This window comes from Phocaeicola coprocola (genome assembly GCF_041333015.1).
Classification (GTDB): domain Bacteria; phylum Bacteroidota; class Bacteroidia; order Bacteroidales; family Bacteroidaceae; genus Phocaeicola; species Phocaeicola coprocola.
In genome coordinates this window covers 1268771-1384113 of record NZ_JBGKGM010000001.1, presented here as the reverse complement: position 1 = coordinate 1384113, position 115343 = coordinate 1268771, and the positions used below count along the sequence as shown (strand labels likewise).

At 43.9% G+C, this 115343-nt stretch carries 99 protein-coding genes, 2 tRNA genes, 3 rRNA genes and 3 pseudogenes (2 of these 107 running past the window's edge); 33 read left to right on the top strand and 74 right to left on the bottom strand.

Annotated elements, in window-relative coordinates; all coding sequences use genetic code 11:
• From ACDG22_RS05780 to guaB, 4 genes are all read right to left on the bottom strand, one after another.
• Positions 1 to 475, bottom strand: the 5' portion of a protein-coding gene (locus ACDG22_RS05780; RefSeq protein WP_270230147.1) for a peptidylprolyl isomerase. The gene continues 899 nt to the left of window position 1, outside the view; only the first 475 of its 1374 coding nucleotides appear in the window; the start codon lies at positions 473 to 475; its stop codon lies off the left edge, out of view.
• A complete protein-coding gene (locus ACDG22_RS05775) occupies positions 468 to 1331 on the bottom strand; it encodes a peptidylprolyl isomerase (protein WP_270230146.1) in 864 nt (287 codons plus the stop codon). Before ACDG22_RS05775 ends, ACDG22_RS05780 begins: the two co-directional genes overlap by 8 nt.
• A gap of 46 nt (positions 1332 to 1377) precedes the next feature.
• The gene (locus ACDG22_RS05770) at positions 1378 to 2739 is read right to left on the bottom strand and encodes a peptidylprolyl isomerase (protein WP_270230145.1); all 1362 of its coding nucleotides are present in this window, start codon (positions 2737 to 2739) and stop codon (positions 1378 to 1380) included.
• Positions 2740 to 2885: 146 nt separating this feature from the next.
• Positions 2886 to 4361: an IMP dehydrogenase gene (gene guaB / locus ACDG22_RS05765; protein WP_007570043.1), complete on the bottom strand. Its 1476-nt coding sequence runs from the start codon at positions 4359 to 4361 to the stop codon at positions 2886 to 2888.
• A 359-nt stretch (positions 4362 to 4720) separates the two neighbouring features.
• Between guaB and ACDG22_RS05760 the strand changes: the two genes are divergently transcribed.
• A complete protein-coding gene (locus tag ACDG22_RS05760; protein WP_177593661.1) occupies positions 4721 to 5854 on the top strand; it encodes an acyltransferase family protein in 1134 nt (377 codons plus the stop codon).
• 69 nt (positions 5855 to 5923) lie between these two features.
• Here the strand turns inward: ACDG22_RS05760 and recQ are convergent, their stop codons facing one another.
• The 5 genes from recQ to lptB form a co-directional block, all read right to left on the bottom strand.
• Positions 5924 to 8107 carry a DNA helicase RecQ gene (recQ, locus tag ACDG22_RS05755; protein WP_177593660.1) on the bottom strand — a complete coding sequence of 728 codons (2184 nt, stop codon included), beginning with the start codon at positions 8105 to 8107 and terminating at the stop codon, positions 5924 to 5926.
• A 151-nt stretch (positions 8108 to 8258) separates the two neighbouring features.
• Positions 8259 to 9503: an ATP-dependent Clp protease ATP-binding subunit ClpX gene (gene clpX, locus ACDG22_RS05750; protein WP_007565962.1), complete on the bottom strand. Its 1245-nt coding sequence runs from the start codon at positions 9501 to 9503 to the stop codon at positions 8259 to 8261.
• Between the two features lie 25 nt (positions 9504 to 9528).
• Positions 9529 to 10200 carry an ATP-dependent Clp endopeptidase proteolytic subunit ClpP gene (gene clpP, locus ACDG22_RS05745; protein ID WP_007565960.1) on the bottom strand — a complete coding sequence of 224 codons (672 nt, stop codon included), beginning with the start codon at positions 10198 to 10200 and terminating at the stop codon, positions 9529 to 9531.
• Between the two features lie 172 nt (positions 10201 to 10372).
• Complete coding sequence (gene tig, locus ACDG22_RS05740) at positions 10373 to 11719, bottom strand: trigger factor (RefSeq protein ID WP_007565955.1); 1347 nt, start codon at positions 11717 to 11719, stop codon at positions 10373 to 10375.
• A 203-nt stretch (positions 11720 to 11922) separates the two neighbouring features.
• Entirely contained in the window at positions 11923 to 12747 is an 825-nt protein-coding gene (gene lptB / locus ACDG22_RS05735; protein WP_007565953.1) for an LPS export ABC transporter ATP-binding protein, read from the bottom strand.
• Positions 12748 to 12917: 170 nt separating this feature from the next.
• On the opposite strand from lptB, the gene ACDG22_RS05730 reads away from it, so the two are divergent.
• Both ACDG22_RS05730 and ACDG22_RS05725 read left to right on the top strand, forming a co-directional pair.
• Complete coding sequence (locus ACDG22_RS05730) at positions 12918 to 13658, top strand: MlaE family ABC transporter permease (RefSeq protein ID WP_007565951.1); 741 nt, start codon at positions 12918 to 12920, stop codon at positions 13656 to 13658.
• A 2-nt stretch (positions 13659 to 13660) separates the two neighbouring features.
• A complete protein-coding gene (locus ACDG22_RS05725) occupies positions 13661 to 14428 on the top strand; it encodes an ABC transporter ATP-binding protein (protein ID WP_007565950.1) in 768 nt (255 codons plus the stop codon).
• Positions 14429 to 14520: 92 nt separating this feature from the next.
• Here ACDG22_RS05725 and ACDG22_RS05720 read toward each other — a convergent pair whose 3' ends face one another.
• The 16 genes and pseudogenes from ACDG22_RS05720 to ACDG22_RS05645 all read right to left on the bottom strand — a co-directional run bounded on the left by ACDG22_RS05720 (position 14521) and on the right by ACDG22_RS05645 (position 35559).
• Complete coding sequence (locus ACDG22_RS05720) at positions 14521 to 14928, bottom strand: TapB family protein (RefSeq protein ID WP_270668807.1); 408 nt, start codon at positions 14926 to 14928, stop codon at positions 14521 to 14523.
• 413 nt (positions 14929 to 15341) lie between these two features.
• Positions 15342 to 21891 (bottom strand): annotated as a pseudogene (locus ACDG22_RS05715) (hypothetical protein).
• 25 nt (positions 21892 to 21916) lie between these two features.
• Entirely contained in the window at positions 21917 to 22105 is a 189-nt protein-coding gene (locus tag ACDG22_RS05710) for a hypothetical protein (protein ID WP_007562482.1), read from the bottom strand.
• A gap of 2 nt (positions 22106 to 22107) precedes the next feature.
• A complete protein-coding gene (locus ACDG22_RS05705) occupies positions 22108 to 22821 on the bottom strand; it encodes a hypothetical protein (protein WP_117911417.1) in 714 nt (237 codons plus the stop codon).
• Between the two features lie 4 nt (positions 22822 to 22825).
• Entirely contained in the window at positions 22826 to 23131 is a 306-nt protein-coding gene (locus ACDG22_RS05700) for a hypothetical protein (RefSeq protein ID WP_057280917.1), read from the bottom strand.
• 12 nt (positions 23132 to 23143) lie between these two features.
• Complete coding sequence (locus ACDG22_RS05695; RefSeq protein WP_259457832.1) at positions 23144 to 26839, bottom strand: hypothetical protein; 3696 nt, start codon at positions 26837 to 26839, stop codon at positions 23144 to 23146.
• Positions 26840 to 26860: 21 nt separating this feature from the next.
• Entirely contained in the window at positions 26861 to 27325 is a 465-nt protein-coding gene (locus ACDG22_RS05690) for a hypothetical protein (RefSeq protein ID WP_087394435.1), read from the bottom strand.
• Position 27326: 1 nt separating this feature from the next.
• Positions 27327 to 30974 carry a viral A-type inclusion protein gene (locus ACDG22_RS05685; protein WP_120490070.1) on the bottom strand — a complete coding sequence of 1216 codons (3648 nt, stop codon included), beginning with the start codon at positions 30972 to 30974 and terminating at the stop codon, positions 27327 to 27329.
• Positions 30971 to 31177: a hypothetical protein gene (locus tag ACDG22_RS05680; protein WP_117911372.1), complete on the bottom strand. Its 207-nt coding sequence runs from the start codon at positions 31175 to 31177 to the stop codon at positions 30971 to 30973. Before ACDG22_RS05680 ends, ACDG22_RS05685 begins: the two co-directional genes overlap by 4 nt.
• 38 nt (positions 31178 to 31215) lie before the next feature.
• A complete protein-coding gene (locus ACDG22_RS05675) occupies positions 31216 to 31704 on the bottom strand; it encodes a hypothetical protein (RefSeq protein WP_117697430.1) in 489 nt (162 codons plus the stop codon).
• A 3-nt stretch (positions 31705 to 31707) separates the two neighbouring features.
• Positions 31708 to 32298, bottom strand: a complete 591-nt coding sequence (locus tag ACDG22_RS05670; protein ID WP_119958509.1) for a hypothetical protein — start codon at positions 32296 to 32298, stop codon at positions 31708 to 31710.
• Positions 32295 to 32621: a hypothetical protein gene (locus tag ACDG22_RS05665; protein ID WP_270668804.1), complete on the bottom strand. Its 327-nt coding sequence runs from the start codon at positions 32619 to 32621 to the stop codon at positions 32295 to 32297. Before ACDG22_RS05665 ends, ACDG22_RS05670 begins: the two co-directional genes overlap by 4 nt.
• A complete protein-coding gene (locus ACDG22_RS05660; RefSeq protein WP_117911366.1) occupies positions 32587 to 33063 on the bottom strand; it encodes a hypothetical protein in 477 nt (158 codons plus the stop codon). Before ACDG22_RS05660 ends, ACDG22_RS05665 begins: the two co-directional genes overlap by 35 nt.
• Before the next feature lie 14 nt (positions 33064 to 33077).
• Positions 33078 to 33542: an N-acetylmuramoyl-L-alanine amidase gene (locus tag ACDG22_RS05655; protein WP_008778307.1), complete on the bottom strand. Its 465-nt coding sequence runs from the start codon at positions 33540 to 33542 to the stop codon at positions 33078 to 33080.
• 5 nt (positions 33543 to 33547) lie between these two features.
• Positions 33548 to 34588, bottom strand: coding sequence for a hypothetical protein (locus tag ACDG22_RS05650; protein ID WP_005798264.1), 1041 nt, complete (start codon positions 34586 to 34588; stop codon positions 33548 to 33550).
• A gap of 35 nt (positions 34589 to 34623) precedes the next feature.
• Positions 34624 to 35559: an HK97 family phage prohead protease gene (locus ACDG22_RS05645; protein ID WP_120490069.1), complete on the bottom strand. Its 936-nt coding sequence runs from the start codon at positions 35557 to 35559 to the stop codon at positions 34624 to 34626.
• Positions 35560 to 35766: 207 nt separating this feature from the next.
• Between ACDG22_RS05645 and ACDG22_RS05640 the strand changes: the two genes are divergently transcribed.
• The 12 genes from ACDG22_RS05640 (at position 35767) to ACDG22_RS05585 (ending at position 46103) form a co-directional block, all read left to right on the top strand.
• Complete coding sequence (locus tag ACDG22_RS05640; protein ID WP_005798268.1) at positions 35767 to 36231, top strand: terminase gpP N-terminus-related DNA-binding protein; 465 nt, start codon at positions 35767 to 35769, stop codon at positions 36229 to 36231.
• Between the two features lie 7 nt (positions 36232 to 36238).
• The gene (locus ACDG22_RS05635) at positions 36239 to 37798 is read left to right on the top strand and encodes a hypothetical protein (protein ID WP_119958506.1); all 1560 of its coding nucleotides are present in this window, start codon (positions 36239 to 36241) and stop codon (positions 37796 to 37798) included.
• A gap of 1 nt (position 37799) precedes the next feature.
• Positions 37800 to 38030 (top strand): hypothetical protein, encoded by a 231-nt coding sequence (locus ACDG22_RS05630; protein WP_119958505.1) that lies wholly within the window; start codon positions 37800 to 37802, stop codon positions 38028 to 38030.
• Positions 38031 to 38040: 10 nt separating this feature from the next.
• Positions 38041 to 38460 (top strand): phage protein Gp36 family protein, encoded by a 420-nt coding sequence (locus ACDG22_RS05625; RefSeq protein ID WP_119958504.1) that lies wholly within the window; start codon positions 38041 to 38043, stop codon positions 38458 to 38460.
• A gap of 4 nt (positions 38461 to 38464) precedes the next feature.
• Positions 38465 to 39775 carry a phage portal protein family protein gene (locus ACDG22_RS05620; RefSeq protein ID WP_120387402.1) on the top strand — a complete coding sequence of 437 codons (1311 nt, stop codon included), beginning with the start codon at positions 38465 to 38467 and terminating at the stop codon, positions 39773 to 39775.
• Between the two features lie 689 nt (positions 39776 to 40464).
• Positions 40465 to 41619 (top strand): LPD3 domain-containing protein, encoded by a 1155-nt coding sequence (locus ACDG22_RS05615; RefSeq protein WP_119958537.1) that lies wholly within the window; start codon positions 40465 to 40467, stop codon positions 41617 to 41619.
• A gap of 97 nt (positions 41620 to 41716) precedes the next feature.
• Complete coding sequence (locus ACDG22_RS05610; RefSeq protein ID WP_008782246.1) at positions 41717 to 41950, top strand: hypothetical protein; 234 nt, start codon at positions 41717 to 41719, stop codon at positions 41948 to 41950.
• Positions 41951 to 42331: 381 nt separating this feature from the next.
• Positions 42332 to 43633 (top strand): reverse transcriptase domain-containing protein, encoded by a 1302-nt coding sequence (locus tag ACDG22_RS05605; protein WP_120490068.1) that lies wholly within the window; start codon positions 42332 to 42334, stop codon positions 43631 to 43633.
• Positions 43630 to 44115, top strand: coding sequence for a DUF4376 domain-containing protein (locus ACDG22_RS05600; RefSeq protein ID WP_119958501.1), 486 nt, complete (start codon positions 43630 to 43632; stop codon positions 44113 to 44115). The genes ACDG22_RS05605 and ACDG22_RS05600 overlap by 4 nt, the downstream gene beginning before the upstream one ends.
• 199 nt (positions 44116 to 44314) lie before the next feature.
• Positions 44315 to 44557 (top strand): hypothetical protein, encoded by a 243-nt coding sequence (locus tag ACDG22_RS05595; protein WP_032951854.1) that lies wholly within the window; start codon positions 44315 to 44317, stop codon positions 44555 to 44557.
• 71 nt (positions 44558 to 44628) lie between these two features.
• Positions 44629 to 45267, top strand: a complete 639-nt coding sequence (locus tag ACDG22_RS05590; protein WP_119958500.1) for a thymidylate synthase — start codon at positions 44629 to 44631, stop codon at positions 45265 to 45267.
• A complete protein-coding gene (locus ACDG22_RS05585; RefSeq protein WP_119958499.1) occupies positions 45264 to 46103 on the top strand; it encodes a DNA adenine methylase in 840 nt (279 codons plus the stop codon). The genes ACDG22_RS05590 and ACDG22_RS05585 overlap by 4 nt, the downstream gene beginning before the upstream one ends.
• 84 nt (positions 46104 to 46187) lie before the next feature.
• Here ACDG22_RS05585 and ACDG22_RS05580 read toward each other — a convergent pair whose 3' ends face one another.
• The 15 genes from ACDG22_RS05580 to ACDG22_RS05510 form a co-directional block, all read right to left on the bottom strand.
• Positions 46188 to 46622, bottom strand: a complete 435-nt coding sequence (locus ACDG22_RS05580; protein ID WP_117911352.1) for a hypothetical protein — start codon at positions 46620 to 46622, stop codon at positions 46188 to 46190.
• Complete coding sequence (locus ACDG22_RS05575; protein ID WP_117911350.1) at positions 46619 to 47179, bottom strand: phage virion morphogenesis protein; 561 nt, start codon at positions 47177 to 47179, stop codon at positions 46619 to 46621. Before ACDG22_RS05575 ends, ACDG22_RS05580 begins: the two co-directional genes overlap by 4 nt.
• Positions 47176 to 47409, bottom strand: coding sequence for a hypothetical protein (locus ACDG22_RS05570; protein ID WP_117748620.1), 234 nt, complete (start codon positions 47407 to 47409; stop codon positions 47176 to 47178). Before ACDG22_RS05570 ends, ACDG22_RS05575 begins: the two co-directional genes overlap by 4 nt.
• A gap of 6 nt (positions 47410 to 47415) precedes the next feature.
• Positions 47416 to 47652, bottom strand: a complete 237-nt coding sequence (locus ACDG22_RS05565) for a molecular chaperone DnaJ (protein WP_117817376.1) — start codon at positions 47650 to 47652, stop codon at positions 47416 to 47418.
• Between the two features lie 11 nt (positions 47653 to 47663).
• Positions 47664 to 48332 carry a DUF3164 family protein gene (locus tag ACDG22_RS05560; protein ID WP_370858805.1) on the bottom strand — a complete coding sequence of 223 codons (669 nt, stop codon included), beginning with the start codon at positions 48330 to 48332 and terminating at the stop codon, positions 47664 to 47666.
• A gap of 18 nt (positions 48333 to 48350) precedes the next feature.
• A complete protein-coding gene (locus ACDG22_RS05555; protein ID WP_005798303.1) occupies positions 48351 to 48533 on the bottom strand; it encodes a hypothetical protein in 183 nt (60 codons plus the stop codon).
• Between the two features lie 6 nt (positions 48534 to 48539).
• A complete protein-coding gene (locus ACDG22_RS05550) occupies positions 48540 to 49034 on the bottom strand; it encodes a hypothetical protein (protein ID WP_118027227.1) in 495 nt (164 codons plus the stop codon).
• A 1-nt stretch (position 49035) separates the two neighbouring features.
• The gene (locus ACDG22_RS05545; RefSeq protein ID WP_005798305.1) at positions 49036 to 49308 is read right to left on the bottom strand and encodes a hypothetical protein; all 273 of its coding nucleotides are present in this window, start codon (positions 49306 to 49308) and stop codon (positions 49036 to 49038) included.
• 11 nt (positions 49309 to 49319) lie between these two features.
• Positions 49320 to 49616, bottom strand: coding sequence for a DUF4406 domain-containing protein (locus ACDG22_RS05540; RefSeq protein WP_005798306.1), 297 nt, complete (start codon positions 49614 to 49616; stop codon positions 49320 to 49322).
• Between the two features lies 1 nt (position 49617).
• Positions 49618 to 49860: a hypothetical protein gene (locus tag ACDG22_RS05535; protein WP_005798307.1), complete on the bottom strand. Its 243-nt coding sequence runs from the start codon at positions 49858 to 49860 to the stop codon at positions 49618 to 49620.
• Between the two features lie 2 nt (positions 49861 to 49862).
• On the bottom strand, positions 49863 to 50489 hold the full coding sequence (locus ACDG22_RS05530; RefSeq protein WP_117911340.1) for a P-loop NTPase family protein: 627 nt from the start codon (positions 50487 to 50489) through the stop codon (positions 49863 to 49865).
• Positions 50489 to 51367, bottom strand: a complete 879-nt coding sequence (locus ACDG22_RS05525; protein WP_118419657.1) for an AAA family ATPase — start codon at positions 51365 to 51367, stop codon at positions 50489 to 50491. Before ACDG22_RS05525 ends, ACDG22_RS05530 begins: the two co-directional genes overlap by 1 nt.
• Positions 51368 to 51405: 38 nt before the next feature.
• Positions 51406 to 53445 (bottom strand): hypothetical protein, encoded by a 2040-nt coding sequence (locus ACDG22_RS05520; RefSeq protein ID WP_186909955.1) that lies wholly within the window; start codon positions 53443 to 53445, stop codon positions 51406 to 51408.
• 9 nt (positions 53446 to 53454) lie between these two features.
• Positions 53455 to 53829 (bottom strand): hypothetical protein, encoded by a 375-nt coding sequence (locus tag ACDG22_RS05515; protein ID WP_119962021.1) that lies wholly within the window; start codon positions 53827 to 53829, stop codon positions 53455 to 53457.
• A gap of 122 nt (positions 53830 to 53951) precedes the next feature.
• Positions 53952 to 54182, bottom strand: coding sequence for a hypothetical protein (locus ACDG22_RS05510; RefSeq protein ID WP_119962020.1), 231 nt, complete (start codon positions 54180 to 54182; stop codon positions 53952 to 53954).
• Between the two features lie 109 nt (positions 54183 to 54291).
• Between ACDG22_RS05510 and ACDG22_RS05505 the strand changes: the two genes are divergently transcribed.
• Entirely contained in the window at positions 54292 to 54804 is a 513-nt protein-coding gene (locus tag ACDG22_RS05505; protein WP_005798321.1) for a hypothetical protein, read from the top strand.
• 420 nt (positions 54805 to 55224) lie between these two features.
• Here the strand turns inward: ACDG22_RS05505 and ACDG22_RS05500 are convergent, their stop codons facing one another.
• From ACDG22_RS05500 to ACDG22_RS05470, 7 genes are all read right to left on the bottom strand, one after another.
• Positions 55225 to 55467 (bottom strand): hypothetical protein, encoded by a 243-nt coding sequence (locus tag ACDG22_RS05500; protein ID WP_005798322.1) that lies wholly within the window; start codon positions 55465 to 55467, stop codon positions 55225 to 55227.
• A gap of 273 nt (positions 55468 to 55740) precedes the next feature.
• Positions 55741 to 56034 (bottom strand): hypothetical protein, encoded by a 294-nt coding sequence (locus ACDG22_RS05495; RefSeq protein ID WP_270668797.1) that lies wholly within the window; start codon positions 56032 to 56034, stop codon positions 55741 to 55743.
• Between the two features lie 211 nt (positions 56035 to 56245).
• Positions 56246 to 57559, bottom strand: a complete 1314-nt coding sequence (gene der / locus ACDG22_RS05490) for a ribosome biogenesis GTPase Der (protein ID WP_007565946.1) — start codon at positions 57557 to 57559, stop codon at positions 56246 to 56248.
• Positions 57560 to 57599: 40 nt separating this feature from the next.
• Positions 57600 to 58481 (bottom strand): GTPase Era, encoded by an 882-nt coding sequence (gene era / locus ACDG22_RS05485; protein ID WP_007565944.1) that lies wholly within the window; start codon positions 58479 to 58481, stop codon positions 57600 to 57602.
• A 78-nt stretch (positions 58482 to 58559) separates the two neighbouring features.
• Positions 58560 to 59561 carry a beta-ketoacyl-ACP synthase III gene (locus ACDG22_RS05480; protein WP_022126000.1) on the bottom strand — a complete coding sequence of 334 codons (1002 nt, stop codon included), beginning with the start codon at positions 59559 to 59561 and terminating at the stop codon, positions 58560 to 58562.
• Between the two features lie 111 nt (positions 59562 to 59672).
• Complete coding sequence (gene rpmF, locus ACDG22_RS05475; protein WP_007565939.1) at positions 59673 to 59858, bottom strand: 50S ribosomal protein L32; 186 nt, start codon at positions 59856 to 59858, stop codon at positions 59673 to 59675.
• A 16-nt stretch (positions 59859 to 59874) separates the two neighbouring features.
• The gene (locus tag ACDG22_RS05470; RefSeq protein WP_177593654.1) at positions 59875 to 60402 is read right to left on the bottom strand and encodes a YceD family protein; all 528 of its coding nucleotides are present in this window, start codon (positions 60400 to 60402) and stop codon (positions 59875 to 59877) included.
• 349 nt (positions 60403 to 60751) lie between these two features.
• Between ACDG22_RS05470 and nagA (ACDG22_RS05465) the strand changes: the two genes are divergently transcribed.
• Complete coding sequence (gene nagA, locus ACDG22_RS05465; RefSeq protein WP_007565935.1) at positions 60752 to 61918, top strand: N-acetylglucosamine-6-phosphate deacetylase; 1167 nt, start codon at positions 60752 to 60754, stop codon at positions 61916 to 61918.
• A gap of 24 nt (positions 61919 to 61942) precedes the next feature.
• The gene (nagA, locus tag ACDG22_RS05460; RefSeq protein ID WP_270230143.1) at positions 61943 to 63112 is read left to right on the top strand and encodes an N-acetylglucosamine-6-phosphate deacetylase; all 1170 of its coding nucleotides are present in this window, start codon (positions 61943 to 61945) and stop codon (positions 63110 to 63112) included.
• A 101-nt stretch (positions 63113 to 63213) separates the two neighbouring features.
• On the opposite strand, the gene rrf is transcribed toward nagA (ACDG22_RS05460), so the two are convergent.
• The 5 genes from rrf to ACDG22_RS05435 all read right to left on the bottom strand — a co-directional run bounded on the left by rrf (position 63214) and on the right by ACDG22_RS05435 (position 68276).
• Positions 63214 to 63322: ribosomal RNA gene (gene rrf / locus ACDG22_RS05455) — 5S ribosomal RNA — on the bottom strand.
• 86 nt (positions 63323 to 63408) lie between these two features.
• Positions 63409 to 66288 (bottom strand): 23S ribosomal RNA (locus ACDG22_RS05450).
• Between the two features lie 104 nt (positions 66289 to 66392).
• Positions 66393 to 66469: transfer RNA gene (locus ACDG22_RS05445), tRNA-Ala, on the bottom strand.
• A gap of 81 nt (positions 66470 to 66550) precedes the next feature.
• A tRNA-Ile gene (locus tag ACDG22_RS05440) sits at positions 66551 to 66624 on the bottom strand.
• A gap of 124 nt (positions 66625 to 66748) precedes the next feature.
• Positions 66749 to 68276 (bottom strand): 16S ribosomal RNA (locus ACDG22_RS05435).
• Together the 16S, 23S and 5S rRNA genes with 2 tRNA genes alongside form the textbook arrangement of a ribosomal RNA operon.
• Before the next feature lie 520 nt (positions 68277 to 68796).
• Between ACDG22_RS05435 and ACDG22_RS05430 the strand changes: the two genes are divergently transcribed.
• Complete coding sequence (locus ACDG22_RS05430; protein WP_370858804.1) at positions 68797 to 68976, top strand: hypothetical protein; 180 nt, start codon at positions 68797 to 68799, stop codon at positions 68974 to 68976.
• A 594-nt stretch (positions 68977 to 69570) separates the two neighbouring features.
• Positions 69571 to 70950: a glycoside hydrolase family 28 protein gene (locus ACDG22_RS05425; protein WP_270669150.1), complete on the top strand. Its 1380-nt coding sequence runs from the start codon at positions 69571 to 69573 to the stop codon at positions 70948 to 70950.
• A 393-nt stretch (positions 70951 to 71343) separates the two neighbouring features.
• Here the strand turns inward: ACDG22_RS05425 and ACDG22_RS05420 are convergent, their stop codons facing one another.
• Positions 71344 to 71745 (bottom strand): FKBP-type peptidyl-prolyl cis-trans isomerase, encoded by a 402-nt coding sequence (locus ACDG22_RS05420; protein WP_270669145.1) that lies wholly within the window; start codon positions 71743 to 71745, stop codon positions 71344 to 71346.
• 194 nt (positions 71746 to 71939) lie between these two features.
• Positions 71940 to 72362, bottom strand: a complete 423-nt coding sequence (locus ACDG22_RS05415; RefSeq protein ID WP_270669146.1) for a DUF6249 domain-containing protein — start codon at positions 72360 to 72362, stop codon at positions 71940 to 71942.
• Positions 72363 to 72504: 142 nt separating this feature from the next.
• Here ACDG22_RS05415 and ACDG22_RS05410 point away from each other — a divergent pair, with 142 nt between their 5' ends.
• Both ACDG22_RS05410 and ACDG22_RS05405 read left to right on the top strand, forming a co-directional pair.
• Positions 72505 to 73050, top strand: coding sequence for an RNA polymerase sigma factor (locus ACDG22_RS05410; protein ID WP_270669147.1), 546 nt, complete (start codon positions 72505 to 72507; stop codon positions 73048 to 73050).
• A 2-nt stretch (positions 73051 to 73052) separates the two neighbouring features.
• On the top strand, positions 73053 to 73415 hold the full coding sequence (locus ACDG22_RS05405; RefSeq protein WP_270669148.1) for a hypothetical protein: 363 nt from the start codon (positions 73053 to 73055) through the stop codon (positions 73413 to 73415).
• A 94-nt stretch (positions 73416 to 73509) separates the two neighbouring features.
• Here the strand turns inward: ACDG22_RS05405 and ACDG22_RS05400 are convergent, their stop codons facing one another.
• The 4 genes from ACDG22_RS05400 to ACDG22_RS05385 form a co-directional block, all read right to left on the bottom strand.
• Positions 73510 to 75216: an acyl-CoA dehydrogenase family protein gene (locus ACDG22_RS05400; RefSeq protein ID WP_007566958.1), complete on the bottom strand. Its 1707-nt coding sequence runs from the start codon at positions 75214 to 75216 to the stop codon at positions 73510 to 73512.
• The gene (locus ACDG22_RS05395; RefSeq protein WP_007566960.1) at positions 75216 to 76235 is read right to left on the bottom strand and encodes an electron transfer flavoprotein subunit alpha/FixB family protein; all 1020 of its coding nucleotides are present in this window, start codon (positions 76233 to 76235) and stop codon (positions 75216 to 75218) included. The genes ACDG22_RS05400 and ACDG22_RS05395 overlap by 1 nt, the downstream gene beginning before the upstream one ends.
• 5 nt (positions 76236 to 76240) lie before the next feature.
• Positions 76241 to 77128: an electron transfer flavoprotein subunit beta/FixA family protein gene (locus ACDG22_RS05390; RefSeq protein WP_007566962.1), complete on the bottom strand. Its 888-nt coding sequence runs from the start codon at positions 77126 to 77128 to the stop codon at positions 76241 to 76243.
• 119 nt (positions 77129 to 77247) lie between these two features.
• The gene (locus ACDG22_RS05385) at positions 77248 to 77778 is read right to left on the bottom strand and encodes a TlpA family protein disulfide reductase (RefSeq protein WP_177593339.1); all 531 of its coding nucleotides are present in this window, start codon (positions 77776 to 77778) and stop codon (positions 77248 to 77250) included.
• Between the two features lie 85 nt (positions 77779 to 77863).
• On the opposite strand from ACDG22_RS05385, the gene ACDG22_RS05380 reads away from it, so the two are divergent.
• Positions 77864 to 79057, top strand: coding sequence for a mechanosensitive ion channel family protein (locus ACDG22_RS05380; RefSeq protein WP_007566966.1), 1194 nt, complete (start codon positions 77864 to 77866; stop codon positions 79055 to 79057).
• A gap of 11 nt (positions 79058 to 79068) precedes the next feature.
• A complete protein-coding gene (locus ACDG22_RS05375; protein ID WP_007566968.1) occupies positions 79069 to 79455 on the top strand; it encodes a thioesterase family protein in 387 nt (128 codons plus the stop codon).
• Positions 79456 to 79756: 301 nt separating this feature from the next.
• On the opposite strand, the gene ACDG22_RS05370 is transcribed toward ACDG22_RS05375, so the two are convergent.
• From ACDG22_RS05370 to ACDG22_RS05350, 5 genes and pseudogenes are all read right to left on the bottom strand, one after another.
• Complete coding sequence (locus ACDG22_RS05370) at positions 79757 to 81103, bottom strand: glycoside hydrolase family 140 protein (RefSeq protein WP_270230435.1); 1347 nt, start codon at positions 81101 to 81103, stop codon at positions 79757 to 79759.
• A 130-nt stretch (positions 81104 to 81233) separates the two neighbouring features.
• On the bottom strand, positions 81234 to 82943 hold the full coding sequence (locus tag ACDG22_RS05365; protein ID WP_442439628.1) for an alpha-L-rhamnosidase-related protein: 1710 nt from the start codon (positions 82941 to 82943) through the stop codon (positions 81234 to 81236).
• A 16-nt stretch (positions 82944 to 82959) separates the two neighbouring features.
• Positions 82960 to 84402 carry an IS4 family transposase gene (locus tag ACDG22_RS05360; protein ID WP_270230429.1) on the bottom strand — a complete coding sequence of 481 codons (1443 nt, stop codon included), beginning with the start codon at positions 84400 to 84402 and terminating at the stop codon, positions 82960 to 82962.
• Positions 84403 to 84516: 114 nt separating this feature from the next.
• Positions 84517 to 85017, bottom strand: a pseudogene (locus tag ACDG22_RS05355) (alpha-rhamnosidase); the annotation flags it as partial.
• Between the two features lie 29 nt (positions 85018 to 85046).
• Positions 85047 to 86429 (bottom strand): MGH1-like glycoside hydrolase domain-containing protein, encoded by a 1383-nt coding sequence (locus ACDG22_RS05350; protein WP_177593330.1) that lies wholly within the window; start codon positions 86427 to 86429, stop codon positions 85047 to 85049.
• Between the two features lie 400 nt (positions 86430 to 86829).
• Between ACDG22_RS05350 and ACDG22_RS05345 the strand changes: the two genes are divergently transcribed.
• From ACDG22_RS05345 to ACDG22_RS05315, 7 genes are all read left to right on the top strand, one after another.
• Positions 86830 to 88047, top strand: a complete 1218-nt coding sequence (locus ACDG22_RS05345; protein WP_370858754.1) for a transposase — start codon at positions 86830 to 86832, stop codon at positions 88045 to 88047.
• A gap of 199 nt (positions 88048 to 88246) precedes the next feature.
• On the top strand, positions 88247 to 89707 hold the full coding sequence (gene rhaB / locus ACDG22_RS05340; protein ID WP_270230430.1) for a rhamnulokinase: 1461 nt from the start codon (positions 88247 to 88249) through the stop codon (positions 89705 to 89707).
• 27 nt (positions 89708 to 89734) lie between these two features.
• Positions 89735 to 90988, top strand: a complete 1254-nt coding sequence (locus tag ACDG22_RS05335; protein WP_007566976.1) for an L-rhamnose isomerase — start codon at positions 89735 to 89737, stop codon at positions 90986 to 90988.
• A gap of 94 nt (positions 90989 to 91082) precedes the next feature.
• Positions 91083 to 92114 carry an L-rhamnose/proton symporter RhaT gene (gene rhaT / locus ACDG22_RS05330; RefSeq protein ID WP_007566977.1) on the top strand — a complete coding sequence of 344 codons (1032 nt, stop codon included), beginning with the start codon at positions 91083 to 91085 and terminating at the stop codon, positions 92112 to 92114.
• A gap of 38 nt (positions 92115 to 92152) precedes the next feature.
• On the top strand, positions 92153 to 92962 hold the full coding sequence (gene rhaD / locus ACDG22_RS05325; protein WP_007566978.1) for a rhamnulose-1-phosphate aldolase: 810 nt from the start codon (positions 92153 to 92155) through the stop codon (positions 92960 to 92962).
• Positions 92963 to 92975: 13 nt separating this feature from the next.
• On the top strand, positions 92976 to 94130 hold the full coding sequence (fucO, locus tag ACDG22_RS05320; RefSeq protein ID WP_118484772.1) for a lactaldehyde reductase: 1155 nt from the start codon (positions 92976 to 92978) through the stop codon (positions 94128 to 94130).
• A 165-nt stretch (positions 94131 to 94295) separates the two neighbouring features.
• Complete coding sequence (locus tag ACDG22_RS05315) at positions 94296 to 95198, top strand: AraC family transcriptional regulator (protein ID WP_007566980.1); 903 nt, start codon at positions 94296 to 94298, stop codon at positions 95196 to 95198.
• Positions 95199 to 95268: 70 nt separating this feature from the next.
• Here the strand turns inward: ACDG22_RS05315 and ACDG22_RS05310 are convergent, their stop codons facing one another.
• The gene (locus tag ACDG22_RS05310; RefSeq protein WP_007566983.1) at positions 95269 to 96867 is read right to left on the bottom strand and encodes an aspartate:alanine exchanger family transporter; all 1599 of its coding nucleotides are present in this window, start codon (positions 96865 to 96867) and stop codon (positions 95269 to 95271) included.
• Between the two features lie 171 nt (positions 96868 to 97038).
• Between ACDG22_RS05310 and ACDG22_RS05305 the strand changes: the two genes are divergently transcribed.
• Positions 97039 to 98319 (top strand): TonB family protein, encoded by a 1281-nt coding sequence (locus ACDG22_RS05305; RefSeq protein ID WP_118484776.1) that lies wholly within the window; start codon positions 97039 to 97041, stop codon positions 98317 to 98319.
• 202 nt (positions 98320 to 98521) lie between these two features.
• Here the strand turns inward: ACDG22_RS05305 and ACDG22_RS05300 are convergent, their stop codons facing one another.
• The 4 genes and pseudogenes from ACDG22_RS05300 to ACDG22_RS05285 all read right to left on the bottom strand — a co-directional run bounded on the left by ACDG22_RS05300 (position 98522) and on the right by ACDG22_RS05285 (position 104286).
• Complete coding sequence (locus ACDG22_RS05300; RefSeq protein WP_177593326.1) at positions 98522 to 100246, bottom strand: pectinesterase family protein; 1725 nt, start codon at positions 100244 to 100246, stop codon at positions 98522 to 98524.
• 8 nt (positions 100247 to 100254) lie between these two features.
• Positions 100255 to 101391: a dienelactone hydrolase family protein gene (locus ACDG22_RS05295; RefSeq protein ID WP_270230436.1), complete on the bottom strand. Its 1137-nt coding sequence runs from the start codon at positions 101389 to 101391 to the stop codon at positions 100255 to 100257.
• An 18-nt stretch (positions 101392 to 101409) separates the two neighbouring features.
• A pseudogene (gene pelA, locus ACDG22_RS05290) lies at positions 101410 to 102378 on the bottom strand (pectate lyase); the annotation flags it as partial.
• 282 nt (positions 102379 to 102660) lie between these two features.
• Entirely contained in the window at positions 102661 to 104286 is a 1626-nt protein-coding gene (locus tag ACDG22_RS05285; protein WP_007566991.1) for a pectate lyase, read from the bottom strand.
• Between the two features lie 151 nt (positions 104287 to 104437).
• Here ACDG22_RS05285 and ACDG22_RS05280 point away from each other — a divergent pair, with 151 nt between their 5' ends.
• Positions 104438 to 104893, top strand: a complete 456-nt coding sequence (locus ACDG22_RS05280) for a cupin domain-containing protein (protein WP_083779546.1) — start codon at positions 104438 to 104440, stop codon at positions 104891 to 104893.
• Positions 104894 to 105108: 215 nt separating this feature from the next.
• Here the strand turns inward: ACDG22_RS05280 and ACDG22_RS05275 are convergent, their stop codons facing one another.
• From ACDG22_RS05275 to ACDG22_RS05250, 6 genes are all read right to left on the bottom strand, one after another.
• Positions 105109 to 106587 carry a hypothetical protein gene (locus ACDG22_RS05275; protein WP_007566994.1) on the bottom strand — a complete coding sequence of 493 codons (1479 nt, stop codon included), beginning with the start codon at positions 106585 to 106587 and terminating at the stop codon, positions 105109 to 105111.
• Between the two features lie 10 nt (positions 106588 to 106597).
• Entirely contained in the window at positions 106598 to 108130 is a 1533-nt protein-coding gene (locus ACDG22_RS05270; protein WP_270230431.1) for a pectate lyase family protein, read from the bottom strand.
• Positions 108131 to 108268: 138 nt separating this feature from the next.
• Positions 108269 to 109909, bottom strand: coding sequence for a DUF5123 domain-containing protein (locus ACDG22_RS05265; RefSeq protein WP_370858803.1), 1641 nt, complete (start codon positions 109907 to 109909; stop codon positions 108269 to 108271).
• Positions 109910 to 109936: 27 nt separating this feature from the next.
• Positions 109937 to 111892, bottom strand: a complete 1956-nt coding sequence (locus ACDG22_RS05260; RefSeq protein ID WP_177593320.1) for a RagB/SusD family nutrient uptake outer membrane protein — start codon at positions 111890 to 111892, stop codon at positions 109937 to 109939.
• A 20-nt stretch (positions 111893 to 111912) separates the two neighbouring features.
• Positions 111913 to 115161 (bottom strand): SusC/RagA family TonB-linked outer membrane protein, encoded by a 3249-nt coding sequence (locus ACDG22_RS05255; protein ID WP_177593318.1) that lies wholly within the window; start codon positions 115159 to 115161, stop codon positions 111913 to 111915.
• A 105-nt stretch (positions 115162 to 115266) separates the two neighbouring features.
• Positions 115267 to 115343 carry the end of a pectinesterase family protein gene (locus tag ACDG22_RS05250; RefSeq protein WP_270230432.1) on the bottom strand. 2023 nt of this gene lie beyond the right edge of the window, so 77 of the gene's 2100 nt are visible here — the last part of the coding sequence; its start codon lies off the right edge, out of view — the gene reads right to left on this strand; it ends in the stop codon at positions 115267 to 115269.

Genomic DNA, 115343 nt, shown 5'->3' with positions numbered 1-115343 from the left:
GCACTTCAGCAGGAGTCAGCTTAATATCACCGACAATTTTCTGCTGCATCTGTACTACCGTCTTCTGACTTTTTACATTTTCGCGCAACATCTCGCGGATCTGAGTATACGATTTGTTATAATATTCCTCCATTTTTTCTTTCGATCCAATCTGGTCGGCCAGCCATGCTATACGCTGCTCTACCTCTTGAATCACTTCTTGATCGGAAACCATCACACTATCTATTTCTGCCTGATGCAAATATAGTTTCTGTATGGCAAGCTCTTCGGGTATCACGCAATATGGGTCACCATCGAAATGACGGTTTTCATACTGAGCATTCAATCGTTCGTTTTCCACATCCGACTTTAAAATGGCCTCATCGCCTACTACCCAGACTACCTCGTCTATCACATTGTTCTGTGCATAAACCGAAACACCGGCAAGCAGCAAAAGCATGCATGCATAAAACTTAATAAACTTAAACTTATTCATTGTTCGGATTCAAATAATAAATTATGTCTTTATCGTCTGAAGCTTCCTTATATAAATCATCCTTCATACGATTGATAAACTCCACACGCTTCAGATTAATTAGTATTTCTTTTATTTCACTCTTTGCATATTCTAATGGCAACTGTTGTCCGGCAGGCAGAAAGTTTTCTACATGAAGGAAATAACAATAAGCCGTATCGCGCACTTCTACATTGCGATTACAATTCAAATAATTGGCATCCGTATCAATGGCTTTCAACGGTATTTTGGCTGCAATTTCGGAAACAGGAATCCAGCGATCATAAAAATAATCATAACTCACAGCATTTCCTATACTGAATTTTTCCAGTTTGTCGATAGCGTCCTGAGTGTTTTTCTTATACCAGGCACGTACATTATTCAAATGCTGTGCACTGATTGGCACTTTCATAAACAGTCCCTGCACGTAAGGCTGATTGGCAGAAAACATTCCTGTATTCTGGTTATAATACTGCTCTATTTCAGCATCCGAAATTTCATTTCCCAGCTTTTGATTAACCAGCTCTTCCTGATAAGTATGCATTATCAGTGCTTTTCTGTAAGAAGCAACCAGTTCATCTACTTTCACGTTATCAGGAATGTTGCCTTCTGCTTTCTTATACAAAAGTACATCCTTTATCCAATTATGAATATATTCTTCAGCAAACCGAGCACTATCCTGTCCTCGCATACCGACAGGCATGGCCGCCTGCAAATCTTCCTTGTACAAGAACTCATGACCGACTTCCACCAAAGGAGTCTTTCCTTTATGGTCTACCGCCTGACTGCATCCTGCTAAAGTCATCAGTCCTACAACGAAGATACTGAATTTACCCATTATTAGCCTTATTACTCTGAATCAGTGAACGAAGATACAGTATTAATTAATTACTTCCGCAACAATTAACTGTTTTTAAAACGTCTTGCTCTATTTCTACCCCAAAATGTTGCATTAACGAAGTAAGCAGACCTCTTTCCTGCTCTCTTCGATAGTCAATCTCCACTTCTTCACGAACATCCGAATACTCTTCGGGACCTTTCTTCAGTTTTTTTCCAAAGACACAGATATAAGGATATTTTTTCTCTTTCGGCAAACTTCCACACTTAAAAGCCAGCTTGTCGACATAGGCATTTTTTCCAATTTGGAAGAGTCCGGCTTCCATTGTCGCATTCATCGTAGAATCTGCTTTTACTAGATTACGGAAACTTTCTTCCCACTGAGCGAATGGCTGTTTCTTCAAGTATTTCTTTATGCGAGAAGCTGTTTTTTTATTGGCACACTGAATCACAGCCCCTCTGAAATGTGGAAACTCCCATGTATAATATTTTTTATTTTGAAGAAAGAACTGTTCCAATTCCTGTGGCGTAACCTCCCGAGGCAAAGACGAGCTATGCAATTTATCCCAAAAAGAAGCCAGCAGCTTATCTTCTGCATCTGTCATACACAAACGTATAGCATCGTTATGCAACGCTCCTTCTCTCCACTGTGTAAATAAATCGTGCTTCAAGGCAGGATGATCCGCTCCTAAGCGTTCCATATAAGCCAACAGATAAGGACGTGCCTCTTCATAACTGATACAAGGCTTTGTATCGGTAAGCCTGATAATATGGACACCTAACGGTGAAAAAAAAGGTTCAGAAAATTCATTTTTTGAAAGAGAAGCCAAACCGTCGGCAAACTCCTGAAGAAGTTCCACTACTGGAATCCATGTTCCTCCCTCCGGCTGACATAAAAAAGAAGTAAAATCTGCCCCGCTCTTCAACTTCGCATAAATCGAATCCATACGGTTACGAGCCGCACGCTCATCAGCCTTAGGCGCATGTTGTGACAACAAAATAGTTATCTGTTCTATTTTGACCCAACCGCTTTTTGAGAGTCTCTCCACACTCTGTCGGTATAAATCACGGCAAATACGTTCTTCCTGTTCTTTATCTAACAGTACATTCTTCAGTAGTTCACCTCTCATCACCTTACAGTACTGCCTGAAAGCAGGTAACGTATCGCAACCAGACTGACGCATATCAGCAGCTTTCAGCTTTCGGAAAAGAAAATCATCGAAAGCTTCATTCACCGATTCTGTCTGGCATTTTCCGGCAAGACTATGTTTACAATAAAATTCAAACTCCTGTTTGGCTACGGTTCGTCCACCGATACGCAATAAGATATCAGACCGCTCGGCCGCAAACGAAAAACAAGGTATGAAAAGCCACGAAAGCCAAAGAAGTTGTCTTATGAGTTTTATCATTTTAAGTAACAGTTGAATACAAAAACGAATGCAATAATACAAAATTCACCACAGACTTCATCAGCCGGCAAACACAATAAACGTTAACCTGACAATAAATGAAGTCTGTGGTGATAAATATTCTATAATGATAGAATCATCCAGCCTTACTGAGGACGGCTATAGTTAGGAGCCTCACTGGTAATAGCAACATCGTGCGGATGGCTCTCCAGTACACCAGCATTTGTAATACGGGTAAACTTAGCATTATGCAATTCTGTAATATTATGAGCACCACAATATCCCATACCTGCACGCAATCCGCCTACCAACTGGTATATAACTTCATACAAGGTTCCTTTATAAGGTACACGGGCAGCAATACCTTCTGGCACTAATTTCTTCACGTCATTAGTTCCAGCCTGGAAATAACGGTCCTTTGAACCATTTTCCATTGCTTCCAATGATCCCATACCACGGTATGATTTAAACTTACGTCCGTTGAAAATAATTGTATCACCCGGTGATTCTTCTGTTCCTGCAACGAGTGAACCAATCATTACACTGTAACCTCCGGCAGCCAATGCCTTAACAACATCACCAGAATAACGCAAGCCACCATCAGCGATCAAAGGAACTCCAGTACCTTCCAATGCTTTTGCAACATCATATACAGCAGTCAACTGCGGAACTCCTACCCCAGCTACTACACGTGTAGTACAGATAGAACCCGGACCGATACCAACCTTCACAGCATCTGCTCCAGCCTCAACCAACATCTTGGCTGCTTCGCCAGTAGCAATGTTTCCTACAACAATATCAATATTCGGGAAAGCTTTCTTTGCTTTTTTTAATTTTTCGATAACAGACAACGAATGTCCATGTGCAGTATCGATAACAATGGCATCTGCACCAGCATTTACCAATGCTTCCATACGTTGTAAAGTATCAGCAGTAACACCAACACCGGCTGCAACACGTAAACGTCCTTTAGAGTCTTTGCAAGCCATTGGTTTGTCCTTTGCCTTTGTAATGTCTTTATAAGTAATCAAGCCAACCAACTTACCGTCTTTACCAACTACAGGCAGCTTTTCAATTTTATTTTCTTGCAGAATTCTGGAAGCAGTTTCCATATCCGTTCCAGGCTCAGTAGTAACAATGTTTTCCTTCGTCATTACTTCATCGATACGCTTTGTCATATCTTTTTCAAAACGAAGGTCACGGTTTGTAACAATACCTACCAGATAGTTTTCATCATCTACAACAGGAATACCACCGATTTTGTATTCTGCCATCAAGTCAAGAGCGTCTTTTACAGTAGAGCCTCTCTTGATAGTTACAGGATCGTAAATCATACCATTTTCGGCACGCTTCACAATAGCTACCTGACGAGCCTGCTCTTCTATAGACATATTCTTATGAATAACACCGATACCTCCTTCACGAGCAATGGCAATAGCCATTTGTGCTTCGGTAACTGTATCCATAGCAGCAGTTACAAAGGGAATTTTTAATTCAATGTTACGTGAAAACTTTGTCGTGAGTTCGACAGCTTTAGGTAATACCTCAGAATAGGCCGGGATTAGCAATACATCATCGTAAGTCAATCCGTCCATTACAACTTTATCTGCAATAAATGACATAGGGCTTTATGCTTTAGATTTTATTGCGTGCAAATATACAAATTTTATTCAAATCAGAAAGTAGGATTAACATCTTTTTTTATTTACAACCATACCCTGATAACTCTGGAACAACGCTTAAAAATAAGAAACAGAATTACATAAAACGACTTACAATTTATACCAAAGTCCAAGAACCTATCAACAGACACAATCCGACAAAACAATAATCCGCAACGCCATACTGTTCTTTTTCGTCTAAGCAGATGACAGAATAAAAAGACTATTTTAGCCACTTATTGTCTATATTATTTGCTAGAAGTTGTCTATCTTTGTCCGCTGTTGAATAAAAATCTTTTATAACGCAGTAAAAAATAACTATGAACACGCAAACCACTTATCTTGCATCGAAGCCTCATTACGAAATTCTTGACGGGCTTCGAGGAGTAGCTGCCATTATGGTCATTATCTTTCATTTATTTGAAACTCACTCACTAGGGAATCACTTGATACAAATTATCAATCATGGATACCTTGCTGTTGATTTTTTCTTTATGCTTTCAGGATTTGTAATAGGCTATGCCTATGACGACCGATGGGATAAAATGACATTAGGAACATTCTTTAAGCGACGCATCATCCGCCTGCACCCTATGGTCATCATGGGAAGCATCGTTGGAGCTGCACTTTTCTATTTCCAGCAATCATCTTGCTTTCCACAAATAGAACATACACCAGTAGGGGCATTATTGTTAATTATGCTACTGGGATGTACATTACTTCCACTTCCTTTGAAATGGGATGTACGAGGATGGACAGAAATGCATCCATTGAATGGCCCAGCATGGTCGTTGTATTATGAATATATAGCCAATATTCTCTATGCCCTCTTCATACGTCGTTTCAACAAAATAGCTCTTACTGTTTTAGTCGTTATTGCAGCTTGCTTTACAGTATATCGCAGTCTGACAGCCCCAATGGGTGATATGGTAGGTGGATGGGCACTAAACTGGGAACAACAATATGTAGGCTTTGTACGATTAATGTATCCTTTTTTTGGAGGATTACTCTTATCCCGACTTGGATGGTTGATACGAATTAAGAAAAGAGCCTTTTGGTATTGTGCTCTGATTATTATCGTCATATTATCAATTCCCCGTCTAGGAGGTGAAGAGCATTATTGGATGAACGGACTCTATGAATCATTCTGTATCATCTTCATATTCCCTATAATTGTTTCCATGGGAGCTGGTGGTAAAGTAACAGGCAAATACTCCAGCCGTATTTGCAAATTTTTAGGAGATATTTCATACCCCATTTATATCACTCACTACCCTCTGATATATATTTATACTGCCTGGGTATGTAATAACAATGCAACAATCACGGAAGGAATTCCTTATATGATACTTGTTTTAGTAGGAGCAATTGCCTTGGCATATGCCTCTCTGAAACTATACGACGAGCCTGTTCGTCGCCGACTTACAGAATGCTTTCTGAAAAAGACGAAATAAAAATAACGAACCGTGGCAGTAAACTTGCTGATTGCTTACTGCCACGGTTAAAATTAAAATGAGCTACTATTAATTTGCCATTTCCGAGATAAATTTGATACGAACCAGACGAATTTCTTCTTCGGTATAATCAGCTCCTAATTCATCCATCGCGTCATCTATCTTATCTGTTGTCGACTCTTTGAAGTAATCATAAATATCAAGCATATGATCTTCATCCATGACATCATTCAAGAAGTAGTCGATATTCAATTTTGTTCCTGAATAGACAATAGCTTCTATTTCATCAAGCAATTCATTAAACTCAATACCTTTTGCTACTGCTATATCATCTAAAGCAACCTTACGGTCAATACTCTGAATAATCGAAACTTTCAGTTTTGATTTATTAGCAACAGTACGAACACGCAAGTCTTCCGGACGATCTATCTCATTTTCTTCGCAATGCTTTTTAATCAACTCGCAGAATTCCTGTCCATAACGTTTAGCTTTTCCCGCACCTACACCCGGAATGTTCTGCAATTCTTCTAATGTTACCGGATATATAGTAGCCATAGCCTCCAATGAAGGATCCTGGAAAATTACATAAGGAGGAACGTCGAGCTTTTTCGACATTTTCTTACGCAAGTCTTTCAACATAGAGAATAGAACCGGATCAACAGCACATGAAGCACCACTTCTCATCGGAACTTCTTCTACATCTTCATCATCAAAATCAGCATCTTCTACGATCTTAAATGATTTCGGCTTTTTCAAAAACTTATGGCCTTCTGGAGTAACTTTCAGTAAACCATAATTTTCAACGTCTTTACTCAAATAACCAGCTATTAAAGCCTGACGAATGACAGCATTCCAAAGACGTTCATCCTCACCCATACCAGAGCCGAAGACTTCCAGATCTTCATGTTTATGCGCCAATACTTCCGACGTTTCCTTTCCTAAAAGGATGTCAACTATATAATCTTGTTTAAAATTTTCTTTTACTGCAATGATTGTTTCAATCACTGCACACAACGAATCCTGAGCCTCCACTTGTTTTTTCGGATTTAAACAGTTATCACAATTACCACAATTATCTTCAGTATATTCTTCTCCGAAATAATGCAATAAAATCTTTCTACGACATAATGACGACTCAGCATATGCTGCTGTTTCCAACAACAATTGCTTTCCAATTTCTTGTTCTGAAATAGGTTTACCTTGCATAAATTTTTCCAACTTTTGCAAGTCCTTATTCGAATAGAAAGTGATACACATACCTTCTCCACCGTCACGTCCTGCACGTCCTGTTTCCTGATAATATCCCTCTAAGCTTTTCGGAATATCATAATGGATAACGAAACGTACATCTGGCTTATCGATTCCCATACCAAAAGCGATTGTTGCGACAATCACTTCAATATCCTCTTTCAGAAAAGCATCTTGATTGGCATTACGAGTAGCCGAATCCATACCTGCATGATACGGACGAGCCTTAATACCATTAGCCTGAAGGATTTCTGCCAACTCTTCCACCTTCTTACGACTCAGACAATAAATAATGCCTGATTTTTCCGGGTTCTGTTTAATAAAGCGAATAATATCCTTATCCACATTATTTGTCTTAGGACGTACTTCGTAATACAGGTTAGGACGATTAAATGAAGATTTAAACTCCGTCGCACCTACCATTCCCAAGTTCTTCTGAATATCCATCTTCACTTTAGGAGTAGCCGTCGCCGTCAAAGCAATAACCGGTGCTTTACCGATTTCATTGATAATAGGACGGATGCGACGATATTCCGGACGGAAGTCATGTCCCCATTCAGAGATACAATGTGCTTCGTCAATAGCATAAAAAGAGATCTTCACATGTTTCAGAAAATCTATATTTTCTTCTTTTGTCAGCGATTCGGGAGCAACATATAATAATTTTGTTTTCCCAGCCAGAATATCAGACTTTACCTGATCTATCGCCGATTTTGTAAGCGATGAGTTAATGAAATGCGCCACTCCATCTTCTTCGCTGAAGTTTCGCATAGCATCAACCTGATTTTTCATAAGAGCAATGAGCGGAGATATAACTATAGCCGTCCCTTCCATTAACAAAGAAGGTAACTGATAACACAACGACTTACCACCACCGGTAGGCATTAAAACAAAAGTATCCTTCCCGGCTAGTAAGTTGCTAATTATAGCTTCTTGATTTCCTTTAAATGTATCGAAACCAAAATACTTCTTCAACTGTTCCGCTAAATTAATCTTTTCCGCCATTGTCCTTTTATTTTAGTGATTTTCTAATTCTTCAAGATGTAAATCCCGCTTTACGTATGTAACAAAGTTATAAACAACTTTTGATATTATACAAATAAAAAAGAAATTATTTTAATGAAGAACTTTATTTTCTCATCACTTACCAAAATTTTCAGGCCATTTGCAAACGAGACAAATTAGCTTTATTCATTTGTTCTTTCGCATAATCCAATGTTATGACAAATGTTTCTACCTTATGCGATGGAACTTCAAACATTGCATCCATAACAATTGTTTCTACTATCGATCTTAAACCGCGAGCTCCCAATTTATATTCGACAGCTTTATCTACAATATAATCAAAGACCTCTGGCTGAAACTCTAGCTTCACGCCGTCCATCTCAAACAATTTGATATATTGTTTAATAATAGAATTCTTCGGTTCTGTCAGAATATTACGCAATGCTGTACGGTCCAGCGGATTCAAGTAAGTCAGAATAGGCAAACGTCCAATGATTTCAGGAATCAGTCCAAAAGACTTCAAATCCTGCGGAGCAATATATTGCATAAGATTTGCACGGTCTATTTTCACCTTCTCTTTTGCAGCTCCATATCCTACAACATTCGTATTCAAACGTTGGGCTATTTTACGCTCAATGCCATCGAAAGCACCTCCACAAATAAATAAAATATTTTTTGTATTGACAGGAATCAGTTTCTGTTCTGGATGCTTACGGCCTCCCTGAGGAGGAACATTTACGATAGAGCCCTCAAGAAGTTTCAACAAACCTTGCTGCACTCCTTCTCCACTTACATCACGAGTAATAGATGGATTATCTCCTTTACGGGCTATTTTATCTATCTCATCGATAAATACTATACCGCGCTCAGCTTCCTCAACATTATAATCGGCAACCTGCAACAGACGTGTCAAAATACTTTCTATATCTTCACCTACATAGCCGGCTTCAGTCAGCACTGTAGCATCAACTATGGTAAAAGGAACATGCAATAACTTTGCAATAGTACGAGCCAATAATGTTTTTCCCGTACCTGTACTTCCCACCATAATGATGTTAGATTTTTCGATTTCCACATCATCTTTCGACGAAGGTTGCAACAAACGTTTATAATGATTGTAAACAGCAACAGAGAGGTAACGTTTAGCATCATCCTGACCGATAACATACTGGTCAAGAAAATCTTTAATATCTTTGGGTTTAGGAAGTTCTGCCAGATTAAGGTCTGTACTATTTCCTTTCTGACGCATAGCTTCCTGTACAATCTCATGAGCCTGTTCCGAACAACTGTCACAGATACATCCATTAACACCTGTTATCAAGAAACCGACTTCATCTTCCGTACGTCCACAAAAGCTACAACGCCGTTTATTCTTTTTAGTTGATTTATCTTCCAAAGTTATATCGTTTTAAATTAAAAACTTATAATGCAGGCTTACGAGAAAGTACCTCATCAATCATACCATACTCTTTTGCTTCTTGAGCCGTCATCCAATAATCACGGTCAGAGTCGGCCCATACCTTGTCAAATTCTGTATGAGAGTGATCTGAGATAATAGTATAAAGCTCTTTCTTTAACTTTTGGATTTCACGAGCTGTAATTTCAATATCAGAAGCCTGTCCTTGTGCTCCTCCCATCGGCTGATGAATCATTACACGTGAATGAGTCAACGCAGAACGCTTTCCTTCTGCTCCTGCAACCAATAACACAGCTGCCATTGAAGCAGCCATACCCGTACAAATAGTAGCGACATCGCTAGATATAAACTGCATCGTATCATAAATGCCCAGTCCTGCATAAACAGAACCACCAGGAGAATTTATATAAATAGAGATATCTTTTCCAGAGTCAACAGAATCCAGATACAACAGCTGAGCTTGCAATGTATTGGCTGTATAATCATCAATCTGAGTACCGAGAAATATAATACGGTCCATCATAAGACGAGAAAAGACATCAAGCTGTGTTACATTCAATTGACGTTCTTCCAAGATATAAGGATTGAGATATCCAGCTTGTGACTTAATAACATCATCAAGCACCATACTGCTCATGCCCAAATGCTTGGTAGCATATTTTCTAAAATCGTCCATTAGTCTAATCTATTAATTGTGAATAATAAAAAGAACAAAAGAGAAGCTTTTGATGGCTTCTTCCCACAATAGAACAAAAGTACAAAAACCGCTGTTCAATCGGGCGAAAGCCAGACCAAAAGCCCCTCTTTTAGCAAGTTTTAGCAATTCGCCTTAGCTTACTGCAGGGAAATTACTGAAACATTTTATTGAATTCTTCTGCTGAAACAGCTTTATGATTCAATGTAACCTGACCTTTCAGTATTTCTGACAATTTAGCTTCAACAACACGGTTGACTAATGCTTCTACACTTTCACGTTTCTTCAACATTTCCTTAGAATAGTTTTCCAACAATTCATCAGGTACATTAATCATACCATACTGAGCAAACTGAGCACGAGTAGCTTCCTTAGCCATATTAGTAATGTCAGCTTGTTCTACCTTGATGTTGTTTGCAGCAACCAATTTTTCTTTAATCAGGTGCCATGTCAGCTCTTCAAGGCTCTTTTCATAATGTTCTGCAACGAACTCTTCACCTTTTTCCTTGTTGTTTTCCAACATGATGCGCTTCATCAGTTCGTCTGCAAATTCCAGTTTACCAATCTTATTTACAACATAGTTGCGAACGTCGATCAAGAACTTATAGTCGCTATCAGCTTCGAACTGCTTAGCAATTGTTTCTTTAATCTGTGCACGGAATTCTTCTTCGCTGTGAGCTTTTCCTTCACCCAAAACCTGATCGAACAATTCCTGATTCAAGTCACCCGGAATCATACGAGTGATTTCTTCAATCTGGAAACTGAAGTTACCTTTATAGTTTGCAACTTCTTCTTTCTTAATCTTCAGCAAAGAAGCTAATTCAGCTTCGTTGTTATCGAATGCAGTTGCAGGATTGAATACCAATACTGTATTTGTCTTAGCACCGTTGAAGATAGCTTTCTGATCGTCATTCTTCATATAAGTAGGCATCATTACAGCACCTTCTACCTGAAGACCACCTTCTTTTGTGTTGCCATTTTCATCCAGCTCAGCCAACAAACCTTTCAGCATATCATTTTCCTGATATTCCTCAACTTTATCATATTTTGCAGTACGCTGAGTGTACATCTTAACCTGCTGATCTACCATTTCATCAGTTACATTGATATCGTAGTAATCAACAGTATCATTGTTAGACAATTCAACATTGAATTCAGGAGCCAAAGCAATATCAAATGAGAATTCAAAGTTTTCATCTGCCTCAAAATTCACATTATTTTCTTTAGGCAGAGGAGTACCCAGCATATTCACATTATTTTCACGAATATATTCGCCAACTTTTTCCTGCATCAGCTTATCAACTTCTTCTACCAATACAGAAATACCATACTGCTTCTTAATCAAAGCCATAGGAACCATTCCTTTACGGAATCCGGGCATATTAACTCTCTGACGAAGAGTTTTCAACGATTTTTCTACTTTTTCCTGATAGTCAGCCTTTTCAATCTGAACAGTAAGCACTGCGCTTACCTTGTCTACGTTTTGCAATGAAATATTCATTTCCGACTTATTTATTTAATTATTACTATATTCCAGTTTATTCAAAGAGGTTGCAAAAATAGTGTTTAATCTTGCAATAACCAAAATGTCTAAGTAAAATTTATAAAAAACGCAAGTAAGCTTTTGTGATTTCATTTATATATACATACCAAAGAAGCCAGTTCTAAAAAAAGTTTCCTGCTGTATACCATTCACACTATCACTTATTCACGTATTTCTCTATTAAGTTGAAAATCTTTCCTGCGTAACACAAAACTGTTACTTAGATACTTTTCCCTTACAATCTTGTTTTCAGCAAGTTCTTCAGGTGTACCCTGGAAAAGTATTTTTCCTTCAAACAACAAATAGGCACGGTCTGTGATACTTAGTGTTTCCTGCACATTGTGGTCAGTAATCAATATACCAATATTTTTATCTTTCAGCTTCCATACAATATGCTGAATATCTTCGACCGCAATAGGGTCTACACCGGCAAACGGTTCGTCAAGCATAATAAACTTCGGGTCGATAGCCAGACAACGTGCAATTTCTGTACGGCGGCGTTCACCTCCCGACAATTGGTCACCTAAGTTTTTACGTACCTTCTGCAAACGGAATTCAGCAATCAAGCTTTCCAGTTTTTCTTTTTGATATTCCTTCGAAGTCTTTGTAAGCTCCAGAACCGAAGCAATGTTATCTTCCACACTCATTTTACGGAAAACAGAAGCCTCCTGTGCCAAATATCCGATACCATTCTGGGCACGCTTATATACGGGATAATCAGTAATATCCTGATTATTCAGATAGATATGCCCCTCATTAGGAACAATCAATCCTGTAGTCATATAAAAAGAAGTTGTCTTACCAGCACCATTCGGTCCCAGCAGTCCGACAATTTCCCCCTGTTTCACATTAATGGAAACATGGCTTACGACCGTACGCTTACCATATTTTTTGACCAGATTCTCAGTACGAAGTACCATACGTCCATCCGATGGAAGTTCAAATGTTTCTTCAGCAATATACTGTTGGTTTTCCTGCTCTGCCATAAAGTTGTTTAATAAAGATTTAAGAATGAAGGATCAATCCTTTCATTACCGCAGCAAAAGTAGTAAAAATCTTGGGTTCTGTGGTAATTCCTCCCATTTTCATCTCTGCTTTTATTATAATATAGCTAAAAAACAGTACTTTTGCACAAAATTAGACTCAAATAACAAATATGGTAAGACCAATTACTACTTTGGGTAAATACCTCATGCTAATGGGAAGAGTATTTGCCCGCCCGGAACGTTTCCGAATGTACCTCAAACAATATCGTAATGAAATGGCACAGTTAGGTATCAACTCAATTGGTATCGTATTGCTGATTTCTTTTTTCATCGGTGCTGTTATCTGCATACAAATTAAGCTAAACATTGAAAGTCCATGGATGCCACGTTTTGTTGTAGGATATACCACCCGTGAAATCTTGTTGCTAGAGTTCTCTTCTTCCATCATGTGTCTTATTCTTGCAGGTAAAGTTGGTTCAAACATAGCCTCGGAAATAGGAACCATGCGCGTCACTCAGCAAATTGATGCGCTCGATATTATGGGAGTGAATTCAGCATCATATCTGATCCTTCCCAAAATTCTAGGACTTATGACAATGATTCCGTTGCTCGTAACTTTTAGTATTTTTGCCGGAGTGATTGGAGCCTTCTGTACAGCGTGGTTTGCAGGTATCACTAATGCTACCGATTTGGAATATGGATTCCAATATAGTTTCGTAGAATGGTACGTATGGTGCAGTTTTATCAAATCACTTGTTTTCGCCTTCATAATAGCCAGCGTATCAGCTTACTTCGGATACACTGTAGAAGGAGGATCTATCGCAGTAGGAAAGGCTAGTACCGATTCTGTCGTATGCAGTAGCGTACTGATCCTGTTCTCCGATTTAATACTCACCCAATTACTTAGCTAACAATGATACAAATTAAATCACTCTATAAATCATTTGAAGATCGTACCGTATTGAATGACATCAACTTTACCTTTGAAAACGGGAAAACAAACCTGATAATTGGACAAAGTGGTTCGGGAAAAACGGTACTCATGAAATGCCTGGTAGGACTTCTCACTCCAGAAAATGGAGAAGTTTTGTACGATGGACGTAACTTGATTACCATGGGGAAAAAGGAAAAGAAAGCTTTACGTCGGGAGATGGGTATGATCTTCCAAAGTGCAGCATTATTCGACTCTCTGTCTGTATTAGAAAACGTCATGTTTCCGCTGGATATGTTTTCTAATATGACTTACAGAGAGCGTATTAAACGCGCTGAATTTTGCTTAGACCGTGTCAATCTGATAGATGCAAAAAATAAATTTCCAGGAGAAATAAGTGGTGGAATGCAGAAACGTGTAGCCATAGCACGGGCAATCGCTCTTCAGCCACAATATTTATTCTGCGACGAACCTAACTCCGGTCTAGACCCTAAGACTTCACTCGTTATTGATGAATTAATTCATGACATCACAACTGAGTATAATATGACTACCGTCATTAATACTCATGACATGAATTCGGTACTGGGAATCGGTGACAGCATATTATATATCTATCAAGGACATAAAGAGTGGGAAGGTACGAAGAATGAAGTTTTTACAGCGACTAACCAACGTCTGAACGACTTTATTTTTGCATCAGACTTACTCAAAAAGGTGAAAACTGAAGGAGAAAAAGAAAATCGATAACTCTTCATCCTTTCACAAAAACGGATACTGTGTTTCGTAATAATCAGAAAAACAGTATCCGTTTTTTATTTTAGTCTTCTTTACACGAAAGGCTAATTTTCTATTTTTGTCAATGTTTTTGTCATCTTTTGTCCCAACTTTCGACTGCTTTCTTCATGCTTCACCAGTCCTACTCCTTTAGCATACCATTCGGTAACCTGACTTTCATCCGAAAACATAAAAAACTTCACTTTCATAGAGTAAGTTACCTTCACACAATCAAATTCATCAGCCGGTGTAGAAATAGTTTCTGTACCCTCATATTGCCCTTTCATTGAAACAGTCATCGTCACAGGCTTAATCCGGATAGTCATTTCACCTGATTCAATCTTTTCTCCTTTCTGCCGCTTTTCATTTAAAAGCAAACAGATTTTCCCGTTTGTATCAAACTTTGCCTTGGCCGAGGTCATGTCTTTCTTATTTAAAGCTTCTGCCATCATACCACAAATATTATCCTTCATAGACTCTCCATCCTGCAAATAAATCAGTGTATTATTATTTGCATAAGCTACTTTCTGGTAAATATAATCCGCAAATCGAAATGTTCGCGCATTTCAAAACGAAAAGTTCATTTCACAAAACGAAACGTATAATTTAAAGCACTCTTTATTCCGTTTCAACAAGGCATTTATAGGCTAAAAATAACAGAAAATTCACTTGCAAATATCAGCAAAAATTGCTATCTTTACATAGTTAAATTGAGGTCGTTTACTCTCAAATCAGTTCAGTTCTGTATTCCCCTACCCTATCAATATTCTAAAAAATTTCGACCGGCTTCGCCGGTATTTGAATACCTTTTAAACGGAATTCGGAAACCATCCGAATCCCGTTCTTTCGTTTTAGTCGCTTCGCTCCACGCTTTGGCGCTTTGCGCTTACGCCACCTCGCGTATCGCCTTGTACGCTGCCACGCTTTGCGCCCGGACGATTTTGCCGCGGAAGGCCAGACGCGAGCCGACATCGCATACGTGCTCGAAGCATCGTACTCGCATACGCATTCGACACACCGCCATACGCGTTCGCATAGTTGCACCCGCGATAGACCACACGGACTGTGGCGGTACTTATCCAGTACTTATCGGTATAGTAGGTAGAAGACGATCCGTTCAGATTACCCACCGGAACCAGGTCCATATACTTGCCATGTGCCACACCTGTTGTCCATTGGTCACTGGCCGTTTTGCCCTGCACCATACGGATACTGCCGTCAGGCATCCAAATGCGCCATTTGCCCTGGTTGCCGCTGTCATTCGGCAGATCCACGCCGTCCATCATGTCATACTTGTTGCCGTAGATGTCCTCGTAGCCCAGGCAGCAGATATTGTTCACCTGCACCACGGTCGCTTGTCCGTATTCGTCCCGGCTCTTATACCAGGCATACTGATGCACCAGGCCGTCAATCAGCGAATTCGTGATTTTGTTGTTGATGACATACGCCTCGTCATAGCCGATGGTATCTGTCATTCCATGGTCGGCCGTTCCACCCGTTGTCCGGTTGTTGTTATGCTGACCGGCACCGCATTGTTCCTGCATGTCCCTACGCCCGTACTTTGCATAGCTCAGGTTCGCGATGCGGCTGTGCATCAGCGCATCTATCTGCTGCATACCCCGCTGCTGGCTGTAATAGTGGAAGTCCGTCCAGGTCATGCTTGCCGTGGTCGAAGCTCCGGTTATGCAGGCACGCAACTTGCTGCCCACTACAGAACTGCCCACAACGGCACACAGATGTTCCTCATTGGCCACCCAATCCGGTTCCATGTCCTCTATCTTGTCGCTGTGGCTCAGTACCACGCAGTCAAACTCTGCCGTGTTCAGAATGGAGAAATGCAGGGCTGTAGCACGTTCCGGAACGTCTGCTATCAGATACATGCCGGCTTCAAATTTCAAGCCGATGGTCGGCACCACAATACTCTTCAGGATGTTTCCCTCCGCATCAGCAAACACACTGCCGATAAGCCCTGTTCCTGGAACGCTCGGGAAGCGGACACGTCTGTAACCCGACACGTCCACTTTGCACACGGAATAAGCCTTGTCCGTCGTATAGGATTCCATCAGCGTGGGCTTGCCGCTCATGATCTTGCGTTCACCCAGCCAGCCGCCCTGTGTCTCCTTGATGGCATCCAGTGTCAGTACCGTCGCCTCAGGCACCGGGGGCATTTCGTCCTCCGGATAACTGCTGTAGCAGGCGTACTTCTTGTTGTTCAAATAATCGTTGATGCCTTTGCTCCAGTAAAACGGCTCATACATCATCCAGTCTCCCTCGCTGCCGTCCAGCTTCGCCACCGTACAGTCGTTCATATCCTCCGCATCGGCATAGAAGTTCGAGCTTTCGTCATGCAGGGGGAAATAGGTCATCTCCCCGTCCGGGTTGTTCACTTCCACCTGCTGCCCGGCCATCTCCACTTTCCGGCTCGTGGGTATCTTGGTCACCTTAGCCAATACGCGGTGGCGCTTGGACAGGATGGCATTCACATGCCCGCTCATTTTGTACGTATTGCCGAATTTGTACCCTGTCTTGTTGTCCAGGTTCGAAACATTGGCATCGTCGGCCACACTGTCGTCAAACTCAATCATCGTATAAGGCGGCTGCTTGATGGCCAGTTCCGGATAACGGGCGGCATACATCTCCAGTTCCTCGTCAGCCAGATACTTCGTCAGGGTCAGCTTACCGCGAAGGCCCGAGTGGCGGTCATCCACCGCACCCGTCTGCGTGTACGTTCCGTAATCGAAATACTTCTTCAGCAGCGTTCCGTCGTCTTCCCGGTCTATCTCCAGCACAAAGCGCTCCAGCTTGCCGCTGCCGTTCAGTTTGGCCTGGTGCAGGCGTTCCAGCATGGCAAACCCGTCGATGCCGGGGCAGTTGGTATAGCGGTATCCCCGCACGTTGTTGATGCCTTCCAGCACCAGGCCGCTGTCCTGCAGTTTGGTCAGATACTCCAGGAACAGTTCCTCAATCGTGTCCGGCAGGCATAACTGCACAACGGGCGCACCGGTGGCCAGTTTCACTCGGGTCAGCCCCGTACCTCTCACATCCAGTTTCTTCAGACGCCCCTGCCAGCTCAGGTCCAGGGTGGCCACATTGCCGTTGTCTCCGTTTCGGGCCAACAGGTTATTCCGCATGTTCACTTCTTCCAGCAGCAGCATGCCGTTCGTCGAGGCCATGAACGAGCCGTTCCGGTACCCGCTGGCTTTCTCCACGCTCATGTCCAGTTTCACAAGGCTGGTCAGCAGACCGAAGTTGAACCCGATGGCAAACGCATCCTCATGCCATACCAGTTCCTTGATTTTGGCCGCGCCGATAATCTTCAGCGGGTCGTTCTCACCGAAGGCACGGGTCAGCTGCAGGGAGTGGAGCACGTCCGCATCCACCACGCCGCTGTCAGCCTGTACACCGTTTGAGGTGGATAATTGCACACGGTAAGGGATGGTCAGCCGGTACTGCATCGGCTTCAGTTTATAAGCCTTGTCCAGCGATGCCGTACTCTGGTAGAACTGGGCACCCAGCGTAGATACATAGCCGTACTCCACCTGCTTCAGGTCGTACCTGCGTTGGATGAAGTAGTTCCGGTGTGCTTTTAACGAACCCTTCAGACCGTAGATTTGCGGATACGTCTGTTTGGCACCGTCAGCACCTACCGGCATTTCGTTCAGGAACGGGTAGATGTATTTGAAGATGCCGGACTTGTTATAGAGGCGTGAGCACCACTTCTTCATCTGTTCGGTATCGAAATGGTCAATGGCTTTCTGGATACTGAAGGCACTCATGAAGCTTGCGCCCCCGTTCCATCCGCTCACCATAATCTCCACAATCATGTCCCAGCAATTGGCCACGATGAGGTTCCACAGCCACGAGTTATGACCCTGCATCACATAAGCCCCGTCGCGCTTGGTCTGACGGTTATCGTTATATTTTCCCGTAAGGAATGACTTGTTGTCTGAACCCAACTGGCAGTCTCCGTCATAATAAGTAATCAACCATTTCACCCCGTCCCAAGTACGGATAAGCATGTTCTTGGCAAGCTGGTCGACACCAAGGTTAAACTGCACGTACAGATAGTAAGCTATCAGATGGGGAAGGTCGAAATACTTCGATGCCTCTTTCTTAAACGTATCGCTCTTCCATTTAGCGGTAGGGAACTTGTCGCCATCATCTTCATAATCTACCCCCTCGAACGCATGCGATTCCATGCTGTAAGTCATACTCTTTCCGGCAGGAGTTTCCTTCACACAGCGGTAAACGAAGCTCATCATGCGGTCGGTAGCCTTATACATCTTATCGTACACATCACCCTGCCCCAAGTGGTCTTTCATATTCGGTTCTTCCTCGGCATCACCGCCTCCGTCAGCCCAGAAGGTATCTTTCGGATGGTTGAACTCCAGTCCACCGTCAAAATTATAATTCATAAAGTCCTGATGGTTCGGCTCGGTACTCGGCAGCCAGTGGAACAGACACAGCGGATTCGAGTTATTCAGCGTTTCAAAGCAGATTGGAAGGTATTGCTTATGCCCCTCATCATCAGCTTCAAGATAATTCAACGTGTCGCCCTCACCCCACTTTTCTTCACCAATGGTATCATCCATTCCGAAGATGGGGTAACTGTCGCTCTTCTCGTTGTTCATGTTGTACTGACCGTAATAAATCAAGTCTTCGTCGGCACTCTTCGCTACGAACAGGTCACACGGCAGTCCGTCGATGGCCGAACGGTAATCATCGTCCAGCCCATGGTCTTTGGCATAACGCTGGGCAGGCGTAAGCAGCCCCATCTCTTTCAGTCCGTCATTGATAAGCTTCGCACCTCCGGTATTGGTGGTCATGGACGAGTCCGAGAAGTCGCATTTGGAACATGCCAGCTTCGCGCCTACGGAGTTCCTGCGCAACTTGAAGAGATTTTTTTTGCCGGTAGTTACCACCGGATTCTTCTGCCTGCCGTTTCCGTCAATCTCCCCGTAGCTCAATGTAACCGTCCAGCCGCTTGCCGTCTTCTGGAAGTAGAAACGGAAGTTCTTTCTGGCATAGTTCACGGAAGAAGTACCCTGAATACGGACATATACGTTGGTAAGGATAAAGTCAAGCCTCCTGTCCTCTCCGTTATAGAAACGGACCTCCCTTACCAGCTTGTTGGCCTTTTTGTCGTTCAGCTGGGCCAGTGCATCCACCACGTTCAGCGTGTCGCTCTCGCTCGGAACCTCACTGCCCACGCTGCCCGTGCCTATCAGTACCAGGATCGAGTTCCGGCGCTTCTTCATCAGCCCCATCAGCTTCTCCATGCTCACCGTGTCTCCTTCGTTCAGCACGCGGTTGTCCTCATCCAGCGAGCGCACGCCCGGTTCCCCGTCGGCATCCTCCAGGTGGTTGCGGTCCACGATGTAGTTGTTCAGCACCTCATCCGAGGTCAGCGCCTTGTTATAGATACGCACGCTCTTCACGTTCAGGTCGGCACCTGCCGACTTAAATTCCAGCTGGCTCTGAATGTCAAAATTCACCTTGTCGAGCCACTTGGAAGCAGCCGACTCTTCACCGTTCACATAGAAACCGATCAGCGTGCGCTGTTCATTGGTCTGCACGTTCGGATAGAACACGTAGGTAATGCGGATGTTCGTGCCCGGCTGGAACTTCGTACCCACCGAGTCCTCATAGCGCAGCACCTGTCCGGCATCCATCGCCTCGGTCACCACTCCGGTCAGGAACTTGGCCTCTTCCGGGGTCACAATCAGCCCGTACCGGTTCCCGTTGTCCAGCTGCCCCAGGCAGGTGATCAGCTCCGCATCCGTGTCCGTCACGTTGGCCGTGCTGTATTCTATCTCAAGTGTCATGCCCACATCACGAATAGCAAAGCCTTCGGGTTTGTCCGCCTCGTTGAAGGGGCGGTACCCGCCGTCAGCGGTCAGGGTCATACCTGCACCACCGGCCAGCAGCAGGCGGTCCTTATGCCAGCCGCTACCGGCACCGTATTCGTTCACGCTCCACAGCACGTCCCGGAACTCCATGCGCTTGTCACCGCTCACCCAGCTTGCCGGGTTGTTTTCCGTGTTGCTTCGCCCGAAGGCGTCAAACGTACACACGGCATCCGGTGCCAGCGTGGCTTCAATGTCCGGGTGCGATGTGGTGTTCACCTGCACCTCAAGCACGGCATCGCCGCACGACACACGGTAGTCCAGCGGTTCCACGTTCACGTTCGTCCGTCCGTAGCTGCCGGTCTCACCGCGCTGCAGCAGGTCTTCCTTCACCACGCTGCCCTGGCCCGTCACTTTCACACGGGCCGTGTACGCATCGCGGTCATAGCCGGCATACGTGAAGTTCCATGCCGTGAACTGCTCTGCCTCCAGCACCGGATGTTTCCAGTCGCGTTGGAACCCCGCTGCCCGGTGGCTGAACATCAGGCCGGCATACGCTGTCACACCGCCTCCTGCCTTCAGCAGCGTAATGTAATGCACCCGGCTCACCACACCGGAGTTCTCATGCTGCGCGTAGGCTTCCACCACGTTCGTACCCTCCTGCATCTGAGCCAGTGGGATGGTCACGTTCTTCTGCTGCACACCGCTGCCGGCCGAAAGACCGAGGGTAAAGGCCTGCCCGCCGTTGATGCGGTAGTAGATGTTCTTTTCCCCGCTCGTGCCCTTGGCAGTAAAGGGGATGTTCACGTCATTTTTATATCCCCCGTCGGCCAGCCCGTTGCCCGCCGAGTAGCTGGTCTCCAGCTCCATGGCCACCATGGTCACCTTGGCCGTGGCCGTCTTCATCAGTGTGCCGCCCTGGTAGGTTGCCTGCGCTTCCACCTGCACGGTATAGGCGGTGGCATCCTTCAGGTAGGGCGAAGCGTCAAAGGTATAAGCCTGTCCGGCTGTCACGCCCACAAACTCTGCATCCTGGAACTCACTGATCACGGTCGAACCGCGTTTCACAATCACGCGGGCTTTCAGGTCGCTGTAGCCGTCCACCGTACCGCCACCGGCAGTACCCACGCCCACAGAGTATTTCACCACAAAACCGCTTCCCAGTGCCAGGTACTGCTGCGAGGGAAGTCCCGCGCCGCCGCTGTCCGTCAGGTCAATGTACAACACCACCTTGTCGTCGTCGGTGTACTTCGAGAAGCGCACCTCCTTCGAGCTCTCGCCGCCCTGGTTATCCTTCTGCTTCACGGTCATCACATATTGAGTGCCGTCCTCGCTGTCCTGCACATCCACGTCCGTCACCGTACCCACCATTGCATCAAACACCGTTCCGGATGTAGGGGGCTTCGTCTCGCCGCTCACCAGTTCCTCGGTAGGGGTACGGTTTGACAGTTCCTTCTTCAGAAACGCTTCTACATCGTCCCCGGCATAGGCATGATAGGTGCCGTCCGGCTGTTTCTGGTTCCATGGTGTTTCAAGATTCATCGGATGTTCAGTCGCATTGATGATTCCGCTTATTTTCCTTTTTGCCATAATACTGTTCTTTTATAATAATCATTCATTTATCAGTTTTACTGCTACCGTTCCATGCGTCCGACCCGTTCCACGGCTCGTCGCCTTTCCAGTATCCAAGTCCGAAACAGCTGCTGATTGCGGACCATACCAGCCTTGCCCCGGCATAGACAGCCGACAGGGCACGTTTTCCCACATACGCAGCCGTTATTTCCTTACCGCCTATGGTTATCATCGTCACTCCTCCTCATAAATCAGATACAGCGTATTCTCATCCTTGTCCGGAAGTGCTTCGTAAGCATCCCCGCTCATCACCTCATGCCGGTAGGAAAGTAGTCTCAGGCGGCCTTCTGTTCCGGTATATACGGCATCGCCCAGCAGGTAAAGCTTGTCCGGCAGGATGGCTGTCCGGTCCGCATTCATGAACATGCCGGCAGGGGGTACTCCCGCCACGTCCCAGTCCCCGTACAGGGTGGAGTCCATGTGGTAGGCAAATTTCCCGGCACCGGCCACATACACCACGCTGCCGCCCGGCTTGGTACTTTTGTCAGGTAAAACGTTGCCTGTTTCCATCCATGATGAAAAGCGTACAGTAGCCCCGCCGACGGCTGCTGCCGTAGTCTGTTCCACCTTGGCAGCGGCATTTTCTGCCTTGGCTGCCGCTTCGTTGGCCTTGGTAGCGGCTTCCGTGGCGGCCTGGGTCTTTTCCTCCAGTCCGGCTACGGCTCCTTCCGCTTTCTTGGCGGCAGCCTCGGCACGGGCGGCGGCATCGCTCGCAGGTTTCCCTATCAGTTCCAGGGGGACGATCACCATCTTGCCGTCCTTCTCGCCGGGCAGTGATTTCACACCGTTCAGCGAGGTAACAGTTTCCAAATCCTCCACACCGGTAGAGGACTGGAGCACACGGTCCAGCACTTCCTGAACCATTTCTTCTTGCGTCATTTCTGCCATAAATCTATTCATCTATCAATTTTACGATCTGTGAATAACATCCTGGGGTTAGCCCGATTACAGACTCTTTTATAAGTATAGCATCCTCAGCACTGATGGATAAATCCCCGTTTGCCTGTATGAGACGCATGCACAATTCATACGAATGGATTTTACGGCTGCTATCCTTATTAGAATCACCGGATGATCGAGCACCTTCCCCATTAAAAAGGCATTGGGCTATAATATCTGTCATCAGCTGGACTTTTCCACCGACTATGAGGTCATTCCCTCTATAATCCTTAAACGTCTTGTTAAAATTCACCTTCATAACTATTCATTTTTATGACACGTTAATGATAATTCCATTCTGTACTTCTACTGTTTTACCCTTGAATCGCCCAGACCAACCATTTTGAGGAAGCATTTTATCAGCTTGTACCACACCACCACTCACCAGAATATTCCCGGAATGCACCAACACATCGCCATCGAAATATCCTGCTGAAAATGTATATTTGTCAGGATAAGTAGGCTTCTCACGACAACTTCCATAAATACCTGCTCCACCAAATGGAGCAATACCCATGATTGCATTACTAAAATTGTTTGCCTTAGCATAGATGCAGGTATCTCCGGTCCAATAGCCGTCATATCCCAATCGAATTTCAGCATCTCCATTACTCCAAAGCATGCAATTCCTTTCAACTGTAAATGTTCCTACCTTTCCTCCGTCCTCAACAAATATTTTTCCATATACAGATGCATTCCGGCATTCCATGCTCCCGTCTTCCAGTATCTTGAAATTGCCGTTGGCTGTCACCAGTCCCTCCAGCTGTATATGGTCGGCTGTCAGCTTGATTTTGCTCACGGGCTTGCCGTATTCGTCCGTATCTTCCACACTGACTCCGATAAGGGCCACCTTGCCGCTGGCATCCTGGGCATACAGCCCCGCACCTTCCGGCTTGATCACCAGCCCAGTTTCTTTCAGTGCTTCACCGTCCTTGTCGAAGACCGCCGCTGAAATCTTCACCAGCCGGTCGCTTTGTTCAAACAGCGTCCGGTACTTATAGGCCAGTGCATCCGCCTTGTTGGTGCTGAACACCAGCAGCGAAATGTAAATCACGCCCGTAAACGACAGCTTGAAGTCGCCCGTTCCGTTCCATAGCCCGTCCAGCGTGAACATCTTCTCGCCGCCAACGGGCAGATCCTCTTCATGGCCGAACATGTTGAAGTTCTCAAACCCGGTCTTGTCAGCACCCACAAATTCGATTTTCAACCTTCCGGCCTTGATAACCCGGTAGCTGAACGACAGATACACCACGCCGGGCACCCGTTCGCCCTGGCTGTTCGTCTGCCGGTACTCCGGTACCAGCCGGAAGTCCTCCAGTTTCTGCATGATATAGCTGTTCCGGATATAGGCATAAGGCACCTTGCCGTCGGTCCGTATCTCGGCATGGCCGTCCGGCTTCGTACCGTAAGGACCGCCGTTCGCCCAGATCCAGCGTCCGCCCAGGGTGAACAGCGTAGCCTTGCTGCCCGTCTTCCATTTGTCCATGCCGGCGGCAAAACTGCTGTTGTCCAGATAACTCTGTTCTTCGCGTATTTCCTTGCGCAAGCTTTCCACGGCTGAATGGATTTTCCCCTCGGTTATCTCAAACCGCGTCAGGATGTCCTCGCCCGTCATCAACACGAACGTACCCTTCAGCCACACGTTGTCGGCATACAGGCCGTTTCCTTTCGGCTGTTTGTCTGCCGGGAAAGCGCTGCTCCTGATGCCGTCCAGCTTACCCAGCCGGCAACGAAGGCAGCCGTTGAAGTTCTTGGCCTTCACACCGTCCAGAATGTCGATACGGGGCTGTCCGTCCTCCGTGGCCGCAATGGATATAAGGTTCTGCCGGAGCGGGTTTTCGGTGTTGCCCATCAGCACGCACTCATCGCCTGCCTCCGGCTTCACCCCGCCAAACTCGCTTACCGGGACCAGCACACCGCCGGCTATCACCGAAGCCACCTCCACCCAGTATGCTTTTAGTTTCTTACCACCCGTAACCGCACAGCGCATCAGGTCATGGGCCACAAAGCCCGATTCCTGCTCAAACACGATGCGGTAGTTGTCGCCCTGCTTCACCACGTCCTTGATCTTGCCGTTGGCAGCGGACACCACCAGCTGGCCGCACACGCTGCGCACCTTCTCGATCAGCAGTTCCAGTGCCACCAGGCTTTGCCGGGCAGTCACTTTGTCCACCGTCAGGTTTGTCAGTCCGGTCAGCTGGTCAATCCACAGCTGCCAGCCCTCACCGGTCAGCCCGTCCACAAACTCCGTGCTGCGCAGCAGTTCGCGGATCACGGCAGTCAAGTATTCGGCATTGCCCTCACCGTCCACGATGCCGCAGGGCTTGCCGCCAGCAGCCTCGCCAAAGCTCACACCCTTCAGGAAGCGGATGGACTCTTTGGCTGTGTCCGGCTGGTTCTTGCTCAGGAACTCTTTCTGGCTGCGCCGGGCGGAAAACAGGTTGTTGTCCGTGGGCAGCGTCTTGTCCCAGCTTCGTATGATGTCCGGAAGGGCAGCGCCTTCCGTCTTTGATTTCGTATAGCTTTTCAGCGCACCGATGCTGTCCGTCACCTTGTCGAACTTGCCCACCTGCAGCGCATCGCTTATCTCGATGTCCATCTGCCCGGGTTCGTTCACCTTGCGGCTGATCTTGGTGATACGGCTCTGACGGTAGCCTTTTTCCGGGAAATACTTCCGGCTCTCCAGCTTCACCCGTCTGCCCACAAACAGGTCTATGCCGTGCTCCTCGATGTATACCGGGTCTGTCGGGGCTTTGTAGGCGGCAATGTCCAGCCAGTGGTCCCGGTTGTACTCGTCCACCGCAACCGCAAACTCCTCTTCGGCCAGCCGGTAATACTCATCCGGCATCCGGATATTCCACAGGATATAGGTGTCGCCTGCTCGGGGCACCAGTTTGCCGCCCGGCAGCTGGGTGTCGTCATCGTAGGGCCAGATGGTGATCAGTTCGAATTCACGTGCCGCGCTGTCGTAGTTCACCTCAAAGTAGTGGTCATCGCTTTCTCCCAGTCCGGCAAGGTCGCCCGTCTGGAACGACACACGTTTGGTTTCTCCGGCCAGCTCGTACAGGTTGGGGTCAAAGTCCAGTTCCCCGTCCCGGAAATAATAGACGGTGAATTTGTTTCCTTCATCGTCTGCCACCTCCTCGCTGCGAACCGAGCTCACCGTACCGACCCGACGGGGGAAGATGCCGCTGAAAGCATCCTGCTCGTAATGGTCATAGATGCCATATTCCTCCACGCCCTGCTCGATGTACTTCCTGCCGCCGGGAAGCATCAGACGCGGGCTGCCGTATTTCTCCGCATCGATGTTGCGGGTCGAGCCTACCGGGAACAGGCGCGTATAGAATTTGGCCGTGTTGCTCGTATCTCTTTCCAGAGAGGTCAGCCCCTTGCCATAGCCAAGGGTGATTTCTTCCCCGTGTTCGCAGCGGCACACGTTCACAGTCTGCCCCTCAACCCACCATTCCACCTTGCCGCCTGCCTTTTCCGCGATGGCTTTCAGCGCTTCGTCGCAGTACATCCCCTCGTAGTCTATCGTGATCAGCTCCGTACCTTCCACCGTACCCGTCTTCCAGTCAGTAATGTGGCCCATGCCGTTATTGATAGCCTTCACCACCATCGCCACATGCTCGCGGGGCGTGGCCGTCAGGGTAAACAGGGGGTTGGTGTCCCCGTCCGTCGTCTCCAGCACCAGGAACCGCTTGATCAGGCTCTCGATACCGTACAGCTTCAGGTTATACTCCCATTCACCATCGCTCACCTGCTTCGGCGTGTAGCGTTCTGTCAGCCAGTACCGTTCGCCCAGATAGTCCGTGTAGTCGTTCACGTCCAGGGGCAGGAAGGCATAATAGCTGAACGACAGGGAAAGCACATTGTCTCCCTGCACTTCCTTGCTTTGCGTCGAGCTGTCGTTCACGGCCACATCCGCACGCTTGGTTCCGGCTTTATCATATATCGTTAGAAGCATATTCTAATAGCGTTTGAATGGTTATATAATCGGTTTCGGTTCCCGGAATTTTACCCGGAACTTTCCGGCATGCACACCTTCCGTCCACAGATAGGTCAGCGGGGTGAACTTCGTACAGTCGGCATACTTCACCCGCAGCTGCAGATCCAGCTGGGGGAAACGGATCTCCAGCCAGCCGTCTTTCCCTTGCTTCAGGAAATTCACAAAGGCAAAGTACTGCTTCATCCAGCCTGCCTGGGTCTTGTTGTACAGCGCAAAGTGCAGCGTCACGTCCCGCGCCTCATTCCGTGGGGTCAGCACGACGCTGTATTTTTCCCCGTGCTCTTCCCGTATGTCCACAGCCGTATCCTTCTTGGCCTTGCTCGGGGTCAGGATGGCCGTCAGGTTCTCCATGCCCCCGCGCCGGTCTTCCACCAGGAACACGCCGTATTCCGTCCAGATGTCCGTGCCGTTCACCAGCACCAGTCCGCTCAGTATATTGCCCATATCACTTCACTTTTAGTCCGTCACGTATCATTTTCTTTATCACTTCCTTCAGTTCGCCCAGGTGTCCGGCGCTCACACCGGTGTTCTCGGCTATCCGGGCCAGGTGGCCTTCAGCCGTGTCCATCTTCTCCGCCACGCTTTCCAGCCGCTCGTCCATGCTGCTCCAGTGCTGCAGCCCGCTGGTGAACATGCCCTCCAGCTTCGTCCCCTGGTCCTGCGTCATGGCCGTAAAGCCGCCCGCTTTCGCACTCTGGCTGGTGCCGCCGGCTTCGGTCTTGTCGTAGCCCGTGGCAGCAGCCAGGTTGTCACGCAGGGCAAGGGCTTCATCCACATACTGCATGTACTCTTCAGTCAGCGCGTTCCGTTCCGCCTCGGTCAGTTCGTTGTCCTCCATCGCCTTGCCGAACTTCTCCCACCAGTCTTTCAGTTTTTCGCTGTACAGTTCACCGATCTTGTTGCTCAGCATTGCCCGCATGAAGTACTCGGATATATCCTCCGCCGCATCCTTGGCACCGTACTTCATGTTCATCAGGTTGTCGATGAAGCTGCTGTACATACCGTCGAACGAAATGCCCGTCAGCCCTTCATACAGCTGGTCGGTCAGTTCCTCCAGCTTGCCGGCCTGCGCTATGTAGTCATCCAGCTTCTCGGTCAGTCGCCCGCCGTAACCGCCCTTGCCGGTGTTCTGTATCTGCGTCCACATGTCCACGTTGCTGCGCAGCGCCTTCATCTCCTCCGGGCTCAGGCTCCACAGGTTCCCGTCCCACTGGCGGCCAATCTGTCCGCTCAGTTTGTCTATCTGTGCTTGGTTGAAACCGCCCCAGTAGTAGTTCCAGCTGTGGTGGCTACCGCTGTAGCGTGCCTGTTCCTGCGCTATCTGCAGATAGTTTGCATTCGTCTCTTTCTGGTATTTGTAAGCATCCCGGTAAGCTTCCACCGATTTTGTCCCCTTGCTTGCCTTGATGGTATCGGTCAGGTCTTCGATGGAAGTCTGCAGTTTCTCGTTCCGATCTGTAAGACGGTCAATAGCAGCCTGCACTTCCTTGGCGTTTCCGCCGATGCCAAACAGTTTGTTGAAACCTCCGAAAGACACCGTGTTCAGCAATCCCCCGATACCATTCACAAGGGAACCGCCTATCTGTTTGAACAGGTCTCCGCTGAGGATATTGTCGAGTATTCCGGTTATCGCATTGAAAATGGTGTCTATCAATGATGAGATAATCGGGCCAATACCGTCTTTCAGCAAATCCAGTATGGAGAGAATGGCCGATATGATCTGCCCGATGACTCCGGCACTTGACAGGGTCTCGGACATCTGACTGATGGCATCACCGACCTTGCCTCCGATATTCAGTTTTGAAAGACCGGTAAGCATGCTCTGGATTCCTTCAAATGATCCCTGCAAGGTTCCGCTTGCAAAACCGTGCAACCCGTCGGATACCATGTTCAACCCGTCAACCGTGTCCTGGGAGGCACTTTTCACCTCCCCGGCAAGCGCCTTCATTTCAGAGGTAGCGTTCAGGTATTCTTCGTCAGCTGAAACGCTGGACGATTGGGCCATTTGAAGAGCGATTCTGGTACGTTCTATTTCTGCCTGGTTACCGCTTTCAAGAGCCTTGTTGTAATCGGTCTGCGCCGCTTTTAACCGGGCGAATGCCGCTTCCTGCTGCAGTTCCGCATTTTGCACGCGTGTTACGGCATCCCCCAAAGCGTGCATCTGCGTTTGCAGCCGGGCAAAATCCAATGTCCCGTTGCCACCGGGGAGCATGCTTTGAATACGTTCAATGGCATCGTAAACGACCTGCTGGTCTGCGGCTCCCGTTTTTTTGAACTCATCCGTCTTGACATACTGTTTAAGTTCGCCAAGCAGGTTCTTCATCTGGTCTGCAAGCAGACCGGTCAAATCCCCGAACGCTGCTCCCCAGTCTATCTTCTGGGTAAGGGCTTCCATGTCCACTTTGTGCACAGCCGCATCACGCTGCTTCTCCAAAGTCAGCCTTTCGCCCTGGGACTGTGCCTTGCGGATTTTCTCGGCATATTCTTCAGCGATGGCCAGTTTCTGCTGCTGGAAGGTCCCGTATTCCTTCAGATAGTCACGCATGGCTTCCGCCTCTTCCCTGTACACGTCCGTCTCCGCTTTTTTCCGGGACGCGGTGTTTGAGGCACGGGCTTTTTCAAGTTCATCCTGTTGCTCCCGGGTAAGTCCGTTATCTCCGGTGGAAAGGCCGGCTTCCTTGTTCTCACGCTTCCAGTCGGCTTCCTGCCGGTTTATCTCTTCTTTCCGGGCGTTATAGTCATATTCGATTTGTGCCAGTTTCTTTTCGGTACCGGCTTGCATACGGTCTATCTCTTCCTTCCGATTCTCGGCCTGCAGGGCGGCAAGATCCTGCGCCAGCCTGCGCTCTGTGGCAAGCCGTTGCCTGGCTTCCGCTTCCGGATTCTTCCCGGGCTGTTTGGGGTCAATGTGTCCGCCGATATTTCCTTTTTTGGCTGCTTCTGCCGCTTTCTTTACCTCTTCCTCCGCTTTTTTCAGATAACCGTCGCGTTTGTTTTCGGCATTTTTCAACAGTATGTCATAAGCTTCCTGATCATGTTTCTTGATGGCAGCCTGTGCGTCATAGAACTGCCCGGATTCTGCCATGCTTGACTGCATGATATATTGTCCCCATTTCCCGAAAAAACCCATGGCGCTTTCCGCCTCTTCCGGTTTCTGCGCCTTGATTTTATTCACCTCTTCATCGGCTTCTGCCGCTTTTTTTACAAGGTTCTGGACATTGGCCTGGTGCAGCAGAACCTGTACATAGTCCTCGCTCTTTTGGATAAGGGTATCATACCATTCGGAAAGTGTTTTATAATACCCGAAAGATTCCCCGTACTTGCGGTTCAGTTCCTCTACCTTCGCCTTTTCCTGTTCCTTGCTGCCGGTGAAGTTCTTTATCTCGTCGATGACCGATTTCAGTTCGAAGCGGGTACGCACCATCTGGGCACGGCCGTCCTTCTCTATCTCGGTCATTTCCTTGAGTGATATGTTGAATTCATCCACGCCTTTTTTGGCGCTGAACAAATCCTTCGTCCAATCCCAGATTTCATCACCGTACATTACCAGCAGCATGATGCCGGTGGTCATGGCCGTCTGCCAGGAAAAGAGCGAGGACAGGACCTGTTTCCATACCGGTGTGCCTTTCTTGCCTGACTTCTGCAGCTCATCATATTCCTTACGGGCACGGGCCAGTTCGTCCGTAAAAATCGGCAGGTTGTTGGATATAGCCAGGAAGAACATCTGCGGACCCATGGCCAAGGAAGGCATTTCACGCGCCATCTGCTGGATGCTGTTGTGAAGCCCGTTGAACTGGCGCTGCGCGTTGGGCATGTCTGCAGGGGTGACCTGCACGGATTCCGATTCCTCCTGTAGCAGTTTCAGTTTACCACGCAATTCCTCAAGCTGCTTCTCCAGCGCATGGATCTGCGCGATATTGGCACTCTGGTCCAGATTGGGGGCAGCTGTCTCACCTGCAAGGCGTAACCTCTCCAGTTCAGCCTCCAGCAGTCTGACGGTATTACGCAGTTCCAATGCCTCACGCTCGGCCTTGTTCATGCCGGGCGTGAGTTTATCCTTCATCAAAAATTCAACTTCTACAGGTTTACTCATTCCAGTTTGCTTTGAAAAAATCCTACTATATCGTTCGCTTCATCCTCGGCGCTGCGCTCCGGGTGGCTGTCACACTTACCGCTGCCTCCCTTCTGCCGCACATATCGCGGAGCGTCGCTCAGCATCAGTATCAATGTCTGGTAGTTCACACCGTCCAGAATGTAGTCCACACTCCAGCCCGTTGCACTCGCTATCTGCCACACGAAGCCGAAAGGGCTATGGGAACCCTCATACCGGGTTCTTAACTCCCCATCCTTGCCTGGCTCAGTCTCGGAGTCATCGGGTTCGCCCGCGCCGCCGAGCTGATAATACGCATAAAATCCTTCGTGCCCATCAGACGCTCGAATGTCCGGAACATAGCCGTCAGATAGCGCCACTCCACAAAGTTCCGAAGCACCCACGCCGTCACCCCGATGCCCACGTGTCGCGACACATAGCCCCGGCACACCGTATAGGCCAGCAAACGGCTCACAGCCTTGCCATGTTCCGCTACAAAGGCCAGTTCCTCGGTCTTGTCCTTCGGCTGCCAGCCGGGCGCAACGCCCATCTTCAGGTATTCCCTCGCCAGCAGAATCTGTCCGCGCAGCCTCGGACGCTTCATCGTCACGCGTACCTCCAACGGACGTTTCAGCCACGGAAGCTTCCACCTTTTAAGAGGAACGGACACGCCGCTGTCCAGCAGCGCATCCGCACACTCCATCTCTATCAGTTGTTCCAGCCGGTCAGCCATACACTATCCCTCCTTGCTTGTAGCCTCCTCACTTTGAACCGAGGCAGCCGCCGCTGCTCCCGCTGCAGGCAGCTTGTGCTCTCCCCACTCTTCGGGCAAGGTTTTCGAGTCAAACACGCCGTAGGGCTGCGAACCGTCCTCCGGCATAGCCACCTCCAACGTACATTCTATCTTGGCCGTTTCCGTAAGCGTCAGCTTACCGCCCAGGTTGCTCAGCAGCGTGCCGTTTGGTATCAGGATGCTCCGTCCGCTCACCAGTTCCAGTTCAAATGGACCTTGCATCAGCAGGGCGGCTTGTGGGGCGGTCCAGCCTATTGGGTTCTTCTTCTCGGTGTCTTCTTTCGCATAGTGCAGCGTACCGCCCAGCATGGCATGCAGGTTCTTGTAGTCCGTCTGGATTACGTTGAATGTGGGGGCGATGCTGCCATTGCTCTGCGGAATGATCAGCACGGGGGCACCCGGTGCCTGTTCCGCCTCAATCTTTGCGGCTTCGGCCTTCTGCCCGTTCAGGTCAAACGAGCCTTTTTCAATATAGCCTATCACGAAGTCATTGTATTTCACGGCACCGATACCGTACATAAAATTCTTGTTCATCGTTTATAAAGTTTGATGGTTAATAACACACCGGCCAATAAGCCGGCCAATACACCTGTCATAAACGTCCGCATCCGGTTCGGAGGGCGTTTTTCTTCTATTTGAACGTCATTCGAAGTTTCGTTCCTGGTCTCGCTCCGGATGCGTGTCAGCTCTTCTTCATACCACAGCACCAGCTGCTGCAGACTGTCGCACGAGGCTTCGGCCACAAGGTTTCCCTTGCCGTCACTGCCTACGGTCAGGTTGGCCTGTCCGCTCTTGCCACGGTACACGGCACCTTCAGGAAGCTTACGGAGGCTGTCCGCCGGTATAGTCAGCTTCACCGAACTCGCCGGTATCCCCGCCATCACCAGTCCCGCCCGTCGACTTCCGCTCACGCTGTCGGCGCTTGCCGTTTCCGTCTGGACTTCCCGGTTCATGCTCTTTCGGTGACTCGCGCAACCTGTCAAGCACAGGGCAATCGTCACGATGAGGACAGTTTCCGGCTGTATCAATAGCTTTTCTAAGACGGGCCATCTCGCGCGTATTGCGGGCCAGTTCTTTCTTTGTTTCACAAAATTCATCTTTTAGAGGTTTTACAATATTTTCCATCAAAATGCGGGTGGCATGTTCGGCGTTATCTATGCGCATGGCCTCTGCACCGGCCTCGGCCTTCATCGCTTCCGCTTTCGCTTTTCTCACAGTAGCCCGCAAGGAGCCAATGGTCGCCACCGTACCAACCAGGCCGCCGCCAAGGATAATGTTCATAAATTCGCTCAAGTCCATACCACCCGGTTTTATTATTGATTAATACCTATTTCTTTCAACCATTCCTGCACATCGAAGCTCGGACAGGCTTTCGCTGCCAGTTCGTTGTGTCCTACAATGCGTACATCAGGGAATTTCCGATGAAAATCCTTCACATACTTCTCCAGTGCCTTTTTCTGGCAGCCGGTGCGGGTGTCTTTCGGGGTCTTACCGTCTTTTTCCACGCCTCCGGCATACACGATGTGACGGCTTACACTGTTATATCCCTTGGCTCCGTTGGTCACTTCCCAAGGGTCCACCTGTGCATCCTCATTGTTTTCTACCAGACGTTCCACGCCTCCGTTCAGGTGGAACAGGTCGGTATAGCCAACCTGCTTCCATCCTCTTCCTCCTTGGGCAACCGGAGAAGTATGCCATTTGCGGATGTCCGCCGATGATACTTCACGCCCCTCCGGGGTTGCCGTACAGTGTATTACCAGATATTTCAACTTTGCCATAATCATCATGCTTGATAGCCGCTCATCATTACCACTCCGGCATCCTCTTTCTTGGGCATGCAGATGAAGTAATGGCGGAAGTTAATCAGGTTACGCTGGTTCAACGGGTCATTCTTTGACTCGGAATAATACATCTTGGTAGAACCTGTTGCCTTGAAAACCCTCTGTTTGTAGAAGGCAAACGAACACGGAAATTCACCGGCTTCTGCCGTTGTACCCAATGCCTTCTTCACTCCGGCTGTAGTATAAAGCGGGTTGTTGCCGTACTCGTAGATTTCAAAGCCGTAAAGGTTACCTACCTTGCCGCTGTTGCGGTCAATATTGTACTGTTCACGGAATGCCTGGCTGGTCAGCAGCAGGTCATTCACATGGTCGGGGCAAAGCACCAGTCTGCGGCCGTCTGACGGTACGCGCAGGTTGTCAAGGGCACGCTTCATTTCCACAAGGTCATTCACGGTAAGGCGCAGACGATTTGTAGCCGGATCTTTCTCGCCGGTAGTCTTAAGCACCGGAGTAGTTTCCGTATTTTTGTTCGCACAAAGCGCATGGGCCGCCTTGGTAAACTTCGCATCATTGATACTGTTGGCATGTCCCTCTTTCACACGGGCGGTCTTGTCATAGCTGATGGCATAAAGCTCATCGTCTGTAATCGGCGTAGCCTTGGTCTGGAATTTGTCCAGCTTGATGGCAATATCCTTGTCTTCCAAAGCCTGCACGTCAATCGGATAGGTTTTATTGTTTATCAAGACATCCGGATCTACACCAACTTCTACCAGGTGAATCACATCGTTATTCACGATACTGCTTTGGTCGGGGATTCCTGACAGCCAGGTTCCTTCCAGTCCGGCACGGAGCACCTTAACAAGTTCCCCTGTCCAGATTTCCGTATAAACCCCTTCACGGAGTATTGAAGTACTTTGCGGGGCCATTCCCATAAAGGCTGCCACCGCATTCATTCCCACAGCTCCGGCCACCGGAGAGAATCCCAATACCGAAGCACACACGACACCTGTCAGCGTATTGAACAGAAGTGCCGTCAAAAGCATTACAATTTTTCCCATTTTCTTCATTTTAAAGGTTTTCAAATTTCACAGGTCATGCCGTATTCAGCCTTGTACAGGCGCTTGTACTCCTCCGGGGTATGCTCGCGCATTTCAAGCAGCGCATCACTCGGGACATCGCTCAGTTTGGCATAGGTGGACGGCTGTGCCTGCTGCTTGCCGCCCTGATAGCTCAATACAGTGGAAATCTTCACCTGGGGCTGCATGGCATCAAGCACATTCTTCAGTTCATCGGCACCGACCTTCTTGCCAAGTTCGATAAACTGTGTCTTCTTGTCTTCTCCCAAACGTTTTTCCACCACTGCCTTTTCCACAAGACCGGTAATACGGGCCAAAGTCAGCTTCCCGTTTTCTTGTTTCAGGGAATCATTCTCTGCCTTGGCTGCTTTCAGTTCATTTAAGGCTCGATTAACATCAGCCTCCGTTGCCGTTTCCGGCAGCCCCAATTGAAGGGCCAAAAGTTTCAGTTCCATTTCTTCTGTTGTTTTTTGGTTATTAATTAGTGGCAAAGGACAATCACCATCCTTTCCCAATGTGATTTGTTTTCCATCCTTCATCAGTACGATGGCATCATCATTGGAACCTACGTCCACCAGTGACACCTCATACAGCTTGCTTTTGGTTATTGTCGGGCTGGTCTGCCCCTGCAGCAAATGTTCGGGCTGGTCACTCAGTTCCAGAATATCTATTCCGGCACTCACCATTCTCAGGCTGCCGAATTCAAACTGTTTCTTGCATCTTTTACTCAGGTCGGTTGCTTCGTCAAACACCAGTTCCCCGGTTACCTCACCATCTTCCACCCGAAGATCCTTCACATAGCCAATCACGTTCCCGCGTTGGTGCATGTACAGCAGTACCGGGTTTCGACAATACTGCTCCACACTCATGCCCGATGTCAGCACACGGCTTCCGTAGCTGTTCAGGCTGTCGTTTGAAATTCTTACACGTTTACTCATTTTTCTCATGCCACGCCTTTATGCATTGGCGCTGCAATATTACAGAGCACTTATCGGGAAGCCAAAAAAGTGTGCAATGGTTGCACACTTCTATGAAACCGTTGCACATTATTTTGGCTGCAAGCTGATAAGCGGACAACTTTGCGAATAAATCGGGCAGGTGCAAGGAACTCCGAAGCCTGCCTTTAACCCTATATTCTTTATTATATGACAAAGGCAGAAATCGAAAAGAAAAAATCTCTTGCACGCTCACTGTTCCTTTCCGGTATGGAGCAGACCGAAATTGCGGAGAAAGTGGACGTGTCACGCGTAACCATTTCAAAATGGTGCACGGCTGACGGATGGAAAGAAGCAAGGGCGGCAAAGAACGTCACCCGGCCGGAACTGGTGAACAAACTCCTGCTCACCATTGATACACTCATTACTCAAGTCAACGAATCAAACGACCCTGCACTTGTAGCCGGTCTCGGGGACAAACTGGCCAAACTTTCGGCGGTGATCGAAAAATTAGACAAGAAGGCCAATGTAGTGGATGTCATTGAAGTGTTCATGGCATTCTCCAAATGGATTGAATACCGTTCAACCATCGACCCGGAAGTGACTCCGGAACTGGTCAGGGCAATCAACAAGTACCAGGATCTGTATATCACCGAACAGATGGGCATAAAATAAAACGGCTATGGCAACAGCAGCGGAAAAGAAACAGGCATACGAACAGTGGAAGGAACACTGTAAAAGAGTGCAGTCCATCACGGATACGGCTTTGCTCGCGGGCGAGACACCGGCACAAAAGGACAGGCGTATTCTGCGGCTGCAGGGTAACTATGCCGCGTTCTGTGAATATTACTTTCCCCACTTCCTCACCTTGCGTGACAAAACCACCGGGGAAGTCATACGCACCATCCACAATGCACCGTTCCACAATGCGGCAGCGGCTAAAGTAAAAGGTACACCCAACCTGAAGGCAGTATTCATGTGGCCGCGTGGCCATGCCAAGTCCACACACATGGACATCTTTGTTCCGCTGTGGCTGATGTTCCAGCCCAAGCGCCTCATCAACTTCATGGTGGTGGTCGGCAAAAGTGAGGACTCAGCCACGCGCCTACTGGGAGATATTCAGGCAGAACTGGAGCATAACCAGCGCATCATTGCCGACTTCGGCAAGCAGCAGGGGAATACCTCCTGGCAGGATGGGGAGTTCAAGGCGGCCAACGGGGTGAAATTCCTGGCTTGCGGACGCGGACAGTCTCCGCGTGGTCTGCGCGACCGGGAAGCACGTCCGGACTACATCGTCATCGATGACTTGGATGACGACGAACTGTGCCGCAATGAGAAACGGGTGCATGACATTACAGACTGGGTAAAAGAAGCCCTTTTTGGTGCACTGGATGTGGGCCGGGGACGCTTTATCATGGTCGGGAACCTCATTTCTAAAAACTCGGTGCTGGCCAATCTCACCAAGACAAAAGGGGTGCATGTATCTGTCATCAAGGCAATAGACAAGAACGGAGAACCGGTATGGCGCGAAAAATGGACGAAAGAAGAGGCGCAGGAATACAGGGATTTTGTAGGCTACCGGGCATGGGAAAAGGAGATGATGCACAACCCCATCGTGGACGGCACTATCTTCCGGGCAGACTGGATTCGTTACAAGAAACTGCCCAGACTGCCCAAGTATGAAATGCTGGTCTGCTATACCGACCCCTCTTTCAAATCGACCACTTCCAACGACTACAAGGCTTGCCGCCTTTGGGGCAAGATTGGGAAGGAACTGCACCTTATAGACTGTTACGTCCGGCAGGATACCGTTTCCGGAATGGTACGGTGGCTTTACGACCTCTACGAGCGTACACGTGATACGGCAGCCGTCCAGTTCTTTATGGAAGCGAACTTCATGCAGGATGTCATTCTGGATGAGTTTGAGGCAGAAGGGAATCTGCGTGGATACCAACTGCCCATCATGCCGGACAAACGAAAGAAACCGGACAAGCTCCAGCGCATCGAAGCGGTGTCACCATTATGGGAACGCGGTTTCGTATTCTACAATGAGAAGTTGAAAGAATCGCCGGATATGCAGACCGGAATCGAACAGACCTTGGCACTGGAGCGTGGCAGCCGTATTCACGATGATGCACCGGATGCCGACGAGGGAGCCATCTGGATGCTGCAGCGCAATTCAAGGCAGGAGAGTTTTCAACCGGTGTTCGGTAAAAGGCCGACCGCCAAAAATATATGGTAACATGATACAGCTGATTAAAAGAATGATTTTTGCATGGCGCTATAAACGTGCCGTTGCCCGTGCTTGCAAGTATGCCAAGCTTTACGGAAGAAAGTACTATGTCCTGTATATGGGCGGCAAACTGAAAGTTGTCCCCAAAAGGAATATCTGCGAACTGATTCACCACCACCGTTTCCGCAAGGGAACCACTATCCGGGATATAGAAAAAATGGCATTGTTCATCACTAAATAAAAGTAAAGTCATGTTCATTACAGAAGAAGATTACAAAGTTGTCATCGGCGACAACGCATTGAAGGTCATCTCTCAGGTAAGCCCCAAAAACCGTGCCGATGCGGAAACGGTGGCTTTGGAGGAAATATCCGGCTATCTGCGTTCGAAATACGACTGTACGGCCATTTTCTCTGCACAGGATGAACAGCGTAACAAGCTCATCGTAACGTACGCCTGCGACATCGCACTCTATCACATGAGCGCGTCAGTTCCGCAGAAAATGGGAAGCGAGGTGCGCAAGGAACGCTACGAGCGTGCAATAAAAATGCTCGAGGGGATACAGGCCGGAAAAATTGTCCCTGATTTGCCTTTGGCTGTCGGAGAAGATGGGCTTCCGTCCGGAAATTCATTTGTTTACAGCTGTCAGAAGCAGCTTCATCATAACTGGTAGGACTATGGATATTAAAGACTTTTTCAGCGGTATGTTTTCCAATAAACCGAAAAACGTACTGCAAACGCCATACGGCAATTTTAATCTGGCCAAGGGGAAAGACATCAAGCGGGTGCAGAAAATGGTCATCGACCTGCAACGCACCACTGATGCACTCACCCGGAAGGACATCAAGAACTGGCGCGATGCCTGGCAGTATGCCATCAATGTGGACAGCCCCAGCCGCCAGCGCCTGTACGACATCTACCGGGACGCGGAAATAGACCTTCACCTCTCCGGGTGTGTGGAGCAGCGCAGAGGTTTTGTCATGGCGCGTTCTTTCAAAATCGTGGATATGAAAGGGGATGAGAACGAAGAAGCGGTTCACTTCTTTGACCAGTCCTGGTTCAAGCAGCTCATGCGCTATGCACTTGATTCAATCTACTGGGGACATTCGCTCATCGAATTGGGCGATCTTTGCACTGACGGCGACGGCTGCATCTGTTATTCGGATGTTAAGCTTATTCCGCGCAAACATGTCATTCCTGAGTACGGACGTGTCATAACCGACCTCGGGCAGGACTGGACTACCGGTATAGATTACCGCCAGCCTCCTTTTTCCGACTGGCTCATTGAGGCAGGCAGGCCCGACGACCTCGGGCTGTATCTCAAGGCAGCTTCACAGACTATCCCCAAAAAAAACATGCTGGCCTTTTGGGACACCTTCGGGGAAATATTCGGAATGCCCATGCGTATAGCACGCACCACTTCGCGCGATCAGAAAGAGATTGACCGTCTCGACCAAATGCTGCGTGAAGCCGGAACCGCCCTCTCCATGGTGGCAGGAATGGAAACCGAAATCGAATTTGTGGAAAGCGGCAAGGGAGATGCATTCAATGTCTATGACAAGCGCATCGATCGGGCCAACTCCGAACTGTCTAAGCTTATCATCGGGCAGACGATGACCATCGAGGACGGAAGCAGCCTCTCACAGTCTGAAACGCACCTTGAAGTGTTCCAGAACCTCGTGGAAAGCGACTGTGATATGCTTCGGGATATAGTGAACAACCAGCTCATTCCGCGAATGGTGCGCCACGGGTTCCCTGTCAAAGGGCTGCGCTTTGATTGGGACTACTCCATTGACTACACACCCGAACAGCAGAAAGCCTACGAAGAAATGGTACTGCAGCACTACAAGGTGAAGCCTCAGTACTTTGAGGAAAAATACGGCATTCCGTGCGAGGAGAAGGAGCAGAAGGAAGAGCCGGACCCGACAGATCCGAAAAAAAAGAAAGACGGCAAACCGGCTGAAACGCTGTCCCGTTTTTTCGACTGAGCCCCGATGATTATTCGGGGCTGCACCAGCGATATTCCCGATTGTTGGAAAACAGGAAGCCCATCCTGCAGGCGGGAAAAACGGAGGACATCGAAAAAATGGCCAAGGAATGGGCTTCAATAATCAAGAACAAAGAAGCCAGAAAAGATGCGGAAGATGCAGCCCGTATTATCCTGGAACATGGCATCAAGCTTCCCAGACTGCTTAAAAAGAAAGGAGGAAAAACTTCCGGAGCAGAATACCGGGCACCCATGTTCGAGGGTGATGACGGTATTCTGTATTTCAACGAACTCCGTGAACGAGACTACAAATCGTACAAGGAAAAGAAAATGCAGTACCGCTCAGGTGCACAGGATAACACATTCCTTCATGAACTCGGTCACCACATCGATGCGCTGCTGGAGCCCAAAGCTTACAGCATGGTAGAGCACCAGTGGAACATGGAAAAGGTGAACAGGGAACTTATCGAAAAGGAACTGTCCAGATATGCCCTGGAGAACCGGGCCGAGTTTGAAGCCGAGCTGATCAGCGCAACACTCAGGGGGAAAACATTCTCCAATGAACTGCTGTCATATTCCAATCTGCATAATCCGGAGCAGAATGAAGGAATTGCAAAAACCTTGCTGCAGTATGCATCCGGAAAAGATATATGCACACCGGTTGACCTGGTACGTGAAAAGTTCGACCGCATGATGAAGGTACTGTTCCGGCAGGAAGGGGCAAGCCTTGAAATAGGTATTCTGGCATCCGAAGAAGCGCAGGATTTTATAGAGACTCATTCTTCTGTCCTGAACGGATCATTCCGGCAGGTGGAAATGTCCGAGGCTATGCGCAAACGGCTGGAGCGCTCCAACTATGTATTCTCCGGGCTGAAGACCTTTCATGAACTGAATGAAGCCTTTCCCTCCTTGTTGGATGAGAACGGCAATAGAAAGACGTTCGAACGCTTTTTGAATGATGTCCGGAAGATCGACGAAACATACAATTCAAACTATCTACGGGCTGAATTTAACTTCGTACAGGCTTCAGCTGAAATGGCGGCCAAATGGGAACGGTTCATGCAGGACGGCGACCGCTATTATCTGCAGTACCGCACGGCCGGGGATGCAAAGGTACGTCCCACCCATGCGGAGATGGCCGGCATTACACTCCCGGCTTCAGACCCGTTCTGGGAAGAATTCTATCCGCCTAACGGATGGGGCTGCCGCTGTTCCGTAGTCCAGGTACGCAAATCCAAGTATCCGACTACGGATCATGAAGAGGCTATGGCAAGAGGAGAGTCAGCTTTGGAACTTGACAAGAAAGGTATGTTCCGGTTCAATGCAGGCATGGAACAAAAGACGATGCCCGACTATAACCCATACACCATCAAACGATGTAAGGATTGCGATATGAGCAACGGAAAGATGGAACTGGTCTTCGTTCCGGAAAATGAATTGTGCGCTGCATGTAAACTGGTTCGGGAATTAGCAAAAACCGATGCAAAACAAACACGTGCAGCAGCCAAGCCATTACAAGGAACTATTATCCGTAATACACATTTTCATCATGATGTGAATATTACAGGTACCTCTATTAGAGAATGGACTAATCAACCGCACAAACATTTCAAAGCCAAAAATCAAATGCTGCTGGACATAAACAATGTGTTTTCAAATGCAGCATACCTTGGCACAACAGATAACCATAAAGGTATCAAACGTGTCGTACAGTCACACATTTTTGAAGTGGAAGTGAGTGGAGAAAAAAATTTGCTGATTGTCCGTGAATATGATTGGGGAGAATATGTGCTGCATAGTATATCGGATAGTCCGGAACTTTACAACAAGATAAAAAAAGAATAGCAAAAGAAGCAATCTTCCGGAACTACAATCCGGCACTGGACTTCTAATGCTATTCCTCACTGCAAATATACAAAACAATTTTCAAAAACAACTCATTATGAACAAAATTATCGAATTTCTCAAACAAAGCAACCGCTATAAGCACCTTATTGGCGGCCTTCTTGTAGGATTTGCCGCCCTCAATCCGTGGACGGCTCTGTATGCATCCATTATCGCTGCCTCCTGTCTGGAACTCAAAGACAAACTGAAAGGAGGACTTTGGGACTGGATAGACTGGTCTCTTACCGTCATCGGCGGCATATTGTCGGCCCTATTTTGGTGGATAGTGTAATGCTTTAGTTCATTTTGCCTGTTAAATCAGTAACTTTGTACCCGGCGGAGCTTCCCGATAGTCCGTGTGGTCTATCGCGGGTACAACAATGCGAACGCGAATGGCGGTGTGTCGAATGCGAATGCGAATAACGATGCTTCGAACACGAATGCGAATGTCGGCTCGCGTCTGGAAATCTAATTAATCGGCGTACAGCACCGGGGACGTGTCCCCAATGCAGTGCCGAGGGAAGCAAGCCACAGCAACAGCACCCATTAGGGTGGAAAGCTGAAAAATCACGCGTCGGGTGGAGTTTGGTAGGCTGTTATCAGTTCGAAGAAGTCAGGCCCGGGGAAAGGAAGGCCCTTATCTTCCGTATTTACAAACCAACAGCAGAACCGTATGCGCAGGGAAGGATACATCATAGAGGAAATCATCGAATACTCCAATATGTCGGAGGCATTCGATGCCGTACTGCGTGGAACCGATCGTAAAGAGTCCACTCAAGGGGAAAAACTGCTTGCCCGTAGGGAGAAGGTTATATCCGAACTTACTGCTGCCATTGAAAATGGTTCGTTTCAACTTGGTGGATACCATGAGACGGAAATCAAAGAGTATGGCAAAAGTCGCATCCTGCAGATTTTATCCATGTATGACCGCATCGCAGTATATGCCGTAATGAACGTGGTGGACCGTCACCTACAGAAACGCTATATCCGGACTACCGGGGCCAGCATTAAACGACGTGGCACTCATGATCTGATGCACTGCATACGTACCGATTTGCAAAAAGACCCGGAGTGCACGCTGTATGCCTACAAGTTTGACATCCGCAGGTTCTACGACAATGTGCGGCAGGATTTTGTGATGTGGTGTTTCCGCAGGGTATTCAAGGATGAAAGGCTGTTGGTGCTGCTGGAGCGGTTCGTGACACTGCTGCCGGAAGGTATCAGCTTTGGACTGCGCAGTTCACAAGGAGCAGGCAACCTGCTTCTGTCTGTATTTTTAGACCACTATCTGAAGGATAGGTACGGGGTTCGTTATTACTACCGCTATTGCGATGACGGACTGGTACTCGGTAAAACGAAAGCGGAATTGTGGAAGATTCGTGATGTTATTCACGGGCAAATGGAGAAAATAGACTTGGAAATTAAGCCGAATGAACGGGTATTCCCTGTAGAAGAAGGCATTGATTTCCTTGGCTATGTTATTCGTCCTGACTATGTGAGATTGCGGAAACGTATCAAGCAGAAGTTTGCCCGGAAGATGCACGAGGTAAAATCGAGAAAAAGACGGCGGGAATTGATTGCCAGTTTCTACGGCATGACGAAACACGCCGACTGTAATAAGTTGTTTAAAAAATTAACAGGCAAAGAAATGAGAAGTTTTAAAGACTTGAATGTCGCTTACAAACCGGAGGACGGCAAGAAGCGATTTCCCGGCGTGGTGATAAGCATCCGGGAACTGGTAAACTTACCGATTGTAGTGAAGGATTTTGAGACCGGTATCAAGACCGAGCAGGGAGAAGACCGCTGTATTGTGGCCATCGAAGTGAACGGCGAGGCAAAGAAATTCTTCACCAACAGCGAGGAAATGAAGAATATTCTCGCACAAGTGAAAGAAATGCCGGATGGCTTTCCGTTTGAAACGACCATCAAGACAGAGACCTTCGGCAAAGGTAGAACCAAATACGTGTTTACATGAGAAGAGTTGAAGGAAGTGCCGGTGTGTCGCTGATGGAATGCACGAACCCGGTTAAAGACAAATGGCGCATCCGCTGGGATGTGCAGGAGAAAGAGAACGGCTCTGCCTCCTACATGGAAGAGGAGTTCAGCCATAAGCCCACTGATGAAGAAATCCGCACATTGGTTATGTCCTGGTATAACAGCCAGACTGATGCAGCTATCCTGTCCGGATTCGTGTATAAGGATGCCCCTGTATGGCTTTCTACAGAAAACCAGTACAACTATAAGGCAGCATACGACTTGGCTGTTCAGACGGGCGGAGAGACCCTTCCAGTTACATTCAAATTCGGTTCGGATGAGCAACCCGAATACCATACCTTTGATAATTTGGATGAATTGAAGGACTTCTATACGAAAGCGGTAAGGTATATCCAAAAGGCTCTGGCTGAAGGCTGGAAGAAGAAGGATAAGTTCAATTTGGAATTATACCGGATTGAATGATTGACAATCCCACGGGGGAGGGATAAAAAAAGCCCCCGGCCTGTTAATTAGTCGTCTCACTTACTTATTAACACCAAAAACGCAGAACCGCGCGACCGGGGGCAAATACCCTCGCTCGCGGTTCTGCGTTTTTTTTAAGATGTACGCATAAAGCGCATAAATAAGTGAGACAGTGCAAATGTACAAAATTTAACTGGATATGAAAGTAATTGAGATACTAAAATTGAACAGGGAGCTTTTAAAAACATGCCATTACATGGGCATACGACCCGATGATGTGCAATATATAGAACTATATAATGAATATAACAAGTTGCATACCAATGGTGAAAAAGTGTCTTATATCGTAGCAACGCTTTCCCTACGATATGGCATCAGTGAACGAAAGGTATATGACCTGATCAGGCGTTTTAAAACCGACTGCAATTTGTGTGCAGTGTAATCAGGACTTCCCAAGATTAAAGGCAAACTCCCCTACCCTACCTTTGTATCGCAATAAACAACATTCATATCATGAACAAATATTATCAAATCTTAGGCAAGGTGCTTTCATCCGGAAAGATGCAAAGCAATAAGAAAGGGAATATCCGCTACCTGCTGAATGAACAGCTGACGCTGCTCCCTGCCGACCTTCTGGATATATTCGAAGGGCATACCATAGCGCGGAAGAAGTTAAAAAACGAGCTACAACTGTTTATGAGAGGCGAGCGCAACGTGGAAAGATACAGAGAGGTCGGCATCAACTGGTGGGACTACTGCGGCTCAATCCTTGTGAACAGCTACCCAACCTATTTTGAAAAACTGCCGCCACTCATCGAACGCATAAACAGGGAAAAAAGGAACAGCAAAAACTATATATTGTTTCTCGGATCTACAGGAACAGAAAGTAACCAGGCTCCATGCCTTAGTCTTGTTCAGTTCCAGATAGAGCAAGGAGAACTGGTCATGACTGCCTATCAGCGAAGCAGTGATGCAAATTTAGGACTGCCGGCAGATATTTATCATTTGTACTTAATATCAAGGCAGATTGAGTTGCCGCTAAAATCCATCACCCTGAATCTGGGGAACGTGCATATTTACGAAAACAACATCGACAAAACAGAACAGCTGCTTGCCGGCAATGAAAATGTAAAATTTGAATTGAACGTATGAGAAAGATGTATCTGTCAGCCCCTCTCCCATTTGTCGGGCAAAAGCGCATGTTCGCCAAGGAGTTCATGAAAGTGCTGGAGCAATATCCGGATGGAACATTGTTTGTTGACCTGTTCGGTGGCTCTGGACTATTATCTCACATTGCCAAATCCCTCAAACCCCACTCTACTGTTATCTATAATGACTTCGATAACTACCGCTTCCGCATGAAGCATATTCCGCAGACAAATCAGTTGCTTGCTGACATTCGCGAAATGGTAGGGAATTCCGTACCACGTCATAAAATCATTAAAGGGGAACTGCGTGAACGAATATTAAGCCGCATCGAGCAGGAAGAGAATACCACCGGATATGTGGATTTCATTACCCTCTCCTCCTCTATCTTGTTTTCCATGAAATACAAACTGTCTGTTCAGGATATGCGGAAGGAAGCTCTGTACAACAATATACGTAAGACCGGCTACCCGGAATGTGCGGACTATCTTGAAGGGTTGGAAATCGTATCTTGCGATTACAAAGAAGTGTTCAACCGGTATAAAGATATTCCTGGGGTAGTATTTCTTGTTGATCCGCCCTATCTGTCCACTGACGTAGGAACCTATAACATGTACTGGAATATGGCCGACTACCTGGATGTGCTGAATGTACTGAAGGGGCATTCATACGTATATTTCACTTCCAACAAATCTTCAATTCTGGAGTTGTGTGAATGGATAGGTAGAAACAGGGATTTGGGTAATCCTTTTGAAAACTGCACAAAGGTGGAATTCAATGCTCACATGAATTACAGCTCTTCTTACACGGATATGATGCTTTACAAGAAAAAAGCCGCCTGATGTCGTTTACTTTGCCTGTATTGAACAAAAAAGCCGCAGACGGTAATTTATACGTCCACGGCTTTCCCTTTCTAATAAAGACGGCTATTGCATCCGCTTGATAGCCACACACTGGTACACCTCAATACTTTCCACAATATCCTCATGGTTGTGATTGGTATCACTCTCCACCAGGTCCAGCTCCAGAAAGGTTTCCCCACTCAAGCCGGCAAGCCGTGCATGAATCAGCCCGGGCAGGTCAAACACCTTCAGCGCATCTTCCTGCAGCTCGCTTCCATCAGCACTCGAACCTTCCCAGTCTGTCACGATGTGCAGCTTGATTAAAGGTTCTGCCCGGTATTCCACACCGGGAACAATCGCATTCCACTGTATAGGGCAGAATTCCACAAAGACAGCCGGACGCTCCCAGTTCTCTTCCTGCTCGATGAACTCCACATTGTGGTTCCACAAGTCTATGTGCTTGATAAGGTCAATGGCCTTCAGTTCGCTGCAAAGCAGCCGATAAAGTTCTTTTCTCATTTTCTTATGATATTATATTCAATGGTGAAATACTCTGTTAGGTTCTCTTCTACAATCTCACGGACGGCTTTTTCCACTTCAGGCGATGTGCCGAGGAAACGGCGGCGGGGTATCTTGATGGTGCTTCCTTCTTTCTTTAAAGCCATGAACATCCAAAAATCGGCTTCTGTATCAAGCCGGGCATTTCGTTTGTCTTTCCGCAGCTTTCCGTCCTTCCTTCTCCCGAACGCCCCGGTGGCCTCATAATACTTATGCCAGAAGAAACGCTTCATTCGCCCCGTCACCACTATTTCACCACCATCATTATGAATGGCCGCATAGGGCAGAGAGGTAAAGAAAGTGATGCTGTTTTCCGTCGTCCGGCTCCCAATACTTTTCCGAAGCGCCCCGGTATCTGTCAGTATGGCTCTGCCTTCATCCCGGATGGGGCTTTTCCGCCGCTGCCATTTTTCACTGAAAAAAGCCTGCCGCTCAAAGTTCTTGTCAAACTCATCGCTCATTTCCACCTGAATGTCTTTCAGTATCCGGGCCACTACTTTTTTAACGTCTTCGTTCATTCCCAATCAAAGTTAAATTTCAATTGTACCGTATCGTCCGGCAAATCGTTTTTAGGGTCTGCGGACGCTTTAAGCATATTGTAGAATGTACGCTCACTAATAGCATACACAGGATATATGTACCGCCGCCATATTTCACGGTTCGGTACACCGTGACTGGCATAATGGTCATATATCCTGTTTACTTCTGCTACACGCTTCTGATAACTAACTCCGTGCCGCTTTCCCATATAGGTTTAATCGTTCATAGATGGTTTTACTTTAGGTTTATAGGGACGGATGTCAAGCGTCATTTTTGCGCTTACCGTTACCCGGCCACTTCCTTCGCACTGTCTGCAGACTTCCTCAACGGTTTCGCTTCGCTTCTTTCCAAAGATCCGAGAGGGATATTCTACAACTTTCTTCACTTTACCTGTACCGTGACAAGCACGGCACAGGGCTACTTTCGGAGATTTCTCCACTTCTTGTATCATAGTTCTATAATTTATGATTGTGTCATTCCCAGAGGGATAGGTTTCCACATTCCGTTTTCGTTCTTGATTTCAGCACGGATGAACTGTTTGCTCACTTCCGGCTGGTAGGCTTCCTCAATGATGCGTACACCTTCAATGAAACGTTCATCTCCGGTTTCCATGGCCACTTTGCGAAGCTGCACAATGCGTGAAGCCTTCAGCGTACCCTTGGCATCACGGGCCAACAAACGAAGCACCATGCTCACCAGTGCCTTGGTTTTTTCATCTTTGGCCAAGCCTTCGATATATTCCTTCACAATGGCTATACCGTCTTCCACCGTGTCACGGTAACCGTCGGTCACATACACACCCAGCGTGATTCGTTTGTCGCCTTCACTGTTAGTAAAGGTATGGCTGCGCTGGTCATCCTTCACCTTGGTTTTGAAAAGGTCTGCCTTCATTTCCAGAATGGTTTTGAAGTTGTCCATCACAGTCTGCTTGCTTGCCTTGATCTGCTCACTGATGCCCAGCAGTACCGGAATGGAGTTGGCTATCTCCTCATCCACCATCTGTTTGTACATTTCGCGGTCATTCTTGGCTTTTTCCTCTGCCGCTTTCTTTGCTTTTTCTCTCTGGAAGGCTTCAAATTCCGCCTTTTCCTCTGCCGTCATTACCACGGTCGTTTGTTTCATTTCTTCCATGATTCTTGTTTTTTGGGGTTATTGGTTTTCATAATCCTGCATTTCAGGTTCATCTTCCATCAGCATAGCCTCTCCGTTGGCGTATGCCCAGTCAGCCAGTTCGCTATAAAACTCGGCTGCATCTTGCTTCTCCATATCAGAGGCAAGCAGGTTGATTTCCTTTTTCAGATTCTCTAAAATCTTTGTGTTTCTATTTTCCATATCCTATCAGTTTGCCGGAGCATCAGGGTCAATCTGAATGAGTGATACCATGCTCACGGGGTTAATCGTTTGCTTTTCTTTCTTGGGCTTCAAGCCGCCTTTCCGTTGTATGGACCGAAGCTTTACCGCCAGTTCATCCAGTTCGTCCACCGTAATCTGTCTGAACGCCTTGCCGACTATTCGGGGATTACTGCAGAAGTCATTGATTCGTGCCCAGTCGGATGTATCTATGCCCAGCTTCTGCATCAGGTTCAGACAGAGACTCCGTTTCCGCCGCAGCTCCTCACGCAGCTTCTGTCGCCATTCGTCTTGTCCGCTCAGCTTCTCCAGAGCCGTACAGCAGGCTTCATACTCCTTGGCTGTCATTTCCTTCAGACTGTCCGTCCGGTTCCACGTGTACTGCAGCACAATGCTTTTCTTGAATTCTTCCCGGTCTCCTGTACAGGGCAGCTTGTTGAACAATGCATAGAACCGGGCGAAATTGGTTACTTCCTGTGCCATATCATTTGCCATTAAGAATCATTTCACATTCAGTTGATTTGGTACTGACACGATAAATTATCTTATCCGTCTTCACTGATTTAGCTTTGTATTCAGCCTCAATTTGCCCAGCAAATATCTTTTTGAATTCAGCACCCATTTTAGAAAGTATTTCCTTGTTGTACTCCCCGCAAAATCCTATGCGTGAAGATTGGATTTCACGAATATTTCCTCTATATACCGTAGCAGTCAACGTCATCACCACAACACCGGTTTCCATTTTTATTTTTCCCATATCGACCATTTTTACTCAAACAATACTTTAATGCCACACGAACTGGCCACATCAAGCTCCAGTTTAGCACCTTTGCTCAGTTCCCAATCCTTCAGCATATAGATATACTCACAATCCAGCAACAGGCGTATATCCGCCCGCATGTGCTCTCTCCAGTGTGCTTCATCCGGAAGTCCGTTTTTAAATGGATTCACCGGATTGAACCCCATAGCACGCAATCTGTTTTCAGCATCGAGGAACGCACCTTTGCGCTCATCGATATTGTAGTGGGCTATTGCCCCACTGATGTAAACTTTGTCTTTTTCCATATCACTTCTTTTTGATGTTGACTTTACAACTTGGATTCCATATCAGCACATTACGTGCAAACAAGACATCACCCGTTTCTATTACGACATGACCGGGCGTTTTCGCTCTTCTCACTTTCAGGTCACTTTGGATGTTTCGCTCCAGCCAGTCATCCAACACTGCCCTGCTGGAACTTCCGTCCAGCAGAATCTGGAACACTTCCGTTCCGGTGTAGCTTTCAAAAGCCTTTTCGTTATTATCCATAATCACTTTGGTAAATTATTACTTGTTTGAATGATTCCGTCCTCCCATACCACATAATAGCTTCCCGGGTCTCCAATGGCGCGGCCTTGACAATAAGCTTTATAACCGACCACTCGAATCTTCATATCACAGATATATTTCAATCTTACAGCACCGCCACCCATTGGCTGGCTCTTCTTTTCCTGGCTGATCCAGATGAAACATTTCTTCGGAAAGGTTTCCATCAGTTCCACAGCCTGCGGATAGTCCCACCCGGCCACCTGAAAGGAATCAATGATGATGAACTTCGGGCTTTTCGGCTTTTTCAGCCGGGCAATCACTTCCTCCAGACTGCCTTCTGTCACCACGCGAAACTTACCCTGCACCTCATTCATCTTCAAATACTCCATACGCCGTTGGAAACTTTGGTTGATTTTCTCTTCGTAACTCATGTACAGCACCGTCCCATAGTTACACAGTTCCTTTCCAAGCTGCATTACAAAACTGCTCTTCCCGCTGGCACTGGCACCGCTGATGAACCACGAAGCGTTCTCTGCCGGGAACCCGAAAGGTTTGCTCCATTTCTCATTCCACGGCAGAGTAACCCATTTCTTGGCGGCTATTTCCTTCGGACTGTACGCACGCTTCATTATTCCGCTGTCATTTTAAGTTTTTCAATCTCAGTATAAACTCTTCTCAAACCACCGCGTGTCTTCCGTACAATCTGGGCTATATCAGCACCTGCCGGGGCATTTACCTTGGCTACAATACGTGCCTGGTTGTTCAAGAACTGTTCGCGCTCCTTGCCATCATCCGGAGTCACCTTGCTGTACCGGTCACCATAACGGCTCAACATTTCGGTATAACCCACCTTCTTGCATTCTATGGAGCGGTTGATTTTCTCTTTCAATCCGTCTGCCCCCATCATGTACCAGGCGCAGCAGCGTTCAGTGGCATTCCACAAGGCCTTCAGTTCAAGGAAAGCTTCATACTGCAGATCGCCTGCTTCATCGAGGATGATAAGCGGGGTTTCCATCGAACGGAGGTAATATACCAGGTCTTCATACACGTCAGAATACTTTCCCTTACTGTCCACACCAAACTCTGCAGCAATCTTGCGTACCAGCTTCAATTTGGTCTTTACCTGCGAGCAGTCGATATAAACGGCATTCTTGTGGCTCTGCACATAATAACGTGCCGTGAAAGTCTTGCCGATATTGGGCATGTCGCACAAGATACCCGACAGGCTGGACTGCTGTGAAAACTCCAGCTGGGCTGTGATATATTCAAATGTCGGGGTCTTGGCTGCTTTCCATTCCATTTCACCACGGAGGTTCACCCCTAATTTGCGGGCAATGCTTATCCAGTTGGCATCGCTCAGGGCTTTGTCTGTCTGTCCGTTCTTGATTGCACTGTACACAGACGTACTGATGGCCAAAGAGGCAGCATGCTTGGCATCACTGGGATAGTTCGCACGGTTGGCGGCTATCGCTGCTAAAATCTTCTGTTTTTGTGCTTCTGTAATCATAATTCTAACGCTATTTTAATGTTGTTCTAATTCTGTTCTTACATATCACTGATGGCTCTCATTGCCTCGCTTATTCCGGAGTGCCATTCATAATCAGATTCCGGATCTGCCGACAAATCGGCTGGCAAATCATCGGATAGTTCCACCGGGGGAAGTTCCAGTTCCTCTTCCGGGTCATCTGTTGGCTGATCCGGTGTACCGGTTCCCACCTTTCCGATGGCGTGGTCATTGAGGTATTTGCTGAAATGACTCAGAACTTTGTTTTGCTCTGTATAGGCTACCCGGTCTTCTTCGGTCTGTTCTGCCATCACCCGGTTGTAAGTCACTACCGGACGAACCTTGTCAAGGTAGCGGTCGTTCTGGTACAGGAAGACATCCGTAGGCTTGCCCTCTTCATCCGGCAGGAAGTAGGCCGTCACCTTGCGGTTGTTTGGCTCCAGCTGCTCCAGCACTTCCGGACCGCTCAGCCACCAGTCCGCATTTGCCACACGTACTGTGGAATTTCTACGAATACTGGTATCTACCTTTTCTCCGATATATCTGCTCAAGGTCAGTTTATCAAGCGGTCGAAGGGTCGGATTGATTTTGGCTACGAGCACATCCCAACGGGTCATTCCGGGATATTTCTTTTGATTGGGGTGAAGCGTATTGTTCCATTCTTCACAATCGCGCCGGTCGTCCGCCACAAGCTCCTCAAACGTATAATACTTTCTGTCTTCCCAGGTGTGGTTGCTGCTGTCACTCACTTTCTTCTGGTCCACCCGCCGTGCACCTTTGTTATGCCAGCGGCCAATGGCTTCATGGTTCTTATGTGCTATGGTTGTCTTGAACGCACCGTTCAGAGCTTCAGCATATTTCTCCTGTGAGTTCTGTGGGGCACAGAAATGCACAAACTTAAATACCTCACCTGCCTTCAGAAATCCTCCTTTATACTTGCTCATCAAGTGCTGCTCCACCTCAATACCGGCTGGAATGCCCCATCCGTTGCGTTCGATGAGCCGGAACATATCACGGAAACAGTCCACTACCAAGGCATCATCCTTATCCCGCCCGTAGGCCAAACCGATACGGCACTGGCTCACCACATCATAAGCATAATAGGCATGCACATACTCGCCGCCTTTCATTCTGCGCGGCAAATCCACGTCATCCATCGTAATTTGTGACAGTGAGAACTCACCGCCATGACGGTGCATGTGCGGCATTTGCTCATGATAGAACTCCATACGTCCACGCAGGGCTTTTTCTATCAGCAGCTGGCTTGCCGGGTTGTTCAGAATGTTCCGGATAGTGCTTTCGCTCAGTTCTTTCGGTTCCCCGTTCTTATCCGTAAAGTTTTCCGGATTGAATATCTCCCCTGTTTCCAGATCCCATACTTCCAGCTCACCGCATACAAACGACAGATACATTTCATGCACATCACTGCCGTATGGTTGGTTGGGAAGTACTTTCAAACTCATCACCAGGCGTTCGTCCATGTGAGTTACCTTCCGTTTGTTCTGGTTGCCGAATTTTCCGGTTATCAGACATTCGTAACCGTACTGCTTGTATTCGTTCACTTTCTTGCGGAAACGCAGGGTACTGGCAGGAAGGTCATGACCAAAGTCTTCGCGTAAGGTCTCGATGGTAGTGGCCATCATGTCCCAGTTATATTTTTCACCCATCAGTTTGCGGTAATCGTTGCTTCTGTTATAAAGCTTGATACAAGTATTCAGAACTGAAGCATTCACCGCATATTTCCGGGCAAGTTCGTCTGTAGCTCTGTTGCTGGAAGAATGGGAGGCCCAATCCAAGAAATAAGCTACTGCAGCCTGATCCAACACATAGTTTGACAGTATCCAGTGGCGAAGTGCCTGCTCTGTTCCTCCGGGGTTGTCTTCCTTTACCCGCTCCAGGCACTCGGTAGGCAGACTATTGAGGGCGACCAACGCGCAATTTCCAGCAGCACCTCCACCACGGCGCACCACCTTGATACGACCACGGTTCACCCAGTTCCTATAACAGGATTCGGTGATATAGCCGCCATCGATGAGCTCTCGTGCAGAAATACACTGTATGTTACCGTAATACACCAACATAGTCACCTCCTATCTCAATGCAGATGCAAACGCTTTTATGTGGTCAATTTCCGAAACCATTACATGCTCGTAAGTCTTCACTGTTTCTCCTTTGAATATTACCTGGCCGCTACCATCCTTGCGGTCAAACTCTATAAGAGCACCATTGGGACAATATAGGCGGGATACTTTGTCATAGTCGTGAAAAACCTCCACCTCCGGAATAACAACCATCACAATACCGCCACGGTCCATGGCCAACTTACGGATCTTTGCAGAAAGTTCGGAGTTACCACGACGGTCATCAAACCGGATAGCGTTATAAACAGTCTTCTCTGTCACGTTGAGGGCCTTTGCGATAAAGTCGCGGTCAGCTTTCGTAATGTGAATGTACCTCTTGTTCATATCTCACTTATTTTAATGATTAATATTGGAGGGAGTCCGGGGAATCGAACCCCGGCGCAAGAACCATGCACTCCCGTGTGTCTTTCCACACCGTCACCCGTCTCTTAACGCCTTCCGGGTCGTCACGCTGGGTTATCCTGAGTATCTTTATCTTCTTGTTTCTTCTGTTCGTGCCACCTTAGTGTCTGAAACGTATCATAGTTCATCACGAGTAAAGATGTATATGATTCATCTCGGAACCTTTCATTCTTGTTAGGTACTGCATCCTTGATTTCATTAAGAACATCACCAACCGCACTGAGGAGTTTTTCCAATGTTTCCGGTTTTACCTTTTTCAATAATGTCTCTTTCATAATCTTATACTTAAAAATCGCTAATCACACGCCTTTTTTGTATCTTTGGCGCGGTGTTCTTTTTTGAACACGCTGCAAATATACAGAAAATCCTGTAATAACAAAAGATATGAAAGAAAAAAATACAGAAATATCTGCAAGAATAGAAGAAGTTATATTTATCTTGCACACTAATCCAAATAAGTTCGCCAATGCATTAGGGTACAGTAGAGCCCAAACTATCTATGATATAGTAAGCGGAAAGTCTGCTCCAAGCTATGACTTTTTTAAAAGGTTTATAATGTCAGGATATTCTGTATTCATCAACCTTCGATGGTTATTTACTGGGGAAGGGAATCCTATAATTGAAGAAACTTACTATGAATCAGATTTGCCAATTATTAAGGGGGAAATGACAGAAGAGCAAGCACAAGCTAAGTTGAAAGCAGTTAAAGCCGCAAAGAATCAAAACAATATACTTCATGAGGAAACAAATAATAGTACCACTGAATCTTTCTTGTCTATAATAAGAGAGCAGGCAGAAGAAATAGGAAGGCTTAAAGAACAGATTCGCCAAATGACAATCGAAAAGGGAAAACATGTGTCGGATGCACACATTTCCGGTACTGCAAATGTCGGGTAGGCGGATTTACTGTTACCATACACCGGTGATGGGAAACGAAGCGTACCCCCTATCATCCCCCATGATGTCCCCCTCCCAAGCAATCCCCCTCCCCTACCTTCATATATGGGTATAAAAACACTGATATTAGGGCATTTAAAAACTAAAGCGTGAAAAATGATAGGTTTTTAGGGGGGGGGGCTATCAAATAAAAAACGAGGGGTATTTTTAAAATTATAGTATTTTAGTACGTCTGTATCGCACACCGCCAAAACCATATTTTGAATATCCAGTTCTATAAAAGTGAATATCCACTTTGAACATCCACCTGAATATCCAGCGTCAAAAAAGACCGATTTCAAGCACAAAAAAAGGGAGGTATAACAACCTCCCCACACCGGATCATTCTAAAGCCATTTTTATTGCGTTTTTGCCCGCTTATTATTCGTCTGATACATTTCCACTACGCCCGCAAGAAATGAGCGTAGATTGCTTTATTATAGCCTTTTTGGTGCATATAGTACCGTTCCCGGACAATCCTGCATGCAGCAAATAATTCTTCGTTGCACCCACCTGTTCAGCTGTAAAAACGGTATAAACCGCCGAAATGCTGCTGAAATACCAATCTTTCCGCTTTGTTCCTTCTATTCCGTGCGTCAAATGCACATGTATTACCTTTGCCATAGTTTATAATATTTTGCTACAAATATACCAAATATCTATTATATGGAATAAATTAAGCAATATTATATCAAATAATCAGGTACAAAAAAAGCAGCCGCAGCTGCCATGCACTCCCCCACCCGAATCAACCATGTAAGCCCTATGTAAACCCAATTAAACCTATCTGCAAATCTGTATGCCTAAAAAGCACCTAAATGTAGCTGCAAATTAAACCCACGTAAACGTTTCGTTTTGCAGAGCCATCCACTCATATCTTGCACAACCTTTTGTATATCAATAGCTTTGATGTCTTTTTCTCCCAACCCTCAATATACGTTTCGTTCTGTGCCCCATATAAAACAGAGTATCTTTCATCTTTTCATTCATCTTTGGCACAAAATCACCCAAAGTTATAAAAGTAGAATCATTTACTTTTTCCACATTCACTACTGAAGTATAAGTTTCAGCTTTCTTTTTTCCAGTAAGAACTTCATAATAAAGTTTCTGACCCTTCTGAATACTACAATACTGAGCAGATGCAGCTATAGCTGATAGCATACAAACAAGTAACAAAACGTAGTTTTTCATAACAGTAAAATATTAGATTCACGTCATTTTTACCAACTTAAAAAAAGCACGGCGATAGATAACAAAAATACACTTTTTTTTTACAGAGCCAAGAATTTTATTCATATTCTTAAAACGACAGACATCAATATGATATTTAACAAAAAAAATCTTCTTTCTGATCATTTAAGACCTGAAAGAAGATTTTTCCACAAACATCAGAAATACCCAATTATTTCTGACGGATAAAAATATTTATCGGAGTACCCGAAAGTTTCCAACGTTCACGTATCTGATTTTCAAGGAAACGCTTGTACGGTTCTTTCACATACTGAGGTAAGTTTGCAAAGAATACAAACGAAGGCACCTGAGTATTGGGTAACTGAGTAATATATTTAATCTTAATATATTTACCTTTATTTGAAGGAGGCGGATAAGCCTCTATCATAGGAAGTAACTCCTCATTCAAACGAGCTGTCGGAATTCTAGTTGTACGAGCCTGATAAACTTCCTTTGCAGCTTCCAACACTTTAAAAATTCTTTGTTTTGTCAATGCAGAAGCAAAAATTATCGGGAAATCGGTAAACGGTGCAAAACGATTACGAATAGCTTCCTCGTAATTCTTCATCACCTTTGCGGTCTTTTCTTCTACCAAATCCCACTTATTCACTACAACGACAAGTCCTTTCTGATTTCGCTGAATAAGTGAAAAGATATTCAAATCCTGTCCTTCTATACCTCTCGTTGCGTCCAGCATCAGAATACACACATCCGAATTCTCTATAGAACGAATAGAACGGACCACAGAATAATATTCCAAATCCTCACTTACTTTATTCTTTTTGCGAATACCAGCTGTGTCGACCAGGTAAAAATCGAAACCAAACTTATCATAACGTGTATAGATAGAGTCACGAGTAGTTCCCGCAATTTCAGTTACGATATTTCGTTCTTCTCCGATAAAAGCATTTACAATAGAAGATTTTCCAGCATTAGGACGACCGACAACAGCAAAACGAGGAATATCTTCATCTAAAATTTCGTCTGATTCCTTTTTAAATTTGCTTACAATCAAATCCAGCAAGTCACCTGTTCCACTTCCACTCAAAGCAGAAATACAATACGGATCTCCTAATCCCAAAGAGTAAAACTCAGCTGCATTATATTGCAAATCATTGTTATCAGTCTTATTGGCAACAACGATAACCGGAGTTTTGGCACGACGCAAAATAGAAGCTACCTGCATATCCAAATCCGTTACTCCATTTGTAACATCGACAACAAACAATACAACATCCGCTTCGTCTATAGCCAAAACGACTTGTTTACGAATCTCTTCTTCAAAAATATCTTCCGAATTAACTACCCAGCCTCCAGTATCTACTACTGAGAACTCCTTTCCCAACCATTCCGATTTACCATACTGGCGGTCGCGGGTTGTTCCGGCCTGTTCATTTACAATTGCCTGACGCGTCTTAGTCAGACGATTAAACAGTGTCGACTTTCCCACATTGGGACGTCCTACGATTGCTACTAAATTTCCCATACTTTTTTATTGATTGACGGCTGTCACAGCCGATGAAATGTTAATCTAATTGATAACCAAAATTCTTTAGCTCTTTGTCAGAACTTCTCCAATCTTTATCCACTTTCACAAACGTTTCCAGATAGATAGATTTTTGGAAAAAATGTTCCAATGTTTTACGTGCTTCGGTAGCAACTTTTTTCAAAGCTTTTCCCTGATGTCCGATAATTATACCTTTTTGAGATTCACGCTCCACATAAATAACAGCATTAATATGAATACTCTTGGCATCTTCTTTAAACTGTTCAACTACGACCTCTACCGCATAAGGTATTTCTTTGTCATAATATAACAAAATCTTTTCACGAATAATTTCAGTTACAAAGAAACGAGCAGGCTTATCGGTCAACTGGTCTTTGCCAAAATAAGGAGGAGAATCGGGTATCAGCTCCTTAATACGCTTCATCACCACATCGACATTAAATTTTGCCTTTGCAGAGATAGGTATAATTTCTGCTTCAGGCAACATTTCATGCCATTCTTCAACCAACTTAACCAGTTCTTCCTGGTTAGTTAAATCAATTTTATTAATCAACAGCAAAACCGGAACTTTAACACGACGCACCTTCTCCATAAAGTCTGCATTCTTATCCGGCTTCTCTATCGTATCAGTCACATACAGCAAAACATCTGCATCTACCAATGCCGATTCAGAGAAGTTCAACATAGACTCCTGAAGTTTGTAATTAGGCTTCAAAACCCCTGGAGTATCAGAGAAGACAATCTGCATATCATCCGTATTCAATATACCCATAATACGATGACGAGTTGTCTGCGCCTTGAATGTAGCAATAGAAATGCGTTCTCCTACCAACAAGTTCATCAATGTAGATTTTCCGACATTTGGATTACCTACAATATTTACAAATCCGGCTTTGTGCATAATTATTTTTTAGTAACATACAAAAAAACGCACCGTATTGGGATGCGTTCTTTTGTATGTGTTAATTAATATTGTTCATTACTTGTTACCATCATAACCCCACTTCACATACGCAGCACCCCAAGTAAATCCGGCTCCGAATGCAGTGAAAATTATATTGTCACCTTTCTTCAACTGTTTTTCATAATCCCATAAACAAAGTGGCAATGTTCCGGCACTTGTATTGCCATAACGTTGGATGTTAATCATTACTTTATCCAATGGAACCTCTAAACGAGAAGCAACAGCATCAATAATACGCAAATTCGCCTGATGTGGGACGATCCAGCTGATATTATCTTTATTCAAACCGTTTCTTTCAGCTATTTGAGCAGTAACATCCGACATATTAGAAACTGCATATTTAAATACAGTTCTACCCTCCTGATACAAATAATGCATCTTGTTGTCTACAGTAAAATAAGAAGGAGGACATACAGAACCACCCGCTTTCATATGTAAGAAAGGCAATCCCTTGCCATCTGTTCTCAATATTGAGTCCATGATACCATAATCTTCAGTTGTTGCTTCTACCATGCAAGCAGCAGCGCCGTCACCAAAGATAGGACATGTAGCACGATCTGAATAATTCACCATTGATGACATCTTATCAGCACCAACAATGATAATTTTTTTATGTCTGCCAGACTGAATCATACTTGCAGCTGTTTCCATAGCATAGAGAAAGCCGCTACATGCAGCCTGCAAGTCAAATGCATACGCATTCTTCAAACCCAATTTATCACACAAAATTGAGGCAGTAGAAGGGAAATGATAGTCAGGAGTAGTAGTTGCAACAATTACGCAATCAATAGAATCAGGATCTGAATTTGTTTTTTGCATTAATTGTTTTGCAGCCTTACGTGCCAAATAAGAAGTACCTAATCCTTCTTCATTCAGTATACGTCTTTCTTTTACTCCGATACGGGTCATAATCCACTCATCGTTGGTATCGACCATTCTTGACAGTTCTTCATTGGTCAAAACATAGTCAGGTACATAGCCACCGACTCCTGTAATTACAGCATTTATTTTTTCCATCATTTCAGATTTTAGTTTGCATATTCCTATAAAAAAACAGCCGGAAGAGCCGAAAGCTCTCCGGCTTTATTCTTTCAGTGAATCACACAAACGTGTTCAACAAAGCGTTTATTAAAGAGCAGCTTCTTTTTCGATAGCTAATTTACCTCTGTAATAACCGCAAGCACCACATACAGTGTGATAAACATGCCATGCGCCGCAGTTAGGGCAGATGGCCAAAGTAGGAGCAACTGCTTTATCGTGAGTTCTTCTCTTAGCAGTTCTCGTTTTTGATTGTCTTCTTTTAGGATGTGCCATTTTTCTAAAACTTTATTTAATTATTATCTAATATTTTTTTCAAATCCTTCCAACGTGGATCGATTTCACGTTCCACATCGAGGTCTGCATCATTTTCTTCAACATCATCCATATAATCCTCATCGTCTGCAGACGAACGCAAATGCTTGCTCAAAGCTCCCATCATTGCTTTATTACATTTTCCCGGAGCATGTACATGTTTCATCGGAAGGCTCAACGCAATGAATTCATAGATAAACCATGCAACATTGATGTAACCATCTTCTTCAGGTACTACTACAATATCATTTTCATCAGAGAAAGTTGCTCCCATCTTTACCTTCAGCTCATCATCTATATCAACAGGAATTTCCATATCATCCAAACAACGGTCACACGGAACAACGACAAAACCTTCTGTATGAAAGTTTAAGACAAAAACTCCCATACTTTTTTTTACCGTCAATGCAACTCGCAGCTTTCCTTTCTGTATCTCCGGAGCATCAATGCTGATAAAAAAATCATTGTCCAAGACATATTCATAATGACATACGTCTTCAGACATATTCTTTAATTCTACCTTGTATGTACTAAGCTTTCCCAATTCGCAATACTATATAAATCGGGCGACAAAGATACAAATAATAATTCATTTTATCTAGTCTTTCTATTTTTTTATTCATAAAAATAAATACTTAACGTTTCATTTATCTTCTAATGGAAAGATTTATCAAATAAAAAAGCGTTTATGACCTTTCCGTATAATGGGTATTATATTCATATAAATCTCCTTTTTGACCAGAAAACAAATATTTTTTTTAAATAATTACTGCTATAATCATAAATAAACATATTATCTATCGGACAATTAATTAAATTTGCAGAAAATATAAAAGAAATAAAATCTTATTCCTATGTTAACTCAAATAATTAACGCACGTATTTTAACTCCTCAAGGGTGGTTAAAAGACGGTTCTGTCTTGATCAGGGACAACAAAATACTAGAAGTAACAAATTGTGACCTGGCAATTGTAGGTGCTACACTCATCGATGCAAAAGGAATGTACATTGTACCGGGAGGAGTTGAAATCCATGTACATGGAGGAGGAGGACGTGATTTTATGGAAGGCAACGAAGAGGCTTTTCGTACAGCAATCAAAGCTCACATGCAGCATGGGACAACAAGTATATACCCCACTCTATCTTCTTCAACAATACCAATGATTCGTGCTGCAGCCGAAACTACAGAAAAATTAATGAGTGAACCAGACAGTCCTGTTCTTGGACTTCATTTGGAAGGACATTATTTCAACATGAAAATGGCCGGCGGTCAAATGCCCGAAAATATAAAAGATCCAACTCCGGAAGAATATATCCCCTTACTGGAAGAAACTCATTGTATCAAACGTTGGGATGCAGCTCCCGAACTTCCTGGAGCTATGCAGTTTGGTAAATATATTACCTCTAAAGGAGTTCTGGCTGCAGTAGGTCATACACAAGCAGAATTTGAAGACATTTATACCGCATTCCAAGTAGGATATACCCACGCAACTCATTTCTATAATGCAATGCCTGGATTCCATAAACGCCGCGAATATAAATATGAAGGAACAGTAGAAAGTATTTATCTGATGGATGATATGACAGTAGAAGTTGTAGCAGACGGTATTCATGTTCCTCCTACAATTCTCCGCTTAGTCCATAAAATAAAAGGTGTAGAAAAGACTGCATTGATTACCGATGCATTAGCATGTGCAGCAAGTGACAGCAAAGAAGCTTTCGACCCACGTGTTATCATCGAAGACGGTGTATGCAAATTAGCCGACCGCTCCGCACTGGCAGGAAGTATCGCTACCATGGACCGTTTGATTCGTACAATGGTACAAAAAGCTGAAATACCACTGGAAGATGCAGTAAGAATGGCATCTGAAACTCCAGCACGCATCATGGGAGTACTTGACCGGAAAGGAACTTTGGAAAAAGGAAAAGATGCAGACATTATTGCCCTCGACCGCGATTTAAATGTACGTGCCGTATGGGCAATGGGTAAATTGGTAGAAGGAACCAATAAACTATTTTAATTACATTTTAAATAATCGATATTTATGTTGACACAAATCATAAACGGACATATCCTCACTCCGCAAGGATGGCTAAAAGACGGATCAGTCCTTATCAGCGACGGAAAAATACTAGAAGTAACCAACAGCGATCTTGCAGTCATTGGTGCAACCGTGATTGATGCTAAAGGCATGTACATCGTTCCAGGTTTTATAAGCATGCACGCACACGGAGGAGCTGGATATGATTTTACAGAGGGAAGCACTGAAGCTTTTCAAAAAGCAAGTCTGGCACATTTGAAACATGGAGCAACATCTATTTTTCCTACACTATCTTCTACCAGTTTTGAGAATATCAAGCAGGCTGTCAAAACTTGTGAAGCTCTAATGAAAGAGCCCGGAAGCACTATTCAAGGCTTACACATCGAAGGTCCTTACCTTAATAAAAAAATGGCAGGAAGCCAATGGGAAGAGTTTTTAAAAGATCCAAATCCCAATGAATATATCCCCCTCATAGAAAGTACTCAATGCATCAAACGTTGGGATATCAGCCCGGAATTACCTGGAGGACATGAATTCGGTCAGTATATGCGTTCAAAAGGAATTATGGCAGCAATCACACATACTGAAGCTGAATACCCTGAAATAAAGGCAGCCTTTGAGTCAGGATTCACCCATGCCGCACATTTCTATAATGCTATGCCCGGATTCCATAAACGCCGTGAGTACAAATACGAAGGTACCGTAGAAAGTGTATACCTCACAGACGGAATGAGTGTGGAAGTCATAGCAGATGGTATTCATCTGCCAGCAACAATATTGAAACTCGTCTATAAATTAAAAGGTGTCGAACAAACCTGCCTTGTTACCGATGCTTTAAAATATGCGGCATACGATGGTGAGCCTATTGATGACCCCAGATATATTATCGAAAATGGTGTATGCAAATTAGCAGACCATTCTTCACTGGTCGGCAGTCTGGCAACCATGGATACACTGGTACGGACAATGGTAAAAAAAGCTGCTATACCTCTTGCGGATGCTGTCCGTATGGCTTCAGAAACTCCGGCGAAGCTTATCGGCATCGACTCGTCGAAGGGCACTCTCCAGAAGGGCAAGGATGCGGACATCCTCATCATAGACAAGGACATCAGCATCAGGTGCGTCTTCTCCTGCGGCAGGATCGTGGAAGGTATGAACACCCTGGTACATTGAGACGCTTCCGCCGCCGTACTCCCGGAGCCGGCGGCGTTTTTTCTGCCCTCATGCAAAAAAGAAAGCCCCGCGGCACTTGTGATGCTGCAGGGCTTCTCCTAAGACGGCGACTACCTACTCTCCCACTTGCGCAGTACCATCGGCGTGACGAAGCTTAACTTCTCTGTTCGGAATGGGAAGAGGTGGAACCTTCGTGCAATAGTCACCTGAATATCCTTTATGTATTCATGACTAACAAGCAGGTAATTCAAGCACTTCTCAAGAAGCTGAAAGTATATATCACCCATCCTTCCTGACAAGGAAAGCATACGGGCAATTAGTAATGCTCGGCTTTGGTATCTCTACCTTTACACCTGCATCCTATCAACGTCATCGTCTTTGACGACCCTGAGAAATCTAATCTTGTGGCCGGCTTCGTACTTAGATGCTTTCAGCACTTATCCGATCCCGACTTAGATACCCGGCGATGCACCTGGCGGCACAACCGGTAAACCAGAGGTCGGTCCAACACGGTCCTCTCGTACTAGTGTCAGAGCCACGCAAATTTCATACGCCCACGATAGATAGAGACCGAACTGTCTCACGACGTTCTGAACCCAGCTCGCGTGCCACTTTAATGGGCGAACAGCCCAACCCTTGGGACCTTCTCCAGCCCCAGGATGTGACGAGCCGACATCGAGGTGCCAAACCACTCCGTCGATATGAGCTCTTGGGAGGGATCAGCCTGTTATCCCCGGAGTACCTTTTATCCTTTGAGCGATGTCCCTTCCATACGGAAACACCGGATCACTATGCTCTAGTTTCCTACCTGCTCGACTTGTCTGTCTCCCAGTCAAGCGCCCTTCTGCCATTACACTCTGCGGACGGTTACCGATCGTCCTGAGGGCACCTTTAGAAGCCTCCGTTACGCTTTTGGAGGCGACCACCCCAGTCAAACTACCCACCAAGCAATGTCCTCTTACCAAGAGTTAGAATTCAAACAAACAAAGGGTCGTATTTCAACAGCGGCTCCACAAACACTGGCGTGACTGCTTCAAAGCCTCCGACCTATCCTACACATCGCGTGCCCAAATTCAATGCTAAGCTATAGTAAAGGTTCACGGGGTCTTTTCGTCCCATCGCGGGTAATCGGCATCTTCACCGATACTACAATTTCACTGGGCTCACGGTTGAGACAGCGTCCGGATCATTACACCATTCGTGCAGGTCGGAACTTACCCGACAAGGAATTTCGCTACCTTAGGACCGTTATAGTTACGGCCGCCGTTTACTGGGGCTTCAATTCAATGCTTCTCTTGCGATGACATCTCCTCTTAACCTTCCAGCACCGGGCAGGTGTCAGGCTGTATACTTCTACTTTCATATTCGCACAGCCCTGTGTTTTTGTTAAACAGTTGCCTGGACCTATTCTCTGCGCCCTCTCTTGCGAGGAGGGACCCTTTATCCCGAAGTTACAGGGTCAGTTTGCCTAGTTCCTTAACCGTGATTCACCCAAGCGCCTTAGTATATTCAACCCGACTACGTGTGTCCGTTTGCGGTACGGGTACCTCTGAAGTTATGTTTAGCGGATTTTCTCGGCAGTCTGATTACCTGCGCTGTTGGATTGTCCCGAAGGACGCTCCATACTGTCAAGTTCGGCTCTTTCCGTGGATTTGCCTGCGGAAATCGACGCCTACACTCTTTAACGGGCTATTCCGTCAGCCCGCGGCAGTGTCACTACTGCTTCCCCACGTCACCCTCAAAGGTAGTAACGGAATATTAACCGTTTCTGCCATCGGCCTCGCCGTTCGGCTGAGCCTTAGGACCCGACTGACCCTGATCCGATTAGCGTTGATCAGGAAACCTTAGTCTTTCGGCGAGGGGGTTTCTCACCCCCTTTATCGTTACTTATACCTACATTTGCTTTTCCATACGCTCCAGAATGGCTCACGCCACGCCTTCGACGCGGAATGGAATGCTCCCCTACCGATCATTGCTGATCCCACGGCTTCGGTAGACAACTTCATACCCGATTATTATCCACGCCCGATTCCTCGACTAGTGAGCTGTTACGCACTCTTTAAATGAATGGCTGCTTCCAAGCCAACATCCTAGCTGTCTTAGCAATCAGACTTCGTTAGTTTAACTTAGCTGTCATTTCGGGACCTTAGCCGGTGGTCCGGATTCTTCTCCTCTCGGGCACGGACCTTAGCACCCATGCCCTCACTCCTGCGGTAGAACTGATGCGCATTCGGAGTTTGTCAGGACTTGATAGGCGGTGAAGCCCTCGCATCCAATCAGTCGCTCTACCTCACATCAGTAACCCGCAAGGCTGCACCTAAATGCATTTCGGGGAGTACGAGCTATCTCCAAGTTTGATTAGCCTTTCACCCCTACCCTCAGCTCATCCAGAAGCTTTTCAACGCTTATTGGTGCGGACCTCCATCTGGTGTTACCCAGACTTCATCCTGGCCAAGGGTAGATCACTTGGTTTCGCGTCTGCCGCCGCTGACTTGACGCCCTGTTCAGACTCGCTTTCGCTTCGGCTGCGGGACTCATGTCCCTTAACCTTGCCAAAGACGGCAACTCGTAGGTTCATTATGCAAAAGGCACGCCGTCACACTTTCGTGCTCCGACCGCTTGTAGGCGCACGGTTTCAGGTACTATTTCACTCTTCTGTTCGAAGTGCTTTTCACCTTTCCCTCACGGTACTGGTCCACTATCGGTCTCTCGGGAGTATTTAGCCTTACCGGATGGTCCCGGCAGATTCACGCAGAATTCCTCGTGTTCCGCGCTACTCAGGATACCGCTATGCTTCGTCTTGCTTAGAATACCGGGCTGTCACCGTCTTCGGCCGAACTTTCCAGATCGTTCTTCTCGCAAAATTTCTTGCAACGACGCGGTCCTACAACCCCGTCCATGCCGTAACATGAACGGTTTGGGCTCTTCCCCGTTCGCTCGCCACTACTGGGGGAATCATTGTTATTTTCTTTTCCTGCAGGTACTAAGATGTTTCAGTTCCCTGCGTTAGCCTCCATCATTGATGGATGTTACCTCTTCAAGGTAACGGGTTGTCCCATTCGGAGATTCACGGATCAAGGGTTATTTGCACCTCCCCGTGACTTATCGCAGCTTATCACGTCCTTCATCGCCTCCGAGAGCCAAGGCATCCGCCATGCGCCCTTTCCTACTTTCCTTATCACGTGCACACTATATATTATAGTGCGGGATGATATATACTTTTAGCTTTCGTACTAAAATTACTTTTTGCTTGTTACATCATGTCATAGACCTATCTTTATGGTGGAGAATAACGGATTCGAACCGTTGACCCCCTGCGTGCAAAGCAGGTGCTCTAGCCAGCTGAGCTAATCCCCCGTTTTTTTGCGGCTGCAAAGGTAAGCGTTTTCCTTCGTTCCCGCAAATTTTTAAGGAAGTTTTTTCTTCCTTCCTTTCGGGTAGTCCCAGGCAGAGTTGAACTGCCGACCTCTACATTATCAGTGTAGCGCTCTAACCAACTGAGCTATAGGACTAGCTTTTGTGATTCAGTTCAACCTAGTCTGTTACCGACTCGGCTTCATCTTTCTCTCTTCTATATCGTTAAACAAACTCCCATGCAGCACAAGGGACAAAACCCTTATTCAGGTCACGCTCCAGAAAGGAGGTGTTCCAGCCGCACCTTCCGGTACGGCTACCTTGTTACGACTTAGCCCCAATTACCGGTTTTACCCTAGGGCGCTCCTTGCGGTTACGCACTTCAGGTACCCCCGGCTTTCATGGCTTGACGGGCGGTGTGTACAAGGCCCGGGAACGTATTCACCGCGCCGTGGCTGATGCGCGATTACTAGCGAATCCAGCTTCGTGGAGTCGGGTTGCAGACTCCAGTCCGAACTGAGAGAGGTTTTGGGGATTGGCATCCCGTTGCCGGGTAGCGGCCTTCTGTACCTCCCATTGTAACACGTGTGTAGCCCCGGACGTAAGGGCCGTGCTGATTTGACGTCATCCCCACCTTCCTCACATCTTACGATGGCAGTCTGGCCAGAGTCCTCAGCTTAACCTGTTAGTAACTGACCACGAGGGTTGCGCTCGTTATGGCACTTAAGCCGACACCTCACGGCACGAGCTGACGACAACCATGCAGCACCTTCACAGACGCCTTGCGGCTTACAAGTTTCCTCGTAATTCGTCTGCAATTTAAGCCCGGGTAAGGTTCCTCGCGTATCATCGAATTAAACCACATGTTCCTCCGCTTGTGCGGGCCCCCGTCAATTCCTTTGAGTTTCACCGTTGCCGGCGTACTCCCCAGGTGGGATACTTAATGCTTTCGCTTGGCCGCTGACAGTATATCGCCAACAGCGAGTATCCATCGTTTACCGTGTGGACTACCAGGGTATCTAATCCTGTTTGATACCCACACTTTCGAGCATGAACGTCAGTTACAGTTTAGCAAGCTGCCTTCGCAATCGGGGTTCTTCGTGATATCTAAGCATTTCACCGCTACACCACGAATTCCGCCTGCCTCAACTGCACTCAAGGAAACCAGTATCAACTGCAATTTTACGGTTGAGCCGCAAACTTTCACAACTGACTTAATCTCCCGTCTGCGCTCCCTTTAAACCCAATAAATCCGGATAACGCTCGCATCCTCCGTATTACCGCGGCTGCTGGCACGGAGTTAGCCGATGCTTATTCATACGGTACATACAAAATCCTACACGTAGGATACTTTATTCCCGTATAAAAGAAGTTTACAATCCGTAGGACCTTCATCCTTCACGCTACTTGGCTGGTTCAGGCTCTCGCCCATTGACCAATATTCCTCACTGCTGCCTCCCGTAGGAGTTTGGACCGTGTCTCAGTTCCAATGTGGGGGACCTTCCTCTCAGAACCCCTATCCATCGTCGGCTAGGTGGGCCGTTACCCCGCCTACTACCTAATGGAACGCATCCCCATCGTTTACCAATAAATCTTTAATGGTGCCATCATGCAATCTCACCATACTATCAGGTATTAATCTTTCTTTCGAAAGGCTATCCCTGAGTAAACGGAAGGTTGGATACGTGTTACTCACCCGTGCGCCGGTCGCCATCAAACTTAGCAAGCTAAGTTCATGCTGCCCCTCGACTTGCATGTGTTAAGCCTGTAGCTAGCGTTCATCCTGAGCCAGGATCAAACTCTTCATTGTAAAATATCTTTTTACTCTTGCGAGTACTCTTTTATCTCTGTTCAGGTGACCGAATGTTTCTTGATTATTTAATCAGATTGACGGTTTTATCACTTCATCACGGATACACATTATATATATCACATGACTACTGCTTGTACTACATTTCGTTTGTTTATCTAAAGTCTTTCAAAGAACTATTTCTTTATTTTCAAGCTTCCGTTTGTTAGCGAAAGCGTTTGCAAAGGTAAGAGGTTTTTTCTTAACCACCAAATTTTTTCGAAGTTTTTTTCGAAAAAAAATTTTTCAGCGGTCAGGAACCGGAACCGGAAGCCCTTCTCGCTCCCTTAGCACGGCTAAGGTAAGATACAAGGCAACACCCGAAAAACCGGAAACCTCACGTTCACTCTGTCAATGCTTTACTGCGTTTCTCTCTCGAAAGCGGGTGCAAAATTACGCACTTTTTCGCAAACTCCAACTTTTACACCACTTTTTTTTGACCGTTTTTCAAAGTTTTTTCGTAAAACACTGGAAAACAGATATGTTACGCGGCATATTTTTTCAGCATTCGCAGAAGGAGGCAGAAAACCTGCACAATAATATTTATTGCGCGGGCGGGCGCATGTGCGCGAAGGAAAACACACCGCATTATCCGCAAAAAGCGGCACAATGGAAAAACAACGCCTTCTCTTCATTAAAACAACGGCATATTTTTACCTAAAATACACCTTCTTTTTTAAAAATTACAGCATATTTTTTTCAGCATAATGAACAGACTGATTATCAGCAACTAATAAAAAGAAAAACAGCAGCATAAATGAAGGATAAAAATAATAGGTATTTCGAAAAAGCAAGTCCAGCCCATTGTATATTAAAAACCATATACACCAAATAATCTTCTACCCAGACATATTCATATAACTTAAAAACAGAATGTATCATCAGAAAATATTTTTCACCATTCATTACCAAATAAAAAATAAACGAAATACCTCACATACTAGGCAATGCAGAATCAAAGTACACAAAACAGGCAGTATCCTCCCCAAAATCAAAAAGCGGGTATATGTTTACAAATGCTCATAACAGATAGTCTCTCTCGTAGGAGCCGGAAACAACGTATTTTTTACCAATTTCATTACTTTTGAAACAAATCGAAAGAAATAAGTATTCCGTGAACGGCCACAATACCAAAAAATTGTATCTTTGAGAACACTAACAAATTTAAAACAAAAAATTTATTACCATGAAAGAAAACATTTGTACAAAACTACGTTTTCCATCTAACTGGAAAAAATTAGGGGTGACTAGCCTGATGGTATTTCTATGTATTTCTTTATTTGCTTCCGAGCCAATCGATTTTGATAAAGCATTTAAAGAAAGTGTAAAAATCGAACAACAAATTAAACGAACCAGCTTCCCGGGGAAAGTTTACAACATTAAAGACTTTGGAGCCACGACAGATACCCCCGATCAGCCATGTCATGAACAGATCAATTTGGCAATTACAACCTGCAATCAGGAAGGAGGAGGTACCGTCGTTATCCCTAAAGGAACTTTTTATACAGGTCCTATTACAATGAAAAGTAATGTAAACCTGCATCTTGAAGAAGGAGCTACATTGAAGTTTTCAACAGATCAGAAACTATATTTTCCGGGAGTTATTACACGCTGGGAAGGTTTAGACTGCTACAATGCACGCCCATTGATTTATGCCTACGGAGAATCAAACATCGCTATTACCGGAAAAGGAACTATCGACGGACAAGGATCGAATGAAGCCTGGTGGCCAATGTGTGGTGCTGTACACTACGGATGGAAAGAAGGCATGCACAGTCAAAAACTAGGAAGCCGCGAACGCCTTATGGGTTATGCTGAGTTAAAACGCCCTATCTATGAACGAGTTATGACACCTGAAGATGCTTTACGCCCACAACTCATCAACTTCTATCTTTGCAATACTATCTTAATAGAAGATGTTACTTTGCTCAATTCACCGTTCTGGGTAATTCATCCCCTTCTTTGCGAAAGTCTGATTGTGCGTGGAGTTAAAATCTACAATCGTGGTCCCAACGGAGACGGATGTGACCCGGAATCTTGTAAGAATGTATTAATCGAGAACTGTCGTTTCGATACAGGAGATGACTGCATTGCCATCAAGTCCGGACGAAATGAAGATGGTAGAAAATGGAATCGACCAAGTGAAAACATCATTGTACGCAACTGCGAAATGAAAAACGGACATGGAGGTGTTGTTATTGGCAGTGAGATTTCTGGAGGTTACCGTAACCTATATGTTGAAAACTGTGTAATGGATAGCCCACAACTGGACAGAGTTATCCGAATTAAAACAAATGACTGCCGTGGAGGTATCGTAGAAAACGTTTTTGTAAGAAACATCAAAGTAGGCCAATGTCATGAAGCTGTTTTAAAAATTAATTTGCTATATGAAAGTAAAGAAAACTGCAACCGAGCCTTCCCTCCTATTGTACGAAATGTACATTTAAAAAACATCACTTGCGAAAACAGCCAATATGGAATTTATGCAGTAGGACTACCAAACAAAGATTGCGTATATAATATATCTGTTGAAGATTCACAATTTAACAATGTAAAGAAAGGTGGTAACCGGATAGAAAATGTAACGGATATCACTATGAAAAATCTTCAGATAAATGGAAAAACAGTAAAATAAGAGTCTATCTTCATATTCAAAATTCTATACACTTACTGAAAGTTATAATGATATAAGAAGATAGAATTGATTTATAAAAATAAGAGCCATAGCATTCACCAGTTAAATCGGCAAGCTGCTATGGCTTTTATTTTATCAGATATTATCTGCGAGTTATCAGAAAAATGCCGTCTTCTGACAAGCTTTCTCTCAATTGTATATAAATACCTAAAATACAAGCATTTTCACATTAATTTCATCAATAGAAATTACTTGCTCAAATCTAAGCCAGAATCAATCAATTGGAGATCTTTACAAAACGCCAATTATGAGAAAGACACTTGAACAGAAGAATTTCTTATAAAAAATAAGAGTTAATAAATTATAGAATCGCCTTATCAAGCATCTTCAACATTAAAAAACATTCAACAATTCTATTTCGAATATCAATGTAGAGCAAGCTGGGATAGGGCCTGAAGTCCGACTACCATACCCAAGTTCTGAAGGAATATAAATCACCCAACGGTCCCCAACATGCATTTGTTGCAAAGCAATCTGCCAACCTTCTATTACATCAGAAACTCTCAATGCTTCAGGACATCCTCTCTTCCACGAGTTATCAAACTCACGACCATTTATCAGCGTACCCCGATAATGTACAGAAACAATGCTTCTCAAATTAGGCGATTGCGTACCAGTTCCCTGCTGAACAATCTGATACATAATACCGGAAGGATGTCTTTGCACTCCTTCTTTTTGCGAATTTTCTTTTAGAAAATCAATATTCCGCTGTTTATATTCCTCTTTCTTTGCCATAAATTCAATTTGATTATACAGACAAAGATACAAAGACTTTATAAAAGCTCAGGATATAAACTTTTATTTATGACTGAAATTCAACATAAGCAAGCTTACAGTCACTATTTTTTCAAAAAAAGCAGCCCACCATCAATGCAATTTTCATCAATGGCGGGCTGCTTACTATTATCTGATTTCACATTGAATTTATATCATTTATTTCGTGAAGCACGCATAACCTCAATAATAAATGCAACAATCAGTCCAAGCCCTCCTCCGAGCAACACGCTTGCTCCATAAATAATAGATACTGTTTCACGTACAGCATACCCAACATTTTCCATAAAATATCCAGGCTGAGTTTCTACTACAATACAATATCCTATTAACAAACCTAACCCAAGTCCTACCAATAAACAACCAAAACGGAGAGATACAGATGAAACCAGTCCACCTCCCATACAGTTAAATAAAGAGGATAAATACCCATTTTTCAATTTCCCATCAGCAAGAGCTTCTGCTGGAAGTTTTTCTATCAGCATCATACGTTCTTTTCTACCGACAAACAGTTCGAACAACTTGTAAATAACTCCAAAAACTATCGCTACATTAGCAACAATTGTCAATTCATCCATATCGTTTTTCTTTAAAGTGAATAATTTTGTTTCTTTGTCCGTTTAGACGAAGAAAAGGTCCAAAAGGTTACATAAAAATAAAGAAAAAATTTTTTCTCAAACTGCTGTAACCTTCCTTTTGAAGAAGCGTCTAAAAGAACAAATGGAAAAAGACGAATCATATATCATCACGCGTATCCTGGCAGGAAAAACAGAAGAGTATGCTTACTTCCTCGATACTTATGGGCAACCGGTTTTTTCACTGATTGTCCGTATGGTCAATTCCGAAGAAGATGCTGAAGAGTTGACTCAGGATACATTTATGAAAGCCTTTGAACATTTATCTTCATTCAATGGGAAAAGTAATTTTTCTACGTGGATTTACCGTATCGCCTATAATACCGCCCTATCTTTTCTTAGAAAAAAGAATGTAGAGCAAACAGTTATAGATGATAATCAGTGGAATCGAATATCGGATACACAAATAGATGACGCATTAAACAATGAATCGGAAGAGCAAATAGAAAAACTGCAACAAGCATTAACCAAGCTAACAGCCGAAGAACGGGCACTGGTCACTTTGTTTTATGAAGAAGAACATTCCATTCAAGAACTTGCACAGATTCTGAATTTGAACGAAGGGAATATTAAAGTCAAGCTACACCGCTTACGCAAGAAATTATATGTATTAATGCAAAAGGAGGATTAAAAATGACAGAATATAAAGACCAAGGACTAAAGAAAGCTGCCAAACAAAGTAAGACTCCCCAGCTTCCTAGTAATTTCACCTATCGCATGATGAAACGAATCGGAGAAGAAATGTATCTGCGTGAAAAACGACAAGAGAAACGCTTATTTATATTAATGATTATCACTGTCATGCTGATGACAGGAGGATGTATGGGTATGATTATATGGATGTATGGAGAAGAAATATCCGAAGGATTACATGCGTCGGTCAACAATCTGCCAGAGCCTTCATCACTCCTTTTTTATCTTCCGATGCTGATTGCACTACCTTTACTGAGAATTTTCGACCGCTGGTTAAGACGTAAGTTCAAGCATCTATTATAGAGATAAACTGATAATTGCAATATGCCTTCAAGAAGTGTCATTAAAAAAGCCCGGCTACACACCGGGCTTTCTCTATGTAAAAAGGAGCTGTTAATTATTTCCGATAACTAGCAAGTTCTTCAGCATTGAACTTACGGATAAAGTTGAAATGCTTTTCAACTTCCGATTCTGCATAATTTACATATACATTCAATGACTGAGCAAACAGTTCTGGAGCTTTCGTTGCATCCTGAAGCAACAAATGACTCATTACACAGACAGCTGCCATTTCATACAGACGACGTGCTACGAAGTCGAGCAGTTCCTGATTCTGAGCCTCTTTTACTGCATTTGTACAAGCTTCCAATTTACGAGTCATATCTTTAATACGATTCAGGTAGCCTTCAAATTCTGGTGCACAAGGAATCAGTTCGTATTCGTGCAAAGTAGCAGCATAAGCTCCGTTAGTTACATAACGGATAGCAGCAACAGTCTGCAACTGAGTAGTACCTTCGTAAATGCTTGTGATACGAGCATCACGGTAAATACGCTGACAAGCATATTCCATCATGAAACCAGAACCACCATGTACCTGAATACAATCGTATGCATTCTGGTTAGCATATTCAGAGTTCATACCTTTTGCCAGTGGAGTAAAGCTGTCGGCCAGTTTTGCATAGCGTTTCTGTTCCTGACGTTCTTCCGGAGTCAGCTTGCGTTCACGAGCGATATCATCCAAAGCTTTATAGATATCTACATAGCGAGAAGTCTGATACAACAAAGCACGACCAGCATCAAGTTTTGCCTTGATGGTAGCCAGCATATCGTATACAGCCGGGAACTCGATAATGGCTTTACCAAACTGCTTACGGTCTTTTGCATAAGCCAAAGCCTCATCGTATGCAGCCTGGCTCAAACCAACTGACTGAGCAGCGATACCCAAACGAGCACCGTTCATCAAAGCCATGACATATTTAATCAAACCAAGCTTGCGTTCACCACAAAGTTCAGCCTTTGCATTCTTGTAAACCAATTCACAAGTTGGAGAACCATGAATACCCAGTTTGTTTTCGATGCGGCGTACATCTACACCACCGTCATTCTTGTCGTAAATAAACATAGACAATCCACGACCGTCGTGTGTACCTTCTTCCGAACGAGCCAATACCAAGTGCAAGTTGGCATCACCGTTTGTAATAAAACGTTTCACACCATTCAGACGCCAGCAGTTATTAGCCTCATCGTAAGTAGCCTTCAACATTACGCTCTGAAGGTCAGAACCTGCATCCGGTTCAGTCAAGTCCATAGACATGGTCTCACCTGCGCAGATACGTGGAATAAAACGACTGTGCTGATCTTCGTTTCCAAATTCATAAAGTGTTTCGATACAGTCCTGAAGTGACCAGATATTACCGAAACCAGCATCAGCCTGAGCCACGATTTCCGCACACATGGTATACGGAGTGATCGGAAAGTTCAAGCCACCAAATCGGCGAGGCATTGTCATACCATTCAGACCAGCCTTTACCATTGCATCCAGGTTAGCCTTTGTACCAGAAGCATATTCCACACGACCGTTTGCACAATGCGGACCTTCTTCGTCTACTCCTTCTGCATTTGCAGCAATCACCTCACCGGTAATTTCACCGGTAATTTCCAATACTTTATCATAAGAGTCGATTGCATCCGCATAATCCAGCGGTGCATAATCGTACTCGTCTTTATCTCTGTAATTGCGTTCTTTCAACTGACAGATACGCTCCATCATCGGATTATTCAAGTGAAACTTGAGTTCCGGATGTTCTGTATAAAAGTTTGCCATTATTTACTGTTCTTTTTATAATACTTAATCATTTTCGGAATCACTTCTTCCACTGTTCCGTTGATTACATAATCAGCGATGGTGTTAATTGGTGCATTAGGATCATTGTTTACAGATATAATGATACCTGCATCCTGCATACCGGCAATGTGCTGAATCTGACCAGAAATACCACATGCGATATACAGTTTCGGATGTACTGTTACACCTGTCTGACCAATCTGACGGTCGTGCTCGCAGAAACCAGCATCTACAGCAGCACGGCTCGCGCCTACTTCTGCATGAAGTTCCTTAGCAAGTTCGAACAGCATGTCGAATCCTTCCTTACTTCCCATACCGTAACCACCTGCAATCACAATAGGAGCACCTTTCAGGTTATGTTTAGCTTTCTCAACATGACGGTCGATAACCTTTACCACATAATCTGTTTCGGGTACATATTTCGCAACGTCGTGACGAATAACCTCACCCTGGTAGTTAGCATCAACAATTTCTTTCTTCATCACGCCTTCACGAACAGTCGCCATCTGCGGACGGTGTTCCGGATTGATGATAGTAGCTACAATGTTACCACCAAAAGCCGGACGAATCTGATACAACAGATTCTCATAAGTAACCCCATTCTTCTTATCTTCATGATTACCGATTTCCAACTGAGTACAGTCGGCAGTCAAACCACTTGTCAGAGCTGAAGAAACACGCGGTCCCAGGTCACGACCGATAACGGTAGCTCCCATCAGACAGATTTGTGGTTTTTCTTCCTTAAACAAGTTGACAAGAATAGAAGTATGAGGAAGTGAAGTATAAGGGAACAAGCCCGGAGCATCGAATACATGAACACGGTCTACTCCGTATGGCAAAACTTGTTTTTCTACATCGGCAAGGTCGCTGCCGGCACAGATTGTTTCCAGCTGGCATCCCAACTGATTGGCTAACTTACGACCTTTGGTTAAAAGTTCGAGACTGACATCGGCAACATGCTTGCCTTCCATCTCACAATATACAAATACGTTATTCATAGTCTTTATCCAATAGTGTGGTTAGCCAACAGTTCTACAATCAAGTTTTCTACATCAGCATCGCTACCTGTAATAGTTTTGCTTTCCTTAGCCTGGAAGATGATATTTTCAATCTTCTTCACCTTAGTAGGTGAGCCCGACAAACCACATTGTTTCGTATCACCATTCACATCGGCAACACTCCACTCTATAATATTCAGATAAGGACGGCTTTCGTATAAAGAAGCATAAGGCAACTCTGCTCCATCTTTTGTAATGGCAGCTTTTTCCTGTCCGCCCAAAGCACGTTTATATTTCTGAACCAGTTTTGCATTACGCGGACGACAAGGAGCTGCGCTACCGTTTACAGTCAAGACAATCGGAAGTGGAGCTTCTACTGTTTCCACACCACCGTCGATATGACGTTTCACACGGATACGCCCGTCTTTTACCTCTTGAATTTCTTCAACGTATGTAACCTGAGGTAATCCCAACTTTTCTGCTACCTGAGGACCTACCTGTGCAGTATCACCATCAATAGCCTGACGACCACCCACAATGATATCATATTCACCAATCTTACGGATAGCCGTAGCCAGCGCATACGAAGTAGCCAGCGTATCAGCACCTGCAAAAGCGCGGTCAGTCAACAAATAGCCATTATCAGCTCCTCTGTATAATCCTTCACGAATGATTTCAGCGGCACGTCCCGGTCCCATCGTCAAGATGGTTACGGTAGAACCCGGATGTGTGTCTTTCAGTCTGAGCGCTTGTTCCAAAGCATTCAGGTCTTCCGGATTGAAGATAGCCGGAAGAGCCGCACGGTTAATTGTACCGTCGGCATTCATGGCATCTTTCCCTACACAGCGAGTGTCAGGTACTTGCTTTGCCAATACAACAATTTTCAAGCTCATTAGATAATATATTTATTAGTATTAGTAGTTTAATTGACGGCAAATTTAATGAAACCATTTGTTTTGCAAAAAGATATGATAAAAAAATGCACATATAGCATATATTCGTGCAATGCAAATTAATTTCCGTTCAAGCAATATTCTACATCCGATTTCAACTGTTCGAATGTAGCAATCGGATTATCGGAATAGACTGAATATACCACAAGGTGCTTGTCCGAAACGTAAATTCGAGGGATACCTCGTTCAGAAAACAAGTTATATACCTCCCTGCCCGACTGAGGAGAATAAGGTATAGTAAGTCCGTTTTCCTGCCAATATGCAGCAACTTCGTCAGCAGGTTCTTCTCTGCTGATACAATATATTTTTACCGTAGAATTATCTCTGTAATAATCATAAAGCCGTTGTACGACAGGAAATTCTTTCTGGCAGTCGGGACATTCCGTATGAAAAAACACTAAAACAGCAACCTTGCCAAGCAGGTCGGAAGCAACCACAAGGGTATTATCATTTAAAGAAACTGTAAAATCGGGCAGTCTGTCTCCAGGACGAACTTCTTCCGCACCGGATGGCGAATCGTCACGAATACACGACGGCAGACATAGCAAGCTGCAAAGTATAAAAATTAACGAACGATAAACATGAAACATTCTTCTAATCTATAATTACTTGCCGATAAATATATAAAAAAACCTTCGTATATTTGCCCGTAACATATATAAAATACGCATAATCATGGAAGATTTGTATGTAGAGATAGCCCAACAATTATCAGATATGGGCATTGACAAAGAGAATATAAGCTGGAGCACCCGTCTTACACTTATCGCACTTATCCTGCTGATTTCATATATCATAACCAAATTATTCAGACACTTGGTCATACCAGCAGTTCACAAAATAACATCTCGCACCAAAGCTACATGGGACGACTACTTGTTCAACGAAAGAATGATGACCAGCTTTTGCCGCATGATTCCTCCTATCATGTTTTACTTGTTACTGCCATTCGTCTTTAACAATATACCCCAAGTCCTTGATATATTATTAAAAGGATGTCTTATATATCTGGTAATCACAACTCTCATGCTTGTTAATTCGTTCTTAAATTCACTATACGAAATTTCCAATGAGCATGAAACGCTACGCAACCGCCCGCTGAAAGGAATCTATCAGATGATTAATTTGGTTGCCATCGGTATAGGAATCATATTAATCATCAGCATACTGATCGACCAAAATGCAGCAACCATCCTAGCTGGTCTGGGAGCTTCGGCCGCTGTCCTGATGTTGATTTTCAAAGACAGTATATTGGGACTTGTAGCAGGCGTACAGCTTTCGGCCAACGATATGCTGCGCCCGGGAGACTGGATTACCATGCCCAAGTACGGAGCAGACGGTGATGTACTGGAAGTTTCACTGACTACCGTCAAGGTACGTAACTTCGACAAGACGATTACAACCATACCTCCCTACGCACTAGTCAGCGATTCATTTCAGAATTGGCGAGGAATGCGTGAAACAGGAGGACGACGCATCAAACGTTCAATATTCATAGACATGACAACCGTACATTTCTGTTCCGACAAAGAAAAGATAATGTTTGCCTCTCGCGGATGGATAGATGAAGCACAAGCTAAACCTGAAACACAAGTGGTAAACCTATATGTTTTCCGCAGCTATCTCCAGAATTACCTGCGAGAACACCCTCGTACACATAAAGAATTAATGATCATGGTACGTCAGATGCAACCTACTTCTGAAGGACTTCCATTGGAAATATATTGTTTCTCGAACACCACTGTATGGCCCGAGTATGAACAAATTCAAGGAGAAATCTTCGATCATATTCTTGCTGTAATTCCCGAATTCGGCTTGCGAATATTCCAACGTCCTTCAGGAAACGACTTAAGTACAACCATCAAATAAAAAAAGCAATTATGGAAAAAGGATTAACTTATACCTCCCAAACAACTGTCTGCAAAGGAAACACTGCCCTAACTTTAGGATCGGGCGACATGGAAGTGTTTGCTACTCCTGCTTTAGTCGCACTTATGGAGAATGCTGCCATGAATGCTGTCAAACCATATCTGCCGAAAGATTCCACAACGGTAGGAGCAATGATTCAAACTTCACATATCAAACCTTCAGGACTTGGTGAAGTAATTTCAGCCACAGCCATACTGGAAGAGGAAGAAGGCAGAAAGTTGACGTTTAAGGTTTCCGCTTCCGATTCTAAAGGAATTATTGGTGAAGGAATACATATCCGTTATATCGTAGACCACAAACGTTTCTTATCAAAACTAGATACTGAGTCTTCCAAATAACGTCATAATGTTTGTGACATTTTTTGTACAAAGAAAAATGTCACAAACATTTTTTTAGAAAAGAACACGACGTTTTTCTTTACATACATAGAAGAAGATAAACGAAGAAGCTATCTCAAAATAAAAACAGAGATAAGTTTACTTACAATCGATAAGCCACAACATAAAAATCTCCTACTTTTAGTCCTATAATTGTAATAAATAAGGGCTAAAGCAGGAGTTTTTTGTTACAAAGTTTCAATCTATAAGATTTTTACTTTTGTATTTCTATTTTGACAGCCTCTCTGTTTATTATATTAATTTACTCTTTCACGTAGTCTTTTAATGCATCAGTAACGACAAGCACCCGGTCTTCTCCCCTCATATACGGTGCATCATATTGAAAATCAGCAACCTTATTCTCAAATTCACCGATATACGTCATACTTCCATTCTGTGGATTGAACCACCAAGCTTTCTTTTTTTCACCACTGATTTTGGTCAAGTCTATCTGCATGGGACGTGCACTGTAGTTATACACCAGCAGATAGTCATTGCCTCGTGTGGCAATTGCCCGATCGTAACGTTCGCCATTAGTTCCAGCTATCACACTCTGGTCTGGAATACGTTCAAAGAAAGGGAAACGAAGCATCAGCTCCTTTAAATATTTCATTTGGTTAAAACCTTTGTCCTTCAATGCTTCCTGCCATGTTTCCTGGGCTCCATATGCTGGTGCATATCCTTCACGATAAAACTGCATAATAGAATTATTTCCATAAGTATGTCCGAAAGAACCAGCAAAAACCGACCAATATGCATAACGTCGTACATCATCTGCTGTCCAGCGACATTCTTTCGGATTGTGCAGTCCGTGCGGAATCCCTTCATAACTGGGTTCAGCATCCAGCACCGGCTTCAAGGGCTTCTTGGAAAGGCTTGCTTCCACATAGCGCCAGTTGTCTTCTGCTACATTACTATCGGCCAGATTATCTCCATCACCTTTGGTTTGCCCGTAACGGCGATGTCCACTCTGGAACATATTAAAGTCGAGCCAGTCGGCATCATTGAACCAGGTTGCAGACATGGTTCTACCAAATGGGTGGAAAGTCATCAAATGGTTCTTATCGATGGAACGAATTGTACGTGCCAGGGTTTCCCAAACTTCTGTTTTCACATCGCCTCGTGTATCTCCTCCGATTATCCACACTATATTCGGATTGTCCTTATATCTTTCGGCAAGGAAGGTTCCGTATGCTTTCGCTTCTTCTACATCCATCTGCCCACTTCTTACCAGTCCTCCCCAGATACATACCATACCTATATATATACCTTTGCTTTCAGCCGTACGGATGATATAATCCATATGGTCCCAATAACCATATACTCCTTTTTTATCAATATGGCTGAAATCGAATCCGTCCGTCATGGAATACTGTCCATAGACATTCATAGAGGGAACCCCATTTAATGTCTGCACCTGTACTACATTAAATCCGGCACGGCTACAGTTGTCCAGATAAAAAGCCACCTCCTCACGGTTCAGTCGTTGTGGCATCAGCCATCCGGTATCTCCCAGCCAGAAAAACGGCTGTCCATTCTGATGTTTCAGGTAACGCCCTTCGGCAGACACCTCCAACTTGCCGTTTTTCCACGGCAACTGTGCATTCATAGTTGATGCTACGGCAAGACAAGATAATACAATTCCTGCCAGTTTTGTCAAATATTTCATTTTGCTGCAATTAAAAAATTATACATTTAAGATTAAAACAAATAATCCATGCAAATATACATGATGGTTTTCAATAATGTACCGTTACTTCCTGATTGGTATCTATCCAAAGACGATATTTTCCCTCAGCGACTTTCTGAAACTCTCCTACAGATGCCTTGGGTAGCTTCTTGGCTGCAACATACAGATAACCTTTACCTTTGTCGGCTTTCAGGCGAATCGTCTTGCGGTCCATATAAACGGTTATTTTTCCTCCCGGGACAGGGACACTGCCTTTCATCCATTTCAATCCGCCTAATGCGGGAGTCACTGCATATTCTTCATATCCAGGTTTTACCGGCTTCACTCCTAAATAATATTTTCCTAACAAATATATAGGACTGGCTCCCCATGCGTGGCAAAGACTCTTTCCATACGGACGCCCATACATGGCAAGATGTTCCGCTCCTTTCTCATCCGGATTATATTTTTCCCAAAATGATGTTGCTCCTTCTTTTAACATACCTCCCCAGTAAGCCAGCATTTCTTCCATAACTTGCTCTTGCTCGCCCATGGCACAGAGAGCTTCCAGTTCGTAAAAACGCATATACGGAGTTGTAATTTTCAGGATACTATTATTCAGCAACACACTTTGCTTGATAAGTTGCTGCTTTTCTTCTGAAAGATAATCATAAAATACAGCAAACATATTGGCATAACGTGTCACACTAGTACTCTGCTTTCCTCCAATCCGATTGTGCACCAAGGCCTTTGCATCCTCACTCCAGAATGCAGGTTCCAGTTTCTTTCGTAAAGAAGAGGACAGTTTTTCATACCCCCTGGCATCTTGCATCTCACCGGCAAGGCGAGCACAGAGCACCATCGTTTCCAAACTCTTGCAGAAAAGTACTTGCTCGAATGCCAACTGTCCTTTTTTGTCGAGATAACCATCTGCCCAGTCAACAAATACCCAGTCGCCTGTCATGCCCTGCACCATGCCATCACTGTCAGTCCGTCCCAATACATACTCCATAAGCGATTTCATCCGCGGATACAGTTGCTTGACAAACTTCTCATCTCCCGTATACATATAATAGTCGTACACACTCAGGAACCAGTAAAAAGTATAATCCATGATGGTGTTAATATGAGAAGTTACCGGATCCTTTCCTCTCAGTTGCCAGATGGTACGCTTTACAGTTTCCGAATCAAAGAACAGATAATAGTTCATCAGATAACTTTGAATAGCGTCTCCACTCCACACCCAGCGATCACGTTTGATACCATCAATGAAAAATTCCCGAGTGGTAAGATGCATCGTATAAGCACCTATCTCCCAAATTCTATTTAACAGATCATTGTCACACTGAAAACTTCCACGGTAGGTTTCAGGCATATATTCGTATTGCATCGAAACTTTTCCAACAGAAATCTGTTCATCGCATACCACATATACATAACGGAAAGCCTTACTGCTCTCCATCATATAACAATCATTTGTCAGAGGATGAACAGTACGCAGCGCAAGATCGGTCACTTTTCCATCCTGGACAGACAAGATATCCATAGTTTCACAATGCTCGGTGCCCAAAGCTTCTTCTTTACTTTCACCATAATAAATCAATACCTTTCCTTCTCCTCGCATTTCTGAAAAATCAAGATATCCGAAAGTTTCCCGACCAAAATCATAAAGAATACCATTCTCTACAGAAGTTGAAGAAACAGCCAGCAAAGGTTTGCAGGGTAAACGAAACAAAGACGGACGGCTTGTTTTCGAATTAAAATTCCTTAAGTTTCGCAAGTGAATTTTAGCCCCGTTAGGCGGCGACCGCCAGCTTGTCAAAGGCCATTTTCACTGCTTTAATTTGTTTATCGTTTGATATTACCTGTTCGGTCAGAGCCATAGCGTCACAGTTGAGAGCCTCGGCAATGACGCTTATAACTTCTACGATCAGCAGCCAGATTTTTTCTGCTACTGAAAGTTCAACAGAGTTCTTTGTAATTTCAGCAAAGAGTCCTCCGATGGTCTCGTAAGACTCATTGCGTTTGACATAACTGAGTATATTGTACTGCAAGACGCATAATGATATGCCGGCGATCTGTCCGGCAAAGTCCCTACACTGGTTTTTACCGAGCTTTAGATTTTGCTTCATTTCCTTGTGAGCGACCTCAATAACCCATCTTCTTGAGTAAAGTCTGAAGGCTTCCTTGGCGTCCAACTTAAGATCGGAGGTTAGCAGGGCATTCCAGTTACCGTTCTTGCCTTTTCTATAGAAGAACAGGTTGACCTTGATGCCTGAGATCTTTGCAGAGATGGTAGCAGTATAATAACCGATTGATCGGCTGTACTTTAAGTTCTTTGTCTTCTGAAGAACCTTGATAAGTTCAGGTGCGGTCTTGGTTCCGAGAGCTGTCTCATACTTGATCTTGCCCATCTTTATCATTCCAATAAGATGGCAACCAAAGTGCCTTGAGACTATGAACTTCAGGAGTTCGGTGCAGGTGAACCAGCTGTCGACAAGAAGATAGTCGAAGCGTACACCCTCAATGATTGAGCGCTTCAGCATACTGATAGCAGTCTCAATCTTGCTTGCAAGATACTCAGAGCTACGTTTAGCAATACGCTCATCCTCAGAACGTTCCTTGGTATAACGTGAGTTTGCCTGCTTCTTGGATAAGCCCTGTGGCTTGTCGCTGCGCTTACCCTCTTCTCCATGAAGAGAGAAGTCAAGAATAGACTGAGATATACCGTCAGTAAAGCATAGGAACATTGCTTTGAAGCCCAGTATAGGCTTCATTTGAGTATGAGAGAAGACTTTACCGATCTTCTCTGTCTTGAATCCGGTCTTAGGAAGATCTGTATCATCGATAATGACGCATTTGACATCAGATTTTGTTGTTGTCTTGCGGCTCACACGAGAATACAGCTGTCTGAAAACCGAGTAGATTATACATCGCCAATTGACGTTGCCGTCATTCATGAAACGATAGAACATATCCTTATCGCATGTAAACAACTTGCAGAGTGCAGAGGACGAATAATTGGCAGCATTTTTCACCGAGAAGAACGGGAAGAGCACGAGCAACTGCAACACCTGAAGACAGGTGAACTTGCAGTTCGGATTCTTGACTGAACCGATGACTTTGCTCTGTATCCTAATGCTGTTCATTATGGTTGATATGCTGTTTATTGCCTTGCTGGCATCATTGTTTGCAAAAAACTCTTGGAGTTCACCGATAATATGTCTATTTTTGTTCATGGCTAAAGGGTTCTATGTTTTTTGTTTGACGACTTTAATATAGTGATAATTACCGAATTATCAAACACTTTAGCCTTTTTTATTACATCATTTTAGCACTTGCGAAACTTAAATAAAATTCCAGCTTCCAGCATCCATATAAACGGTAGCCGAAGTATCACTTGCTTTTCCGCTTTCATCTATCCATTCTTTATCTTCGTAAGTAACCTTCCAACTGGCATCACTTTTTATTGTCCGCCCGTCGACATAAAGAGCCGGAGGAGTAAGCTGGTTCCATACCTTAATATTAATTTTGTGCTTTCCCGCTGGAATAATCAGTTTATCAGGCATGCCAAACTGTAATTTGCCATCCAACTTAACATTGTACCGTCCTTCCACACTCAGCTGTATCGTTTCAGCTTCAGGCAAATCGACTTCTTTACTGAATTCAACAACGACATAATGACTATCCGTTTTCCAGAAAGGAGGGAAAAAAGCTCCTCTTTCCGTACGAAGGTTATTCATCTGGTTACCCAGCCAAATCTCATAATCCCCCGGATACCAAATCCAAGTCTGTGCTCCTAATGAAGCACACATACCAACCGAAGCCAGCAAGGTTACAAATTTATTTTTCATTTTGTGTGTTTTATTATTTAATTATTTTGTCAGAATTCTGTCACAACTGGACGACCTTCCATCCAAGCAATCATATTCAAGACCAGGAAATTCCAATTTTGAAATCCTCTATTCAGAACAGGCTCTCCATTATCGGGCAGATAATATTCATGCAACGCCCCGAAGCGCTCAAAGTCACGTCCCAGTAAAAGTATTGTTTTTTCAGCAACTTCTCGGGCTTCCTTTTCATAGCCATATTGCAGCAACCCTCTGAAAACAAGATAATTCACATTAATCCATATAGGTCCTGCCCATGAAGACGGATTACCACTCGCTCGCACATTATACATTTTTTCCAACGGGGAAAGCGTACGAATACCTGCAGGAGCATTAAAAGAAGTTGTATCACAAAAATGTATCTGTACCATTTGCCGGGCTTGTTCCGGCGTTGCTACTTGAGCCCACATTGCCATAAAACCACTCCATACACTAAATCGCTGGATCAAGCAGTCGTATGTTCTGGGCTGTCCCACATGCAAGTATAAATCTCCCGAGTACAATCCTTCGATATCCGGTTTTTCTACTGGAAGAAGATTTAAGTCTACACTATAATAAAAACGGTCTCGTTCATCCCAACAGTGCTTACGTATATTGGTTTTCAGTGTTTCAGCTTCTTTCTCAAAAAAGATTGAAATATCTGTCAAGTTCAGACAGTCGGCCAAATAAGCCATCGCTTGAAGTTCCTTATACATCAAACAATTCAGAAAGATAGAGCCAGAACTACCGTGGGGACGATAAAAGGTACTTGGATCATTGTCTACTCCGATAGCCTCATCCGTTTCCCAATAAATCAATCCAGTTGCTTTATGCCTGTGAAAATTAAGATACTTAGCTACAAAAGCCTGTAAAGTATAAAAGTCCTCCCGCAACCACTCTGCATCTCCACCCATATTTTTGACGATAAAGGCAGCATGCTGGGCAAGTGTCGGCTTATGCATATTGGTCTTCCACGGATTTCTTCTCTTCAACATTTCTTCACGACTTGGAGCATTCCGTTCTATCCAGATAGGAATCCACCCATCCATTCCTCCGTAACTCAACGAATTTAATACACATCCCTGTTCATAAGCCAAAGCTTCCTTTTTATCAGCTTCAGTTCCTTTGTCTGATAAAATCTGACGCAAGGCCACATCACTGAGCCACGAGTCCCAATCCCATAACATATCCAAATACTGACTACTTCCCGGAGCCAGAAAAGGAAAATGTAAAGAACCTCCTGCCTGACGATACATGCCCTTCATCTCCTTATATATATGTTTCTTGCAAATCTCTCTGTATTTTTCAATATTCACAGCGTTTCGCTCCGGCAGCTGAGCCTGACATATACCTCCTATTACAATATTTAATACCAATAGCAATATTGTCTTTTTCATAGCAATAAAATTAGGTTTATAACTAAATTAAAATAAACAAAAGCAGATAATCTAAAAGAAAACTCCAATCAAACAAAATTTATTGAATCATAGAAGCAAAAATAATTATTCAAAACAATAAACAAAAGAAAACAAAATAATAAAAACATTTATTAACAACAAGTGTCTACATCAATACTTCGGTAAATTTTTACCGAAAAATTAAAAGTTAAACAATAAAACCGGCAAAAGTCGGTTCGGAAACACTAAAGAGGTCATTGAAATGTTGTCTAAAACGAATGGTTAAGCATGAAGAAATGTGCTGAAAAAAATGTGCTAACCTGCTGATAATAAAGGTGAAAAAGTATTGCATAATTCGCTGGTTTTTTAGTAAATTAGAAGTCTCTCAACTCTTCTGATTATGACTAAAGAAACACTCCTTATGCAATACCAATCCGAGTGCCTGTCGGCTCTCAAATCAGTAGCGAATATACAAAAACCTTTTGAAAAAACGTTCATGGACACCATGAAATTATTCATGGCCATCCCGGATCGTATAAACTTCCTCCAATTGGGCAGATATGGCTGTTTCTCAGAACAGACTTATCGTAACCTTTTTGAGCATGAAACTTTCGACTGGTTTGCGTTCAACGGCTCTATCATCAGCAAGCATCTCACAGGCAAAAGAAAAGCCATCGCCATCGATCCTTCCTATATTCCCAAATCAGGCAAGAAGACACCTTGGATAGGTTACTTCTGGTCCGGTTGTGCAGGAGAATACAAGCGTGGACTGGAAATCATGGGCACCGGTGTCATTGACATCGACAATCATGAATGCATGACTTTAGGTTCCATTCAGACGCCGGATTGTAAGACCTTGGATAATATGGACAAGAGCCTCGTTGACTGGTACAGCAGCTATCTTATCAGTAGAAAAGACAAGCTACAGAGCCTGTCCAGAACGGTGGTTGCAGACGCATTCTTTTCCAAGGAAACATTCATAACACCTATGTGTGAGAACGATTTCCATGTCATCAGCCGCTTTCGGAATGACGTAATCCTGTACTATCCGACATTGGAGCAGAAAACAGGAAAACGTGGTCATCCCAAGTGGTTTGACGGCAGGATTGACTTTGCCAATCTGGATTTGACCCGGTGCAAGGAATACGAGGTGAACAAAGGAAAGCTATACGGATTGAGGGTATATGCAAAAGCTCTCAAAAGGTATGTTTCCTTAGCCGTCTGGTATCCGATGGACGGGAGGACAGACAAGTGGCAGCTTTACTTCTCTACAGACGATTCCATGGATGGACGTGAGGTGCTGGATTATTACAGAACCAGGTTCCAACTGGAATTTTGCTTTAGAGATGGCAAGCAGCATGCAGGAATCACCAACTGCCAGTCAACCGACTTCAGGAAGTTGGATTTTCACTTCAATGCATCGCTCGCAGCTGTCAACTTGGCCAAAGCGGCATGTAAGAGGCTCGGAATAGCCTATTCCATATCCTCTTGCAAGTCATTCATACACAATGCTTATATGCTTGAACGATTTATTTGCGTGTTCGGGATTAACCCAGACATGCAAGTTATTGACAAACTTTTCAAAGAACTCATTTTATTTACTGCCAGAGCCGCTTAGGCTTGGCGAATTTTTAACGAACTATTATACATTATAGACAATATATTTCTTTTGACAACTCAAATCATTTATCATATTCATAGCTTGTCAAGTATATCAAATAACTTAGTCTTAAAGTCAAAAAGAGCATTTTTTTCGTTTTATAAAATTCTACATTTGCATCAGATAAAATTCAAAACAACAAACCTGAATTGTAACTATGGTAAAATGCTTTTTTGCAGTCGATCTGGGAGCAACCAGCGGACGCACGATATTAGGATATTTTACTCCTCAAGGACTGATTACGGAAGAAATTAACCGTTTTCCCAATCACCTTATAGAAACAGGAGGACATTTTTACTGGGATATTTATGAACTTTACCGGAATATTATAGAAGGTCTGAAAATTGCCGGAAATAAAAAAGATACAGAAATTATTTCTATCGGTATCGATACGTGGGGAGTAGACTTTGTATGTATTGGAAAAGATGGTGGTATATTGCGACAACCATATGCATACCGTGACCCTCAGACAGAGGGAGCTCCCGAAAAATATTTTAAACGAGTACCACGTAATGAAGTTTATGAACTGACAGGCATCCAAGTTATGAACTTCAACTCTTTATTTCAGCTTGATACCTTACGAAGAAACAATGACAGTGCACTGGCACATGCCGACAAAATATTATTCATGCCAGATGCACTCAGCTACATGCTAACCGGAGAAATGGTTACTGAATATACGATAGCCTCAACCGCGCAACTCGTTAATGCACATACCCGGAAACTTGACTCGCAAATACTCAAAAGCATCGGATTAAATGAGAAACACTTCGGACGCTTTGTCTATCCTGGAGAAATTATTGGAAGCCTAACTCCTGAGTTACAACAACTCACAGGACTTAGTGCTATTCCTGTAGTAGCAGTTGCAGGCCACGACACAGCTTCTGCCGTTGCTGCTGTACCGGCAGCAAACAAGAATTTTGCTTATTTAAGCAGCGGTACTTGGTCGTTGATGGGAGTAGAAACTCAAGCTCCGGTTATCAATGCCGAAACAGAAGCCTTGAATTTTACTAATGAAGGAGGAGTAGAAGGAACTATCCGCCTATTGAAAAATATTTGTGGCATGTGGCTGCTGGAGCGGTGCCGCATAAACTGGGGAGATACTTCATACCCCGACCTGATTGCTGAAGCTGAAGCAAGTGAACCATTCCGAAACTTAATCTGTCCGGACGATAAAGTCTTTGACAATCCGACAAACATGGAAGAAACCATAAAAAAATATTGCAAAGACCATAATCAACCAGCCATTGAAACACGCGGACAACTGGTTCGCTGTATATTCGAAAGCCTTGCATTACGTTACCGGCAAGTATTGGAAAACCTGCAACGACTCTCTCCTAATCCGATAGAAGTTCTCCACGTTATCGGAGGAGGAAGCCGTAACGATCTTCTGAACCAATGGACAGCCAATGCCATCGGTATACCAGTTATAGCCGGTCCTTCGGAAGCAACTGCAATAGGAAACATCATGATACAAGCTGTAGCAGCAGGTCAAACAGCAGATATTGCTTCTATGCGTCAACTTTTAAATCACGCTATACATTTAAAAACATTCTATCCCGAACACAAAGAGACATGGGATGTAGCCTATCTCCAATTCAAGACAATTACTCAATAATAATCAATAACTTAAACACATAATATCATGAAAGAAGAATTAATAACAAAAGCGTATGAAATAGCAAAAGAACGGTATGCAGCTGTAGGAGTTGATGTAGACAAAGCAATGGATACATTGCAAAATATATCCCTGTCACTACACTGCTGGCAGGCAGATGATGTTGCTGGATTCGAATCAAACGGTTCACTGACTGGTGGTATTCAAGCAACAGGTAATTATCCGGGCAAGGCACGCAACATTGACGAAGTGCGTCAGGATGTTTTAAAAGCAGCATCTTATTTACCAGGTACACACCGCTTGAACCTGCATGAAATATACGGAGACTTTCAAGGAAAATTTGTCGACCGCGATCAGGTAGATGCTTCATACTTTGAAAGCTGGATGCAATGGGCTTCGGAAAACAATATGAAACTTGATTTCAACTCAACCTCTTTCTCACATCCCAAAAGCGGAAATCTTTCTTTAGCCAATCCGGATAAAGCAATCCGTGATTTCTGGGTAGAACACACTATCCGCTGTCGTGCCATTGCCGAAGAAATGGGTAAACGCCAGAATGATCCTTGTATCATGAATGTATGGGTTCACGACGGAAGTAAAGATATCACAGTAAACCGCATGCAATACCGTGAGCTGTTGAAAGATTCACTCGACCGCATTTTTGCCACCGAATACAAGAACATGAAAGACTGTATCGAATCGAAAGTATTCGGCATCGGTCTTGAAAGTTACACTGTAGGCTCCAACGACTTCTATATCGGATACGGAGTCAGCAGACAGAAAATGATTACACTCGACATGGGTCATTTCCACCCGACAGAAAGTGTTGCCGACAAACTATCTTCACTGCTGCTGTACGTTCCGGAAATCATGCTTCACGTAAGCCGTCCGGTACGCTGGGATAGCGACCATGTTACTATCATGAACGATGAAACATTGGATTTGTGTCAGGAAATCGTACGGTGCAACGCACTCGACCGTGTGCATATCGGTCTGGACTTTTTCGATGCAAGTATCAATCGTATCGGTGCTTATGTCATCGGAGCACGCGCTACACAGAAATCAATGTTACGTGCATTGCTTGAACCTATTGCCAAGCTCCGCGAATACGAAGCCAACAATCAGCTGTTCGAACGCCTCGCTCTGCTAGAAGAAGCCAAAGTCCTCCCGTGGAATGCTGTATGGGATATGTTCTGTTTGAAGAATAATGTTCCGGTTGGCGAAGAGTATATTGCCGATATTGAAAAATACGAAGCAAATGTAACATCGAAACGTTGCTAAATCTCGATACAGATGTCATCCAAAGAGCTTTTACCCGCGGATGACATCTGGTTTATATAACTAAATTTCTAAAACTGGAAAAAACATACTACTTATGAACACGCTGATAGGTTTACTGATTATTGCCATAGGCAGTTTCGGACAAAGCAGTTCGTATGTTCCAATCAACAAAGTAAAAAACTGGTCCTGGGAAAGTTTCTGGCTTGTACAAGGCATTTTCGCATGGCTAGTTTTTCCACTGCTGGGAGCATTGCTGGCAATTCCAGCAGGAAGTACTCTTACTGAATTATGGAGCAGCGGAGGAGCTTTACCAGCTATTATATATGGAATTTTATGGGGTGTTGGAGGACTCACTTTCGGACTGAGCATGCGTTACTTGGGAGTAGCACTGGGACAAAGTATTTCTCTAGGTACATGTGCAGCTTTTGGAACATTATTTCCTGCTTTATTCGGTGGAACAGATTTATTCCATGGAGAAGGTTTAATGCTACTTATTGGAGTCTGCATCACACTGGCGGGTATTGCTATCATCGGATATGCAGGCAGCCTCCGCTCTAAAAATATGAGCGAAGAAGAAAAGAAAGCGGCAGTAAAAGATTTTGCCTTGACAAAAGGACTGCTGGTTGCCTTGCTTGCAGGAATCATGAGTGCATGCTTTGCCTTAGGTCTGGATGCAGGTACTCCTATAAAAGAAGCCGCACTTGAAAAAGGAACAGATGCATTGTATGCAGGACTCCCCGTCATTTTTCTGGTAACATTAGGCGGATTCTGTACCAATGCAGCATATTGTATCCAGCAGAATCTGAAGAACCAAACAGGAAAAGAATACTTCTCTGTCAGCAAAGGTACATTTACAAATAATATCTTATTTTGCGCACTGGCAGGAGTTTTATGGTACTCTCAGTTCTTCGGACTGGAGATGGGAAAAAGCTTCCTTTCCGACAGCCCGATATTGCTAGCTTTTTCATGGAGTATACTGATGTCGCTGAACGTAACTTTCAGCAATGTCTGGGGAATACTCCTTAAAGAATGGAAAGGTTGCAGTGCACAAACTATTGGAACATTGATACTAGGACTTGCCGTACTGATTGCTTCTATTATCGTAGTAGCAATGGCACAAGCCTGACAAATTGAATAATTATTAAAACATACAATACAGAAAATATGGAATCTATTTTGAACAATCGTCCTGAACTGGCTGCCGAGATTAATAAAGTAGCCGAAGTTGCCGGCTATTTATGGCAGAAAGGATGGGCTGAACGTAATGGAGGAAACATTACCATCAACATTACAGAATATGTAGACGATGAAATAAAAGCAATGCCTGCCATCAGTGAAGTAAAACCTATAGGAGCAACATTGCCATATCTGAAAGGATGCTATTTCTATTGCAAGGGAACCAACAAACGTATGCGCGACCTTGCACGCCAGCCAATGGCAAACGGCTCAGTTATCCGCATTCTGGATGACTGTGCCAGCTATGTCATTATAGCTGATGAGCCGGTTAATCCGACCTCTGAATTACCGTCACACTTGAGCGTACACAATAACCTTATCTCAAAAGGCTCCAATTATAAAGCTTCCCTGCACACTCATCCCATTGAACTGGTAGCTTTGACTCATAACAAAAAGTTCATGGAAAAAGACTATGCTTCCAATTTGTTATGGAGTATGATACCCGAAACTAAGGCTTTCTGCCCAAGAGGACTGGGAATGGTTCCCTATAAACTTCCAAGTTCTGTAGAACTTGCTGAAGCCACCATCAACGAGCTGGACGACTATGATGTGGTAATGTGGGAAAAGCATGGAGTCTTTGCCGTAGATACCGATATCATGGCTGCATTCGACCAAGTAGATGTGCTTAATAAATCAGCTTTAATCTACATTGCAGCTAAAAATATGGGATTCGAACCCGATGGCATGAGCCAGGAACAAATGAAAGAGATGTCAGTAGCATTCCATTTACCTAAATAAAAAAAGAACAACTATGCATAGAATGATATTAAACGAAACCTCTTACTTCGGAGCAGGTTGCCGTGAGAGTATTGCCATAGAAGCCAAACGCAGAGGTTTTAAAAAAGCATTTTTCGTCACCGACAAAGATTTGATTCGCTTTAAGGTAGCAGACAAGGTTATCGAAGTTTTCGAAAAAAACGATATCCCCTACGAGGTATACAGTGATGTAAAAGCCAACCCAACCATTGCCAATGTACAGAATGGGGTAAAGGCTTATCAAGCTTCAGGAGCCGACTTCATCGTTGCACTGGGAGGAGGTTCTTCTATCGATACAGCAAAAGGGATCGGTATCGTAGTCAACAATCCTGACTTTGCCGACGTACGCTCACTGGAAGGCGTAGCAGATACCAAGCAGAAAGCCGTTCCAACTTTTGCCTTGCCTACAACAGCAGGTACAGCAGCCGAAGTCACTATCAACTATGTGATTATTGATGAAGATGCTACCAAGAAAATGGTATGCGTAGATCCCAATGATATTCCGGCCGTTGCTATTGTCGATCCGGAACTGATGTACTCCATGCCGAAAGGCCTGACTGCTGCAACTGGAATGGATGCCCTGACACATGCTATCGAAAGTTATATTACTCCCGGAGCATGGGCAATGTCGGATATGTTCGAACTGAAAGCCATCGAAATGATTGCAGCAAACCTGAAAGCAGCTGTTGACAACGGAAACGATACAACAGCACGAGAAGCTATGTCACAGGCACAATACATTGCCGGAATGGGATTCAGCAACGTAGGATTAGGTATCGTTCACTCTATGGCACATCCGTTGGGAGCACATTATGATACCCCTCATGGAGTTGCAAATGCTCTACTGCTTCCGTATGTAATGGAATATAATGCAGAATCTCCTGCTGCCCCTAAATATATACACATCGCCAAAGCGATGGGAGTAAATACCGAAGGGATGACAGAAGCAGAAGGTGTAAAGGCTGCTATACAAGCTGTACGGGATCTGTCAGTAAGTATTAACATACCACAAAAACTGCACGAAATAGGTGTTCGTGAAGAAGACTTACACCAACTTGCCATTGATGCTTTCAATGATGTCTGCACAGGTGGTAATCCCCGCCCGACTTCAATCGCTGAGATCGAAGCACTATATCACAAAGCATATTAATATAAAAGCACTATTTATCTAGAGGATGATTTATTAACTAAGTCATCCTCTTTTATAACCTTCAAAACAGACGATTTCTCACAAATAAAATCTACCTTATCCAGATTGCTGTTTTATTTTAAATCATTATTTTTGCTTCCATAACTTTATTATGAAAAAACACATATGGCAAGATCATACAATGATTTAGGAGTTGAATTCAAATATCTGATAGTCAATGATACAGACCGTAAATTTGGGCTATATATCAATACAGTAGGAGTACAAGCTATACGTCCTAATTCTCCTTATCCAATAAAAGATCATCCTTCCGGTTATCTGTTTAATGCAAAAAAAGGACGTATCTTACGCGAATACCAATTACTTTATATTACAAAAGGAAAAGGAACATTCGCCTCCGATGGCACTCCAGAACGAAATATTGGAAAAGGAAACCTGATTGTACTATTTCCTGGACAATGGCATACGTATAGCCCGGATGTACAAACCGGATGGAACGAATATTACATCGGATTCGAAGGAAGCTTTATCGACCAGTTTGTTAGAAACGGATTCCTGTCAAAAGAAGATCAGGTACTGGATATAGGACTCAATGAAGAACTGGTAACGCTTTTTTCACAGGCTTTAGATGTAGCAGAAGCAGATAAAAGTGCTTCACAGCAATACCTTTCGGGTATATTGCTGCACATCATCGGCATGATATTTTCCATTTCAAAAAACAAAGAATTTGAAAAAGACAATGTTGCCGAAAAAATGGAACAGGCAAAAATTATAATGAATGAGAATGTATGTAAGGAAATAGATCCCGAAGAACTTGCAGAGAAACTGAATATCAGTTATTCATGGTTCCGAAAAACATTCAAAAAATATACCGGATATTCTCCTGCTAAATATTTTCAGGAACTTAAACTGCGAAAAGCCAAACAAATATTGATAAATACTTCCTATCCGGTAAAAGAAATCTGTTTTATGATAGGATATACATCTACCGAACATTTCTCTAACCTGTTTAAGAAAAATACAGGACTGACTCCTCTGGAATATCGTTCATTCGGTAAAGACGAATAAATATTATTTCACCTCACAAACTGAGGAAAAAATCTCCAGTCCGTGAGGTGAATACACATCTTTCTTTTAATTAAAGTACTGCCAGGGCTATTACTTGTATAAATAAAATAAGGAATACCATGGCAATCGGATAAACCGTAGCATAGGCAACTCCCGGTATGTTACTGTCGGTCATCGAATCGGCTGCTGCTAATCCCGGGGTACTGGTCATACCACCGGTAATAGTTCCCAGTAAATCGAGCATACTAATCTTAAATACCAGTCTTCCAACAAGGGCTGCAAGCAACATCGGCACAAGTGTAATAGCTGCTCCTACCCCGAAAAGCAAAAAACCACTCTCCTGAAAAGTTGACACCAGCGTCTTACCTGCCGAGGTTCCAACTTCTGCCAGGAAAAGCAAAAGACCAAGCTGACGTAATAACTGATTAGCCGGTCCGGACATTGACCAAATAATAGGTCCTGTCTTTCCAATAGCACTCAAGAAAAGAGCCATCATCAAAATACCTCCCGTCAGTCCCGGAGAGAAAGAAACTCCTCCTCCGAAAGATATATTCAGCTTACCAAACAATACTCCTAATACAATACCCATTGCAATCGGGAAGAAATCGGTATCCGAAAGTTTCTTCACATCATTTCCAATCAAGCGGGCTACAGCCTGAATACCTTCTTTTTCGCCCACTATCATCAGTTTATCACCAAATCTCAATTCCAAATCAGGAGAAGGTGACAAGTCAATACCACTTCGGCGTACACGAGTTACTGTACATCCAAAGTTACGCTGCAAATTCAAGTCACAAAGTTGCTTGCCTACCATATCCTTTTTTGTCAGAAGCAATGATTCGATGCTCTGTGTATGAGTTAACGGCAATTCACCCTCCTCACGTGTTCCCAACATCAGTGCAAGATTGTTCAACGAATCTTCACTTCCTACAGCCTGCACATAATCTCCCTCTTCCAGCATGGTATGTGCTTTAGGTATAATAATTTCTTCACCTCGTTTCAGACGAGAGATAACAGCTCCTGTCATTACACGGATATTCAGCTGCATCAGTGTACGGCCTATTGCTGTTGGATTGGTCACTTTAAACAAACAAGTACCAAGCTCCGGAAACTGGCTCCGGCGTTCTTTCTCCAAACGGCGTGCCTCCTGTTCTAAATCAACATGAAGCATTTTCGGCAAAAGCTTGACAAACAAAATCACGCCAATAACTCCAAACGGATAAGCAATACCATAGGCAATAGATGCCAAGGGCGACTGTGTGCTGTCGATAGCAACAGCAAGTCCTGGTGTACTGGTCAATGCGCCGGCTATCAATCCCACCAAGCTCGGTGTATCAATGCCAAACAAATATTTTAGTCCTACTCCCGTAAGGCAAGCAGAAGCTACGATAAGTAAAGTAATCAGAATAAGTGTTTTTCCTTTACTCCGGAATGAATGAAAAAAACCGGGCCCCGCCTGAATACCGATAGTAAAAATGAACAGAACCAATCCGAAGTTACCTAATTCTTTAGGAATACTCACCCCCCAATGGCCGAAAGCCAGAGCTATGAAAATAACGGCAGAAACATCAAGTGACAGCCCCGCTATCTTGATGCGCCCCAACATGAACCCCAAAGCTACAATAAGAAAAACAGAAAAGTAAGATGACTGAAGTAAATCGATTAACATAATTCATTAAATATAAAGGTGTGATTAAAGCACAAATATACGACTTTCCGGCATATTTACAAATAAAACAGACAGTTAGCCCCTTGCCCTATCTATTTATTTAGCCGATAAACTTTGAAATGCAGCAGAATACTTGTAGCTTTGCAACCGTTTTCATTTAGATAACTTATTATGGACTTTACTAAAAGAATATACGCTTTTGTCACTTTTCTGTTATGTTTCACATTTATCCTTCCTCAAAATGTACATGGAGAAGAAGATAAAGAAACGGAATTTCGTATCACAATTCTGAAAACAAGCGGCGAACCGCAGGTCGGAATGATACTGAAAATAAACGGACGGAGCGACAAATATCTGTCGAACGAACAAGGCGTGATTACATTTCAATACAAAATAGACAAGTCATACAACCGCCTTGCAAATATTTATTTTCCGGGAGATGAAACAAAAGCAGCAACTTCTTTTGTCCTGAAAGAAACAGAAACAAGTAAAACCATTTATCTTGACAGTCAGGAAGATATTGCCTCATTTAAACAAAACAACAAAACGGTCACAATAGAAGGATTTGTTAAAGACTCGTCTCAAAAGCCCATTCAGGGAGCTATCATCAGTATACAAGGAACCGGACGAAAGGTGTTGAGTGATGAAATCGGTCTGTTCCGCATAGAAGCCGACTATAATCACCCTATTACTATTCGGGCGGAAAGAATGGAAAACCGTTTGCTGAATATTACCACTTTCCTCCAGCATCCTGATGAACCATATACAGTCATCATGTATCGCAAGAACTCTACCCGTATTTATTCTGTCGTAGAGGAAATGCCTGAATACCCCGGAGGTATGAAAGCGTTTGTCAATTATCTGAAACGAAAACTGGTTTATCCGCCACAAGCAAAAAAAGAAAATCTTGAAGGAGTAGTAGCCGTACAGTTTGTTGTAGAAAAAGACGGACGAATCACCTCACCTACGGTTGTACGTAGTCTGCGAGCTGATATGGACTCGGCTGCCCTGACTGCAATACGTAATATGCCCAATTGGATACCTGCCCGTGAACACGGCATGCGAGTACGCTGCAAATATTCGGTTCCGGTACAATTCAAGATAGAACGTCCGAAGCCGGCCCCTAAGAAAACGCCACTTGCAACTGACACAATTGCCGCACCGAAAGACAGTCTTGGTACAGATTCACTGGCTACAGACTCATTGAAAAAGATTGTATTACCAGGCGATTCCTTATTAAAGGACTCATTACGAATCAAACCCGACTCACTGTTACAGAGAGGTGACAGCCTATTACTACGACCAGATAGTCTGACTGCATTGAACGACTCGCTTGTTGTATCCAACGATTCGATAGCAGCACAACCAACAACCGACCAGCCGGCCGACAAGCCTAAGAAAAGAAACATATTTGTACGCTTCTTCCGCTGGTTATTCGGTATAAAAGATTAAAATTAAATTACAATATAAACAGACACGGATTTATGCTACTTTCTCTCAAGAGAAGCCTGCATAAATCCGTGTTATTTTTTCCTGTAAGACCACTAGAAAATTCGTACAGAAAATAAAAAAACATCTCGATGTTTTTAAGAAAACATGGTGAAAAGTTTATTCAATCATCACCATGTTTTTTTAGAAAAGAAAAAATACATTTTTATCGCTTCAAGTTAGAAAGCAAAACATTACCGTTAGCCACTGGATTCCAGCCATCTTCACCTTTCAACACCTCTTCCGGCTGATAAGCAGAAACGTCTTTCAACTGTTTAGCGTACGGTACACGTGCAGAAGTATCTGCTCCTTCCCCCTTATTCTGATACTCCGCATAAAAGACAGTAGATTCATTCGACTTCTTTCCCCAGTTATTCCATCCGGCAGGTAAAATATGCTTACCCAATTCACATTGAATGAACACTGCTTGTGCATAAGGGCGCCACGGGCGTGACAGATAAACTTCTTTTACCTCATCGGCTCCTGTCAGACGACAATTCCAGAATACATAACCATACTTTTTCCCTTTATCAGTAGAAGGAGCTGTAACATAACCATTTCCTACACTGTGAATAGTACAGTCTTTAAACAAAGCAGTAGACCATCCAAAGATAAAGTCGACTGTTCCTTCGATATAGCATCCTTCATAATACTGACGACTGTCTTTTCCATACGTATAAAGTGTATCCTGATTTCCCAGGAAACGGCAGTTCTTAAAATAAGCACGGTCACCGTCTACAAAACAAGCAACAGCCTGCCCTACTCTTCCGGCCGTATTGGCAAATGTAATATTTTCGGCATAAAAATCAGGAGCATAGATATATACGGTAGATGAACCGGAAGTAGACATTTCCTCTCCGAAACAATTTTTCTTCGAAGCATAAGCGTCGTCTGTCAATACTGCTCCATCTTCTCCTATCAGAGAAATATTAATCTTTGACTCAGGAATAATCACTCGTTCTTTATATTCTCCTTTACGAACCAGAATCGTTGTACGCTTATTTTTTCGAAAATCGGGAACAGCATTGATAGCCTCCTGTACTGTAAAGAAGTCACCACTACCATCCTTTGCCACTACATAATCGTAAAAACGGACATATTTACCTAACTCCGGTAACTGTTTCTGAACAGCTTCGGCAGCCAGTGCCGCAACTTTACGCGCACCATATATATTCAGGTGAGTATTATCCTGACGTCCCTTCGGACAAGCAGCATAGGTGTCAGCAGGAATCCACATAAATAGTTTTTTCGATCCTTCAACCCCATAAGATTCTACCAGTTTCTTAGTAGCCTGATTCAGGTCAATAAAGCAGACATCCATTTCCTTAGCGACATTCCGCGGAGATTCCAGATATTTTCCGTGAGTATCAATCAGTGTATCTCCTTCTACTACAGCCTCATCCTTTTCCGGACGAATATCATCGGCTGCCACAGCATCTGGATTTACACCAAAATTCCGACGCACGATAGAATTAAACAACACAGGAATTCCTCCTTTGGCACGTGTTTCACGAACAAATTTCCGTAAATTCTCATCGAAGGTAGTTCCCGGATCTGTATGACGTTCCGGCTGAGGTTTTTCATCATTATGTCCGAACTGTATGAACACATAATCGCCCGGACGAATCTTGTTAACAACAGTTTCCCAACGTCCTTCATCGATAAAACTTTTCGAGCTTCGACCGTTCATCGCATGATTCTCCACACGGACATCTTCGGTAAAGAAACTTCCCAAGACATGTCCCCATCCCCGTTCCTGATTATTACCTTCCAACGGTTTATTCGACATAGTAGAATCGCCAATCATATAGATTGTTATCACATGATCAGCTTTAAATGCTGATAAAATCAAGACAATCAGCGCTACTAATACTAACTGAATTTTTCTCATCTCCTTTTTTATTTCTGTTTTACATTTAATTCTTTATTGAAGAAATCCAGAATCGCCTTCTGTATTTCTTTACTGCAAAAATGAGGCAAGTCGTATAATTTGGTCTGCAAGTGTTCACCGGCTCCCTGGCTATCCCATACTTTCCGCATAGTATCGTAAGCAGCCTCTACACCTTCTACCGGGAACAATTTATCTTTCTTGCCGTTAGTAAACAACATCGGCTTAGGGCAAGCAATAGATGCCACATGAGGATAATCCATATATCGGCGGATATTAGGAACCAGCATTGCATAAGCAGAACCACCTTTGTTCTGATTGTTTGTCATAGTCATCAAACTGTCCGTAGTATTCATCCAGCAGACAGCAGCTCCTGCCTTCACAGCATCAGTAGCAGCCATTGTCATCCAGGCACGGTGAGCTCCCATAGAAAATCCCATAGTCGCCACTTTTTCTTTATCTACCTGTGGCAAAGAAGCCAAGAACTCCGCACTACAGATATCATCCCAGGCTATCAGACCTCCCCACGACATTCCCATTTGTAACAAATTGGCAGACAAAGCCTGCTGAGAATCGTAACGTGCATACTCTTTCCGACCGCGTTCTCCCCAGAACAAAGCATCGAGAGCCAATACAACGTATCCGTTCTCTGCCAGATAATCGCCTACATATTGTCCGTCGTAACAACCTACAGCCCAGTTATCAGCATCCTTCATCACAATTTCTGAGACTCCAAACGGACGTACCATTTTTTCTTTTCCAATAGTAAAATGTGCTCCATGATCATGCAAAAGCAGAACAGCAGGAAATGGTCCTTTACCTTCCGGAACCAGCAGGTAAGCCGGCACACGAGAATATTCTGAAACATTGAAAACAATTTTTTGAGCCTCATAACCTTTGCGCTTTTCTGTAGCTATAACCTTCATATCGTAAGGAGCAACTGGGGGAGCCGGCTGTATGCACTCCAGCAGTTTCTCACGTGCCTGCTCACGCCATTTGCCGAAATCCTTTTCAGGAGCATTTCCCCATGCCATCGGATAAGTCAGACTTTTTTTCAACTGCTCATAAAACAGAGGCATATCATTTTGTACTTCATAACCCGTGTAAGCCTTTTCTGCTTCTACTTTTTTAAGCCATTCTTTATACAACTTAAATAATTTCTCTGGAGCATATGTATACCAGGCATATCCAACACGACGTTCTAGTTTTACATCCGAAAGCTTATATACTTTAATGCCATCACGGTTACACATAAACGGAGTATTATCGCTCATCTCATAAAAACGTGACCAGATACGGGGAGCCTTCTTATCCTTCACGACAACCAAGTCGTAAGGATATTCATGATTGGCAGCTTTATCTTCAGGAATAGCTACCTTTTCTACACGCATACCTGTTATCGCAACTCTCTCAAACCAAGCCATAGCTGCTTTGACAGACTCAACCACTTCATCAGAAGGATGAGGTATTTCCATCAGCAATCGAACTACATCGCAGCTTTCACCAGCTGTCAGAGAGGCCAGTTCGAAAGTACGTGCATTGGTCGGAAGCAATGTATTATTGTCATGCTGTTGCCCCCAAACGGTCTTAACTCCATTCTGTACATATTGTGCTCGCAAAATCATATCAATACCCTTATTAAAAGCCTGACAGATTCTTTTGCGCATCGTATCGTCCAGCCAGGAAAAATTCAAATCACCTTCGTTGATATGCAAAAACAAACGTAATACTCCGGTAGTAACCTCATCGTTAAAGGTAATAGCATCTACATCCCATCCACGCCAGCCTCCGTTTTTTTTCTGAGTTTTCAACAGATATTCCAGCCCATCGAGTACAGCGTTCTTGTACTTCGTTGCTTTGGTCAGCGTATAAACTTGTGCCAGATATTCTATCTGAGAATAAGTATTCCGGTTATCAAGCGTACTACGGCGATGATAATCCGACAAAGTATTCAAGACAGAATCGGCAGGAAGCTCTGCCATCCAGTCAATATTTTTGGGCCATCCTCCATCCTCATTCTGATAAGCAACAAAATTATCAGCAATCTTCGTATACTGCTCAGGCGAATAGCGTTTATAGTTCCGTTCTTTATGCTCCAGATTCCAATGGTGGATTCCATCATGTAATGCACTCATAGAAGGAACTGTCTGCGACATTGCATAACTGCCCACTCCCAGCAGCAAACTCATTAAATAATATTTTTTTTTCATGGCATGTTTACATTAAGATTGATTTGTTTCCAAAAATAAGCAAAATGAGAGGTGGAGAAAGGTAATAATTGTTCTAATGTGGTTATTATTTAACCAAAATCTCCACATATAATACATTCAAACATATTTTCTCCGTTAACAGACTAAAATATCCAAATGGTATACTCTCAGGCAGCATACAACAGCCTCTTTCTATCTGCCTCCCAGTCACTTCACATTTCCTTCCAAAGCTGCAATAAGCGCCATCATATTTTTAATATACGCAGCAACAGAAATGCATTGTTGTCCATCTGTACAAGGATAAGGAGAAGTATCAAAATCATCCCCCACCATCTTCCTGCTATAATCTTCCTTACCTGATAAATCAGGAGTCCACCCACAACGATATGGATGAGAAGTTGAAGGCAGATCAGAAAGCCAGTAACCTTGTTTTTTTACCTGAGCCATCAGATTACTGATTTCTTTCTCTGTTACAAGGCGAGGACAATGTGTATAATATTTCGGTAACGGACACAATTCATCTGATAATAAAGGTGATTGGGAAAGCAACTTATTTTTATCAATCTTTTTCACTTCATCGAAATCCTTTCTCAACTGTTCAGGATTAACAAAAGTAGCAGAACTATAATGGGCAATTGTATTTTCTATATTCTGATCTATATAATACTTACCATTATAAATATTACCTCCCTTCCGATGCACATACAATGGTTTTCCCGTATCAGGATCAATAAACCGAGGTACTAAGATTTCATCGGGATTGTCTGATTTACGATGCCATTTACGGACTTCTGTTTCAGGTAATTTTTGAGATTCAAGAAACTTAATAGCAGCAGGTATCCCCGAAAGGAAACGAGTATCAGCTGTCAGCTTATAATATTCCATCATCTGATAAATCATACCGACAGTAGTACCCGTATTTACACTGCGTGGCTCATAAGAACGAGCATGGGCAGGCTTTAAGTCGGTCACCGTATACTGATCTGCCCATCCTGCATAAGGCTCTCCTTGCTGAAGAGTTATCGTAAGGTACATTGCCCGCATAATAGGCTCCTTTATATTCTGAAGCCCCATAGCCTGATAGCATTGAATCAGGAAATCAATAATTTCCGGTGTTACATCATCGTTTAAAGTTATAAAAGAAGAATAGTCCTCCTTACCTTCAAAAGGATGATCGTATCGCAACGGATAACGCTGTGGCCAGCCTCCGACAGGATACTGACTTTCTAAAATAAAATGAATAACTTTTTCTAGCGGAACTTTATATGCAGGATCATTTTTCTCTACATACATACGTAATAAAAACTTAGCAGCAGAAATAGTGCCCAAATCATCGTAAGTAGCATTACCATAATAATGTCGGAACTCTTCCAGACGCCAGCCACTTTTTCCTACTGTTTCATACCACTCCTTCAAGGAGTTCTCTCCAGCAAAGTCAAAGACGTAATTCCATCCCCCACATTCAAGTTGCCCCCATATTAAGACATTAGCAACTTTTTCGGCTGCTTCATAGTAAAACTCATCACCAGTAGCGTGATAGGCATCCAATAACAAATGACCAACACTCGGAGTTCCGGGAGGTTGAATCCAGACCATTGTCCTTTTCGCCTCCATTTCTCCCCACGAGCGCGACAAATCGGGCAAATAATTCCAGACAAAGCCTCCCCGATAACTTACACTGTCCATCATGTAACGGGTTGCAGATTTCATCGTGTTTAAAATATCCTCTTTCTCACCATTCAAAGAATGTGCCTGAATTTCCCCACAAAGACAAGCACCAGCAAAAAGAGTCAAGCCTACTTTAATACAAACAGGCTTCAGCATGTGTTTCATCGTTTATTTTATTTAAGATTCGTATTTATGCAAAAATAAAAAAAATAACAGATTTAAGAATATTCAGAATACTGAATTTATGTCAGAAAAGAATTTTCTTTTGCAACAAATATCACTATATTTGTGACAGTTCTATATAAAAAACACAATGATGAAAAAAATTTTATTCTCAGGCATATTTGCCTTCTCATTACTGGGGTTAACCTGTAATGCAGCCAACACAAACAACAGTACAGAAAAGGATTCTAAGGTTTCTTGTAACAAAACTTGCAGCAAGCCATTCATGTTCGAAAACCAGACAGAATGGGAACAAACCAGTGATAAAGGTGTAACCAGACAAATTATGGGATACAACGGTCAGGTTATGATGGTAAAAGTTAAATTCGAGAAAGGAGCTGTAGGGGCTGCCCACACTCATTATCATACTCAAGTGACCTATGTTGCAAGCGGAAAATTTGAATTTACTATCAATGGTGAAACAAAAGTTGTATCAGCAGGAGATGCGCTTTATATGGAGCCTGATGTAAAACATGGATGTAAATGTCTGGAACCCGGATTATTAATTGACTGCTTCTCTCCGATGCGTGAAACATTCTTACAAAAATAGTCTTAATCTGACACCCAAAATCAGGCATTAAAAATGCAGCGGTAAATAAGTTATAGGATATAAACTTAATAATATAAAATCAGCCAATTAATTCGTTATTCTGAATTAATTGGCTGATTTTGTATTCTACGCCAAATGATCTTCTTCGGAAGATACAACTTGTAATGAACGGTTTAACAAAAATGTAACTTAATCAGGAGATTTGAAAAAGAACATTATTTCGAATCCGGAAACAAATGTTGTACTAAACTATTCAAATAAATTTCCAGATTTGTATAATCAGGACTTAAATTATAGTTTTTAGCATCGGATCCATTATTTGGATTTAAACCATGCGCTTTTTCCCAGTCATCCGGCATACCATCTCTATCTGTATCCGCCGGAGCTTTTTCTGTCCGGTATTCAGGCCACCCTCCGACATCAGAAGGCTGATCAATCATCCCATTGGTACTACCGTGACTGCCTTGATAAGTATAATTCCCTTTTCTTGTTTCTGCTACAATTCTTGTATCATAAGAATCTCTTTTATAAGAAGCGCCGGCAAATTGCAAAACAGATTCAAAAGCGTCCCATGTTGACTGCAATGAAGTATGCTCAGCTATCTTAAAGGAAGTATCGACCAATAATTCCCTCTGCGGAGCAAAGTCATTTTTGATAACTAAACCATCGGAATTATTCTTATTTACTTTCATTATTGCCTGACGTTGCTTTTCGCTTAGACTAGCACAAGTCGGATCAATATAGTTTCCATTGAAATAAAAGACTCCATGTACTCCCTTCACATTATTATTTTTTCCATCATCCGGATAAGCAGTGAACAAACGTTTATAAGAGGATTTTGTTGCAGTATAAGGACCAGGCTTATAATAATTATTCAGAAAATTATAACTTCCTCCTTCACCGGCATAAGCTCCATCACTACCATAATTGTAAATCACATTATTAAACAGTTCTACCTTTTCCTCATCCGGCTTCCCTGTATAGCGGCTGCCACATAAACGAGGAGTACGGTTAGTATGATGAGCTAACAGATTATGATGGAATGAAGCTCCCTGTCCTCCCCATATGCCTCCATATCCATGAGCTCCTTTCTCGTGTATGGAATTGGCCAGACTCTCACTAATAATACACCATTGAAGCGTAAAATTACTGTTATCGTAAAAGGTAGCGCACTCGTCTGTACTCCAGCTCATGGAACAATGGTCGATAATAATATTACGATGATTCTTGAAACCGTTCATCGCATCATCGCCCTTTTGCTTGATATCTGCTCCCATACGTGAACGGATAAAACGGACAATAACATTATCTGCCTGAATACCAAAAGTATAATTTTTCAAACAGATACCATCACCCGGAGCTGTCTGCCCGGCAATAGTCACATCGCCATTACTTATCTTCAGCGGAGATTCAAGTTCTATAATACCACTGACGGCAAAAACAATCGTACGAGGACCTTTCTTACGGATAGCCCAACGTAATGTTCCTTCTGTTCCGTCATCTTTTAAAGATGTTACAATCAGCACCTGACCTCCAGCACCACCTGTAGTATACTTTCCTGCTCCATCAGCACCCGGAAATGCAGGAACTTCAGAACGATCAGGTACCGGATATGATTTCAAGCTCTGAGCCAGTAACGATACCGGCCCCATCAATAGCAAGCCGCAAAGTGTACCAGTCAATATCTTTTTCATACAACACATTCTATTTTAAAGTTGGATATAAACCTTCAACCAAACTATTTATATAAATCTCCAGATTTGTATAATCCTTACTTAAGTTATATTTTACTGCATCTGATTTATCTGCCGGATTCAATCCGTTCTGTTCTTCCCAGATATCAGGCATACCATCTCCATCGGAATCTACTTCGGAAGAATGTACCTCAACGTATTCATCCCATCCTTCAGCATCTTTCTGCGTATCAATAAAACCATAGCTACTACCATTAGATCCCTCTCGTGAATAAGTACCAGTACGGGGTTCATTTACAATACGTGTATCCACGAGATCTCGTTTGTTAGATACACCGGCATACTTCAGGACATCTTCATATGCATCTTGAGCCGACTGCATAAAAGAATAATCAGAAAGGATATCGAAACGCTTTGCAACCAGCATATTTTGAGCTGAAATCTCATTATTCTTCACGACAAAAGCTGTAGATGAAGTATTGTCAGAATTTGCCGCTTCTGCTTCGGCTAACTGACTTTCCGACAAATCGCTCCGTGTATCCATATAGTTGCCCGACAAATAAAACTTACCATATACGCCTGCAGCCTGATTGTTAGCGCCATCGTCAACATAAGCAGTGAAGAAGCGGCAATGTACTTTCTTGGATGCAGCTATCGGACCTGGTTTATAGTAGTTATTCATTATATTATAGGAACCACCTTGTGCCCCATAAGCCCCCTCACTCGACCAGTTATAAATAACATTGTTGCATAGATCGACTTGCTCCACATCTGCCCGATTGGAATAACGGCTGCCACACAAACGTGGAGTACGATTACTGTGATGAGCCAATAAATTATGATGGAATGTTGCAGGACTGCCTCCCCACAAACCGCCATATCCGTGGCCTCCCTTTACATGAATAGAGTTAGTCAAACTTTCGCTGACAATACACCATTGCATTGTCATATTTGTATTTCCATAGAATGAAGCACATTCGTCTGTACTCCAACTCATAGAGCAGTGGTCGATAATGATATTTTTCTTTCCAGGATACGACGACTGATACCCATTCATCGAATCATCTTCCGTTTTACATTCATCTCCCATACGACAACGGATAAAACGAATGATAACATTGTTAGCATTGACACGCAGTGTATAATTCTTCAAACAAATTCCTGCTCCTGGAGCTGTCTGACCGGCAATAGTTATATCATCATTCTTTATAACCAACTGTTTGGTCAGAGCTATAACTCCTCCCACGGCAAACACAACCGTACGCTTTCCGGATTTCTCAATAGCCCAACGTAATGTTCCTTCAGAACCATCATCTTTGAGGGAAGTAACCACATAAACAGTACCTTCAGCTCCCCCCGTCGTGAACTTTCCAGCTCCTTCAGCTCCGGGAAAGGCCGGAATTGTTGTCCGATCGGGAGCAGGATAAACAGGTAAAGACTCTTCTGGTATTTTATCATCGTTCGCTTGTGGCTCAGTCTGTTCTGAACAGGCAGATATTCCCAAGATTGCTAACATGGTATTTATCAGCCACAATTTTTTCATGGATTCAACAGTATTCATCTTTCTATAGTAGATTTTCAGGTTCTAAATATCAAACTAAATAAAACACAAGTCCACATACAGAGGAATCCCCTGTCTATGGACTTGTCTATTAACTATTTTACATTCTCAAAGTGAGTTTTATTCATTCCAACGTGGATCACCAGCACCAGCAACACTGCTTTGGCTAGCCGACTGTATATGGAAATCACCTTCTGCAGGATTTACAAATAATTCTGTTGAAGATACACTCAGAATTTCTCCCCACTCATATCCACTGTTATACGAGCAATCGGTAGTTGTAAAGAGGTTGGTTGTAGTAGCAATGCCTTTCACACTAGTTGCCTTAATGGTTGATTCTGCTGTATAACTATACAACTGACCAATAATTGTATTCTTTACATCAACAGTTACATTCGACATTTTATTTATATCAATAAATGATTTGCCAGTAGCAACGCAATTATAGAATGTACAAGCATCAATAGAGATATGAACATTATTCTGCTGAGTAACCAATACTCCACCAGCACTAAGCGTATTCACTGTAGAGTTAGACAAACTTACTGAGTTAAGAGTAAATCCAGAAACTTTTGTCTGCAATACACCATACGAACCAATATCTGTCAATACACAGTTATCAATATTAATAGAACCTATAGACCCCTTTGCTCCGTCGCTCTGAACGCGAACTACACCACGAGTCTTACTAATATTACAATTATCGATTAATATCTCACCAACAGTACCTTCTACATTAAAGTTCACAATATAATCATTTGCACTGCTTGTATTCTGCAAGTCAAGATTATAGAAGCGAATCAAATCATGGCTACCTGCCATAGAAAGTCCTTTAGGCATAAAGACTGGTTTTGTATCACCTGATTCACCCCAGAAAATAACAGATTTGAAATCAGCAGGGATAGTCAGTTCCATACTTTCACCCATATAATCTGTTGTAGAGCCATTAGCAAATACCAATACGACATTACCTCCATTATCCTGTATGTAATTGGCTGGATTTGCAAATATATCATTCAACATATCCGCATCAGAAACATTTACAATATCATAGCCAGCTGGATATGATTCGGTAGTAGTAAAGGTTCTTGTACCACGTTTTACGTCACCATTATAAATAGATACAGAATATTTTGTTTTAGGAGTTAGTCCTGTAAGAATATATGACGAAGCAGCTACTGCAGCAGCATCCAGTTCGATATATGTTGTATCTACCTCTTCGACATCATCTTTTGCTTCAGCCAACTTCAGTGAAGTAACCTCAGCACCTTCAGTCCAAGAAAGTACAGCACTTTCACCTGTAATAGAAGCAACCTCATTCAAAATCTGTTCAGCACTTGTTTTAAAAGAATATTTTTCCAAATAAGTCCATTTTGAATCAGCCTTTACCGAAGACATTGATTTCATTCGTAGAAAATACTTTGTTTCACCTTGTAAGCCAGTAATAATATAAGGAGTTTCAACGATAGATTTATCTTTACCTAAAACAACAGAATGCTGCGTACCACCAATCTCTATTTCATCATACAAAGAATCTGTACTATATTCTATTACATAATATTCTGCATCGGGAACCGTTCCCCACGAAATCTCAGCAGATGTCGGTTGTGCAGAAATAGAAATTTTTGAAGCAGTCACACTGAACAAACGATCATGAGCGCTGTCTACATCCCAATCATTACCATCAGTACATGCAGTTCCGATGATAGAGGCCAGGAGCATAAAAGCTCCAGAACCTATGATATATTTAAACATCTTCATATCTTTATGTCTATTTTATTATTTAAATTAATCTGAATATCCATAAGAGTTATGGATATAACCATTTGCAGCCGAAATAGTAGTAGAACCAACAGGCAATAAATAACGGTTCTTAACCTGTACATTATCTCCAACTAAGCCACTTGAGATAGAAGGCCAGTTAGTTTGTAATTGTGTCTGCTTAGAGTCTTCTCTTTCAGCGCCATAGAATGACTTATTATCATCATAGTCAGATGATTCTTTTCCTTCTGGCAAACCATACCAAGTAACACTCGACATATCAATTTTAGTTTTGGTTTCATCTGTATAGTTGAAATAAACCTTTTCCGGATAATAATTAGGATTAGATTCATTCATCAGTTCATCATAATAAGTATCCTTAAATTCCTGAATCTTTTCAGCCAACAGATTCCAACGAATCAAATCAAATTTACGGAATCCTTCTCCAGCCAATTCCCATGCATTTTCATCAACAATAGCATCAAACATTGCTTCTTTAGTAGCTGGTATAGCTTCAATATATTTCTCAGCATCAGCCTTGTCTGCATCAGCAAAAGCACGTGTATGTACCATAGCTAATGCCTGACGAGCAGTCAATCCTGCTGATCCTTCATAATCACCATCAGGACCGGCCAACTCATTCATAACTTCAGCGTACCACAACAAAACCTGAGGATAACGTGCCTTCACTACATTAATACCAGACATCCACTTAGCATTTCCTGTAGCAATAGCAGCCTGACGCCATTCTTCATTCATCTTACGTACATCCCATTTTCCAACATAAATTCCAAATGGCGCATTGCCCAACATCGATTCTTTCGTTACGCCATTTTCTGCACCTAACTGTACCTGTGCACAAGTTATATCACGGCGCAAGTCTTTCTTATCGAATGAATAAAAGAATGGAGCTGTCAATTTCATCTTACCAGATGAATTACCTTTTACACCATATTCGGTTGTAGCACCGTTAACACGTACACCAACGGTATATCCTAACTCACTGCTAACACCAAGTCCCATCGGCATCTCAAATATATTCTCATGGTAGTTCTTATCCAGTTCACGCTGGTTAATCAAATACCATTGATTTTCTACAGACGGATTCAATTTATGAGTACCATTAGTTATAATAGCACTTAAATGTGACAGAGCCAGTTCATAAAGTTTGGTACGAGTTGCAGCATCCGGACGCTGAGTAGGATAAGTAGGATCAGTATAGTCTGCAGTTTCATATCCGTCCTTTGCTTGTTCACGAATCACCCATCCAGCACGAGTCATTGCAATATTCGCCAACAAAGCATGTGCATATCCCTTTGTCGCATGCTCTGTAGTATAACCCGATACCTCATCTGCCCAAGGCAGTAACTCTACAGCATTCTTTAAATCGACCATTAAAGTATCCAAAATAACATCGCGGTCTGTCTTATGCAAATAAGCATTACTTAAATCAGCCTGTGAAGGTTCTAACTTCAGTGGCACATCACCAAAGAAACGAACCAAATCAAAATAAATCATGGCACGCAGAGCTAAAGTTTCTCCTTTATAGCGTTCCATTGTTTTCTGTTCTGATCCACCAGAAGTAAGCAATGAACTAGAGTTAATACCCTCCAATGTTAAGTTTGCATCTTCTATAATACCATACATAGCATCCCAAAGTTTTGCTAAGTTACCCCAAGACGGGCTGGCATTATAGTTCATATTACCACGCTCACTGGTTGTATTGTCGGCATCAGCACCCAAACCATCAACTAATTCACAATCTGAGTTTAACCCCCAAATAATAGGAATATACTGTGAATAAGTCTGATCTTGTGCCAATCCACCATAAATTTTATTCACACGCAATCCTGTATAATAAGTAGAATTATATACAGTGTTGTCATTTAGTTCGGAAGGAGCTGTCTGTTCCAGAAAATCAGAACAAGAACTCATACCAGCAACTCCCGCAGCTAAAGCTAATAACTTAATTATATTTTTCATAAATAATATCATATTAGAATTTAGAATGTTACATTAATACCGGCTACAAATGAACGGCTCTTCGGATAAGCTGCATAATCAATACCCGGAGTCATTGCATTCTTTTTACTGCTTGTATCTACTTCTGGGTCTGGACCTGAATAGCTAGTCAAACAATAAAGATTATAACCTGTTACATAAATACGCACATTCTGCATAAAAGCTTTCTTAACCCAAGCCTTCGGGAATGTATATCCGATAGTAATATTATTGACTCTCAAGAAAGAGGCATCTTCTACTGCATAATCATTCAAATACATTGCTGTTACAGCAGCAGGATTATAAATATTAGCTCCTGTATTGAGAGCATTCAATCGTGCAATCAATCCTTCGGCACCACCATAGTAATCAACTGTTGAACTACTTGGCTTACCCAAATTCAGACCAGTTTCAGGATCAATCCAAGTATAGCGGTTATCCAAAGCAAAATCATTAACCAAGTTATATCCCTTTGCAGAACCTGCACAGAATGAATTAGCTAATTTAGTACCGTTCACAATCTGATTTCCGACAGAATAGTTAAAGAAAATATTGAAATCAAAGTTTCCAATAAATCCATCAAAACCAAATCCACCTGTTAACGGAGCAACTGTATTTCCCAATTTCTGTTTAATAGGATTACCGTTTTCATCACATTCATATTTCAACTGTCCAGGATAAGGCTTACCACCGGCCATAGAATAGCTATTATCTTTAATGCCTTCACGCAATTCCCATGAAGTACCATTCAAAACCAATTCACCATTTGGATTTGTCACCGGATCGTATGCTGTATAGAAACCGTTTGTTTTATATCCCCAGATCTCACCTAAGCGACCACCCTCTTCTACACGATAGTCTTCATATTTTGCAATAGTACTACCCGACCAGTTACTGCTCTGCCATGGATTTTCTGTACTCAGTTCATCAATGCGGTTACGGTTATAAGAAATATTAAAGTTGAAGTTCAATCCCCACTTTGCCTTATCAGCCAATACAGCATTTAATGTCAATTCAACACCTTTATTAGAAGTTTTACCAAAGTTCTGATACTGGTAGCTATAACCGGTATTCGACGGAATCTCTGTTTTCATCAACAAATCTTTTGTTGTATTCCAATAAAAATCCAACGATCCAGATAAGCGGTTATTGAAGAAACCATAGTCGAAACCGATGTTACGAGTAATAGTTGTTTCCCATTTCAAGTTTGGATTATACAGGTTAGAACCATGTTCCAGCATAGCTCCACGAGTTTCATCAAAGAAAGGAGCTTTACCTGTATTACCAGCCATTGTATAAGTAGTATACATTAAGCCAGAACTGATACGGTTATTACCGGCTGTACCATAGCTTAAACGAACTTTCAGGTTAGATAACCAGTCCTGAGTGCCTTTCATGAATGCTTCATCAGACAAACGCCATGCCAAAGCAGCAGAAGGGAATACTCCCCACTGATTACCTTTTGCAAACTTACTAGAACCATCGGCACGTACCGTTACCGTTAACAGATATTTATCCATTAAAGTATAGTTTACTCGTCCAAAGAAAGACAACATATTATCTTTAGCCGAAATTGTTGTCTGAGTAGGCAAAGCTGTACCAGCTCCCATGTTAGCCAAGACTTCGTCGATAGTCATAGTGCCAGGAAATGCAACAGAAGTATTCTCGAGTGATGTTTCCTGGCTGCTGCTTACTTCATGTCCCAGCAATACATTCAGTTTATCACGTCCGTCAAACAATTTCTTATTATCATAAGTCAAGGTATTAGCATTACGCCAATTTTTAGTGATATCACGAGTCAAAACAGACTGTGGTTGTCCATTATAACCCAATTTAGAATTCTGAACAGCATCACTAGCCCAAACCTGATCTGTATTATCATACTTCCAGCCATAACCAAATTCAGAACGGAATGTCCAGTTCTTGAATGGTTTCCAGTTTAATCCAACATTATAATTTTGATTAAATGTATTTCTCTTTTTATAAGTTGCAAGCAAACGTTCTAACGGATTCTTCTGAGAAGACGTATTATTTTCTTCATCATCACTGTTTGAAGCCAAAGGATCAACAGGGCGGAAACGAGCTGCATTCGCAACAATTGAGTTAGCTGCACTCGATTCATTTGTATCTGCACCACCACTCAAACCATCTACAGTAGTGTAGCTCATACGAGCATTAAAGTCCAATGTCATCCACTGACTCAATTCTGCATTAATTTTAGCATTAATGTTATTCTTATTGAAGCCAGAGCCCAACATGATACTCTTTTCATCATTATGAGCGTAGCTTACATTATATTTTACCTGCTTGCTACCACCGCTTACATTCACATTATACTGAGCCTGATTTCCGGTACGTCCGAAAATATCATCCTGATAATCGTATCCTTCAACTGACTTCCAGATATCCATATCAGAATAGTTTCCATAATCAGTAGAACCTAATTCATGCTGATAAGCAACATAATCATAAGGACTAAGTACTTTTGTCAACTTTGTAACTTTCTTAAGACCAAAAGAAGCACCAAAATCAACTTGGGTTTTGCCTTCTGTTCCACTCTTAGTAGTTACAATAATAACACCATTAGCACCACGAGCACCATAAATTGCTGTAGAAGACGCATCCTTTAAAACATCGATACTTTGAATTTCAGATGGAGCAATATCACTAATACTTGAAACAGGGAATCCATCAACAATATATAAAGGAGAGTTATCCTGAGACAAAGAACCACCACCACGAACACGAATCTTCACATCTGCATCAGGTGAACCTTCGGTTGTTGTAATGTTTACACCTGCCAATTTACCAGTCAAAGCTTCAGTTGCACTAGAAACAGGAACAGCAGCGATATCTTCAGCACTGACAGAGGCAACAGAACCTGTCAAATCGCGCTTGTTAACCGTACCATAACCGATAACTACAACTTCTTCCAATGTTTCTGTATCTTCTTCCAAGATTACATTCAGTTGTTTTTGTCCTTCATACTTTACTTCCTTGTTCTTAAAACCAATGTAAGTAAAAGCAATGACATCAGACTTTTTCACTCCGCTAAGTGAGAAATCACCATCTATACCAGTTATAGTACCATTAGTAGTACCTTTCACTACAACGTTGACACCAATCATTGGTTCACCGTTTTTGTCCTTTACAATACCTTGTACCTGCAATCCCTGAGCAAAAGATGCAAGACAAAGCATGCTCATGATGAGCAAAGAAACAACGTTCCTTATTCTCTGTTGATAATACATAAAAAATGCGTTTAAAGATAATATTAAAAATTAGTTTGCAAATATCTCTTTAACACACATTTTTTATGTATAAATTTTGATTTTAAAAACGTAAAAATTGTTCTATTAGTACAAATCCCATGTATTCGAGAAAGTATAGAACTCAGATTTCACCAGCATCTTAACATCTTTATCAGATAATT

Bases quoted from the DNA above. Each gene is read 5' to 3' on its own strand.
- ACDG22_RS05410 (WP_270669147.1), top strand. From the start codon at position 72,505: ATGGAAAAAGACGAATCATATATCATCACGCGTATCCTGGCAGGAAAA.
- rhaB (WP_270230430.1), top strand. From the start codon at position 88,247: ATGGTAAAATGCTTTTTTGCAGTCGATCTGGGAGCAACCAGCGGACGC.
- ACDG22_RS05400 (WP_007566958.1), bottom strand. From the start codon at position 75,216: ATGGCAAACTTTTATACAGAACATCCGGAACTCAAGTTTCACTTGAAT.
- ACDG22_RS05650 (WP_005798264.1), bottom strand. From the start codon at position 34,588: ATGCTTTTGACGGCACTTCTGTTCAATACGCTGACAGGTGTCGTGTGT.
- ACDG22_RS05695 (WP_259457832.1), bottom strand. From the start codon at position 26,839: ATGCTTCTAACGATATATGATAAAGCCGGAACCAAGCGTGCGGATGTG.
- ACDG22_RS05530 (WP_117911340.1), bottom strand. From the start codon at position 50,489: ATGAAGCGTGCGTACAGTCCGAAGGAAATAGCCGCCAAGAAATGGGTT.
- ACDG22_RS05655 (WP_008778307.1), bottom strand. From the start codon at position 33,542: ATGGCAAAGTTGAAATATCTGGTAATACACTGTACGGCAACCCCGGAG.
- ACDG22_RS05690 (WP_087394435.1), bottom strand. From the start codon at position 27,325: ATGGGCAATATACTGAGCGGACTGGTGCTGGTGAACGGCACGGACATC.
- ACDG22_RS05510 (WP_119962020.1), bottom strand. From the start codon at position 54,182: ATGAAAGAGACATTATTGAAAAAGGTAAAACCGGAAACATTGGAAAAA.
- tig (WP_007565955.1), bottom strand. From the start codon at position 11,719: ATGAATATTTCATTGCAAAACGTAGACAAGGTAAGCGCAGTGCTTACT.
- era (WP_007565944.1), bottom strand. From the start codon at position 58,481: ATGCACAAAGCCGGATTTGTAAATATTGTAGGTAATCCAAATGTCGGA.
- ACDG22_RS05725 (WP_007565950.1), top strand. From the start codon at position 13,661: ATGATACAAATTAAATCACTCTATAAATCATTTGAAGATCGTACCGTA.
- ACDG22_RS05580 (WP_117911352.1), bottom strand. From the start codon at position 46,622: ATGAGAAAAGAACTTTATCGGCTGCTTTGCAGCGAACTGAAGGCCATT.
- ACDG22_RS05345 (WP_370858754.1), top strand. From the start codon at position 86,830: ATGACTAAAGAAACACTCCTTATGCAATACCAATCCGAGTGCCTGTCG.
- ACDG22_RS05605 (WP_120490068.1), top strand. From the start codon at position 42,332: ATGCGCAGGGAAGGATACATCATAGAGGAAATCATCGAATACTCCAAT.
- ACDG22_RS05305 (WP_118484776.1), top strand. From the start codon at position 97,039: ATGGACTTTACTAAAAGAATATACGCTTTTGTCACTTTTCTGTTATGT.
- ACDG22_RS05335 (WP_007566976.1), top strand. From the start codon at position 89,735: ATGAAAGAAGAATTAATAACAAAAGCGTATGAAATAGCAAAAGAACGG.
- ACDG22_RS05370 (WP_270230435.1), bottom strand. From the start codon at position 81,103: ATGAATGCACAGTTGCCGTGGAAAAACGGCAAGTTGGAGGTGTCTGCC.
- ACDG22_RS05770 (WP_270230145.1), bottom strand. From the start codon at position 2,739: ATGATAAAACTCATAAGACAACTTCTTTGGCTTTCGTGGCTTTTCATA.
- nagA (WP_270230143.1), top strand. From the start codon at position 61,943: ATGTTGACACAAATCATAAACGGACATATCCTCACTCCGCAAGGATGG.
- der (WP_007565946.1), bottom strand. From the start codon at position 57,559: ATGGGAAATTTAGTAGCAATCGTAGGACGTCCCAATGTGGGAAAGTCG.
- lptB (WP_007565953.1), bottom strand. From the start codon at position 12,747: ATGGCAGAGCAGGAAAACCAACAGTATATTGCTGAAGAAACATTTGAA.
- ACDG22_RS05700 (WP_057280917.1), bottom strand. From the start codon at position 23,131: ATGAAGGTGAATTTTAACAAGACGTTTAAGGATTATAGAGGGAATGAC.
- ACDG22_RS05565 (WP_117817376.1), bottom strand. From the start codon at position 47,652: ATGATACAAGAAGTGGAGAAATCTCCGAAAGTAGCCCTGTGCCGTGCT.
- ACDG22_RS05730 (WP_007565951.1), top strand. From the start codon at position 12,918: ATGGTAAGACCAATTACTACTTTGGGTAAATACCTCATGCTAATGGGA.
- ACDG22_RS05640 (WP_005798268.1), top strand. From the start codon at position 35,767: ATGACAAAGGCAGAAATCGAAAAGAAAAAATCTCTTGCACGCTCACTG.
- clpP (WP_007565960.1), bottom strand. From the start codon at position 10,200: ATGGACGATTTTAGAAAATATGCTACCAAGCATTTGGGCATGAGCAGT.
- ACDG22_RS05515 (WP_119962021.1), bottom strand. From the start codon at position 53,829: ATGAACAAGAGGTACATTCACATTACGAAAGCTGACCGCGACTTTATC.
- ACDG22_RS05660 (WP_117911366.1), bottom strand. From the start codon at position 33,063: ATGGACTTGAGCGAATTTATGAACATTATCCTTGGCGGCGGCCTGGTT.
- ACDG22_RS05375 (WP_007566968.1), top strand. From the start codon at position 79,069: ATGGAAAAAGGATTAACTTATACCTCCCAAACAACTGTCTGCAAAGGA.
- rhaT (WP_007566977.1), top strand. From the start codon at position 91,083: ATGAACACGCTGATAGGTTTACTGATTATTGCCATAGGCAGTTTCGGA.
- ACDG22_RS05285 (WP_007566991.1), bottom strand. From the start codon at position 104,286: ATGAAACACATGCTGAAGCCTGTTTGTATTAAAGTAGGCTTGACTCTT.
- ACDG22_RS05270 (WP_270230431.1), bottom strand. From the start codon at position 108,130: ATGAAAAAATTGTGGCTGATAAATACCATGTTAGCAATCTTGGGAATA.
- ACDG22_RS05675 (WP_117697430.1), bottom strand. From the start codon at position 31,704: ATGGCTGACCGGCTGGAACAACTGATAGAGATGGAGTGTGCGGATGCG.
- ACDG22_RS05555 (WP_005798303.1), bottom strand. From the start codon at position 48,533: ATGGAAAATAGAAACACAAAGATTTTAGAGAATCTGAAAAAGGAAATC.
- ACDG22_RS05670 (WP_119958509.1), bottom strand. From the start codon at position 32,298: ATGAACAAGAATTTTATGTACGGTATCGGTGCCGTGAAATACAATGAC.
- ACDG22_RS05545 (WP_005798305.1), bottom strand. From the start codon at position 49,308: ATGGGAAAAATAAAAATGGAAACCGGTGTTGTGGTGATGACGTTGACT.
- ACDG22_RS05590 (WP_119958500.1), top strand. From the start codon at position 44,629: ATGAACAAATATTATCAAATCTTAGGCAAGGTGCTTTCATCCGGAAAG.
- ACDG22_RS05615 (WP_119958537.1), top strand. From the start codon at position 40,465: ATGATGAAGGTACTGTTCCGGCAGGAAGGGGCAAGCCTTGAAATAGGT.
- ACDG22_RS05575 (WP_117911350.1), bottom strand. From the start codon at position 47,179: ATGAACGAAGACGTTAAAAAAGTAGTGGCCCGGATACTGAAAGACATT.
- ACDG22_RS05685 (WP_120490070.1), bottom strand. From the start codon at position 30,974: ATGAGTAAACCTGTAGAAGTTGAATTTTTGATGAAGGATAAACTCACG.
- ACDG22_RS05720 (WP_270668807.1), bottom strand. From the start codon at position 14,928: ATGAAGGATAATATTTGTGGTATGATGGCAGAAGCTTTAAATAAGAAA.
- rpmF (WP_007565939.1), bottom strand. From the start codon at position 59,858: ATGGCACATCCTAAAAGAAGACAATCAAAAACGAGAACTGCTAAGAGA.
- ACDG22_RS05470 (WP_177593654.1), bottom strand. From the start codon at position 60,402: ATGTCTGAAGACGTATGTCATTATGAATATGTCTTGGACAATGATTTT.
- ACDG22_RS05525 (WP_118419657.1), bottom strand. From the start codon at position 51,367: ATGATTACAGAAGCACAAAAACAGAAGATTTTAGCAGCGATAGCCGCC.
- ACDG22_RS05405 (WP_270669148.1), top strand. From the start codon at position 73,053: ATGACAGAATATAAAGACCAAGGACTAAAGAAAGCTGCCAAACAAAGT.
- ACDG22_RS05630 (WP_119958505.1), top strand. From the start codon at position 37,800: ATGATACAGCTGATTAAAAGAATGATTTTTGCATGGCGCTATAAACGT.
- ACDG22_RS05310 (WP_007566983.1), bottom strand. From the start codon at position 96,867: ATGTTAATCGATTTACTTCAGTCATCTTACTTTTCTGTTTTTCTTATT.
- ACDG22_RS05300 (WP_177593326.1), bottom strand. From the start codon at position 100,246: ATGAGAAAAATTCAGTTAGTATTAGTAGCGCTGATTGTCTTGATTTTA.
- ACDG22_RS05415 (WP_270669146.1), bottom strand. From the start codon at position 72,362: ATGGATGAATTGACAATTGTTGCTAATGTAGCGATAGTTTTTGGAGTT.
- ACDG22_RS05595 (WP_032951854.1), top strand. From the start codon at position 44,315: ATGAAAGTAATTGAGATACTAAAATTGAACAGGGAGCTTTTAAAAACA.
- ACDG22_RS05550 (WP_118027227.1), bottom strand. From the start codon at position 49,034: ATGGCACAGGAAGTAACCAATTTCGCCCGGTTCTATGCATTGTTCAAC.
- ACDG22_RS05560 (WP_370858805.1), bottom strand. From the start codon at position 48,332: ATGGAAGAAATGAAACAAACGACCGTGGTAATGACGGCAGAGGAAAAG.
- rhaD (WP_007566978.1), top strand. From the start codon at position 92,153: ATGGAATCTATTTTGAACAATCGTCCTGAACTGGCTGCCGAGATTAAT.
- recQ (WP_177593660.1), bottom strand. From the start codon at position 8,107: ATGGCGGAAAAGATTAATTTAGCGGAACAGTTGAAGAAGTATTTTGGT.
- ACDG22_RS05395 (WP_007566960.1), bottom strand. From the start codon at position 76,235: ATGAATAACGTATTTGTATATTGTGAGATGGAAGGCAAGCATGTTGCC.
- ACDG22_RS05520 (WP_186909955.1), bottom strand. From the start codon at position 53,445: ATGTTGGTGTATTACGGTAACATACAGTGTATTTCTGCACGAGAGCTC.
- ACDG22_RS05275 (WP_007566994.1), bottom strand. From the start codon at position 106,587: ATGAAAAAGATATTGACTGGTACACTTTGCGGCTTGCTATTGATGGGG.
- ACDG22_RS05570 (WP_117748620.1), bottom strand. From the start codon at position 47,409: ATGGGAAAGCGGCACGGAGTTAGTTATCAGAAGCGTGTAGCAGAAGTA.
- nagA (WP_007565935.1), top strand. From the start codon at position 60,752: ATGTTAACTCAAATAATTAACGCACGTATTTTAACTCCTCAAGGGTGG.
- ACDG22_RS05610 (WP_008782246.1), top strand. From the start codon at position 41,717: ATGAACAAAATTATCGAATTTCTCAAACAAAGCAACCGCTATAAGCAC.
- ACDG22_RS05535 (WP_005798307.1), bottom strand. From the start codon at position 49,860: ATGGATAATAACGAAAAGGCTTTTGAAAGCTACACCGGAACGGAAGTG.
- ACDG22_RS05495 (WP_270668797.1), bottom strand. From the start codon at position 56,034: ATGAAAAACTACGTTTTGTTACTTGTTTGTATGCTATCAGCTATAGCT.
- ACDG22_RS05380 (WP_007566966.1), top strand. From the start codon at position 77,864: ATGGAAGATTTGTATGTAGAGATAGCCCAACAATTATCAGATATGGGC.
- ACDG22_RS05260 (WP_177593320.1), bottom strand. From the start codon at position 111,892: ATGAAAAATATAATTAAGTTATTAGCTTTAGCTGCGGGAGTTGCTGGT.
- ACDG22_RS05625 (WP_119958504.1), top strand. From the start codon at position 38,041: ATGTTCATTACAGAAGAAGATTACAAAGTTGTCATCGGCGACAACGCA.
- ACDG22_RS05360 (WP_270230429.1), bottom strand. From the start codon at position 84,402: ATGAACAAAAATAGACATATTATCGGTGAACTCCAAGAGTTTTTTGCA.
- ACDG22_RS05705 (WP_117911417.1), bottom strand. From the start codon at position 22,821: ATGGCAGAAATGACGCAAGAAGAAATGGTTCAGGAAGTGCTGGACCGT.
- guaB (WP_007570043.1), bottom strand. From the start codon at position 4,361: ATGTCATTTATTGCAGATAAAGTTGTAATGGACGGATTGACTTACGAT.
- ACDG22_RS05645 (WP_120490069.1), bottom strand. From the start codon at position 35,559: ATGAGTAAACGTGTAAGAATTTCAAACGACAGCCTGAACAGCTACGGA.
- ACDG22_RS05760 (WP_177593661.1), top strand. From the start codon at position 4,721: ATGAACACGCAAACCACTTATCTTGCATCGAAGCCTCATTACGAAATT.
- ACDG22_RS05265 (WP_370858803.1), bottom strand. From the start codon at position 109,909: ATGAAGATGTTTAAATATATCATAGGTTCTGGAGCTTTTATGCTCCTG.
- ACDG22_RS05710 (WP_007562482.1), bottom strand. From the start codon at position 22,105: ATGATAACCATAGGCGGTAAGGAAATAACGGCTGCGTATGTGGGAAAA.
- ACDG22_RS05480 (WP_022126000.1), bottom strand. From the start codon at position 59,561: ATGGAAAAAATAAATGCTGTAATTACAGGAGTCGGTGGCTATGTACCT.
- ACDG22_RS05540 (WP_005798306.1), bottom strand. From the start codon at position 49,616: ATGGAAAAAGACAAAGTTTACATCAGTGGGGCAATAGCCCACTACAAT.
- ACDG22_RS05420 (WP_270669145.1), bottom strand. From the start codon at position 71,745: ATGGCAAAGAAAGAGGAATATAAACAGCGGAATATTGATTTTCTAAAA.
- ACDG22_RS05600 (WP_119958501.1), top strand. From the start codon at position 43,630: ATGAGAAGAGTTGAAGGAAGTGCCGGTGTGTCGCTGATGGAATGCACG.
- ACDG22_RS05430 (WP_370858804.1), top strand. From the start codon at position 68,797: ATGTTACGCGGCATATTTTTTCAGCATTCGCAGAAGGAGGCAGAAAAC.
- ACDG22_RS05505 (WP_005798321.1), top strand. From the start codon at position 54,292: ATGAAAGAAAAAAATACAGAAATATCTGCAAGAATAGAAGAAGTTATA.
- ACDG22_RS05425 (WP_270669150.1), top strand. From the start codon at position 69,571: ATGGTATTTCTATGTATTTCTTTATTTGCTTCCGAGCCAATCGATTTT.
- ACDG22_RS05585 (WP_119958499.1), top strand. From the start codon at position 45,264: ATGAGAAAGATGTATCTGTCAGCCCCTCTCCCATTTGTCGGGCAAAAG.
- ACDG22_RS05390 (WP_007566962.1), bottom strand. From the start codon at position 77,128: ATGAGCTTGAAAATTGTTGTATTGGCAAAGCAAGTACCTGACACTCGC.
- ACDG22_RS05635 (WP_119958506.1), top strand. From the start codon at position 36,239: ATGGCAACAGCAGCGGAAAAGAAACAGGCATACGAACAGTGGAAGGAA.
- ACDG22_RS05500 (WP_005798322.1), bottom strand. From the start codon at position 55,467: ATGGCAAAGGTAATACATGTGCATTTGACGCACGGAATAGAAGGAACA.
- ACDG22_RS05620 (WP_120387402.1), top strand. From the start codon at position 38,465: ATGGATATTAAAGACTTTTTCAGCGGTATGTTTTCCAATAAACCGAAA.
- ACDG22_RS05315 (WP_007566980.1), top strand. From the start codon at position 94,296: ATGGCAAGATCATACAATGATTTAGGAGTTGAATTCAAATATCTGATA.
- fucO (WP_118484772.1), top strand. From the start codon at position 92,976: ATGCATAGAATGATATTAAACGAAACCTCTTACTTCGGAGCAGGTTGC.
- ACDG22_RS05255 (WP_177593318.1), bottom strand. From the start codon at position 115,161: ATGTATTATCAACAGAGAATAAGGAACGTTGTTTCTTTGCTCATCATG.
- ACDG22_RS05350 (WP_177593330.1), bottom strand. From the start codon at position 86,429: ATGAAAAAGACAATATTGCTATTGGTATTAAATATTGTAATAGGAGGT.
- ACDG22_RS05280 (WP_083779546.1), top strand. From the start codon at position 104,438: ATGAAAAAAATTTTATTCTCAGGCATATTTGCCTTCTCATTACTGGGG.
- ACDG22_RS05385 (WP_177593339.1), bottom strand. From the start codon at position 77,778: ATGTTTCATGTTTATCGTTCGTTAATTTTTATACTTTGCAGCTTGCTA.
- ACDG22_RS05775 (WP_270230146.1), bottom strand. From the start codon at position 1,331: ATGGGTAAATTCAGTATCTTCGTTGTAGGACTGATGACTTTAGCAGGA.